92 protein-coding genes and 2 pseudogenes (2 of these 94 cut by a window edge) are annotated in these 115,343 nt (G+C 50.0%); 48 read left to right on the forward strand and 46 right to left on the reverse strand.

Features of this window, described 5'->3' with window-relative positions; translation table 11 throughout:
- The 3 genes from ACO6VE_RS02190 to glyA all read right to left on the reverse strand — a co-directional run.
- Positions 1 to 523 carry the 5' portion of a zinc metallopeptidase gene (locus ACO6VE_RS02190; RefSeq protein ID WP_422459486.1) on the reverse strand. Its footprint begins 161 nt before the window's first position, so the window shows 523 of its 684 coding nt (coding positions 1-523); it begins with the start codon at positions 521 to 523; its stop codon lies off the left edge, out of view.
- A complete protein-coding gene (gene nrdR / locus ACO6VE_RS02195) occupies positions 524 to 985 on the reverse strand; it encodes a transcriptional regulator NrdR (RefSeq protein WP_101746570.1) in 462 nt (153 codons plus the stop codon).
- Positions 986 to 1,398: 413 nt separating this feature from the next.
- A complete protein-coding gene (glyA, locus tag ACO6VE_RS02200) occupies positions 1,399 to 2,664 on the reverse strand; it encodes a serine hydroxymethyltransferase (protein ID WP_269673157.1) in 1,266 nt (421 codons plus the stop codon).
- 522 nt (positions 2,665 to 3,186) lie between these two features.
- On the opposite strand from glyA, the gene ACO6VE_RS02205 reads away from it, so the two are divergent.
- A complete protein-coding gene (locus tag ACO6VE_RS02205; protein ID WP_422446499.1) occupies positions 3,187 to 4,173 on the forward strand; it encodes an SET domain-containing protein in 987 nt (328 codons plus the stop codon).
- 49 nt (positions 4,174 to 4,222) lie between these two features.
- Here ACO6VE_RS02205 and ACO6VE_RS02210 read toward each other — a convergent pair whose 3' ends face one another.
- The 3 genes and pseudogenes from ACO6VE_RS02210 to ACO6VE_RS02220 all read right to left on the reverse strand — a co-directional run.
- Positions 4,223 to 5,626 carry an SET domain-containing protein gene (locus tag ACO6VE_RS02210; protein ID WP_422446501.1) on the reverse strand — a complete coding sequence of 468 codons (1,404 nt, stop codon included), beginning with the start codon at positions 5,624 to 5,626 and terminating at the stop codon, positions 4,223 to 4,225.
- 261 nt (positions 5,627 to 5,887) lie between these two features.
- On the reverse strand, positions 5,888 to 6,901 hold the full coding sequence (locus ACO6VE_RS02215; RefSeq protein ID WP_422459489.1) for a hypothetical protein: 1,014 nt from the start codon (positions 6,899 to 6,901) through the stop codon (positions 5,888 to 5,890).
- 212 nt (positions 6,902 to 7,113) lie between these two features.
- Positions 7,114 to 7,226 (reverse strand): annotated as a pseudogene (locus ACO6VE_RS02220) (IS200/IS605 family transposase); the annotation flags it as partial.
- A gap of 115 nt (positions 7,227 to 7,341) precedes the next feature.
- Here ACO6VE_RS02220 and ettA point away from each other — a divergent pair.
- Positions 7,342 to 9,009 carry an energy-dependent translational throttle protein EttA gene (gene ettA, locus ACO6VE_RS02225; protein ID WP_422447903.1) on the forward strand — a complete coding sequence of 556 codons (1,668 nt, stop codon included), beginning with the start codon at positions 7,342 to 7,344 and terminating at the stop codon, positions 9,007 to 9,009.
- Positions 9,010 to 9,390: 381 nt separating this feature from the next.
- Here ettA and ACO6VE_RS02230 read toward each other — a convergent pair whose 3' ends face one another.
- The 4 genes from ACO6VE_RS02230 to ACO6VE_RS02245 form a co-directional block, all read right to left on the reverse strand.
- On the reverse strand, positions 9,391 to 10,548 hold the full coding sequence (locus ACO6VE_RS02230; protein WP_422446505.1) for an RING finger domain-containing protein: 1,158 nt from the start codon (positions 10,546 to 10,548) through the stop codon (positions 9,391 to 9,393).
- A 211-nt stretch (positions 10,549 to 10,759) separates the two neighbouring features.
- On the reverse strand, positions 10,760 to 11,938 hold the full coding sequence (locus tag ACO6VE_RS02235; protein WP_422446507.1) for an RING finger domain-containing protein: 1,179 nt from the start codon (positions 11,936 to 11,938) through the stop codon (positions 10,760 to 10,762).
- A gap of 175 nt (positions 11,939 to 12,113) precedes the next feature.
- On the reverse strand, positions 12,114 to 12,296 hold the full coding sequence (locus tag ACO6VE_RS02240) for a hypothetical protein (RefSeq protein WP_422446509.1): 183 nt from the start codon (positions 12,294 to 12,296) through the stop codon (positions 12,114 to 12,116).
- Between the two features lie 104 nt (positions 12,297 to 12,400).
- Positions 12,401 to 13,069 carry a hypothetical protein gene (locus ACO6VE_RS02245; protein ID WP_422459491.1) on the reverse strand — a complete coding sequence of 223 codons (669 nt, stop codon included), beginning with the start codon at positions 13,067 to 13,069 and terminating at the stop codon, positions 12,401 to 12,403.
- A 110-nt stretch (positions 13,070 to 13,179) separates the two neighbouring features.
- On the opposite strand from ACO6VE_RS02245, the gene ACO6VE_RS02250 reads away from it, so the two are divergent.
- Together ACO6VE_RS02250 and ydiJ are read left to right on the forward strand one after the other, a co-directional pair.
- The gene (locus ACO6VE_RS02250) at positions 13,180 to 13,746 is read left to right on the forward strand and encodes a DUF4202 domain-containing protein (RefSeq protein WP_422446515.1); all 567 of its coding nucleotides are present in this window, start codon (positions 13,180 to 13,182) and stop codon (positions 13,744 to 13,746) included.
- A gap of 193 nt (positions 13,747 to 13,939) precedes the next feature.
- A complete protein-coding gene (gene ydiJ / locus ACO6VE_RS02255) occupies positions 13,940 to 17,002 on the forward strand; it encodes a D-2-hydroxyglutarate dehydrogenase YdiJ (protein WP_422459493.1) in 3,063 nt (1,020 codons plus the stop codon).
- Between the two features lie 100 nt (positions 17,003 to 17,102).
- Here ydiJ and dmsD read toward each other — a convergent pair whose 3' ends face one another.
- The 4 genes from dmsD to ACO6VE_RS02275 form a co-directional block, all read right to left on the reverse strand.
- Positions 17,103 to 17,696, reverse strand: coding sequence for a Tat proofreading chaperone DmsD (gene dmsD, locus ACO6VE_RS02260; protein WP_422459495.1), 594 nt, complete (start codon positions 17,694 to 17,696; stop codon positions 17,103 to 17,105).
- A gap of 94 nt (positions 17,697 to 17,790) precedes the next feature.
- A complete protein-coding gene (locus ACO6VE_RS02265) occupies positions 17,791 to 18,540 on the reverse strand; it encodes a class I SAM-dependent methyltransferase (RefSeq protein WP_422459497.1) in 750 nt (249 codons plus the stop codon).
- 48 nt (positions 18,541 to 18,588) lie between these two features.
- On the reverse strand, positions 18,589 to 20,808 hold the full coding sequence (glgB, locus tag ACO6VE_RS02270; RefSeq protein WP_422459499.1) for a 1,4-alpha-glucan branching protein GlgB: 2,220 nt from the start codon (positions 20,806 to 20,808) through the stop codon (positions 18,589 to 18,591).
- Positions 20,801 to 23,257, reverse strand: a complete 2,457-nt coding sequence (locus tag ACO6VE_RS02275) for a glycogen/starch/alpha-glucan phosphorylase (RefSeq protein WP_422459501.1) — start codon at positions 23,255 to 23,257, stop codon at positions 20,801 to 20,803. Before ACO6VE_RS02275 ends, glgB begins: the two co-directional genes overlap by 8 nt.
- A 544-nt stretch (positions 23,258 to 23,801) precedes the next feature.
- On the opposite strand from ACO6VE_RS02275, the gene malE reads away from it, so the two are divergent.
- From malE to adhP, 10 genes are all read left to right on the forward strand, one after another.
- Positions 23,802 to 25,019 carry a maltose/maltodextrin ABC transporter substrate-binding protein MalE gene (malE, locus tag ACO6VE_RS02280; protein WP_422459503.1) on the forward strand — a complete coding sequence of 406 codons (1,218 nt, stop codon included), beginning with the start codon at positions 23,802 to 23,804 and terminating at the stop codon, positions 25,017 to 25,019.
- A 34-nt stretch (positions 25,020 to 25,053) separates the two neighbouring features.
- Entirely contained in the window at positions 25,054 to 26,610 is a 1,557-nt protein-coding gene (gene malF / locus ACO6VE_RS02285) for a maltose ABC transporter permease MalF (protein ID WP_422459505.1), read from the forward strand.
- Between the two features lie 85 nt (positions 26,611 to 26,695).
- Complete coding sequence (gene malG, locus ACO6VE_RS02290; protein WP_422446530.1) at positions 26,696 to 27,586, forward strand: maltose ABC transporter permease MalG; 891 nt, start codon at positions 26,696 to 26,698, stop codon at positions 27,584 to 27,586.
- A gap of 82 nt (positions 27,587 to 27,668) precedes the next feature.
- Positions 27,669 to 28,805, forward strand: a complete 1,137-nt coding sequence (locus ACO6VE_RS02295) for an ABC transporter ATP-binding protein (RefSeq protein ID WP_422446532.1) — start codon at positions 27,669 to 27,671, stop codon at positions 28,803 to 28,805.
- A 21-nt stretch (positions 28,806 to 28,826) separates the two neighbouring features.
- Complete coding sequence (malQ, locus tag ACO6VE_RS02300) at positions 28,827 to 31,103, forward strand: 4-alpha-glucanotransferase (RefSeq protein WP_422459507.1); 2,277 nt, start codon at positions 28,827 to 28,829, stop codon at positions 31,101 to 31,103.
- Positions 31,104 to 31,471: 368 nt separating this feature from the next.
- Positions 31,472 to 32,251: an outer membrane protein gene (locus ACO6VE_RS02305; protein ID WP_422459509.1), complete on the forward strand. Its 780-nt coding sequence runs from the start codon at positions 31,472 to 31,474 to the stop codon at positions 32,249 to 32,251.
- A 29-nt stretch (positions 32,252 to 32,280) separates the two neighbouring features.
- On the forward strand, positions 32,281 to 35,694 hold the full coding sequence (gene pulA, locus ACO6VE_RS02310; protein ID WP_422459511.1) for a pullulanase-type alpha-1,6-glucosidase: 3,414 nt from the start codon (positions 32,281 to 32,283) through the stop codon (positions 35,692 to 35,694).
- Between the two features lie 385 nt (positions 35,695 to 36,079).
- Positions 36,080 to 36,571 carry a DUF2244 domain-containing protein gene (locus tag ACO6VE_RS02315; protein ID WP_422459513.1) on the forward strand — a complete coding sequence of 164 codons (492 nt, stop codon included), beginning with the start codon at positions 36,080 to 36,082 and terminating at the stop codon, positions 36,569 to 36,571.
- Between the two features lie 353 nt (positions 36,572 to 36,924).
- Complete coding sequence (gene lamB / locus ACO6VE_RS02320; RefSeq protein WP_422459515.1) at positions 36,925 to 38,487, forward strand: maltoporin LamB; 1,563 nt, start codon at positions 36,925 to 36,927, stop codon at positions 38,485 to 38,487.
- Between the two features lie 330 nt (positions 38,488 to 38,817).
- Complete coding sequence (gene adhP / locus ACO6VE_RS02325; RefSeq protein WP_269673119.1) at positions 38,818 to 39,837, forward strand: alcohol dehydrogenase AdhP; 1,020 nt, start codon at positions 38,818 to 38,820, stop codon at positions 39,835 to 39,837.
- 316 nt (positions 39,838 to 40,153) lie between these two features.
- On the opposite strand, the gene ACO6VE_RS02330 is transcribed toward adhP, so the two are convergent.
- From ACO6VE_RS02330 to ACO6VE_RS02340, 3 genes are read right to left on the reverse strand one after another with little or no spacing between them, the layout of a single operon-like run.
- Positions 40,154 to 40,582, reverse strand: coding sequence for a YkgJ family cysteine cluster protein (locus ACO6VE_RS02330; protein ID WP_422447905.1), 429 nt, complete (start codon positions 40,580 to 40,582; stop codon positions 40,154 to 40,156).
- A gap of 40 nt (positions 40,583 to 40,622) precedes the next feature.
- Positions 40,623 to 41,135: a GNAT family N-acetyltransferase gene (locus ACO6VE_RS02335; RefSeq protein ID WP_422446545.1), complete on the reverse strand. Its 513-nt coding sequence runs from the start codon at positions 41,133 to 41,135 to the stop codon at positions 40,623 to 40,625.
- 17 nt (positions 41,136 to 41,152) lie between these two features.
- Entirely contained in the window at positions 41,153 to 41,422 is a 270-nt protein-coding gene (locus ACO6VE_RS02340; RefSeq protein WP_422446547.1) for a DUF1778 domain-containing protein, read from the reverse strand.
- Positions 41,423 to 41,531: 109 nt separating this feature from the next.
- On the opposite strand from ACO6VE_RS02340, the gene ACO6VE_RS02345 reads away from it, so the two are divergent.
- The gene (locus tag ACO6VE_RS02345; protein ID WP_422459589.1) at positions 41,532 to 41,759 is read left to right on the forward strand and encodes a hypothetical protein; all 228 of its coding nucleotides are present in this window, start codon (positions 41,532 to 41,534) and stop codon (positions 41,757 to 41,759) included.
- An 8-nt stretch (positions 41,760 to 41,767) separates the two neighbouring features.
- Positions 41,768 to 41,860 carry an alcohol dehydrogenase catalytic domain-containing protein gene (locus ACO6VE_RS02350; RefSeq protein WP_286198363.1) on the forward strand — a complete coding sequence of 31 codons (93 nt, stop codon included), beginning with the start codon at positions 41,768 to 41,770 and terminating at the stop codon, positions 41,858 to 41,860.
- Positions 41,861 to 42,529: 669 nt separating this feature from the next.
- Here the strand turns inward: ACO6VE_RS02350 and amrS are convergent.
- On the reverse strand, positions 42,530 to 43,630 hold the full coding sequence (amrS, locus tag ACO6VE_RS02355; RefSeq protein WP_422446549.1) for an AmmeMemoRadiSam system radical SAM enzyme: 1,101 nt from the start codon (positions 43,628 to 43,630) through the stop codon (positions 42,530 to 42,532).
- 213 nt (positions 43,631 to 43,843) lie between these two features.
- Here amrS and amrB point away from each other — a divergent pair, with 213 nt between their 5' ends.
- Together amrB and amrA are read left to right on the forward strand one after the other, a co-directional pair.
- The gene (gene amrB / locus ACO6VE_RS02360) at positions 43,844 to 44,623 is read left to right on the forward strand and encodes an AmmeMemoRadiSam system protein B (protein WP_422446551.1); all 780 of its coding nucleotides are present in this window, start codon (positions 43,844 to 43,846) and stop codon (positions 44,621 to 44,623) included.
- A gap of 161 nt (positions 44,624 to 44,784) precedes the next feature.
- Complete coding sequence (gene amrA, locus ACO6VE_RS02365; RefSeq protein ID WP_422446553.1) at positions 44,785 to 45,363, forward strand: AmmeMemoRadiSam system protein A; 579 nt, start codon at positions 44,785 to 44,787, stop codon at positions 45,361 to 45,363.
- A gap of 310 nt (positions 45,364 to 45,673) precedes the next feature.
- Here amrA and tyrS read toward each other — a convergent pair whose 3' ends face one another.
- A complete protein-coding gene (tyrS, locus tag ACO6VE_RS02370) occupies positions 45,674 to 46,981 on the reverse strand; it encodes a tyrosine--tRNA ligase (RefSeq protein WP_422446555.1) in 1,308 nt (435 codons plus the stop codon).
- A 392-nt stretch (positions 46,982 to 47,373) separates the two neighbouring features.
- Here tyrS and ACO6VE_RS02375 point away from each other — a divergent pair, with 392 nt between their 5' ends.
- The 3 genes from ACO6VE_RS02375 to ACO6VE_RS02385 all read left to right on the forward strand — a co-directional run bounded on the left by ACO6VE_RS02375 (position 47,374) and on the right by ACO6VE_RS02385 (position 51,309).
- The gene (locus tag ACO6VE_RS02375; protein ID WP_422459517.1) at positions 47,374 to 48,420 is read left to right on the forward strand and encodes a hypothetical protein; all 1,047 of its coding nucleotides are present in this window, start codon (positions 47,374 to 47,376) and stop codon (positions 48,418 to 48,420) included.
- A gap of 202 nt (positions 48,421 to 48,622) precedes the next feature.
- Positions 48,623 to 50,068 carry an OapA family protein gene (locus tag ACO6VE_RS02380; RefSeq protein ID WP_422446559.1) on the forward strand — a complete coding sequence of 482 codons (1,446 nt, stop codon included), beginning with the start codon at positions 48,623 to 48,625 and terminating at the stop codon, positions 50,066 to 50,068.
- A gap of 131 nt (positions 50,069 to 50,199) precedes the next feature.
- Positions 50,200 to 51,309: an anhydro-N-acetylmuramic acid kinase gene (locus ACO6VE_RS02385; protein WP_422459519.1), complete on the forward strand. Its 1,110-nt coding sequence runs from the start codon at positions 50,200 to 50,202 to the stop codon at positions 51,307 to 51,309.
- A 13-nt stretch (positions 51,310 to 51,322) separates the two neighbouring features.
- Here the strand turns inward: ACO6VE_RS02385 and ACO6VE_RS02390 are convergent, their stop codons facing one another.
- Positions 51,323 to 52,678 carry a hypothetical protein gene (locus ACO6VE_RS02390; RefSeq protein ID WP_422459521.1) on the reverse strand — a complete coding sequence of 452 codons (1,356 nt, stop codon included), beginning with the start codon at positions 52,676 to 52,678 and terminating at the stop codon, positions 51,323 to 51,325.
- 528 nt (positions 52,679 to 53,206) lie between these two features.
- Here ACO6VE_RS02390 and ACO6VE_RS02395 point away from each other — a divergent pair.
- The 4 genes from ACO6VE_RS02395 to ACO6VE_RS02410 all read left to right on the forward strand — a co-directional run bounded on the left by ACO6VE_RS02395 (position 53,207) and on the right by ACO6VE_RS02410 (position 57,948).
- On the forward strand, positions 53,207 to 54,049 hold the full coding sequence (locus ACO6VE_RS02395) for a hypothetical protein (RefSeq protein ID WP_422459523.1): 843 nt from the start codon (positions 53,207 to 53,209) through the stop codon (positions 54,047 to 54,049).
- Between the two features lie 200 nt (positions 54,050 to 54,249).
- The gene (locus tag ACO6VE_RS02400) at positions 54,250 to 54,768 is read left to right on the forward strand and encodes a C2H2-type zinc finger protein (RefSeq protein WP_422446569.1); all 519 of its coding nucleotides are present in this window, start codon (positions 54,250 to 54,252) and stop codon (positions 54,766 to 54,768) included.
- A gap of 22 nt (positions 54,769 to 54,790) precedes the next feature.
- Positions 54,791 to 56,560: an SGNH/GDSL hydrolase family protein gene (locus ACO6VE_RS02405; RefSeq protein ID WP_422446571.1), complete on the forward strand. Its 1,770-nt coding sequence runs from the start codon at positions 54,791 to 54,793 to the stop codon at positions 56,558 to 56,560.
- A 341-nt stretch (positions 56,561 to 56,901) separates the two neighbouring features.
- On the forward strand, positions 56,902 to 57,948 hold the full coding sequence (locus ACO6VE_RS02410; RefSeq protein WP_422446573.1) for an START domain-containing protein: 1,047 nt from the start codon (positions 56,902 to 56,904) through the stop codon (positions 57,946 to 57,948).
- A gap of 25 nt (positions 57,949 to 57,973) precedes the next feature.
- Here ACO6VE_RS02410 and ACO6VE_RS02415 read toward each other — a convergent pair whose 3' ends face one another.
- The 3 genes from ACO6VE_RS02415 to ACO6VE_RS02425 form a co-directional block, all read right to left on the reverse strand.
- The gene (locus tag ACO6VE_RS02415; RefSeq protein ID WP_422446575.1) at positions 57,974 to 58,216 is read right to left on the reverse strand and encodes a hypothetical protein; all 243 of its coding nucleotides are present in this window, start codon (positions 58,214 to 58,216) and stop codon (positions 57,974 to 57,976) included.
- Between the two features lie 41 nt (positions 58,217 to 58,257).
- Positions 58,258 to 59,202, reverse strand: coding sequence for a C2H2-type zinc finger protein (locus tag ACO6VE_RS02420; RefSeq protein ID WP_422446577.1), 945 nt, complete (start codon positions 59,200 to 59,202; stop codon positions 58,258 to 58,260).
- A 180-nt stretch (positions 59,203 to 59,382) separates the two neighbouring features.
- On the reverse strand, positions 59,383 to 59,805 hold the full coding sequence (locus tag ACO6VE_RS02425) for an organic hydroperoxide resistance protein (RefSeq protein ID WP_422446579.1): 423 nt from the start codon (positions 59,803 to 59,805) through the stop codon (positions 59,383 to 59,385).
- A 158-nt stretch (positions 59,806 to 59,963) separates the two neighbouring features.
- Here ACO6VE_RS02425 and ACO6VE_RS02430 point away from each other — a divergent pair, with 158 nt between their 5' ends.
- On the forward strand, positions 59,964 to 60,374 hold the full coding sequence (locus tag ACO6VE_RS02430; protein ID WP_276328469.1) for a MarR family winged helix-turn-helix transcriptional regulator: 411 nt from the start codon (positions 59,964 to 59,966) through the stop codon (positions 60,372 to 60,374).
- A 91-nt stretch (positions 60,375 to 60,465) separates the two neighbouring features.
- On the opposite strand, the gene ACO6VE_RS02435 is transcribed toward ACO6VE_RS02430, so the two are convergent.
- Positions 60,466 to 60,882 (reverse strand): hypothetical protein, encoded by a 417-nt coding sequence (locus ACO6VE_RS02435; protein WP_101745577.1) that lies wholly within the window; start codon positions 60,880 to 60,882, stop codon positions 60,466 to 60,468.
- Positions 60,883 to 60,993: 111 nt separating this feature from the next.
- On the opposite strand from ACO6VE_RS02435, the gene ACO6VE_RS02440 reads away from it, so the two are divergent.
- From ACO6VE_RS02440 to ACO6VE_RS02460, 5 genes are all read left to right on the forward strand, one after another.
- Complete coding sequence (locus tag ACO6VE_RS02440; protein WP_422446585.1) at positions 60,994 to 61,236, forward strand: hypothetical protein; 243 nt, start codon at positions 60,994 to 60,996, stop codon at positions 61,234 to 61,236.
- A gap of 665 nt (positions 61,237 to 61,901) precedes the next feature.
- Positions 61,902 to 63,218 (forward strand): dicarboxylate/amino acid:cation symporter, encoded by a 1,317-nt coding sequence (locus ACO6VE_RS02445; RefSeq protein ID WP_422446587.1) that lies wholly within the window; start codon positions 61,902 to 61,904, stop codon positions 63,216 to 63,218.
- A gap of 121 nt (positions 63,219 to 63,339) precedes the next feature.
- Entirely contained in the window at positions 63,340 to 63,984 is a 645-nt protein-coding gene (gene thiE, locus ACO6VE_RS02450) for a thiamine phosphate synthase (protein ID WP_422446589.1), read from the forward strand.
- Positions 63,985 to 64,064: 80 nt separating this feature from the next.
- Positions 64,065 to 65,360, forward strand: coding sequence for a glutamate-1-semialdehyde 2,1-aminomutase (hemL, locus tag ACO6VE_RS02455; protein WP_422446591.1), 1,296 nt, complete (start codon positions 64,065 to 64,067; stop codon positions 65,358 to 65,360).
- A gap of 61 nt (positions 65,361 to 65,421) precedes the next feature.
- On the forward strand, positions 65,422 to 66,066 hold the full coding sequence (locus ACO6VE_RS02460) for a hypothetical protein (RefSeq protein WP_422459526.1): 645 nt from the start codon (positions 65,422 to 65,424) through the stop codon (positions 66,064 to 66,066).
- Positions 66,067 to 66,297: 231 nt separating this feature from the next.
- On the opposite strand, the gene ACO6VE_RS02465 is transcribed toward ACO6VE_RS02460, so the two are convergent.
- A complete protein-coding gene (locus ACO6VE_RS02465) occupies positions 66,298 to 68,718 on the reverse strand; it encodes a hypothetical protein (RefSeq protein WP_422459528.1) in 2,421 nt (806 codons plus the stop codon).
- Between the two features lie 86 nt (positions 68,719 to 68,804).
- The gene (locus ACO6VE_RS02470; RefSeq protein WP_422446597.1) at positions 68,805 to 69,131 is read right to left on the reverse strand and encodes a DUF1820 family protein; all 327 of its coding nucleotides are present in this window, start codon (positions 69,129 to 69,131) and stop codon (positions 68,805 to 68,807) included.
- 382 nt (positions 69,132 to 69,513) lie between these two features.
- Here ACO6VE_RS02470 and miaB point away from each other — a divergent pair, with 382 nt between their 5' ends.
- From miaB to lnt, 5 genes are all read left to right on the forward strand, one after another.
- The gene (gene miaB, locus ACO6VE_RS02475) at positions 69,514 to 70,863 is read left to right on the forward strand and encodes a tRNA (N6-isopentenyl adenosine(37)-C2)-methylthiotransferase MiaB (RefSeq protein WP_422459530.1); all 1,350 of its coding nucleotides are present in this window, start codon (positions 69,514 to 69,516) and stop codon (positions 70,861 to 70,863) included.
- A gap of 101 nt (positions 70,864 to 70,964) precedes the next feature.
- On the forward strand, positions 70,965 to 72,134 hold the full coding sequence (locus tag ACO6VE_RS02480; protein WP_422446601.1) for a PhoH family protein: 1,170 nt from the start codon (positions 70,965 to 70,967) through the stop codon (positions 72,132 to 72,134).
- Positions 72,134 to 72,595 carry an rRNA maturation RNase YbeY gene (gene ybeY, locus ACO6VE_RS02485; protein ID WP_422446603.1) on the forward strand — a complete coding sequence of 154 codons (462 nt, stop codon included), beginning with the start codon at positions 72,134 to 72,136 and terminating at the stop codon, positions 72,593 to 72,595. Before ACO6VE_RS02480 ends, ybeY begins: the two co-directional genes overlap by 1 nt.
- Positions 72,596 to 72,680: 85 nt before the next feature.
- Entirely contained in the window at positions 72,681 to 73,523 is an 843-nt protein-coding gene (locus ACO6VE_RS02490) for an HlyC/CorC family transporter (RefSeq protein WP_101745588.1), read from the forward strand.
- Complete coding sequence (gene lnt / locus ACO6VE_RS02495) at positions 73,523 to 75,082, forward strand: apolipoprotein N-acyltransferase (RefSeq protein ID WP_422446605.1); 1,560 nt, start codon at positions 73,523 to 73,525, stop codon at positions 75,080 to 75,082. Before ACO6VE_RS02490 ends, lnt begins: the two co-directional genes overlap by 1 nt.
- A 36-nt stretch (positions 75,083 to 75,118) precedes the next feature.
- Here lnt and ACO6VE_RS02500 read toward each other — a convergent pair whose 3' ends face one another.
- A complete protein-coding gene (locus tag ACO6VE_RS02500; RefSeq protein ID WP_422459532.1) occupies positions 75,119 to 76,093 on the reverse strand; it encodes a hypothetical protein in 975 nt (324 codons plus the stop codon).
- 152 nt (positions 76,094 to 76,245) lie between these two features.
- On the opposite strand from ACO6VE_RS02500, the gene ACO6VE_RS02505 reads away from it, so the two are divergent.
- Entirely contained in the window at positions 76,246 to 79,227 is a 2,982-nt protein-coding gene (locus ACO6VE_RS02505) for a hypothetical protein (protein WP_422446609.1), read from the forward strand.
- Between the two features lie 60 nt (positions 79,228 to 79,287).
- Here ACO6VE_RS02505 and ACO6VE_RS02510 read toward each other — a convergent pair whose 3' ends face one another.
- Positions 79,288 to 79,971, reverse strand: a complete 684-nt coding sequence (locus ACO6VE_RS02510) for a YdcF family protein (RefSeq protein ID WP_422459534.1) — start codon at positions 79,969 to 79,971, stop codon at positions 79,288 to 79,290.
- A 281-nt stretch (positions 79,972 to 80,252) separates the two neighbouring features.
- Here ACO6VE_RS02510 and ACO6VE_RS02515 point away from each other — a divergent pair, with 281 nt between their 5' ends.
- Positions 80,253 to 81,533: a cation:proton antiporter gene (locus tag ACO6VE_RS02515; RefSeq protein ID WP_422446613.1), complete on the forward strand. Its 1,281-nt coding sequence runs from the start codon at positions 80,253 to 80,255 to the stop codon at positions 81,531 to 81,533.
- A gap of 39 nt (positions 81,534 to 81,572) precedes the next feature.
- Here ACO6VE_RS02515 and ACO6VE_RS02520 read toward each other — a convergent pair whose 3' ends face one another.
- Both ACO6VE_RS02520 and ACO6VE_RS02525 read right to left on the reverse strand, forming a co-directional pair.
- A complete protein-coding gene (locus tag ACO6VE_RS02520) occupies positions 81,573 to 82,088 on the reverse strand; it encodes a hypothetical protein (protein WP_422446615.1) in 516 nt (171 codons plus the stop codon).
- A 110-nt stretch (positions 82,089 to 82,198) separates the two neighbouring features.
- Positions 82,199 to 83,860 (reverse strand): putative transporter, encoded by a 1,662-nt coding sequence (locus tag ACO6VE_RS02525; protein WP_422459536.1) that lies wholly within the window; start codon positions 83,858 to 83,860, stop codon positions 82,199 to 82,201.
- Between the two features lie 273 nt (positions 83,861 to 84,133).
- On the opposite strand from ACO6VE_RS02525, the gene leuS reads away from it, so the two are divergent.
- Positions 84,134 to 86,776 carry a leucine--tRNA ligase gene (leuS, locus tag ACO6VE_RS02530; RefSeq protein WP_422459581.1) on the forward strand — a complete coding sequence of 881 codons (2,643 nt, stop codon included), beginning with the start codon at positions 84,134 to 84,136 and terminating at the stop codon, positions 86,774 to 86,776.
- A gap of 119 nt (positions 86,777 to 86,895) precedes the next feature.
- Here the strand turns inward: leuS and ACO6VE_RS02535 are convergent, their stop codons facing one another.
- A complete protein-coding gene (locus ACO6VE_RS02535; RefSeq protein ID WP_422446619.1) occupies positions 86,896 to 88,257 on the reverse strand; it encodes a hypothetical protein in 1,362 nt (453 codons plus the stop codon).
- Positions 88,258 to 88,617: 360 nt separating this feature from the next.
- Here ACO6VE_RS02535 and ACO6VE_RS02540 point away from each other — a divergent pair, with 360 nt between their 5' ends.
- The 7 genes and pseudogenes from ACO6VE_RS02540 (at position 88,618) to ACO6VE_RS02570 (ending at position 95,784) form a co-directional block, all read left to right on the forward strand.
- Positions 88,618 to 89,898: a hypothetical protein gene (locus ACO6VE_RS02540; protein ID WP_422459538.1), complete on the forward strand. Its 1,281-nt coding sequence runs from the start codon at positions 88,618 to 88,620 to the stop codon at positions 89,896 to 89,898.
- A gap of 204 nt (positions 89,899 to 90,102) precedes the next feature.
- Positions 90,103 to 90,993: an aspartoacylase gene (locus ACO6VE_RS02545; protein ID WP_422446627.1), complete on the forward strand. Its 891-nt coding sequence runs from the start codon at positions 90,103 to 90,105 to the stop codon at positions 90,991 to 90,993.
- A 230-nt stretch (positions 90,994 to 91,223) separates the two neighbouring features.
- Positions 91,224 to 92,223 (forward strand): annotated as a pseudogene (locus tag ACO6VE_RS02550) (peroxidase family protein); the annotation flags it as partial.
- Between the two features lie 293 nt (positions 92,224 to 92,516).
- On the forward strand, positions 92,517 to 93,092 hold the full coding sequence (locus ACO6VE_RS02555; protein WP_422459540.1) for a hypothetical protein: 576 nt from the start codon (positions 92,517 to 92,519) through the stop codon (positions 93,090 to 93,092).
- On the forward strand, positions 93,089 to 94,138 hold the full coding sequence (gene holA, locus ACO6VE_RS02560; RefSeq protein WP_422446631.1) for a DNA polymerase III subunit delta: 1,050 nt from the start codon (positions 93,089 to 93,091) through the stop codon (positions 94,136 to 94,138). Before ACO6VE_RS02555 ends, holA begins: the two co-directional genes overlap by 4 nt.
- Before the next feature lie 525 nt (positions 94,139 to 94,663).
- Positions 94,664 to 95,101 (forward strand): hypothetical protein, encoded by a 438-nt coding sequence (locus ACO6VE_RS02565; protein ID WP_269673074.1) that lies wholly within the window; start codon positions 94,664 to 94,666, stop codon positions 95,099 to 95,101.
- A gap of 68 nt (positions 95,102 to 95,169) precedes the next feature.
- A complete protein-coding gene (locus ACO6VE_RS02570) occupies positions 95,170 to 95,784 on the forward strand; it encodes a LysE family translocator (RefSeq protein ID WP_422446633.1) in 615 nt (204 codons plus the stop codon).
- Positions 95,785 to 95,824: 40 nt separating this feature from the next.
- Here ACO6VE_RS02570 and ilvD read toward each other — a convergent pair whose 3' ends face one another.
- Together ilvD and ACO6VE_RS02580 are read right to left on the reverse strand one after the other, a co-directional pair.
- Positions 95,825 to 97,666, reverse strand: a complete 1,842-nt coding sequence (ilvD, locus tag ACO6VE_RS02575) for a dihydroxy-acid dehydratase (protein WP_422459542.1) — start codon at positions 97,664 to 97,666, stop codon at positions 95,825 to 95,827.
- A 278-nt stretch (positions 97,667 to 97,944) separates the two neighbouring features.
- Positions 97,945 to 98,655: a DUF3581 family protein gene (locus ACO6VE_RS02580; protein ID WP_422446637.1), complete on the reverse strand. Its 711-nt coding sequence runs from the start codon at positions 98,653 to 98,655 to the stop codon at positions 97,945 to 97,947.
- Between the two features lie 415 nt (positions 98,656 to 99,070).
- Here ACO6VE_RS02580 and ACO6VE_RS02585 point away from each other — a divergent pair, with 415 nt between their 5' ends.
- Complete coding sequence (locus ACO6VE_RS02585) at positions 99,071 to 101,638, forward strand: hypothetical protein (RefSeq protein WP_422459544.1); 2,568 nt, start codon at positions 99,071 to 99,073, stop codon at positions 101,636 to 101,638.
- A gap of 39 nt (positions 101,639 to 101,677) precedes the next feature.
- Here ACO6VE_RS02585 and lipA read toward each other — a convergent pair whose 3' ends face one another.
- The 5 genes from lipA to ACO6VE_RS02610 form a co-directional block, all read right to left on the reverse strand.
- The gene (lipA, locus tag ACO6VE_RS02590) at positions 101,678 to 102,688 is read right to left on the reverse strand and encodes a lipoyl synthase (RefSeq protein WP_422459583.1); all 1,011 of its coding nucleotides are present in this window, start codon (positions 102,686 to 102,688) and stop codon (positions 101,678 to 101,680) included.
- 153 nt (positions 102,689 to 102,841) lie between these two features.
- Entirely contained in the window at positions 102,842 to 103,549 is a 708-nt protein-coding gene (gene lipB, locus ACO6VE_RS02595; protein ID WP_422459546.1) for a lipoyl(octanoyl) transferase LipB, read from the reverse strand.
- 14 nt (positions 103,550 to 103,563) lie between these two features.
- Positions 103,564 to 103,830 (reverse strand): YbeD family protein, encoded by a 267-nt coding sequence (locus tag ACO6VE_RS02600; RefSeq protein WP_422459548.1) that lies wholly within the window; start codon positions 103,828 to 103,830, stop codon positions 103,564 to 103,566.
- A gap of 104 nt (positions 103,831 to 103,934) precedes the next feature.
- Positions 103,935 to 105,146, reverse strand: coding sequence for a D-alanyl-D-alanine carboxypeptidase family protein (locus ACO6VE_RS02605; protein WP_422459550.1), 1,212 nt, complete (start codon positions 105,144 to 105,146; stop codon positions 103,935 to 103,937).
- Positions 105,147 to 105,268: 122 nt separating this feature from the next.
- Positions 105,269 to 105,736 carry a GNAT family N-acetyltransferase gene (locus ACO6VE_RS02610; RefSeq protein ID WP_422446645.1) on the reverse strand — a complete coding sequence of 156 codons (468 nt, stop codon included), beginning with the start codon at positions 105,734 to 105,736 and terminating at the stop codon, positions 105,269 to 105,271.
- Between the two features lie 231 nt (positions 105,737 to 105,967).
- Here ACO6VE_RS02610 and ACO6VE_RS02615 point away from each other — a divergent pair, with 231 nt between their 5' ends.
- Entirely contained in the window at positions 105,968 to 106,411 is a 444-nt protein-coding gene (locus ACO6VE_RS02615; protein WP_422446647.1) for a hypothetical protein, read from the forward strand.
- Between the two features lie 35 nt (positions 106,412 to 106,446).
- Here the strand turns inward: ACO6VE_RS02615 and ACO6VE_RS02620 are convergent, their stop codons facing one another.
- From ACO6VE_RS02620 to ACO6VE_RS02655, 8 genes are all read right to left on the reverse strand, one after another.
- Complete coding sequence (locus tag ACO6VE_RS02620; RefSeq protein ID WP_422459552.1) at positions 106,447 to 107,340, reverse strand: septal ring lytic transglycosylase RlpA family protein; 894 nt, start codon at positions 107,338 to 107,340, stop codon at positions 106,447 to 106,449.
- Positions 107,341 to 107,504: 164 nt separating this feature from the next.
- Positions 107,505 to 108,575, reverse strand: a complete 1,071-nt coding sequence (mltB, locus tag ACO6VE_RS02625; RefSeq protein ID WP_422459554.1) for a lytic murein transglycosylase B — start codon at positions 108,573 to 108,575, stop codon at positions 107,505 to 107,507.
- 133 nt (positions 108,576 to 108,708) lie between these two features.
- The gene (gene rodA, locus ACO6VE_RS02630; protein WP_422459556.1) at positions 108,709 to 109,854 is read right to left on the reverse strand and encodes a rod shape-determining protein RodA; all 1,146 of its coding nucleotides are present in this window, start codon (positions 109,852 to 109,854) and stop codon (positions 108,709 to 108,711) included.
- Positions 109,854 to 111,719, reverse strand: coding sequence for a penicillin-binding protein 2 (gene mrdA / locus ACO6VE_RS02635; protein WP_422459558.1), 1,866 nt, complete (start codon positions 111,717 to 111,719; stop codon positions 109,854 to 109,856). Before mrdA ends, rodA begins: the two co-directional genes overlap by 1 nt.
- Positions 111,720 to 111,740: 21 nt before the next feature.
- Positions 111,741 to 112,208 (reverse strand): 23S rRNA (pseudouridine(1915)-N(3))-methyltransferase RlmH, encoded by a 468-nt coding sequence (rlmH, locus tag ACO6VE_RS02640; RefSeq protein ID WP_422459560.1) that lies wholly within the window; start codon positions 112,206 to 112,208, stop codon positions 111,741 to 111,743.
- Positions 112,208 to 112,555, reverse strand: a complete 348-nt coding sequence (gene rsfS, locus ACO6VE_RS02645; RefSeq protein ID WP_422459585.1) for a ribosome silencing factor — start codon at positions 112,553 to 112,555, stop codon at positions 112,208 to 112,210. Before rsfS ends, rlmH begins: the two co-directional genes overlap by 1 nt.
- Before the next feature lie 156 nt (positions 112,556 to 112,711).
- Positions 112,712 to 113,950 (reverse strand): glutamate-5-semialdehyde dehydrogenase, encoded by a 1,239-nt coding sequence (locus tag ACO6VE_RS02650; protein WP_422447911.1) that lies wholly within the window; start codon positions 113,948 to 113,950, stop codon positions 112,712 to 112,714.
- A 100-nt stretch (positions 113,951 to 114,050) separates the two neighbouring features.
- Positions 114,051 to 115,343: the 3' portion of a response regulator gene (locus tag ACO6VE_RS02655; RefSeq protein WP_422446659.1), read on the reverse strand. The gene runs 264 nt beyond the window's last position; only the last 1,293 of its 1,557 coding nucleotides appear in the window; the start codon falls outside the window, past its right edge — the gene reads right to left on this strand; its stop codon occupies positions 114,051 to 114,053.

Consider the following 115,343-nt stretch of genomic DNA (forward strand, 5'->3'; position numbering starts at 1 on the left):
TGGCATCCATCTCAATGGGCAGGTTCATCAATTGCACCCAGAGTGAGGCAATCATCCCGGAAGCGCCCAATAGCAAAGTGATCAGGGTACTCTGGGGAAGCCGGGTGAATAAGAAAATAAAAGGCGTCACCATCAGGGCCATAACGCTGAACCGCTCAATCATCATGGCCATTTTTACCCGCTTCTGACGGCGCATAAACCCGGGGTGCTGCTCCTGATGCTGCAAGGCATGGCTGACTTCATGGGCAGCAACGGCAACAGCAGCGATGGTTTTCCCCCGATAGTGCCATGAGGAGAGCGAAACTACCCGGTTTTCCGGATCATAATAATCCTCACCTTCCTGACCTTCACGAACGGATACGCCATCCAATTGGAATCGTTCAATCAGGTGCTGTGCCAGCTCGCCGCCGGTGCCCTGAAGATCCGGTCGGTCTTTACCATATTTACGGAACGTATGCCTGACCCAGAACTGGGGACCAAAAACCAGGACCAGAATCACCAGCAATAACAGAATCAGAGGCATTTAATCCCGATCCTCAGTCTCCAGTCGGTCGATCTCTTCCCGAAACTCATTCAGATCCTTGAAATGACGATAGACGGAAGCAAAACGGATATAGGCCACCTCATCCAGCTGCTTTAATTCGCGCATAACCTCTTCACCCAGAATCCGGGAACTGACTTCCCTCTCCCCCATGGCCCGCAGGCGATGAGTAATGCGGCTCACCGCTTCTTCCAGCTGCTCAACGCCTACCGGCCTTTTTTCCAGGGCACGGGACATGCCCGCCCGCAGCTTATCTTCATTAAAAGGTTCACGGGTACCATCCCGTTTCACCAGCCTCGGCATCAGCAGTTCTGCTGTTTCATAACTGGTGAAACGTTCAATGCAGGACAGGCATTCGCGACGCCTGCGCACCTGGCTGCCTTCTGCAACCAGACGCGAGTCGATCACTTTTGTTTCAGCAGCACCACAGAATGGACAATGCATTGAGCAAATTAATCCTTGAGTTTTTGAGGGGATCAGGGGACACCATTTGCTATAAGTAGTTAACCAAATGAAATCATATATTTCTGACTAAGTTGTCAGTCACTCTGCGGCGTTGCAACTCCGGTCACATAGCTACGGCTATGCTCCCTACGTTGCGCCTTGCATAGCAACTGCCCACTTAGCCAGAAATATACGATTCCATTTGGCCAACTACTTATGTCCCAAAGCAATGATAACCAGCTGCGGTTTTATTACAAGTTCCCGGTTTCTGCCCGTATATCAGAACCCGGAGGGGTTTCAGCGACTGAAACATTCAAGATAGAAAGCCGCTTTTACCTCAGGGAACTCTATAAAAAAGCCGCTGACCTTGCACACATTCAAGGCACAGCGGCTTTCTGTTACCACCCAGACAGTTACTTGTAAACCGGAAGACGCGAACAGATTTCCAGCACTTTGGCTTTCACTGCTGCTTCCACCTGTGCATCACCGGAACCATCGCCCAGGGCGTCCAGGACATCGCAGATCCAGCCAGCCAGGGCTGCTGAGTCTTCTTCATTAAAGCCGCGACGGGTAATAGCCGGAGTACCGATACGAAGGCCACTGGTTACGAAAGGTGAACGAGGGTCATTAGGCACCGCGTTCTTGTTCACCGTGATATTTGCACGGCCAAGGGCCGCCTCGGCATCTTTACCGGTGTATTCCTTACCGATCAGATCCATCAAGAACAGGTGGTCATCGGTCCCACCGGAAACGATATTGATACCCCGCTCCATCATCACCCGGGTCATGGCCCGGGCATTCTCGACCACCTGGGCCTGATAAGTCTTGAATTCATCAGACATAGCTTCTTTGAAGCAGACAGCCTTGGCAGCAATCACATGGCACAGAGGACCGCCCTGGGATTCAGGAAAGACGGCAAAATTCAGTTTCTTGTTCAGCTCTTCATCTTCAGCGGCCAGAATCAAACCACCGCGCGGTCCACCCAGGGTTTTGTGAGTGGTGGTGGTGACCACATCAGCAATGCCCACTGGCGAAGGATAAACGCCCGCAGCCACCAGCCCGGCAACATGCGCCATGTCAACCAGGAAGTAAGCACCGACCTTATCGGCAATATCCCGAAAACGCTGCCAGTCAACAATCCTGGAGTAGGCAGAAAAGCCACCAATAATAAGTTTGGGTTTATGCTCCAGGGCAAGGCGCTCAACTTCTTCGTAATCCAACTCACCGGTATCAGGCGTAATGCCGTACTGCACTGCATTATAGATTCGTCCGGAGGAGCTGACGCTGGCACCGTGGGTAAGGTGGCCACCATGGGCCAGACTCATGCCAAGAATCGTATCACCGGGCTTCAGCAGCGCCATGAATACCGCCGAGTTGGCCTGGGAACCCGAGTGCGGCTGAACGTTGGCGTAGCCTGCGCCAAACAGTGCCTTGGCACGATCAATGGCCAGCTGCTCAACCACATCAACGTGCTCACAGCCGCCGTAGTAACGTTTGCCGGGATAGCCTTCAGCGTATTTGTTGGTCAGCGCACTGCCCTGAGCTTCCATAACTCTTGGACTGGCATAGTTCTCGGAAGCGATCAGCTCGATATGTTCTTCCTGACGCAGGGTTTCTGCATCAATAGCCGCCTTAAGCTCCGGATCAAATTCAGCGATGGTCATGTCCTTTGTGAACATTCATTACCTCGGTTGCCTGTTAACAGCCCGCCGAGGAGACTGTCGGACTTAAGACTGTCCTACTGCGGTTGCGATAAAATGGTCTAAAAATTCCTGCTTCTTCGTCAAATAGCCCCGCTATTCTCCTCAGAAGCAGAAATTTTTATCCTCAATTTCTCGCAATCCTCGCTACGGACGCTTAAGTCCGACAGGCTCCAAGAGGCTGTGAAATGCCTGGATATTGGTGGTGAAACGCTATTCTAATACAGCCCGCAGGAAATCGGCAGTAAAAACCACTCAATGTCCATGATGAACACCCTGTTTAACGCCTCTTTTACGCAAAGACAGGCCCAAAGGATTTTTGGCTCAGGAATGGCTCAGACGCCGTGCATTCGGCCCGCTCCCGGAACTGTGTCTTAGCAACAACGTTACCACCCCTGGCAGATAATCCAGCGAAATAATAAAAAATGCTGACAAACATTTTGAACCAGCAGTTAACTTCTCTGTCGAATAGATCCAACTCTACAAAAAACACGCCACAACATGATACCAGCAATCTGTTCACCCAACAGGACTGAACCACCCGTTGAACCCCCTGCACTTCACCGTTTTGGCATTGATTCCGAAGCCAAAGAGCACTGCTTCAACCGGTCAGTTGCCAGAGAGCCTCCTCACGAAAATTTTATACGTGATGAGATTCTGGATGATTTACAAACCATCCGGAGCGTCAGAACAATTACTACTGTCAATGCGACAGAACTCACGTTATTTCAAAATAAAGAGACGATTACCAGAATACGAAAGCTGAGAGACATGACCAATCTTGCCTTACTTCGGTTACAAGACACAGAAAACACGCAGGTGACTGCATTTACTCCCCCGGAGTCGCCTGTCTCGTTGCTTGCCCATGAAGTCGGGGCCGCCCACGGTTCTGACCACGGTAATCGCCGCAAACTCAGGGCACGGATCCAGGCCAGCACTCACGGTGTTGTCCACGGGACCGGCGTTGTGGCGAAAAAGCGGTTCAAAAAAGGTCAATTCATCTCTCTGTATCACGGCCCACTGATATTCCGAATAAGAAGCCGACAGTCGGGCCAGCAACAAAAATTCAATGTATTCAAACTGGAACAGGGTAAAAAAGGGCCTGTTCCCCGATTTATGGAGAAAGATACTTTTGCTGCCTGGTCTGGCATTTTTCTCAAGTATTCCGGAACGCCCGGCATTGAGATTGGCCGTGATGCTGTCGGCCCCATTCGATATCTGAACCACTCCAAAAATGCCAATGTAAAAATCATCACACCCCGGGTATTGAGTAGATTTCCAGTTAATCAATGCGATCAGATTCTGTTAAGGGTTACTGCCCTGAAAGACATTGCCCTCGGAGAAGAACTGCTATTCGATTACGATCCGGGCCTACCAGAGTCAGAGATTGACTTTACGCTATCAACAGTAGAAAAACCCGGGCAAAAGAGTGCAATAGCTATTCATAATACTGTCAGGAAGGTTTATCAAAAAACGGTAGCAGGCTAAATGCCTGCTACCGGCAACGGTTTATTAATAGCACCTAACCAATTTCATGTTACTTAAAGGAAGCGAGATGTTTTTTTAAGTCATCAATATTCATCCAGGTTTGCTTACCGTTAAACATTGAACCCATTAAAAACTTTTGTAGCTCATTAATATTTTTCATTGTTAACTTATCCATATCTTTGCTTAGTTCAATTTTTAATGAAGACAAAAAAGAAGCAATATCTTCCAAAATTGACGGGTTATTAGATAAAATTATATTCAGTAGTTTTTTATTATTGTCATCCAGACCTGCCTTCAATTGTTCAAGTCTTATCGGATGAAGTGTTTTGCCACGAATACCCTGAATTTTATCCATGATATGACCGACTTGAATATCAAGTGATTCTGGCAGATCAACTTCTTTTTCCTTTGTTTTTGCCGACCTTTTCCTCCCACCCTTTAGACATTTTTCGTTCAGCTTTTTAACTCTCTGGATTATTTTTTCTCTTTGATTTTTGTCTGCCTTATTATCTACTGACGAGATACTGAAGTCTATTTCAGAGTCTTCCTGATTTGTATCATAATCAAATAACAGCTCTTCTCCCTTCTTAATATCTCTCAGGGCTACAACCGTCAGCTTAAGAGTTTCCCGGTCACCCCACGCTAACGAGTCCACATTTGTACAGCTGATCATTACATTGGGTTGCTTGGAGTGATTCAGGAATCGGATATCATGTTCACAGTCACGGCCAAGCTCAATGACAGGTACGCCAGCTTGGGCAATAGTAACGTTCGACCATGCAACATAAGTGTCGTTTTCCAGGATATTAACACCCGCAGTGTCAGCATCGCCCGGGGCCTTGATGGTAAAGACAACATATTTGCCATTTTTCGGATTAATGGTTCTGAACACCAATGGTCCATCGTAAGGGCATATTATCTGTTCCGCTTTGAAGTTTTGGTTAGCAATGACGCCGGTACCATGTACAACACCTTCTGTTGACCTTATGCATGGGGGAGGGAGATCGGTGCCCGGGGATGTTGGTGTCATTGCCCTTTCTGAAACAGGAGAGTCCGGGGAATACACCACCTCTTGACCATTAACAACCGTGATCCCGGCACCCTGATTTAAACGTTGAATTTGTTCGTCAACCGTTTTTCTGAGAGTTAACAATTGGTTTGTAATTCCTGAATAATCTTCCCAGGGAACTAATTCGATATTTCTGGCGCGTAAAAGAACCATTAAATAACCAAACACAGCTTCCATATCATTAAGGCAATTGTTGCAGCTGGGTGGCCGGGAATTAACGGAAGGCTGGGCGCTATTAACAATTGCTACATTCCTTTCAACCTGATCGAGTCGCATTTTTTTTGCCGGGGAAGGGGTACTTTCTGTTAAATCAGATTTTTCCTCTCTTGAGTAAGATGGACCCTTTGTCGGTGTTTGGCCAAACCCGATTCCAGATGGAAGCATTGATTTTATCCTTCATGGTTTTATTGGTATTCCACTTTTTCTGACCATAAAAACAGCTTTTAGTTCAAAAAATATCTCTATTATACTTTTTGATTTTTAGACCAATTTATCGCAACCGCACGACTGCATGGATGCAGGAGCCAGGGCAACGCAGGAGCAGTTGCCGCGTAGGACAGTCTTAAGTCCAACAGGCTCCTGGACGGGCGCTATTCTCAGACAGCCTCCCAGAGAATCAAAGGACAAGCGAGAGTGGGAGCACGTTTATGAAATATCCGGGCTATCTTTTGACACTAGATTTTGGCCTGAATTTTCTTTCATAAAGGACAAAAATTGTTGTTTATCCGGGAATGCGGACAAGATAAATACCATGCGTTGACATGATTTCCCACTGGATTTTATGTCACTAGCTGTGCCTATTGAAAAGACGTTTTCTGAAACAATGCAGCCGTTTTCTGGATAGGGATATTGTTTAACTGTTTCAGGAATATGTTCTGTTTCAGGAATATGTTCTGTTTCAGGAATATGTTCTGTTTCAGGAATATGTTTTGTTTCAGGAATATGTTTTACTGTAGAAAAAAGCTTCGAAAAAAACGTTTTTGATGCTTTATCGGCTTCTGGTGCTTTATCGGCTTCTGGTGCTTTTTCAGCAAAGAGCAGATCTCCACCGGAGTATGCACCGTCCTTCTGCTTGCATGGCGAAATGACTGATGACATGGTTAAAGGGGCCCAGCCAGTACTCCAGGGAATATTCACTATTTCAGGGTTGTCTGAATTGAGCGTGTATCTTACTATTCTGACACTCATAGGAACTGACTGACCGGACCAATTGCCTAGAGTTGCCATTTTTTCCAGGTTGGAGCAAACGAAATTAGCCATTGATTCAGTGGCATTATTTTTAGCTAGCCTCATTCTCACATCAACTTCATTGGCTAATTTACAAGATTTGTCAAATGTGACAATGGGTGCTCTTACTGTAAGTCCCAAATCAACCGTACTCCCGAACATATCCATATATTGGTAATGATCAGGGGAAAAGCCATTAAGTCGGGTTGGGTGGAAAACCTTTTCATTTGGGCCATGAATATCATTAACACTTTTTAAGTCTTTTATGCCCTGGTATACCTGACGCACTAAATTTTTCTCATAACAGTCTTCAAGGCTGATAACAAGTCGGCCCTCAAACTTGCCTTCCATTTGATCAGTGGCATTGTTCAAGACTTCGCGCAGTTTGAAATTATATTGTGAAGTAATGTCTGCTGTAGGTCCCATTAACATAAGGAAATCCTCATTCAAAAATTTAAAGTGGCCAACCTAAAGAGATTGGTATGATAGTAGAAACATATAAATATTTTGACATTGGCAGTTATGAAAAAGTTCCATGCTGACTTAAACGGCGTTTTCCACCATTTTCATGGGGTGGATCCAGAGGAATTTTTCAGAGCAGGGATAAAATGTCTGTAATCACAAAAGCATCACAAAAGTGCCTCCCAATACCGCTTCTTCAAATCCCGAATACTCTCAAACAGGCTGGTTAAAGATCTTCCTTTGATTCTTCATAAATTTTTCCAGGCACCATATTTGATGCTGCTGACACCAACAGATCTAGTTACACCATTGAGAATCTCAAACACCGGGAATGACTTTACAACTCCAACATTGTTTTACCATTCTTTGTTGTATTGTATTATTCAGTTCAATTTATCACGGATAAAATGATGTCTCAGTTCGTTTACACCATGAATCGGGTGAGCAAAATCGTTCCCCCGAAACGTCAGATCCTAAAAGATATTTCTCTCTCCTTTTTCCCGGGTGCCAAAATTGGTGTTCTGGGCCTGAACGGTGCGGGCAAGTCCACCCTGCTGCGGATTATGGCCGGTGTGGATAAAGAGTTTGATGGCGAAGCCCGCCCTCAGCCCAACCTGAACGTCGGCTATCTGCCCCAGGAGCCTGAGCTGGATCCGGCCAAAACCGTCCGCGAAGTGGTTGAAGAAGCACTGGGGGAAGTTAAGGCCGCTCAGCAGCGTCTGGATAAAGTTTATGCCGCCTACGCTGATTCGGATGCCGACTTTGATGCCCTGGCCACGGAACAGGCCCGTCTGGAAAACATTATTCAGGCCGCCGATGCCCACAACCTGGAGCGCAAGCTGGAAGTGGCAGCAGACGCCCTGCGTCTGCCTGAGTGGGATGCAAAAATTGAACACCTCTCTGGTGGTGAGCGTCGCCGCGTGGCTCTCTGCCGCCTGCTGCTCTCCAGCCCTGAAATGCTGCTGCTGGACGAACCCACCAACCATCTGGATGCGGAATCCGTTGCCTGGCTGGAACGCTTCCTGGTTGAATACCCAGGAACCGTTGTTGCCATCACCCACGACCGTTACTTCCTGGACAATGCCGCTGGCTGGATTCTGGAACTGGACCGTGGTGAAGGTATTCCTTACCAGGGCAACTACAGCGCCTGGCTGGAACAGAAAGAGCAACGTCTGGAACAGGAACAGAAGCAACAGGATGCCCGCCGCAAGGCCATGGAACACGAGCTTGAGTGGGTTCGTTCCAATGCCAAGGGCCGTCAGTCCAAATCCAAAGCCCGTCTGGCCCGCTTTGAAGAGATGCAGTCCCAGGACTTTCAGAACCGTAACGAAACCAATGAAATCTACATTCCACCCGGTCCACGCCTGGGTGACAAGGTGATTGAAGTCAACAACCTGAGCAAAGGGTTCGGTGACCGCCTGCTGATTGATGACCTGAGCTTCAGCATTCCCAAAGGGGCCATTGTCGGCATTATCGGCGGTAATGGTGCCGGTAAATCCACCCTGTTCAAAATGATCACCGGGCAGGAGCAGCCGGATTCCGGAACCGTTGAGCTGGGAGACACCATTAAAATCTCCAACGTCCAGCAGCTTCGTGATGAGCTGGATGACAGCAAAACCGTCTGGGAAGCCATTTCCGATGGCCAGGACATTCTGCGCATCAACAACTATGAAGTGCCATCCCGTGCTTATATTGGCCGCTTCAACTTCAAGGGTGGCGATCAGCAGAAGCGTGTCGGTGAACTCTCCGGTGGAGAGCGGGGCCGTCTCCAGCTGGCGGCCACATTAAAAGACGGTGGTAATGTGCTGCTACTGGACGAACCTTCCAACGACCTGGACGTTGAGACCCTGCGTGCCCTGGAAGAAGCCCTGCTGGCATTCCCCGGCTGTGCCATGGTGATCTCCCACGACCGCTGGTTCCTGGACCGTGTTGCCACTCATATTCTGGCCTACGAAGGCGACTCCAAAGTGACCTTCTTTGAAGGTAACTACACCGAGTATGAAGCTGACCGCCTCGACCGCCTGGGTGCAGAAGCCGCTGGTCCGCACCGTATTAAGTACAAACGGATTGATGCCTGACGATATCTGCTAATGATGCACCCGATCATCTAGCCCGGATATTTCATAAACTGCCCCGAATCTCGCGCAGGACTTTGTCGCTCTAAGGGATTTTGTGAGGGAGCGCCGTACCGGGGAGTATGGTCGACTGAACAAAACTCCCTTAGAGCGGCAAAGGACAAGCGAGAGTGGGAGCACGTTTATGAAATATCCGGGCTAGAGCAGCTAAGCGTTGATCTTAGGGTATACATTAAGCGCCTACTCCCCGCTTGGGTAAGTTAAAGATCGAACCACGAAGGTCACGAAGAGCACAAAGAAGAGATTTTCTTTTCCTTCGGCTCTTTGTGTTCTTCGTGGTTCCATCCGAAAACCATTGAAAATGGAGGGGTAAGCTTCTTCAGATCAGAATAAGAACCTATCGCTATCAAACTGCCCAGAGGGAATGTCTAACGTACTGTCACTAACAGGGCATTGAGAGCTGGAGTAACATTCTAAGTCTATAGTTTCACTCCGGCTGTTGGAGTAAACAGCGTCAACAGAATCAACCGGCCAGCTCTCGAAAGGCTTTTCAGAAGGGGTCGTGTCGAATAACTTCTTATATTCAAGATTCATTTTTTCCAGCCCCAGTTTCAATCTATCCCAGCTAAAAAATTTAGTAGATGGGTCGAATACGGTGCGAAGAGGGATGGATTTATTTAAGTTATTGATAAAAATAGCGTTCTGTTTCCATAAATCATAACGAACGATGTGGAGTTCTGTCTTTTGGTCAAAAATAGCTGGATACGTGTTTCTCAGGTTGAGAAATAATAAATCGGTTCGAATGTCTTCCAGAAGATTTTTGAAAGCAGCTTCTGGAGTTGTCGCATTGTTAATAGCAGCAGACGTATAGCCCAAATTACACATGGGCTCGTTGGGGTTAAACTTCACATAAATGATAATCATTGGTTGAGGGTGAAACTGGATGAATTCGTCTGTGTAGCAACATTTTTCATCATAAAATACATCAGCGATTGTGTACTGTTTTTGGGCAAATGACTCAAGGAGCCATGCAATAATTTGGGTATGGTTGTTCTTCAGAAAGTCTTTTGCCTCTTGATGTGGGAAAGTTACCAGGGGATAAGGGCAGAGAGCTTTCGTGCCGGAGCTGATCGAGGCATTGGTTCCTACGACGGTACAAAGGTTATTAGTGCATTCCAGTGGCAAACTCTCTCTTAATAATGTGCTGTTATCGTAGACTTTAATCGTTGAAGGACTGACAGCACCCTTACACTCAGGACAGGGCTGCTGATAATTTAATAGCCTATTAGTGCATTCTGAGTGGTACACATGGAAGCATGGTAACAAGGATAATGGTTTGATTTCAGTACTGGTTAAAGTTTGCAGGCAAAGAGCGCAATTACCTTGTAGAGCAGCTTCTACTCGCCGGGATGACTGTGTAGCTTGAAGCTGGTGCCCCTTAAAGTTTGCATTATTAGCTGGAGACGTTGATTCAGATGTATGGGCTGTAGGGTCAGGGATAACGTATTCAGGCTGTTTCCCAATGCTGCTGGTATCAATCAAGTTGTATCTCCACTTTTCCTGAAGTTAATTTCATCTTTTGACTATTTTCACAATGAAAAGTTCCTGACCGGACTTACAGTAGGTTTCGTTAAATGGTAACTGTCCTCTTAGCCAGAAATATACACTTCCATTTGGCCAACTACTTATCTGCTGCTAATGCACCTGAGTTAATTCGAGGTGATCAGGTATTACCCGGTTAAGCTTCTTCAGATCAGAATAAGAAACTATCGGTATCAAACTCCCCAGAGGGAATTTCCAACGCACTTTCACTGACAGGGCGTTGAGAGCCGGGCGTGCTCCATTCTGCGTCTGCGGTTCCCCTCAGGCTGTTGGAGTGAAAACCGACAACAGAATCAAATCCCCGGCTCTGAAAAGATCTCATCCGGGAAAAATCATTACACTCGAAAAATCTTTGAGAAGGAGTTGTTTCGAATAACTTCTTATATTCAAAACCCTGTTTTTCCAGCTCCAGTTTCAATCTATCCCAGCTAAAAGATTTAGTCGATGGATTGAATATGGTGCGAAGAGGGACGGAGTTATTTTTGTCATTGATAAAAATAGCGTTGTATGTCCATAAATCATAACGGTAGATGTATAGGTCTGTGTTGCAGTCAAAAATGGCTGGATGCGAGTTTCTCAGACTGAGAATTAATAAATCGGTTCGAATGTCTTCCACAAGATTTGCGAAAGCAGATTCTGCCGTTTTTGCTTTATTAATATCTGCAGACGAATAGTACAATTCTTTCATTGGCTCGTTAGGGTTGTGCTGCACAGAAAGCGTAATCGCTGGTTTCTGGTGAATGTGTTCGAATTCTGTTCCACAATATTTTTCGTAATAACGCACATTAGCCGTTGTGTAGTGTTTTTGAGCAAATGACTCAAGGAGCCATTCAATAATTTGGGGATGGTTGTTTTCCAGAAAGTTTTCAGCCTCCTGATATGGGAAAGTTGCAAGAGGATAAGGACAGAGAGCTTGCGTGCCGGAGCTGATTGAGGCATTGGCACCTACGACAAGACAAAGGTCTTCAGTGCATTCCAGTGGCAAATTCTCTCTCAATAATGTGCTGTTTTGGTAAATTTTAATTTTTGAAGGACTGGCAAGAGCCCTGCAGTCAGGACAGGACTGTTGACTTAATGCTGGAGCATAACATTCTGAGTGGTACACATGGAAACATGGCAACAAGGATAATGGCTTGATTTCAGTATTGATGAAAGTTTCCAGGCACAGAGCGCACTTACCTTGCAAAGCAGCTTCTACTCGCCGGGATGACTGTGTAGCTTGAAGCTGGTGCCCCTTAAAGTTTGCATTATCAGCTGAAGACGTTGATGTAGGGGCTGCAGATTCAGGGATAACGTATTTGGGCTGTGCCCCACTGCTGGTGTTAATCAAATTGTATCTCCACTTAACCTGAAGTGAATTTCATTTTTTCGACTAATTTCACAGTGAAAAGTTCATAACCGGGCTTACCGGTGAAACTGGATGGGCACGACAAGGTCTTTGCGAACTTCACCCGGACTGGCTGGGGAGCAGATACGATCGTCAATATTTAAACCTGAATTCTGATTCAGGAAAGCGAGTCCTCTACCCAATTCTCAATTCGCAGTCCGTCCACCCGTTTAACCCCCCGGGTATTATTGGTCACCAGTACCAGACCTTCACTTCGACAATGGCCGACAATATGCAGGTCATTAAGTAGTTGGCCAAATGGAATCGTATATTTCTGGCTAAGTGGGCAGTTACTATGCAAGGCGCAACGTAGGGAGCATAGCAGTAGCTATGTGACCGGAGTTGCAACGCCGCAGAGTGATTGACAACTTAGTCAGAAATATATGATTTCATTTGGTTAACTACTTATTCACAGACAGCAATATCGGAAGGGCGGAACACCTGCAAACCGGACACATCCAGTAATGACTGCTGGTACATCAAGGTTGCCAGTGCTGTAATCCGGGTGGGACGAAGTGCTTTCAAACCGGAAACCGGCAGGCTGCCTAACAGCGACAGCAGATAAAATCCAACAGACTCCATCAGCCGAAACTCATCACGATTGCCATGCAGCAATGACGGCTGGTAAATAGCCAGAGAGCGAAGCCCCAGTGCTTTCAGCCCACTCTCCGCCTCACCTTTCACCTTCATATAAAAGGCCTGCGACCCCTTATCTGCGCCATAAGCACTGATCAGATGAAACGACGGCTGTCCATGGTCCACTGCCCACTGACCAAGTGCCAGAACATAGTCACGATCAACTTTGGCAAAGGCTGACCTTGAGCCAGCTTTCTTTATGGTGGTACCAAGACAACAGAACAAGACGTCAACGGTTAAATCCAGATCCTGTAACTGATCCAGGCTCAGCACCACCTCCCTGACTTTGGCGTGACCCGCCCATTGTGTCGTTCGGTAGTGCAGAACAACGACCTCGGAGTAGTGGCTTCGCTCCAGCAGGTATTGCATCAACACCTGCCCGGTGGCACCGGTCGCACCAACCACCATGGCAACCCTTGGGGGCTTTTCTTTACTCATCCTTTTTAACCCGACTATCCAGTTGAGTAGAATCACAAATACCAGTCGAAATCCACTGGCAAATCAAGTAAAAAGTGCGGCATAACTATTTTAAAATGAGATCGCAGTTTATGACCAGGCTTGCAGAAACATTGGCCGCCATTGACCAGCTTCACCAGATGGACCCAAGCGTCATTGATGATACCCCGGCAGAATTAAACTACGCCCGGCAAATGACCCACTGGTTACAACAGCTGGCTCCGGATGCTTCTGAGGAGTTGCAGATCGCCGTTCGCAGTCAGCACCTCTGCCGCTGGGAAATCCCCCGGTCAGAATACCCTGAAGGACGAACCGGCTACCTGAAGTGGCGCACCGAACTGGGCAAGCTGCATGCCCGAAAAGCCGGTGAAATCATGGCCAGAAACGGTTATTCAGAAGCAAGCTGTGCACAAGCGTCCGCGATTATCCGCAAGCAGGGCATCAAGCGAAATGCCGACACTCAGACGCTGGAAGACTGTGCCTGCCTGGTCTTTTTGACCCACGACTTTTCGGCCTTTGCCGCCAAACACCCCAGGGACAAGGTGATCGCCATTGTGCAGAAAACCTGGAAGAAAATGTCTGAGCAGGCCCAGCAGAAAGCGTTGGCGTTGCCATTTGCAGAGCCTGACCTGCAGGTTCTTCAGGAGGCGTTGGCGTAGGAACAGTCATACTTCAATAAGCGCTGCCCGCTGCCCGAAAAAGACAGACCGCATGTGCCTGTGCTTTTGCGGGCAGCGGGCAGCGGTCTCAGACAACAACTTACCAGAGCCCCCCCCCAAACCCACCACCTTTTGTTCCCTACCTTCCCTGCTTTACGTACAATACCCTACGGGATTGATGGGGAGTAAAGCTGTGATCAGTAGGCTGGATCAGAAAACAACAAACACCTTATATAGCCACTTTGCCCGTGAGCTGGCCTCTGCTGGCTTCAGCGGGGATATTGAGCTGGGCTATGCCGACCGGACCGTTCTGGCAACAGACAATTCAATCTACCAGGTACTGCCAGAGGGAGTGCTCTACCCTCGCTCAACAGCAGACATCAGCAAGATTCTGACCCTGGCCAATAAGCCATCGTTCCATCAGATCGTCGTGTCTCCCCGTGGTGGTGGTACCGGCACCAATGGTCAGTCGCTGACGTCTGGTTTTATGGTGGACACCAGTCGTTATATGCACCGGGTGCTGGAGATCAACACAAAAGAGCGCTGGGCCAGGGTTCAATCCGGCGTGGTCAAGGACTACCTGAACGAGCTGGCGGCGAAAGAAGGCCTGTTCTTTGCCCCGGAACTCTCCACCAGCAACCGGGCAACCGTGGGCGGCATGGTGAATACCGATGCCAGTGGTCAGGGTTCCGTAGTGTATGGCAAAACCCGCCACCATGTACTTGAACTGACCTCAGTGCTTGCCGATGGCACGGTATGGAACTCCTCACCAGTCGATAACGATCAACTTGAGCAACTGTGTCAACGACAGGATCGTATTGGCGAGATTTATAACACCCTGAAAAAGACCCACCGCGAACATCAACAACAGGTGTCTGACGTATTCCCGCACCTGAATCGAAACCTGACCGGCTATGACCTGGCCAATATTGTCAATAAAGATAACCAGCATGATCTGAATGCCATTCTCTGCGGTTCCGAAGGAACCCTGGCCATCATCAGTGAAATCAAAGTTAACCTGCTGCCTATTCCCAAACACTCTGCCCTGGTACTGGTTTTCTACAGAAGTTTCCAGGACTCGCTGCAGGATGCCCAGACACTGATGTCCGCCGTGCCAGATTCCATTGAAACCATCGACTCCCGTGTGCTTGGGCTGGCAAAGGCTGACAGTGTCTGGGAAAGCGTCAAAGACTTCTTTCCCAGGCAGAGTGATGATATTGACGGCATCAACTTTGTCGAGTTTACCGGCGACGATGAAGCGGAGATTCAGCAGGGTATCGATCGCCTGAAAGCCGTACTGGAACAACCGGTCAGTATCTGGCGTGCCGGTCACAGCGTAGTGAACGGCACCGGCAATGTTAAAAAAATCTGGAACATGCGCAAGCAGGCTGTCGGGCTGCTGGGCAATATGAAAGGCGACGCACGCCCTATACCCTTTGTGGAAGATGTGGCGGTTCCTCCGGAAAATCTCGCTGACTTTATTCAGGCATTTCGGGCACTACTGGACAGTCACAACCTTTCCTATGGCATGTTCGGGCATGTGGATGCCGGTGTTCTCCATGTCCGCCCGGCCATCGATATGAAAGACCCGGAACAGGAGAAACTGGTCCGGTTAATCAGTGATGACGTGGCCGCCCTGGCCAAAAGTTATGGTGGTGTGCTCTGGGGCGAGCACGGTAAAGGGATCCGTTCGGAATACGCACCGGACTTCTTTGCCGAGCTCTACCCGGTGCTGCAGGAAATTAAAGGCGTATTTGATCCCTACAACCAGTTAAACCCCGGCAAGATTGCCACCCCCGCCACCGAACCGGTTCAGCTGCTGAAGATTGATGAAGTGCCCACCCGTGGCCAGCAGGACCGGGAAATTGAGCGCAATGCCTTTGCCGCGTTTACCAGCAGTTTGTACTGCAACGGCAATGGTGCCTGCTTTAATTACAACCCCAACAGCGCCATGTGCCCCACCTGGAAAGCCACCTATGACCGGACGCAATCCCCAAAAGGCCGCTCGGGCCTGGTGCGGGAGTGGCTGCGGTTACAAACCGCCGCTGGTGCCGACATAGCTGGCGAAAGCCATAAGATCCGTCAGGCGGGCCCACTCTACAACGGTGGTCAGAAACTGATAAACCTGGTGAACAAATGGCGGGGTGAAGAGGACTTCAGTCATCAGGTGTATGGCGCTCTGGATAACTGCATGAGCTGTAAATCCTGTGCCGGACAGTGCCCGATTCAGGTCAATGTTCCCGATCTGCGTTCCCGTTACTTCGAACTTTACCACGGCCGCTACCCGAGACCGGTCAAACACCATGTGGCCGGTTTACTGGAGCCAATGCTGCCGGTACTCGCCAGGATCAAACCGGCTTACAATCTGGTTATGGGCTGGTCAGTGGCCAATACCCTTGCCAGCAAAACCATTAGTCTGCAGGATATTCCGGCGATTACCAGTTCATCGCCGGTTAACGACTGCTGTCGTGCTGGTGCGGCCATTGCCAACCGCACGTTACTGGATGCCATCCCCGATAGTGAACGGGATAAAACCGTCATTATTATTCAGGATGCCTTTACCAGCTTCTTTGAAACACCGCTGCTGACCGACCTGGTTGAGCTGCTGATTCGTCTTGGCTACCGCCCATTGATTGCCCCCTACCGCCCCAATGGAAAAGTGCTCCATGTCTATGGCTTCCTGGGTCGGTTTGAAAAAATCGCCAGAACCAATGGTGAGGAGCTGAAAGCACTGGCCGACAGTGGCATCAGCCTGGTGGGCATTGATGCGGCGGTTACCCTGACCTATCGGGATGAGTACCGGGAAGTGATGGGCGACAGGTCCCCGGAAGTACTGCTCCTGTCCGAATGGTTCGCCAAACAGTCAGAAACAATACGTCAGTTGCAATTAAGCCTTGCCTCCGCTGAGGCAGAAGACTTTGTGCTACTGGGCCACTGCACAGAAATCTCCAATGTCCCCGCAGCTCCTGCTCAATGGCAACAGTTATTCAGTGACCTGGGCCTGAAACTCACCTATAAAGCCACCGGCTGTTGTGGGATGGCGGGCATCTACGGCCATGAGACCCGTAATCAGGATACCTCAAGAAAGCTCTACGATATGAGCTGGAAGGAGGTTGTGCAGAACCCTGAACACAGTGGCAGGCTGGTAGCTACCGGTTATTCCTGTCGCAGCCAGGTGAAACGTTATGGTGATGGCAAGATTCCACACCCGGTTCAGGCACTGCTGCAGGTGATGAAACAACAGGCTTTGAATTAGCCTTTTTGAACCACGAAGGGCACGAAGAGCACTAAGTCTTTGTGACCTTTGTGGTTCCAGTGCTTGCACGACAACCTTCTTGTATTGCAGTGAAAAAATCTTATCGATATAGCTGATGGGTTGCCGCCGTCACATCATAGGCTGCAGAGACTTCCTTCAGGAATTCATCAGCCACCACCGCCAGCGCACGGTAAAAGCCACTCTCATCCGCCTCTGCCAGCAATTCCAGATAACGGCCAGACCATGGCAGCAGATGGGTGCCAAGCAACTCCACCACCGCATCGTCATTCTCCGTTTCCATAAAGTAAGCCATGGCCAGAATCATCAGGCCAAACTGATCTTCCGGCTCATTCAAATCGGTATCCAGTTCCACCTGGTTTGCCCGCAGAAACTGGCGATAGGCCTGCGCCGTTTCACCCAGCAGCAAATTTTCCCGGTCCAGATAAACCGATCCCCAGGGCGGTGCTGGCATAGAGCCCTGCCCCTCAAACAACATGGAAAATTGATAAGTCAATTCCGCTATATCCACAGAACACAGCTGTGCAGCAGCTTCTTCAATAACAGAAGGATTCTGCCAGTCCAACAGAGCAGGCAGCTCAGCCAGTTCGGCAATAACGCTACCGGCTTCTTCGGAGGTTGGAGAGTAATAAAACAGGGTTCCCAGCATTCTGGGAAGAACAGCAATAGCAGACAACTCGGCACTTCCTGAAATCAAACGTACGCAGACGACTAACTATAGTAGCAGGCGATTTTCTTGAGTATATGGACTAATACCGAAAACCTTTCCCTCACGTCCTGAACGCCTCAATTGCCACAATAAACGGATCGGCCTGATACGCTGCCCAGTAATCGCTCCCCCTGGCCTTAAGCCCTTCTTCCGATACGGCTGGATAAAGCACATTCACGTTGGTCAAACCTGCCTCTTGTAAGCACTGAACAATGGTATCGGTAGACCAGCAGTAATCGGTAAAATGAACCTCAGTATCCCCGACGTGAATGGCCAGCTCAAACGGATCACCGTCCTGCAGGTTTGCCACAGCGTCCACTTTTTTTCCATAGCAGTCATCCGGTGTCTGAGGATTACCCTGCACCCGGGCATGACGCTCAGAATCCAGCGCCAGCAGATAACTATAGCCGCCCGGTGACGTATGATGCCAGAGGGTTTCGGCCAGCTCTTTCAGATGGTTCAGGCTGCCCAGGCGACAGGTCAGCCAGAAGGCCAGCACCGCAGAAAATGAACGCTCCAGTCGCAATGTCGTTGGATCCGCCTGCTTGTACTCAATACTCGGTTCAGCAGACTCGTTCAACTGTATAGCCCGATCCAGCATGGCCGGGCACTGATCCACCCCCACCACATACTCAGCCCCGGCCGCCAGGGCAAGGCGGGAAAAGAAACCTTCGCTGCAGCGCAAGTCCAGCACAGAATTTACCGGGTGTGTCACAAACAGACTTTTTACATAAGGGGTGTAAACGTATTTGCCAACGGGGGACTCAGCCACCGCAATGGCATAATCATCCGGCGTGAAAAAATGACTCATATTTACGCATCCTTAAATGAGCAGTCTGCTCAAATCCAGAGAAATGGATTATTCGGTCAGGTGTAAGAAAACCGTCGCTAATGGCGGTAGCGTCATCACTAATGAATGCAGCTGATGATGCATTGGCACGGGCTCTGCCACCAGGGACCGTTCATTCAACACACCACTGCCGGCAAACTCACGACTGTCGGAACTAAACACCTCTTTCCAGACACCGGCTCCGGGGACTCCCAGCCGGTAATGGGGCCTGACCACCGGGGTAAAATTACAAATGACCACCACCGGTGAGTCATTGAAGGTATGCCGACTGAAGGCAATGACTGACTGAAGCACATCATCAGTAATTAACCACTGAAAACCCGTTGGGTCATAATCGGACTGCCATAAAGCAGGTGAGGCCTGGTAAGTGGCATTCAAATGCCTGACCATAGTCGTCAGGCCACGGGAAAATTCTTTTTCCTCCGGTAATAACCAGTCCAGCTGACCATCGTGATTCCATTCACGGTAGGAACCCAGCTCCGCGCCCATAAACAACAATTTTTTACCTGGATGCCCGAACATATAACCGTACAAAGCGCGAAGGTTGGCAAACTGCTGCCACTCATCTCCCGGCATTCGGCTGAGCAGTGTGCCTTTGCCATGGACCACCTCATCATGGGAAAGCGGTAAAATAAAGTGTTCACTGTCGTTGTACACCATACTGAACAGGATCTGATCATGGTGATAACGACGATGCTCCGGGTAGCGGGCCAGGTAATTCAGGCTGTCATGCATCCACCCCATATTCCACTTGTAACCAAACCCCAGTCCGTTGTCGTAAGTAGGCATTGAGACGCCGGGCCAGCTGGTAGACTCTTCAGCAATCATCATGGCATCAGGATAGTGCTGATATACGGCTTCATTCAGCTCCCTGATAAACTGGACGGCCTCAAGGTGCTCATTGCCCCCCAGAACATTGGGCTGCCACTCTCCCTCCCCCCTTGAATAGTCGAGATAGAGCATGGAAGCGACCGCATCCACCCGCAGACCATCCACATGGAACTGTTCAAACCAGAACAACGCATTGCTGATCAGAAAGTGTCTGACCTCCGGGCGTCCGTAGTTATAAATATGTGTCTGCCAGTCCGGATGCCATCCCCTCTGGGGATCTTCATATTCATAAAGATGGGTGCCATCAAAGTGGGCCAGGCCATGACTGTCAGAGGGAAAGTGTGCCGGAACCCAGTCAAGAATGACCCCGATACCGGCGTCATGAAACCGGTCTATTAAGGCTTTCAACCCATCCGGATCTCCGTAACGGCTGGTTGGCGCAAATAAACCCACTGGCTGATAACCCCAGGAACCATTAAAAGGGTGCTCGTGAAGCGGGAGAAATTCAACATGGGTAAACCCCATTCCTTGCACATAAGGCACCAGTTGTTCAGCCAGTTCAGTGTAATTCAGTAGCTGACCACGCTTGCCTTTTTTCCAGGAACCCAGGTGCACCTCATAAATACAGACCGGTCGATCTAACCCCTGGCACTGATGCCACACCGTATTCTGCCATTGATATTTGCGGGAATCATAAACAATGGATGCATTCCCCGGTGGCTGCTCCGCATAAAAGGCAAAGGGGTCCGCCTTATGGGGCAGCAGCTGACCATTCGGGTCTTTCAGCTCAAATTTATACAGATCCCCCGCTGTTACTTCAGGAATAAACAACTGCCATATACCACTGTTACTGCCAGCCATCTGGTGCAGCCGACCATCCCAGTGGTTAAATGAACCAATCACACTGACACTGCGGGCATGGGGCGCATAAACACGAAATAGGACGCCTTGCCAGCTATGGCCTGACAGCGTTACCGAATGGAGGTGCGCACCCAGTGTATGGTGCAGCCAGTTGTGGCGGATGACCGGCTCTGTACGACAAAGGCTGGAGAATTGATAAGGGTCGTTAGCCCTGAACTGATGATGCTGGGCATTGGTGACCAGCAGATGATATGCCTGAGGCTTCGAGATATCCGGAAATTGCCGCTCAAACAGCCCCGGTGCAATATCAGTCGCGGGCCCCAGGCTCTTTCCGGTAACCTCATCAATAACCTCCACACTGATGGCATCTGGCCGCCATACTCTGACTACCAGCCCTTGACCGGTTCTGGCGGGATGCCAACCGAGCAAATCAAAGGGGCTGGCACAGCAGGTATTCAGAAGGTCATCAAGCACAGTATCCCGGCTGTCGGAATCCACCCGGATATCTTCAAGAGCACCGGCCATAATCCTAGACATCAATATTCCAGATAGTTTGACAGTAGTCGACAATGGATCGATCCGATGAAAACTTGCCCATGGAGGCGGTATTAATGATCGCCATGCGCCACCAGTGGGATGGGTTCTTCCAGGCTTGAACGATCCGGTCATGGGCGTCACTGTATGACTGGTAGTCAGCCAGGGTCAGGAAGTAGTCCGAATCCAGCAGAGATTCCACCAGTGGACGAAAGGCATCCGGCTCGTCAGGGCTGAGGTCTCCCGAGGCCAGCCAGTCAATAACCGCCTTCAGTTCTTCATTGTGCTGATAGACATCCCGGGGGTTATAACCCCGCTGGCGCAGATCACTGACATCATCCACCGTCTTGCCGAAAATAAAGATATTGTCCTCGCCCACCTCTTCAGCAATTTCCACATTGGCGCCATCCAGGGTTCCTATGGTTAACGCACCATTCAGGGCAAATTTCATATTCCCGGTACCTGAAGCCTCAAAACCGGCGGTGGATATCTGCTCGGAAACATTGGCCGCAGGAATGATTTTCTCAGCCAGACTGACCCGGTAATTAGGCAGGAACACCACTTTCAGCTTGTCCCGAATGCGGCGGTCATTATTGACCCGCTCAGCCACACGGTTAATGGCGTAGATAATGTTTTTCGCCACCAGGTAACCCGGTGCTGCCTTGGCTGCAAAAATAAACACCCGTTGTGGTACATCCAGGTCCGGGTCCTCGAGCAGACGACGGTAAATCGCGATGATGTGCAAAAGATTCAGTTGCTGCCGTTTGTATTCATGCAGACGCTTGATTTGCACATCAAAGATCGCCTCAGGATTGACTTTGACACCGCACAGCTCATCAATAACACCAGCCAGGTGTTTCTTATTGTCCAGTTTGATCCGGGCAAATGTTTCCTGAAACTGTGGATCATCAGCCCGGGTCTTTAACTCGCTTAATTGGGCAAGATCGCTGCGCCAGTCGCCGCTGAGTGTTTGATCAATCAGCTCAGCAAGTTCAGGGTTACAATTGGCAAGCCAGCGTCTGGGGGTGACGCCATTGGTGACATTAACAATTTTCTCAGGCCAGAGCTGGTCAAATTCCGGGAAGAGGTTTGCCTTCACCAGCATTGAGTGCAGAGCAGCCACCCCATTGACTTTATGACTGCCGATCACCGACAGGTATGCCATACGTACCATTTGTGGTTCTGCAGGGTTTGCCGGCTCTTCAATAATCGACAGACGACGTTTCATCTGATGGTCACCGGGCCACTGTGCTTCTACCTCCTTATTCAGGAAGTGGTAGTTCAGTTTGTAGATCAATTGCATGTGTCTGGGTAAAACCCTTGCAACCAACCCCTGAGGCCAGGTTTCCAGGGCTTCAGGCAGCAGTGTATGGTTGGTGTAGCAGAAAACGCTGCGGCATACTTCCAAAGCCCTGGTAAACACAAAATCTTCTTCATCCATAAGGATTCGCATCAGCTCAGGCACAGCAATTGCCGGGTGCGTATCATTTAACTGAATAACGACTTTACTGGTAAATTCTTCCCAGCCTTTATGCTCACGCTTGTAACGGGCAATAAGATCCGCCAGCGAGCAGGCAACAAAGAAATACTGCTGAATAAAGCGCAGCTCTTTGCCTTCCGGATGACTGTCGTTTGGATAGAGCACCTGACTGATATTTTCTGCGAGAATTTCCCGGAATCTGGAATCCTGATAACGACCGGCATCAAAGCTGTCCAGGTCGAACCCTTCTGTCGCCCGACCCTCCCAGAGGCGCAGGGTGTTAACACGCTCAGTGTTATAGCCGGTTATTGGCAAGTCCCAGGGAACACCGAGCACTTCCTGGGTATCCTCCCACAGCTTTTTGCCATCAACTTCCCTGACCTTGCCGTATAATCGGATAACCTGTTTTCTTTTCGGTTTTTCAATGCCCCAGGGAAAATTGTCTTCCCGCCAGGCATCCGGACTTTCCACCTGTTTACACTTGACGAAGCCCTGCTTGAACAGACCGAAGCGGTAATTAATGCCATAACCAAAAGCGGGAACGTTCAGAGTGGTCAGTGAGTCGAGAAAACAGGCAGCCAGTCGTCCAAGCCCGCCATTACCCAGTGCCGGATCCGTTTCGTATTCCAGAACATCCGCAAGGCTCACGCCAAAACTGGCCATGGCTTGCTCAGCCTGATGGTAGATCCCCAGATTATGGAGGTTGTTGCCCAGCAAGCGCCCTACCATAAACTCAAGTGACAGGTAGTAAACCCTTCGGGCACCCTGGTCTTTTTCATCCCTTCGGGTACTCCTTGTACGATCCAGATTGATCTCCCTGGCCAGCAGGCTTAATGCTTCCCAGTAATCTCCGGGGGTCGCTTCCTCGGGTTCAACCCCGAGAGACTGCTCAAGATGACGACGAATTCCCTGTTCAATCTGAACCGTATCCATATTACGAACTGAACTCAGATCTACATTGATTCTATCCATATCAAACACTCTCTTGTGGCAGCTCAAGCTTTTCAGATTGATCAATTGAGAGGAGTCGTCACAGAAAACAGCTTGAGAAAAGTCACTAAAAACTACGAACCGGTACACGGAGGCAAAGTTAATCCTTGCGCCATGACCAATAATGGAAAACCATGAGTAAGTTATAGTTGCCTGACCCTGATTAGGTATACTTTTGTCGTTTTTTTTTAGGGTTATATCAATTTAAACAATATAAACGACGATAAATAATTAATTCATATAAATTAAACAACAACTGACACTTAAATAAAACCACACAGCGGATAATCAGTATTAAAAACAAACTGCTAATAACCAAAACATCACCTTGATTAATGTATTGGATATTCTTACTGGCATACTCAAACACAGCGATTATTATTAGTCGGTATTCGACTCATTCATCTGGCTAAGACCTGACTGGTTTTTTAGTAATCAACCATGGTTCTTTTAACCTGTTAACGACTTTCCTTACCCGAATAACCAGCCGCTTTCCAGCAGCCTGGTTTACCCGGAGAAATCAGAAATGATCCCTTCGCTGATTAAAAAAACTTGCCCAGCTATCCTGACAGCACTGTCACTGATCTTTGCCGGTAGCGCATCGGCCTTCAACTCTGACGAGCTGTTGATATGGGTTGGTGGCGATAAAGCCTATGAAGGTATCCGCAAGGTCGGTGCCCAGTTTACCAAAGACATGGAGATAACCGTTAAAGTCGAAATACCGGAAAATATTACCGACCGCTTTCAACAGGCAGCAGCCTCCGGCAGCGGACCAGACATTATTTTCTGGGCCCATGATCGCTATGGTGAATGGGCAAGAAGCGGTTTGCTGGCACCTGTCAGCCCATCATCAGAGTTCAAAAAAAGAGTGAACAGCATTGGCTGGGAAGCCATGACCAGCAATGGCAAAATTTATGGTTACCCGATTTCTCTGGAAGCCATCAGCCTTATTTACAACAAAGCGATCCTGCCAGCCCCCCCGGCCACCTTTGAAGAAATGTTTCCCCTGGCAAAGAAGCTGAAACAGCAGGCAATCCCCAACAAGAAAAATGAAAAAGGCATCATCACCATTATGTGGGATCAGGATCAGCCCTATTTCACCATGCCACTGCTGGCAGCAGATGGTGGTTATGTTTTTCAGAAAACGGCCAAAGGCTATAACGTCAAGAAAACCGGCGTCAACGATCCGGGTGCCATGGAAGGAGCCAAAATGCTGGTGGACCTGATCGATAAGGGCGTGATGCCTCGTGGCGTTGACTACGGCGTGATGGAAGCCAATTTCAACCAGCAGAAAGTGGCCATGATGATTACCGGCCCCTGGGCCTGGGCGAATCTGGATAAGAGTAAAATCAGTTATGGTGTTGCACCGCTGCCCAAACTTCATGGTAAACCGGCCAGGGCATTCGTTGGCGTATGGGGCCCCGCACTGAATAATGCCAGCCCCAACAAGTCCATTGCCAAAGAGTTTCTGGAGAATTACCTGCTCACCGAACAGGGGTTGACCGTGATGAACAATGACGTCCCTCTTGGTGCCGTCGCCAATAAGGCGTTGATGAAAAAACTGATGAAAGACCCTCGTATTGCGGCAACGTATCAGAATGTTGAACGGGGTCTGATCATGCCCAATGTTCCGGAAATGGGTAAATTCTGGTCTGCCATGGAGACCGCTCTGCGCAATATTACCAGTGGCCGACAAAACTACCGTGAAGCCCTGAACGATGCGGCCAAACGCATCATCGGCTAACTGTTTTCTGTCGGTAAAAAGAGGCCAGCACGTCATGAGCACAGCAAGAGCGACCAGCAGTAGCGGTGCCTATCTGGTGATCGCCATTGTTGCCGTCATCGATCTGATACTTTTATACGGTGTAACCTTGATGTATGCCCAGGGAGAGCTGGCTTTTGCCATGCTCGTGCTGGTGCTTGCGACGGCAGGCTCATGGGTTTTTGTCAGCAAAAAAGGGTACAACTACCGCTATGTTTACCCCAGCCTTCTGGGGGTAGTGACCTTTATCGTCTTTCCGCTGATTTACACGGTTAATGTCGCCTTTACCAATTACAGTTCTAACCACCTGCTGTCTCTTGAGCGGGTCAGGGCTATACACCTGGCAAAAACCTACCGTACGGGCGGTGAATCGTTTTCTTTCAAGATGTATCAGGAAGGTCCCAGCTTCCGGCTGATGCTGACCAGTGCTGCAGGCGGTGAGGCGCACTATCTGACCGGGCCATTTACCGACAGTGGTCAGCCTCAGGAGCTGAAAGCCTTTGAGTCCCTGCATGTGCCAACCGGAGCGGCCCTCCCAATCCGGGAAGTCATCAAAAAACGTTCAACGCTTCAGAAGCTGGATATTGTTCTGCCTGATGGCACTGAACTGGCCATGACCAGTCTGAGAAAGTTCGGGGCTATTGCCAGGATTTATCGTCCCGATGACCACACTGACCGGCAATACCCGGAACAAAGCCTTGCCCTGGTCGATAACCGTACGGGAGAGATCATCTATCCGGATATGGCTACGGGATATTACACCAACGAAGCCGGTACCGAGCAGATGGGTCCCGGTTTCACCATCTATACCGGTTGGGATAACTTTGTCCGGGTCTTTACTGACCCGGGTATTCAGGGACCTTTCCTGAAGATCTTTACCTGGACGGTGATTTTTGCCGCACTTTCTGTTGCCTTCACACTGATTATCGGCCTGTTAATGGCCTGTCTGGTGCAATGGGAGCCGCTGAAAGGGAATGGCGTTTACCGGTTGCTGTTGATCCTGCCTTACGCAGTTCCGGCCTTTATCTCCATCCTGATTTTCAGAGGGCTGTTTAACCAGAACTTTGGTGAAATCAACCTGCTGCTGGATATGCTCTTCGGAACTAAACCAGAATGGTTCAGTAATGAAATGCTGGCCAAATCCATGGTCATTATTGTCAACACCTGGTTGGGCTACCCCTACATGATGATCCTCTGTATCGGGCTGCTGAAAAGTATTCCGGATGATCTCTATGAAGCGTCGGCCATTGATGGCGCTTCACCGGCCCAGAACCTTGTCCACATTACCATTCCGATGATTATCAAGCCGCTGATTCCACTGCTGATTGCCAGCTTTGCCTTTAACTTCAACAACCTGGTGCTGATCGCCCTGTTAACCGACGGTGCTCCGGATATGCTGCACGCCACCACCCCGGCAGGAGCTACGGATATCCTGGTGAGTTACACCTTCCGTATTGCCTTTGGCTCCTATGGCCAGGATTACGGTCTGGCCTCTGCGATTGCCACAGCGATTTTTCTGATGGTGGGCTTTATTGCCTGGGTAAACCTGAAAGCAACACGACAATTGCAATAATGTTTAACCACATGGCAGACAAGTTTTATCGTTCCCACGCAAAGCGTCGAAACGAGATGAAAGAAGTCATACAGGAGTCGTTATCATGGCAATGGTGCAACCAAGAAATCTGAAATACCGGGTCTGGACAGCCCGTATTGTCATGTGGCTGTTCCTGCTGGTGATTCTGTTCCCTTTTTTTATGATTATCTCCGTTTCCCTGCGCACCGGAAACTTTGCCACGGGCTCCCTGATCCCTGAAAACCCCAGCCTTGAACACTGGTATCTGGCACTGGGTATCCCCTGGGAGAATGCCGATGGCTCTATTACCCAGCCACCGTTTCCGGTGCTGGCCTGGTTGTGGAACTCTATCAAGGTGGCCATCATCAGCTCTGCCCTGATCCTGATTCTGGCGACCACCGGCGCCTATGCCTTTGCCCGGCTGCGGTTCCGGTTTAAACAACAGATGCTGACGGCCATGATGATCCTGCAAATGTTCCCGGCCGTTCTTGCACTTGTGGCTATCTACTCGCTGTTTGACCAGATTGGCGACTACATCCCCTGGCTCGGTCTGGATAGCCTGGGTTCCGTCACACTCGCCTACCTGGGCGGTATGGCCCTGCATATCTGGCTGATCAAAGGGTACTTTGAAACCATCGATAACTCCCTGGAAGAAGCAGCGGCTATTGATGGGGCAACGCCCTGGCAGGCATTCCGTTTTGTGCTGCTGCCGCTGTCCGTCCCCATTCTGGCGGTTGTTTTTATCCTGGCATTTATCGCCAGTATTGCCGAATACCCGGTGGCATCGGTGCTGCTGCAAAGTATGGATAATCTCACCCTTGCGGTGGGCTCCAGACAGTATCTGAACCCTCAGAACTATTTATGGGGCGACTTTGCCGCCGCCGCCGTGCTCTCCGGTTTACCCATCAGTATTATTTTCCTGGCCTGCCAGCGCTGGATTGTCGGAGGACTAACATCGGGTGGCGTCAAAGGTTAAAAAAACGCCGCCCGCTTCCCGCTGCCTGTAAAAGTGGTTCGGCTGTTGCGGGCGGCGGGCAGCGATCTTTTAAAGGTGTCCTATGGCAGAAGTTAAACTCGTCAACATTGCGAAAAGTTATGACCAGGGACAAACCTGGACTCTGAAAGACATCAACCTGAACATCGGTAATGGTGAATTTATCGCGTTCATCGGCCCATCCGGTTGTGGCAAGTCAACGCTGCTGAGGATGATCTGTGGGCTGGAAGATATCACCAGCGGTGAGCTGAGCATTGATGGCGAGAAGGTGAATGACTGGCCACCCAATGAGCGTCGTGTGGGCATGGTCTTCCAGTCTTATGCCCTCTATCCCCATATGTCGGTGGCAGAAAACATGGCCTTTGGCCTGAAGCTGGCCAGGGCGCAAAAAAGCGTGGTTGATGAACGGGTGGGTGAAGCCGCCCGCATCCTGCAACTGCAGGCGCTGCTGGAGCGTAAACCCAAAGCCATGTCCGGAGGTCAACGACAGCGGGTTGCTATTGGCCGTTCCATTGTGCAACAGCCCAGGGTCTTTCTGTTTGATGAGCCCCTGTCAAACCTTGATGTGGCCCTGCGTGTCCAGATGAGACAGGAGATTGCCAGATTACATCGCCGACTGAAAACCACCTCCATCTACGTCACCCATGATCAGGTGGAAGCCATGACCCTGGCGGATCAGATTGTGGTATTGAGTCCCCTGGCACAGGGCGCAGCCAGCAACCTTGAGCAGGTGGGGAAACCGCTGGAACTTTATCACCACCCGGCCAACCTGTTTGTTGCCGGCTTTATTGGCTCCCCCAAAATGAACCTCTTTGACGGCGTCATTGAAAAAAACGGAGAACAGGAGACGCATGTTCGTCTGACCACTGGCGAAACCCTGAAAGCCTGTGTCGATACCAGCAAAGCTGATCCGGGCTCCCGCGTGGTGTTAGGAATTCGACCGGAACATACCCTGGCGGAGACCGACAATGGCAATGCCGTTGATGGACGGATTGAAGCACTGGAGCGCCTGGGTGCTGAATCATTTATCTATATGAGCCACGATACCATTCGAGAGCATTTTATTGTGCGGGTAGAAGACTCCCTTCGCCGGGAAGAAGGCAGTAAAATACGTGTCGAGCTGTCACCTGAGCATTGTTATCTGTTCGATGCCAACGGCACGGCCTTTCGCCGAACCCGGGCACCGGAAATTGATCAATAAACTTGCCAAGTGAGTCCATCCATGCACGACATAAAACAGATTGATGCCCTGGCCGGGCTTTGTGGTATTCCCGCCCATTATATTGATGCTGCTGGCAATCCAGTCACCATTGAGACGGACTATAAACTCAATGCGCTAAAAGCCATGGGGGTTGCTGCGGGTAACGAGCTGGAAGTCCAGGCCTCCATCGACGGCATTCTCAGAAAGCAATGGTCATCATTGATTCCTGTGGTTCACGTGGTTCACTGCGGAGCGCTTTTCACGGTTCCCGTTCAGGTTGACGAAGCCCATCGGAATGAATCGCTGCGTGGTGAAATCATTCTGGAAGACAACCGTTCAATACCACTGGCCATCAACCTGTCAGAACTTCCGGAAGAAGACAGGCTCTCGGTGGACCAGCAGGAGCGAATACGCCTGCTCTGCCCGCTGCCGGAAGACCTGCCGGCAGGCTACCATCAGCTGTCCGTTACTCTTTCTGCTCATCAAGAGGGTGATCATCACGACAGCTGCCGCCTGATCGTCGCGCCACAGACCTGCTACGAGCCTGATATCCTCAGCTTTGAACAGCCCGGGCCTACTGAGAAAATCTGGGGAGTCAGTGTCCAGCTCTATACGCTCCGCTCAGAAAACAACTGGGGAATGGGGGATTTCAGTGACCTGAAGCAGCTGGTGCACAAACTCGGACCACAAGGGGCGGATATTGTCGGCCTGAATCCAATTCATGCGCTCTACCCGTCCAACCCGCTGCATTGCAGTCCTTACAGCCCGTCCAGCCGAAATTTTATTAATCCACTGTATATCGACGTTACGGCGTTGCAGGAATATCAGGATTCAGCGGAAATACAGCAACATGTGAACAGTGACGACTTTCTGCGTCAGTTACAGAAAGCCAGGGACAGCTCACATGTGGAGTATGACCGGGTGGCTTCACTGAAATTTTCAGTACTGGAAATGGCTTTCAGCTATTTTGAAAAACACGCTTCTGGTCAACAAGCTTCTGGTCAACAAGCTTCCGGTCAACAAGCTTCCGGTCAACAAGAAAGCACCAATCAATCCTGCAAGTCAGCCGACTTTAGCCATTACTGTGAAGAAAAAGGTCAGGACCTGGAGCTTCAGGCCACCTATGAAGCCCTCTTTGAGCACTTCAGATCCAGAGATATCAATAGCTGGGGCTGGAATTGCTGGCCTGCGGACTATCAAGACCCTGACAGCCCGAATGTGAAGGATTTTGTTGCCCGCTCAAAAGAGCGAATCCGATTTTATATGTACCTGCAGTGGCTGGCCGAGCAACAACTGGCTGAAGCCCAGCAGGCCGCCGTTGAATCCGGCATGCGTGTCGGTATTTACCGGGACCTTGCCGTAGGCGTAGACAGAGGCGGTGCCGATGTCTGGGCCCACCGTGATGACTATGTTCTCAATGCCAGCGTCGGTGCCCCTCCCGATACCGTTGCGCCACAGGGACAGAACTGGGGACTTCCGCCCTTCAACCCAAACAGGCTGCGGGAGCAGGCCTATGCACCATTTATCGATATGGTTTATGCCAATATGCAGCACTGCGCTGCACTGCGTATTGATCATGTGATGGGGATACTCCGACTCTGGTGGTGTCCGCCGGATAAAACTGCAGACTATGGAGTCTACGTTAATTATCCACTGGATGATCTGTTAGGCATCATTAAACTGGAAAGCCAGCGACAGCAGTGCCTGATTTTTGGTGAAGACCTGGGAACCGTACCGCCGGAAGTAGAAGCAGCGCTGCCAGCAGCCCACTGCTACTCCAACGAAGTGGTGCTCTTTTCCAGGGTCGAAGATCACTTTCTGGCACCAGCAAAGTACAAACCGCGAGCCCTGACCTGTATTTCCAATCACGATATTCCCACACTCAGGGCCTGGTGGAACTGTAATGATCTTGATTTACGACAGGAGCTGGGTATCTACGATTGGGCCAGAACAGAGCAGGAAAAAGTTGCACGGCATGAAGACAAACTGGCTCTGCTCAACACCCTTGCCGATATTGGCGAAGCGCCTTATGGCGTAGACCCCAGTGATTTAAACTCTATGGGCTATAGCCGGGAACTGATGGAAAAGATCCATTACTACCTGGGCAAAACTGCATCCAAAATCATTGTTATCCAGCTGGAAGATGTGCTTGAACTGGATACACCGGTCAATGTTCCCGGCACCAGCAGCGAGTACCGTAACTGGAGCCGCAAACTGACCCGCACTATCAGCGAGATATTTGCCAGTGAGGAAAACCGGGTATTGTTCAAAAATCTTGGGCTGACCCGTAAGGCCTGAAAACCCTGGCCCGGATATTTCATAAACTGCCCCGAATCTCGCGTCGGACTTTGTCGCTCTAAGGGATTTTGTGAGGGAGCGCCGTACCGGGGAGTACGGTCGACTGAGCAAAACTCCCTTAGAGCGGCAAAGGACAAGCGAGAGCGGGAGCGCGTTTATGAAATATCCGGGATAGGGAACAGCCTTTAATTAACCCTGAATTCGTATCAAAAATTCATAACCGTGTTTGAGTGTCCAAAAAACTAAAACCGCTTCAGGTGTAAACTACACTTACCCAATATCATCCCGGTTATGTACGACTTAGAACGTACAAATATCTTAGATCTTCTCCAACTCCCCTCCTTCACACAACAGATCTGGTACCACCTATGATAAACGGCAAAAACAGTTATTTTGCATATTTTGCAAAAGCAGGCATAAAGGTGTTTGCCATTGGTATTTTGCCTTTTCTCTTCCGTGGAACATCCTTTGCCAGTGAGCATCCCTGGGATAATGGTGTGTGGTTTGCCCAATTGGGAGGGGGGACTGCATTAAGCAGAAGCCTTGAAGATGATCGAACGTTAAAACATGCCGGGTTTGATCTGCAAGACCGATTTAAAAACTGGCAAAGCGACCAGCATGGTTTTTTTTGGCTGCTATCCGGAGGCTATGAAATTCCCTGGCAGGACTATCAAGTTCGTTTAGCCGTTAGTTTTAACCAGATGGGCGAGCTCGAACACAAAGGCGTCAGGGGTCCCACGGGTGATCTGGAAAACACTGATCTCAATTATCGCTACAAAACCCGCAGTCGGCAGCTAATGGCTGAAGCCGGTATTCAGCTGCCTGTAACAGACCACAAAATGACCTTTATACAGCTGGGCCTTGGTCTTGGCATGGGCTGGAATAAGTTTCAAGGATTTTCGATAACGCCTGCCGAGGGCAGTATGTCTTCCCTGAATATTTCTGATCATAAAGAAAGTCAGTTGGCATGGAGCCTGGGCGTATCGATTGCTGTTCCTGTCCATGAATCGTGGGGCCTGGAGGCTGGCTATCGCTATTTGCATGGGGGCAAGATTAAATCAACAAGCAGCAGTCAGTACTCCTCACCGCTGGTGGACGACACGCTGGCCTTCCATCTGTATGAGGCTCGCCTGACATGGCGTTTTTGAATTCCCGGTTTCCCTGATGGATCTCTGTTATGAATATTGCCACAAAGCTTCTGTTTCCGGCTCTGGTTCTGACCAATCATTTGCATGCCGCCGGGTTGGTGGAAATCATTGCAACACAGGCCTTACCGGAAAAGCTGCTGAAAGGTGAAGAAGCAACCGTGACCTGGCTGGTCAGGTCATTGTCAAAAACGACACTCCCTGATTTTCAGGTTAAGCCTGCGGGAGTGAAAATCACGGCAAGCACTTGTACTGACCAGCTTTCTGCCAGTGAAATCTGTCAGGTGAGCGGTCGATTCCAAGCCAATGAAACCGGAGATGTTTTGGTTAAGCTTGAAGCCAGCGCGGCAAAACAGGCTTATCGATTCACCAGTGCAATCGCATCGGTGCATGTTTTTGAGGAGACTCCCGGTAAACCTGCTGACCAAGAAGCCATCCTTTATTACCAACGCCCGGACGGCATTTACCACGGCTGGGGGCTGCATCTGTTCAATAACGACAACTGCAAGGCTTTTGGCAAAACAGATACCGACTGGAACCAGCCCTGGATGCCAGAAAGTATTACCCAGACTTATGGTGCGCTCTATCGGATACCACTTTCTGACACTTTTTCCAAGGTGCAAGATGACTGCCTGAATTTTATTGTGCACAAAGGCGATGAAAAAGACCTTGGTGGTGACATGGCCTGGCATTTTTCGGATACCGATAGTCAACTTGCCTATACCTACAGTGGTTACAACCTGATTTCACCGACGCCACTGGATGGCCCTCCTCTGATGGTTGACGGTGCAAAAGCGCACTGGGTTTCCTCTGCCACCCTGCTCTGGAATGAAGGTGGCGGTTCGGATGTTGATAGAGCAGAGCTGCTGTATTCAAACGACGCCAGCATCATACTCAAGGAGGGTAATATATCTGGAAAATATCAAACTATTTCACTTGCCAAAGGCGGCAATAACAACAGTGTGCGAGAAAAACTCCCCCACCTGATGAATCGCAGCCCTCTGACTGTTTCTGCCGATCTTGCGGTCATTAAAAAAGCCCTGAAAGGCCAGTTGCTGGCGGTGGCCTATAAAGGAGACCAGCCCAAATACGCTACAAAGGTTCAGGTTCAGGGCTTGCTTGATGAGTTGTATCAGTACAACGGTGAATTAGGTGCCATTGTGGGTGACTCCGGTATCGATTTTAAACTCTGGGCACCTACTGCCCGGAATGTGCGCCTGGTGACAACTTCTGCAAGCACAGCAGACGACCTTAAGTTTCATGACATGATTGAAAGCGCTGCTGGTGTCTGGAGCTACAGAGCTGACAATAAGGAGTATGACCAATCTTTTTATCGCTATGAGGTTACTGTCTTCCATCCTCAGACAGACAAGATCGAAACTTATGAAGTGACTGACCCATATTCCCTGAGTTTATCGACTAACAGTCAATACTCTCAGGTCGTTGACCTCAACGACCCATCGCTTAAGCCTGAGGGTTGGGATAGTGTTCAATATTCCCAACAAGACCCTGAGGATATGGTGCTTTATGAAACCCATATCCGGGATTACAGCATTAATACCTCCGGCTTGACCAATCCTGGCAAATTCAAGGCCTTTACGGAAGCTAACGCCAACACCCATTTGCAACAATTGCAAACTGCAGGCCTGACCCATATACACTTGCTGCCAGCTTTTGATATAGCCACCGTTGATGAAGTCCCGGCGAATCGGATTGATATTTCCCAGACTATGGAGCAACTGTGCGCCAGAAAGGAAGTAAAGGCTGATACCGACTACTTCCGCACTTTTTGTAGCAACCCGCAGTCAGGCCAGACCATTCAAGCTTATCTGCAATCCCTTGATCCTGGGACAGACCGGGCTCAATACCTCTACCAACACATCCGCCCTGTCGACAGCTTTAACTGGGGCTATGACCCGCTGCATTACACCGTTCCTGAGGGCAGCTATGCCACTGATCCAGACGGGATCAGGCGAATCATTGAATTCCGGGAAATGGTGATAGCCTTGAAAGCTGCAAATCTGGGCGTGGTAATGGATGTTGTCTATAACCACACTCATGCCCACGGTGTTGGCAACCATTCTGTGCTGGATCGAATTGTCCCCTGGTATTACCTACGCTTAAGCCCCGACAGCGGCATCGTTGAAAACTCAACTTGCTGTTCAAACACCGCCTCTGAGTTCCACATGATGGAGAAACTCATGATCGACTCTCTCAAGGTCTGGGTTAAAGACTACAAAGTGGATGCATTTCGTTTCGACTTGATGGGGCACCATCTCAAGCGCAATATTGAGAAAGCACTGGTGGCCGTTAAAGCCATTAACCCTGGTATCTATTTTTATGGTGAAGGCTGGGAGTTTGGTGAAGTCGCTGGCAATGCCAGAGGCATTAACGCCAATCAGTTTAATATGGCCGGGACAGGGGTAGGCACGTTCACTGACCGGATGAGAGACCGGATCCGTGGTGGTAGCCCTTTTGATCAGGGAGATGCTCTGCGGCAAACCCAAGGCTATGCCTCAGGACTCCATTATCACCCAAACGAAAAAACAGCAGAGGCAAAGGCGGCTTTGTGCGCCCATACGGATATCATCCGCCTGGGTATGGCCGCCAATTTGAAAAACTTTCGATTTGTTGATTGTCACGGCACCCTTCGTTACGGTTTTGATTTTGACTACAACGGTGCTCCCGCCGGTTATAGCCTTGACCCACAGGAAGTGATCAACTACGTCTCAAAGCATGACAACCAAACCCTGTGGGATATCCTGATGTACAAGCTTCCTGAAGGTATGTCTACGGCCAACCGTGTCAAGCTGCATAATCTGGCGCTGGGCATCACGCTGTTAAGCCAGGGTGTTCCCTTTATTCATGCCGGCTCCGAACGGTTGCGCTCGAAATCCATGGAAAGAGACAGTTACGATTCCGGCGACTGGTATAACCGGATGCCTGACGACGACAATAACTATTGGAATCAGGGCTTGCCAAGAGCAGACAAGGACGGAGCGAACTGGGCCCTGATTAAAAAGATCATCTCAGATAGCACCACACGACCGAATAAGGAGAATATAGCTGCCGCAGATGCCTGTTTTCAGAAGATGCTGAGAATTCGTAAAAGTTCTCCTCTATTTCGCCTCAAAACAGAGCAGGACGTTATCGATCGGATTACTTATCTGAACACCGGGCCGGACCAGATTCCGGGTTTGATTGTTCAACGCATCAGCGATAAGGCACCATTTCAGAGTATTGATGACCAGTATGAGGTGATCATTGTTGCTGTGAACCCATCCGGTGACGAAATGGCTTTCGATCTGCCGGAATCTGAAAGTGGTACTTATTCACTTCACCCCTTTTTGCTGCAGGATATACCAGAGGGTTACCATAAATCCTCCAATAGTCAATTACGGATTCCGCCTTTGTCCATTGTCGTTTTTGTCCAGAAAGAGACTTAGGAACGGTCATTTAATAACTTCGACAGTTTAATAAGCGCTGCCCGCTTCCCGCTGCCCGAAAAAGACAGGCCGCTTGTGCTTTTGCGGGAAGCGGCGTCCTCTTTGTGATCTTCGGTGAAGACTTGGGGACATTCCCCCCACAAATTGAAGCGGTAATGCCTGCTGCACACTGTGACTCCAATAAACTGGTGTTTTTTCCAGAACTGGTGATCACTTTATGACAGCCTGCGTACAAGGCATGGACGCTGACCTGCATCTCCCACTCCCACCCTCAAGACCTGATGGAACTGCAACGAAGGATTTACTTTGCCAGCGACGAAAACCGGCGTTTTTTCAAAATTCCGGTTTGACCCGCAGAGCCTGGCCATAAAAAGGTTAAGAAGTGATGGTGACGATCGATTTTTCAGAAAGCAGCCAGGAAGGAACGATACTACTGGAGCCCAATAACTCCATGAGCTGGCGGCAGAATCTGCTGTTACTGGGGCTGATAACCATAGTGTCCCTGGCCATCGCTGTCGGCTTCTATCTGGCTGGCGCTAAAGTGATCTTGCCTTTTTCCATACTGGAAGTGACTGCCCTGTCTGTGGGTATCTATTACTGTGCATGGCAACGTCAGCGGAAAGAGCTGATCACCTTTCAGGAGCATCAGGTCACGATTCAGAAGGGCTTTTATCAACCACTGAGCACTCACCATTATCACCGCCTGTGGTGTCAATTGATTATTCGCGAAGCGACTCATCCCTGGAAAGCGCCCTCCATTCATATTCGTTCTCACGGCAAGGAACTGGAGCTGGGATCTTTCCTGAACCAGCAGGATAAACTGATCTTGATTGAGCGCCTGAAAAGACTGTTCAGCAACGCTTATATGTCTCAGTGACCACAAAGAAGCAGCACTAAAGTGAACATTTTTTTGCCCATCTTCAAACCCTGAACTAAATTCTTAAAAGACTCTGGCTGGCTGGTTCTCAGCCGGAGATAAAAAATCGGGATACCCTATAACCTTTCGTCGAAGCTGTGTTACGCCATTCAATACGGCCCAATTTATACGACGCAACTATTACTCTTTTCCTGCACGGAAAGCGGGCCTTGCTTTTTCAACACACATTAACTGACGGCTACCAGCTTTTATATATGCCCCTCACCAGGCCTATTTCAACAACATCATGCCTTTATTCAGCGGCAGGATGAAAAAAGCCGGAGCCAGAAAAACACACACAAGGTAGGCTAAGCATGCTTTCCAGGCATCAAACACCTTCAACCCTGAGCACTGGGTTAAAAGCGTTATCTGAAGCAGTTTCATCAATATCCCGTCGTTCGTGCCAGTATTGTGGTGCAGTGGCTATTGCGTCAGCCTCAACCTGCGCGCTGGCAGTCACCGGTGACGATATTAACTTCAACGGTTATGCCCGTTCAGGAATTGGCAGCACTGATAAGGGTGGTGAGCAGTTATGTTTTAAAGCGGCAGGTGCTCCCTCTAAATACCGTCTGGGTAATGAGTGCGAAACCTATGCGGAATTGAAGTTTGGTGCAGATCTCTTTGATCAGGACGATGTGCAGTTTTACCTGGATACCAATATTGCCTATAAAGTTGGCCAGCAAACCGACGTTGAACCCACTGAACCCTGGGCCCGTGAGATGAATATCAGGGCCACAGGTGTTTTTGGTGACGCACTGCCGGGCTCAACCCTGTGGGTCGGCAAGCGTTTATATAATCGTCATGATGTTCATATGATCGATTATTACTATTGGAATGTGTCTGGTCCCGGTGTTGGTATTGAGAATATTGATGTGGGGATGGGTAAGTTGGATGTTGCGTGGGTGAGGAATCAGAATGGAGTAAAATACGATAAATGGAATCAAGGTACTAAAAAATTAGCCTATGAAACTGAAACAGTTACTACCAACATTTTAGATTTTCGCTGGAATGAAATTCCAATAGTGCATAACCTGAGCTTGGAGCTTGGTCTTGACTATGGTGTTGGTAGCCCACCTGATAACTTGCCAGAAGTAACCCTCACGAATGGTGACAAGGTCGGAAAAAGCTATTTTGATAAAAACGGCTGGATGCTCACCGGTGAACTGACCTGGAATGTCTTGGAAGGATTCAATAAGTTTATTGTTCAATATGCTACTGATGCCATGACAGGCCCCGGCACAGGAACAGCTGGGTCTTATCTACAGACAACTGATTGGTATAAGGGGAATAAACTCTTTCGCGTAATGGATCATGGTGCTGTTTCATTAATGCCCAAGCTCGACATGATGTATGTTCTCGGTGTTACACAGGTTAAATACGATGAGGATAAAATTCATCCAATGTATCCAAACTATGGAACAAAGACCACCTGGATGACTGCGGGGGTACGGCCCTCCTGGAACTGGAATGATTTAACGAGTACTACCATTGAACTGGGTTATGATCAGGTTAAAAATGCTCACTCCTCTTTCCAAAAAGCAGATGGAAAAGAGCTATACAGCAGCAATCTTTTCAAAAGCAAACTTTTGAAGTTTACCATCGCGCAACAATTCCATCCGCAGTTTGGCAACTGGGTAAGGCCACAGATTCGCATTTTTGCCACCTATGCTGATTGGAATACACCCGATAAATTCAACACTGGTACAACACTTCCGCCAGAGAATGTAAAAGGTCAATGCACCGATAGCTCAACAACATGCAACGCCCTCGGTCTTGAGTACTTCGACACCTTCACCTCAGCCCAGCAACTCATGAAGGCCTATGGAAGCAAATCCGACGGCTGGACCTACGGAGCCCAGATGGAAATCTGGTTCTAATCCACTAGCACACCATTTCAATGAGTTTGATGTGTACAATCTCCGTTCACCCTGAGCGGAGTCGAAGGGTGATTGGCACAGTCTTTATTCAGGGTATGGTGTTTACGCCCTTCGACTCCGCTCAGGACGAACGGAGCTTGGAGGGGTCAACGAAGGACACCATCAATTGCATTGAAACCGTGTACCGGTTCGGTTCCCCCCTCGTTCCCACGGAGACCTCCGTGGGAACGCATACCAATCCCAACCGTAAACACAAAACCGCGTCACTCCACACTCCCCGCAACAAAGAAACCAAACAGGTATCAATTCGGAACAACAAGGTAACCCATCATGAAGGCAGCCGTCGTTCATCATTTCAAAGATCAGCTTACCATCGAAGATCTACCGCTACCCAAACCAGGCCCACGGGATGCACTGGTGAAAATCCATGCCTGTGGTGTCTGTCATACCGATCTTCATGCCTGCCATGGAGACTGGCCGGTTAAACCAAAACTGCCACTGGTGCCCGGCCATGAAGGTGTGGGAACGGTCACCGAAGTTGGTGACCAGATCACTCATATCAAACCGGGCGACCGTGTAGGTATTCCCTGGCTCTATTCCGCCTGTGGCTACTGCGAGTACTGTCTGGAAGGCAAAGAAACACTCTGCCTTGCCCAGCACAATGCCGGTTATTCCATCGATGGCGGCTATGCCGAATACTGCCTGGCAGCTGCCGACTATGTGGTCAAAGTGCCCGACAACATCAGTTTTGTCGATGCCGCCCCCCTGTTCTGTGCCGGGGTTACCACGTATAAGGCCCTGAAAGTCAGCCGTACCAAACCTGGCGACTGGGTTTCCGTTGTCGGTGTGGGCGGGCTTGGTCACCTGGCCGTTCAGTATGCCGTAGCCATGGGTCTTAATGTGATTGCGGTGGATACCGGGGCGGAAAAGAAAGCGTTATCCCTGGACTTGGGAGCCACTCACTTTATCGACTTTATCCGGGAGCAGCCGGAAGAAAAAATTCAGTCGCTGCTGGGTAATGGTGTTCACGCGACTGTCTGTACGGCAGTCTCCAAAGCGGGCTTTGACAGTGCTTATCGCTCCGTGCGCAGGGGAGGAACCTGTGTACTGGTTGGACTCCCCCCGGAGGATATGCCCATTCCTATATTCGATACGGTAATCAACGGCGTTTCTGTTGTTGGTTCCATCGTAGGTACCCGCAAGGATTTACAGGAATGCCTGGAGTTTGCTGCCCAGGGTAAAGTGAAGGCGATTATCCAGAAACGAACCCTTGAAGAGATCAACGCGATTTTTGACGAAATGGAGAAAGGTGATATTGCCGGGCGTGTTGTTATGGAACTGGCCCAGTAATTTATTCAATTACTTAGTGCTCTAACATGGTTTCAATGAGTTTAACGTGTACAATCTCCGTTCACCCTGAGCGTCCTTCGGCTCCGCTCAGGATGCACGGACGAAGGGTGCTTGGCACGATCTATCAGAGTCTGGAGTTTCCGCCCTTCGACAGGCTCAGGACGAACGAAGTGCGGAGGCACGACAACCCGTCAAACTCATTGAAACCATGTACTAGCCCTCTGTGGTTCCCAAAAACGCTTTTTCATCTGCCTTATGCCATAACCCTTATGCCATAACCCTTATGCCATAACCCTAGCCTGGGCAAAATGGTCTACTACTGTCGTTTTGCCCGCTCTACTTCATACTTCTCCAGCCGCTTGTCCCAGTTTTTGAAACGTGTACGACAATAGGCATCCAGTTCATCGTAGGTCTGAAAATAGAGCTCGCAGCCATCATTAATGGGAGCGTCCCTCTCACAGGCTTCGTTACTGTGTTCCCGGCAGATAATGGGGCGTCGTTTATAGATACCACAGCGATTATCCGGCAACAGGAATTCACACCGGGTCTGACAGAGCAGGTACCAGCCATTGCCATCCTTGAAAATATGCACGCCCTTATGGGCCACCTGCCAGAGCAACACATCAAACGCGTGCATACTGCGGGGAGTGTCCAGTTCCTGGGTAATGTAAGAGCAACAAAGGGCAGTACAATGATCACACTTGTTGCTGGCAGTGATGTCCCTGGTTTCGATCCGGTTAACCATATCTGACACGATAAGTAATAAGTCCTGTTATTGTAATTGGCTACGAACTAAAAAGCCGGGCTACTGTTTTCATGGGCAGAAACATGCGAACTTTACCATTATGTTCACACAGAACTGCAAATCCATATTTTGCATAAAACTTCTCTGCGGCATCGGTTAAACAATCAACAATAATGGCGTATGCACGCATATGAGCGTTTATTTCCCACAGGTATTTCAAGGCATTTACCAGGCAGATTTTTCCTAACCCCTCGCCCTGAAATTCTCGATGAACCGCAAGCTGTGCGATCAAAAATACAGGAACAGGGTACCGTGGCAGCTTCTTTACCAGAGCTTCAGGTAAAGTGTCTCGACAGATGGAGCCTGGCGTAATGCTGTAAAATGCACAAATTGGTATTTTTTGATTTGGAAAAGGGTTTGATGCAGGCAGAACCATTGTACGACTGATACCTGCCTGCATGTGTTTTGAGGCTTGAGTCTGGATAAACAAATTAAGTTCCGTTTCACCACAATCAAATGACGCTCTATCGTGGATACCTTTATCGAGTTCCACAAACTCCCTTGACCAGCTCACTTGACACCTTTCTCTTCGGTAAATGTCAGAGCCGCCAGCAAAGCCTTATTTGGTGCCTTTGCCTTTTCGCAGGCTTCTGTAAAGCGATCAAAGACATCGTTTTCAACTGTCATCTTTTCATATTCAGAAATAACCTGTGTAGCATCTTCATCCATCAGCCTGACCACGTATTCGGTCAAGCTCTTCAGTCCCAGTAGAGCTGAAGCCTTCTCTGCCTTAGCCTTGATTTCCTCATCAAGTCTCAGGTCCAGGCGTGCATTAGCCATATTTCACCCTCCATTTGTACGGATATCTTCCGTATAGGCAAAGCTTAGACCTGAGCGCTCCTATAAGCAAGTTGTACGGATAAATGACGGATTATTTAGTGAATGTAACTTGGCAAAGCACCAGAACTCAAGCCACAATCTTCACCGGCACCCGACGACTACCCCAAATACCCGGCTGCTGTTCAAACACACCGGCAACCGGTGTCCCACACTGCTGGCAGACCCCCTTGCCGTCAGACGCATCGACTCCCCATTCCCCCAGCACATACCAGTCACGCTCAACAAGCAGACTATGGCGATCTTCATGCCTGCCATGGCGACTGGCCGGTTAAACTAAAACTGCCACTGGTCCCCGGCCATGAAGGTGTGGGTACAGTCACGGAAGTTGGTGACCAGATCAGTCATATCAAACCGGGCGACCGTGTGGGTATTCCCTGATGTTTATTAAACTTGGGAAGAAAGCTCCGATGGTGGACCTGTTATGGGTATGAATCAATACTGGCCTTAAAGAAGAAACATAAAGTAAACTAATACCAATAATTATTGTCAAACCAACAATGATTCAGATAGTTGAATCATTTAGTAATCAGCTGGTAGATTGAAGGCAAACAAAATATGCAAACGCAGTCTACACAAACACATGAAGGGTGTTGCACTCTTGGCTGGTCCATCAGGGATATAGACTATCAAACCGTTGGTACAACTCTTGGCTGTGCTACAGGCTGTGCTACTGGATGCCTTATGGGTAAAACCCTTTCATATTGTTGTATTGGCTGCATGATCGGTAAGACAATTAATTATTTATGTCACAATAGGCATACCCTTCGAACTTTAGATAATTTCGCGAATGTGGAAGTATTGAATGAAACATCCAATCACTTCCAAAATAGAAATTCTTCAGATAAAGCTCCTGTCACTACTCAACCAAGTGATCAAAATCACCCTCATGCCAATTAAATCTGGACTCGTCAGCCGGCGCGTTCAGGAGGCTGTCCGAGAATAGCGTCCGGGTGACCCTGTAGCGAAGACGGCAGAAATTGAGGATATGTTAAGTAGTTAAAGAACTTGGGTGACGAATAATGTTCAAGTCAGTACAAACCTCGAAATTCAGGCCACAATCTTCACCGGCACCCGACGACTGCCCCAAATACCCGGCTGCTGTTCAAACACACCGGCAACCGGTGTCCCACACTGCTGGCAGACCCCCTTGCCTTCAGACGCATCGACTCCCCATTCCCCCAGCACATACCAGTCACGCTCAATAAGCAGACTATGGCACTGATGACAGCGGGTACTGCCACCGTCAGAATCATGGACATTGCCAGTGTAGGCGTAGCGAATACCATGATTCAGCGCTATTTGTCGGGCCATGGTCAGGGTAGCGGCAGGTGTATGGGGATGCTCCCGCATTTTCCAGTCGGGATGAAATGCGGTGAAGTGAATAGGAACGTCCACGCCCAGGTGTTCAACAATCCATTGACACATGTCGTTCAGTTCATGCTCGGAATCATTTTCCCCGGGAATCAGCAATGTGGTGATCTCAAACCAGACAGAGGTTTCATGTTTCAGATATTCCAGAGTTTCAAGAACCGGTTGCAGAGCGCCACCACAGATCTTTCGATAAAAATCTTCGCTGAACGCTTTTAAGTCAATGTTGGCTGCGTCCATATAGCGGAAAAACTCAACACGGGGCTTATCACAGATATAACCGGCAGACACCGCCACCGACTGCAAATTTCTTTCATGAGCCGCCTGGGCAACATCAATGGCATATTCCAGGAAAATCACCGGATCATTATAAGTAAACGCCAGTGACCGACAGCCCAGCTGTTCAGCCGTATCCGCCAGTTCCTCGGGCGATGCCTGATCGGCCAGGGTGTCCATCTCACGGGATTTGCTCATATCCCAGTTCTGACAGAATTTGCAGGCAAGATTACAGCCCGCTGTACCGAATGACAGAACCGGGGTTCCCGGAAGGAAGTGGTTCAACGGTTTTTTCTCAATAGGGTCAATACAAAAACCGGAGGAGCGGCCATAGCTGGTAAGCACAATCTGACCATTTTCACAGGCACGGACAAAACAGAGCCCCTGCTGCCCATCACGAAGTTTGCAGGCTCTCGGGCAAAGATCACATTGGATTCGCCCATCCTCAAGTGCATGCCAATAGTTTGTTGACACATTTGTGGACGGTGTTTTTTCCCTGAGCATGTTCCATCTCCAGACCAGGTTCACTGCCTGATTGTCATCCTGATGATAGTAGGGCCCCGATACGCTGAGCACACAACGAAACGTCAACAGGCCCTAACCAAGGCTATAATTATAGGCTCTGCCGACATTATTTGAGCGATGCAAATAAAGAGAGTGGTTTATTTCGCTTGAAATGTGCCGGTAGGCTCAGCCACTCCCGGGGGAGAACCCATAATGATTATTCGCCAACCCGCTGTAGCCGGAACCTTTTACCCAGACTCACCCAAAGCCCTGGCCAACACGGTCAAAGAGATGCTTAGCGATGCCCACCCCAGGGATTTCTCTCCGAAAGTGCTGGTTGTTCCCCATGCCGGCTTTATCTATTCCGGCCCGGTTGCGGCCAGTGCCTACCGCCTGCTGAATTCAATGCGCCGGAATATTCGCCGGGTTGCCCTGCTCGGCCCCAGTCACAGAGTTCCGCTGCAGGGTATGGCCCTGCCGGACTGTGAAGCCTTTGCCACACCGCTTGGTAATATTCCGCTGGATATTGAAGCCATGGAGGAACTGAAACAGTTCAGCCAGGTAGAGACCGTTGATGAAGCCCATACCCACGAGCACAGTCTTGAAGTCCAGTGCCCGTTTCTGCAGGAATGTCTGGATGACTTCAAACTGATTCCAATCGTTGTTGGCGACACCAGCCCTATAGCGGTCGCTGAGGTGATCGAACACCTCTGGGGAGAAGAGGAAACCCTGATGATTATCAGCTCCGACCTCAGTCATTACCACACCTATGAAGAGGCCTGTTACCGGGATAACCAGACGGTTAAAGCCATTGAACAGCTCAGCTGTAATTTAACCGGTGGACAGGCCTGTGGCTGCTATCCTCTTAATGGCATGTTGAAGGTTGCCCAGCACCGGGGAATGGATGTTATTACGCTTGATGTACGCAACTCCGGAGATACTGCTGGCGATAAAAGCAGGGTAGTGGGCTATGGAGCCTTTGTTATTCAATAGAGCGATTATTCTGCAGAATCCGCCCTGCACACATCCACAAACCAGACGCTCAACTGCTGTCAGATAACATGGAGCCGTTATTCAGTGGTCCCGTTGAGTGGCGATAAAAATCAGAAGGAGGCTATCAATGCCTCTAACGAAGGAAAACGGGAATTTTTACTGTGCAAATTGCCCCTACAGAAAGTCAGAAAAGAGAATTATTGCGCCTTGCCCGCAAGACCATCAGTGAAGGCTGTACCCGGAGCCTGCCACCGAAACCATTACCGGAAGAAGACCTGGCAGATTTCTTTCTGCAACAGGCCGCCAGCTTTGTAACACTGCAAAAGCGCGAGGAACTGCGGGGCTGTATTGGTTCAACCCAGGCTTACCGGACTCTGTTGGATGATGTGATTCACAATGCCTTCGCCAGCGCATTCCGAGACCCACGGTTTCCCCCGGTGACGGAAAGTGAGCTGACCGATATCAACATTGAAGTTTCCGTACTGACCCCTCAGGAACGCATGGACATTGCTGATGAGAAAGACCTTTTGCAGCAGCTGAATCCCGGCATCGACGGACTATTGATTCGCAACCCTCAATACAGCGCAACCTTCTTACCGCAGGTGTGGAAACAGCTGCCTGCCCCCCGGCAGTTTCTGGCCCATTTGAAAAGCAAAGCCGGTATGACTCCGGGGTTGTGGCCTGATGATATGGAGTGCTTTCGTTATCAGTGTATTAAGTTCAAAGAGAGGCGGCACTGAAGCAAGTAAATGGTTTCAATGAGTTTGACGTGTACAATCTCCGTTCACCCTGAGCGGAGTCGAAGGGTGCTTGGCACGATCTATCAGAGTTCGGAGTTTCCGCCTATAGGCCCTATGGGTCCTTCGATACTTCGACAAGCTCAGCACTCAGGACGAACGGAGTGCGGAGGCACGATAACCCGTCAAACTCATTGAAACCATGTACCAGGAGGCTGACAGAAAATAGACTGCCCGATGACCATGAGCTTTTAAGAGCACGCTTTTAATGAACCGCTCTTCTCTTAATAAAGAGCAAAGAGCGGCAATTCGATCAAACCACTTCAAACAGAAAGTGATTTTTCTTACCCAGTTTCACCAGGAAGAACCGATCATACATGGCACCCCGGGCTGCAAAGCATTCTGGCAGGTTCATATTATCTGCCGAGCCACGAGCGACACCATTAAAGAATACCGCGTTATTAGCCAGCGCATCTTTAACCTGCTTGCCTGATTTCACCATGCCGACTTCTGCAAACAGCTGCGTCATAGCCTGGCCTTCCAGCCCGCTGTGCTCGATGGTGGCACTGGGCAGGCCATCCTGCTTCAGCTGTTCCATATCGGTTTCTGACAGCTGGGTAATGTCCCCGGAAAACAGTGCTTCGGTGATGCACTCCGCCGCCTTGAGACCTTCCTCACCATGCACCAGGCGGGTAGCTTCACGGGCAAGAATTCTCTGGGCTTCCGGCCTGCCCTGACGCTCAGCATCCGCTTGCTCAATGGCCTCAATCTCTTCCATGCTCAGGAAGGTGAAGAACTTCAGGAAACGATACACATCGGCATCAGCGGTGTTCATCCAGAACTGGTAAAAGGCATATTGGGAGGTCTTTCGGGAGTCCAGCCAGACCGCACCGCCTTCTGTTTTACCAAACTTGGTGCCATCGGACTTGGTAATCAATGGTACCGTTAACCCAAAGGTACGGGCCTTATTCTGACGGCGGGCCAGGTCAATACCGCCAACAATATTACCCCACTGGTCACTGCCACCAATCTGCAGGGTACAGTCATAACGGCGGTTCAGCTCGGCAAAGTCCATGCCCTGCAGCAGGGCGTAGGAGAACTCGGTAAAGGAGATACCGGAGCCTTCCCGGTTCAGCCGTTGCTGTACCGACTCCTTGTTGATCATGGCATTCACCGCAAAGTGTTTGCCAATATCTCTCAGAAAGTCCAGAACATTGAGGTCGCCGGTCCAATCCAGATTATTGGCCACAACGGCGGAGTTTTCGCCGCAATCGAAGTCGATAAACTGACTCACCTGCCCCTTGATTTTCTCAACCCAGCCCGCCACAACATCCGGGGTATTCAGTTGACGTTCAGCCGCCTTGAAGCTTGGGTCACCAATCAGGCCGGTGGCCCCACCCACCAGGGCAATGGGTTTATGACCCGCCTGCTGGAAACGCTTGAGCACCAGCAATGGCACCAGATGGCCAAGATGGAGACTGTCAGCCGTAGGATCGAAACCACAATAGAGCACCCGGGGCTGTTCGCTCAGATGAGTGTCCAGTTCCTCAACCGCAGTGGTCTGCGCGATAAGCTGGCGGGCCTGAAGATCTTTCAGCAACGGGTTTTGACTATCGGACATTTGCCTTTTCCTGCGACGATTCGATGATTCAACCGGATTACTGCGGTGGATGCCAGGGGCTCTGACATCAAATCAAGCAACAACTCCCTGCTCCGGTGGACAGGAAACAATCAATAAAAAATCAAGCCGCCCAAAATACAACAAAACCGTGCCGGAACAAATGCCTGACCTCTAAATAAGGTAAATTTCAGTCTATTTTTCTTACCAGGCCTTTACTTGATCAGACTGGAACTTACGTTAATTCCTAACTGTCGAATCAATCCAGAGTGCCTGCGAATGTCTGATACATTGGCTGATTCATGCCCCGTAACGAATCTGTCCAATCGGGCACTGTTTGATATTTCTGCTAAATCTCCGCAATACCGGCACCATCATAGCGGGAGGAAAAGTCTTTGGATTTGCCACAACCACCGTCGACACCAACAGCTTCAACCTACTCTGCTGCTCTACCGGCAACATCCGCTGCCTCCCAGGAAAAAGAACCTTCGTACAAATCTGGACAGACGGGTTCAAATTTTTCCGCAGGTGATGCTGCCTGGGTGGTCATGCGGTCACTGTCAACAGCCGCCGAGTGTCTGAATTTTGCCTGCAAAAAAGTGGCCGTCCTGTCCAGTGTTTGTTTTGGTGGTTTTACCGGGCTGCTGCAATATGCCCATGAGAACCTGGGGGATAGAACGGTTCAAAAGGTACCAGTGGCAGAAAATAGCAGAATTGACCCGCAGCCCGCTGGTGATAAACAGCCTGAAGATAAAGCACAGCAAGCGGCTTATCTCCAGAATCCCCCAGTGGAAGAGTACGTCAGGCAAGGTGCCAATAAGTGGAAGCACTTTATGGAGTCCGGCACTTCACCGGATTCTGAATACACCTGGATGTATCTTGCCGGCATGGTCATATCCATAACCCTTTCCATATCTGTGCTGGGTATAGTGGGTACAATTCTTCTGCATACGCCGCACTGGCTGTTTAAGGCAGAACCTTATATCCATCTCAATACACCAACGCCCCCCTCGCCTCAATCACCCTTCCAGGCGGCTGCAACTCTGCCTTCTGACCATCTGGATAGACAATCCCCAGCTCCTGATCCGGCAGCGGATAGCCGACCTCTGGATAACCCGGCCAGCCAGTCCACACATCCCCCTGTGGAACTGCCGACAACCGCCGTGACCTCAAGCCAGAGCCACCCATCAACGCCAGCAGTAGAAACAAGCCATAATAGCCAGGGCTCCCAACAACAACCTGAACCCGAAAACCAATACCACACAGCTTCATTACATGAACCGCTGACTGCCAATGGTCAAACCACTCAGCAGTCAGCCACCTGCCCTGCAACCTTCCCACAGACAGACCAGCAACCCTTATTACAAACAAGCCCACACTCTTCTATTAACTCACCCACGGGCGAACGCATGCCAACATCCGTTTCAGTACATAAACTCTGACGATGAACAACCCTGCATTGTCATTCCCCCTTAGGAAGACAAACCACGAGGCAATAGAATGATTCGTGATAATCAAGACACTAATGAAAAAACAGGATAATTGGCCTTGTATTGACGTACCTTTTCTGACAGATATGATTTACGATATTTTTTATCGTTATAATTTACTGATCACCACACTGAAGACAGCGTTAAAATCTTAATGAATAAAGCCATCCCGAGGGGCGCAACACGAATCAACCAGCGCCTGAAACAGTTCCCCAGGCGACACTTGCTGCTGGCAAGTACCATCGCTGCCAGCGTCATGGGATTGATGGCTCTTCTACCTTCTGGTGACGTAGAAGCCAGGCGCAATGAAATCCCGATGTCCATTGACGCATTCCAGCCTCAGGAAGCCAACACTGAGCTGACCAGCAGCCCCACAATTCCCGAATCTTCCCCATTTGTCAGCAATCAGAACGCTGATCAATCAGAAACAGCTATCAAAGAAGCAGAACAGGAAGCAGAAGCCAGGGCTCTGGCAAAAGCCGCCTACGACCTGGAGCAAAAACTGGGAAAATGGCACAGTGTCACCATTAAATCTGGTGATAATTTATCGGTGTTGTTTAATAGCCAGGGATTAAATGCCAGTGTTGTTTACCAGGTTGCCAACACCCCCAAATATGGCGAAACACTGGCCAGCATACGTCCGGGGGAATCCCTGGAGTTCCGGATTAATCAGGAAGGAACCCTGACCCAGCTGCGCTACGTCAAGTCCAGGCTGGAAAGCATTTTCTTTAACAGGGAAGACGATGGCTACCGGGCAGAACAGGTAACCCTGTCACCGGAAATCCACCCCACCTATGCCAGCGGCATTATTGAAAGCTCTCTCTTCCTTGCCAGCCAGAAAGCAGGCCTGTCCCAGAATCTGACCATGGAGCTGGCCGGCATTTTTGGCTGGGATATCGATTTTGTTCAGGATATCCGCAGTGGTGACAGCTTTAATCTGCTCTTTGAAGAGAAGTACCTGGAAGGGGAAAAACTGGGCGATGGCAATATTCTGGTAGCCAGCTTCACCAACCAGGGAGAGACCTATACCGCCATCCGTTATACCGACAGCAACGGCGATACCAACTACTATACCCCGGACGGAAAAAGCATGAAGAAGGCGTTTCTCCGCACTCCGGTGGATTTTACCCGTATCAGTTCAAGATTTAACCCCAACCGTCTGCACCCGGTGTTCAAGACCAAACGCCCTCACCGGGGGGTCGATTATGCCGCCCCGATGAATACCCCGATTAAAGCCGCAGGCGATGGCCGTGTGCAGTTCTCCGGCTGGCAGAATGGTTTTGGCAATGTGGTATTTATTCAGCACCCGAATAATGTGGTGACTGTGTATGCCCATGCCAATAAACTGGCCGGTCTGAAAAAAGGCCAGAGAGTTCGTCAGGGCCAGACCATAGCCTATGTGGGCAAAACCGGCTGGGCCACCGGGCCTCACCTGCATTATGAGTTTCGTGTGAATGGCGTGCACAGAAACCCGATGACGGTTAAGCTCCCGGATGCAGCCCCTATCGCCAAAAACGAAATGGCTAACTTCCGGAAAAAATCCGAACTGATGATAGCCAGGCTTGAGAAGCACAGGGAAACGCTGCTGGCCACGCAGTAGCCCTGCAAGTGATTGAAAAAACCGTAATGTGGGCACGTAAGGCGCAAAGCCATCTGGCTGTTTATTTTGCGCTTCACTGTCTTTGTCGTTAACCATAATGTCCCGATAAACCTTCCTTCCAGAGGCGAACCATGTCTGATATCTATATAGGGCTTATGTCAGGTACCAGCCTGGACGCCATGGATGCTGCCGCTGTTCACTTTGCTGGAAAGAGTCCAACACTCCTGGCCCACCACAGTACTGAGTGGCCCACTGAGTTGAAGCAAAAAATTCAACAGCTCTGCCAGCCTGGTCATGATGAAATCCGTCTGCTGGCGGAAGTGGACCCGGCCATTGCTTATGTCGCTGCAGAAACGGTCAATGGGCTTCTGAACAAAGCAGGACTGAGTGCTGATCAAATCAAGGCCATTGGCAGTCATGGCCAGACCATCAGACACATACCCGAGTCAGGCTACACCCTGCAGATCGGTGACCCTAATATCCTGGCAGAGCAGACCGGCATTACCGTTATTGCCGACTTCAGACGCCGGGATATGGCCGCCGGTGGTCAGGGAGCCCCACTGGTACCCGCCTTTCACCGTGCGGTTTTTACCAGCGAAACCGGCCACCGGGTAATCGTCAACATTGGCGGTATCAGCAATATATCGATCTTGCCCGCTGACAACGGTGAGCAAAAACCGGTAACCGGCTTTGATACCGGCCCCGGGAACCTTTTAATGGACTATTGGTGCCAACAGCAATGGGGGCAACCTTATGATAAGGATGGCTTTCATGCTGCCCGGGAGCCCTATGACCCGATCCTGCTGGAAACCATGTTAAGCGATCCCTTTTTCCGGTTACCCGCTCCCAAAAGTACCGGCCGGGAACTGTTCAACCCGGCCTGGCTCAACGCAATGCTCGAAGGCTTTCGTGGGCTGTCCCCTTCCACCATACAGGCAACCCTCTGTCGCTTAACCGCTCGTTGCATTGCCGATGCCATACAGCAACATGCCCCCGATACCGATGAAGTGTTTACCTGCGGCGGCGGTGCCAATAACAGCGCCCTGATGGCAATGCTGAAAGAAGAAATGCCCGGCATCAAGCTGGGATCAACCTCGGAGCTTGGTGTTGATCCTCAGTGGGTAGAAGCGATCGCCTTTGCCTGGTTAGCAAGACAGAATATGTTGCAGCTACCCGGCAACCTGCCTGCGGTTACCGGGGCATCGGGTTTGCGTTTGCTCGGTGGACGTTATTACCCGTGACAGCGGCAATGCATTACACGATGGCTTCTCCACAAACCGCTGTGCCCGCAGAGTCGACCGGAAATGTACTGATAACCTCCACCAGTGTCTGAACCAGCAGTTCTCTCTGTTCAGGAGTATCATCAGGGAATCTGCCAGTAACCATATTATTGATGGATTGCCTGATTCTGACTTCATCTCCGACTCCAACATTGTTGGCAAATGCCTTGAAATCCAGGTAACTCATTTTGGACACGTGCCGCTTAAAGGCCTGGCTTACCTCAGGCTCAAGGGACTCAAAGGCATTATCTTCAATAAATTGATACAGTCTGTCAGCATCATTCCCTGCACAGGGGTAGAATGCCGTCTCATCAAACGGTTCATCTGCTATCAGCAGGGCAGGTGAACCACTACGATTGGAAGACATATTCACCATATCGAGACTTTCTGATGGAAAAGCAGCAGGCACAGGCATAACCTCGGCTTCAACATTGACTAAACAGGGTAAAAATGGCTGAAATTCTTCCTCATCACTGTCATAGGAAAGTGGATATTCCACATTAACTGAAGAACCGGCATCCTGATTAACGCTTTCCACATCCCATGACCCGGCTTGCTGATAATCCGCTTTCAGCAGCAGGTCAGGCCTGGTATCGCGGTTGACTGATTCCCTTTGCCGAAGGGTTGAAATATCTTCCATGGAAATTTCAACGGACTTGCTGTTATTTATTTGATCTTTAGGGCCAGATTCTGAATCCAGAATTTTACTGCTCTGACTTTTATCCGTTTTTTTGGTATCACTGCCGGAACAAAAGCGTGTCAATAAAATACCTGCAACCCCCACAGTGATAAAAAATAATCCAGCGACGTATAATCCGCCAATACCGGAAGAGTCCTCATTATTCTGTGCTGAGGAAGCAGAGATAGCATCTTGTAATGATGCCGTAGTGTTTTTATTAAAGGCCAGATTTGAGGGAGGTGTTGAATTGTAATGGTTGCCAGTTGATGAAGAACTCTCATTCAAGCTAAAAATACCACTCCCGGCAGCGAGCAGAAGTGCCAGCCCCACAAGTGCCAGACAGGTTCCTCCACATATAGCCTCAAGGGTTTCATCCGTTTTTTTCCCCAGCAAGATTGCCTGACAACCGGGTTGGGTCACTTCTCTTTGCGATATGGCTTTACTGTGACTCTGGACTCCGGGTTCCTCGATCGGCTCAGTTCTGCAGTTAACAACGGCGTCTGAATCCTCCTTTACCACGGCCCTGGTTCCGGTAAAACCTTTAGATTCAATGGCGTCCTGAGAAGATGATGGCTTCAGTGTGCCATCAGCAGGATAAATAGCCTGCTGATACTGAACTTCATTACCTGAAGCTGTGCCTGTAATGCCCATAGTACTTTATTACCTGATTATCAGTATTTTTTTCATAAGATGAGAATCAAAACAATCCAAACAGCATTTAAGCAAATAATCTGCACAGAATCCTTTTGTTTCCTAATAAAAGAAAATAAAACAATACTTTTATAAAAATTATTAGTCATAAACTATAATTTAATATTTCAACAATTAGATAATTCCATAAACAAAGTTAACGTAGAATCAAATATCATTCTTGGTTATTCCCGATTACAGGATTTTCTAACAGCACATTTAATACCAACCAACAACTTCAATTCACAGTTTAAAGCTTCTGAATCGCCCGGTTCTGCTGGAATTGTGCCCTTCTCGCTTGCAGTGGCTCACGGGCAGTCGGGAACAGCTAAGGTTTCCAAAGAGTTTTACATCGTTATTGCTGATATCCATATCAATCATTTATGCATTTTTGACATAAATAGTAAGCGACTTGTGTCAGGAGGGAACTTTTATAAAGTATGAGAGGTCTTAAGCTTTAATTCAATATCTCAATAATTCAAAAATTCAATGTACATATCCGATTTTGACTCAATTTTCATTTCTGACTACTCATGGTTACAGGAGTTTCTGGATGCACACTCAATACCAAATGATCCTTTAGATTCACAGCCAAGTATGGCTGGCCACTCTATACAGACACCTGACTCATTCTATGATGGGTATTTAAATCAGGATGTAATAAATCTGGACACACTACCGGCTCCACATTCACTGAGTGATTTTTCAATTTCTCATTTACCATCCACAACAAAATTTGAGCAAATAACCCATAAGTTGTCTCCGGAAAATTCATTAGCTGTTTTTTCTCAGCCACCATCACGTCCAGTTGTTCAAGTTGATCCATTAAATAAAGACCCACAAGAGCAAGTTACAATTGAAACCAGTCAGTTTAAAGCACATGAATCGTCCGGTTCTGATGAACCTCGGCTCCTCACGCTCGCTGTACCTCACGAGCAATCCGGGAAAATCAAGGCTGCCAAAGCCCGGGCACAGTCCGAGAAAAAGAAGGATTGCCGGAAGGCTTACGAGCAGTCCGAGAAAGGGAAGGCTGTCAAGAAGACTTACCAGCAGTCCGAGAGAGGGAAGGCTGTCAAGAGGACTTACCAGCAGTCCGAGAAAGGGATGGCTGTCACGAAGACTTACCAGCAGTCCGAGAAAGGGAAGGCTACCAAGAGGGCTTACGGACAGACCGAGCAACGGAAGGCTTATATTAAGGCTTACTACAAAGTTCTCAGGAATACCGGTGATAAAGAACAAGCAAAAATCGCTGGTAAGCAAGCTGCCGCCTTTGTAAGGAATAAAGCAAAAAATAATGGGCTTGAATCTACCTCTATGCCCCAAAAGAGGTAGAAGAGACCGTTACACTGACTACGAAATACTCGCTTACGGCATGAGATGAGTCTTTACCGGGCAGGAGTCGAACCTGCTTTCAACGAATGATTTCAGCTCATGGAGCCTCACACATCCTTGGGCTTAGCCTGTCGCGAAGGAACATTTATAAAGAGAAGTGATCAGTGATCCAAAGTATTATTGAATAATTCAGTCATCCCATGTTGAGCAATAACAATAATTTACGACAAATCTGTTTTTGCGGCCTCCTTGGCCTGGCTCCTGTCGCCCATACTCAGGCCAATGATCAATCACGCCCTGCCGTTTATCAACAAATTCCTGTTTCTTTAGCTTCCCCTCAGCCAAACAATTTAACTAACGGATCGGAAAGGTTATCCAGCCGCAATCCAGTGGCAAAAGACTCAAAGAGCAAAAAATTTACATGTAGCCGGAAAGGGTGTGGTGAAACATTCAGATTTGATATTGCACGTTGCCTACACGAGAGATCGGTTCATCTGATTACAAAAAACTATAAATGCCACGTATGTAAAAAACGGTTTACTCAAAAAGCTGGTTTAGAAAGACATGCCTCTGTCCACTCTGGGGTTAAACCATATCTTTGCCTGATATGCGTTAAATCTTTTTCTCAATCTTCTAACTTATATACTCATATAAAAAACTGCCATCAGATTCAGCCTGTAAATCATGATAACTGGGTTAAAATTGAGGAACATGGGTAAGTAGTTCAGTCAGGGCCAGACCATGAAAAACTGTTGGTATACACTGATCACCTGCTGCCTGGTTTTGTTTTCCCTGCAAACCAGTGCGCACCATGAGCCGAATATAAGCAGTCCTGTAGTAATCAAACCTGAGCCATGGAGCCCTCATACCTTACTGGTATTTGGGGACAGCCTCTCAGACAGTCATGGTGATGATTTTCATACACCTGATTCAGCGCTTTCTACCTTCAATCTGCTGAAAACCCTGAGGGGGGATTTCAACCCGATGGTCGAAGAGCCCCCCATTGATCTGAGCCAGTTCTTCTCCCGCGCCAGCAGCATCCGGAATATTAAACAAACATTTGCACTCTACCGGATAGAACTTCAGGCAGAAAAACGTGAACAAAGCTTTATCCGGCAGCTAATGACCGGGTTGGAAGAGCATGCGGTGAACCAGCTGGAATCACTGCTGACGAACATACTGGCAGGCCTTGAATACATGGAACAGAAGCTGGACAGTCCCCTGCTCGGGGCGGTACAACGCACCACCCGCTTTCTCCGCACTATTCAGCATTCCTATATTGCCCGTCAGATGCCTTCCATCAAAAGTATCAGCAGACTTCTGGCCAATAAGACCGAGGCCCTGGGTGAAATTATCAGGGCAGACCTGTTCTCTATGATTCCTGCCGTGGCTGAAGAGACCTTACTGTCAACCACCAGCCAGTTTGCAGACCAGATCCCTCTCCTGCCGGACAGCCAGCACTACGAAAAAGGGAAGTGGACCACCGGCAGAGAGATGGATTTGATGTGGCCCGAGGTGCTGGTCAGAATGATGTCATACCCGAATCAGCACAAAGTGAACCTTGATAACCGGGCCATGGCAGGCAGCTGGATACTCTGTGCTGAAAGTAAGCTGGGCAGACCCGGTGCCTTCCTGAGTTCTGTGGAGGGGGTCATGGATGCTGTTGTCACGCTCTTTCAGGGCAGCCTTATACCCCCTTGTGAGGGTCTGATTGTTCAGTCCTATCTGAGTGAGCGCAATGGCAAGGTCGGTAAAGACACTTCCAGCCCACTGATCCTGCCGGACACCCTGGTGGTCTTTTTTAATGGCGGTAATGATTTCCTGAATAACTGGCAGGAACCTGACGATATTGCCCAGGAACAGGCACAGGATATTTACAATGTGCTGCAAGCAGGTGCTCAGCGGGTTATCGTGTTTTCACTGCCCGATATCACTTCCACGCCCAGGTTTCTTAACGCCCCCGAACGACAGAAGTTGCATGAAAAATGGCGGGTATACAATGCCAGCCTGAGTATGAGAATCAACCTGCTAAGGGAATCATTTCCTCAGCACTCTGGTTATCGTGTCATGAAAATTGATGGTGAAGAAGTGTTTGAAGTTCTGCGACAAGATCCTCAATGGGATTTTGTGCACCCTATTCTGAATATTCCGATACCGGGTATAGATGACGATGGAGAGGTTGAAATAGATCGCCGGGCCCTTATTGCACAAAAGCGAAAAGAGGCTGAACAGCAGCGCAACATTTTTACCCGGGAACTGCTAAACAATGCGGCATTTGATGACAGCTGGCACCCCGTCTGCAATCATTTGTCTCAGATAGCTCCGGGAAAAACAGCATTTTACAGCGACAGTGTGCATCCGAGTGCAGAGGCCCATTATGCCATTGCAGAACAAGTGTGTCAGATCCTGGAAGACCGGTTTAACATTCCCTGCGATACCAGCAACTACCCTGAGGCACTGGCCATAAAAGAGGCACAACATCGCAAACATCCATTGGTTTTAAGTAATTAAGTAGCTGGCCATATGGAATCACATATTTCTGGCTACTTGGGCAGGTGCTATGCGAGGCACAACGGAGGGAGCATAGCCGTAGCTATGTGACCGGAGTTGTAACGAAGCACGACTGCATGGATGCAGGAGCTAGAGCAACGCAGGAGCAGTTGCCGGGAGTGCCTGAACAAGGAGTCACAAATATATGATTTCATATGGTTAGCTACTTAATGCCAGGAGGCTGAAAACGACTGCCCTGACAATCAGGGCAGATAAAACCGACATTACTCGACTTGACATTTATTTTTCATGGGCTTTTATAGTGGCATTGTGCGAGTTGATCAAGACTATCTGGTTACAAAATGCGAGCATGTCAAGGTAATCCCCAATTTGATGAATACAGTAGTAGATCAATTAGCAGGCCGGGGACCCAGCGTCAGAATGATGTCGGTACATGGCATACTAATTTAGTTTCCGTAGAAGAAAATGTAGCCCACTCTATTCAAGCCTTACCTGAGGGTGGCAAGCAGGCACCAGCAACAACATCAGCAAAAAAGCCATTAGAAGACAGGCAAATATCACCAGGTTTTCAGGTAACACATTCCCCGGATGGGAACGCTGCAAGGTGTCCGGTTACCCCTGTCTTTGTTGAATCAAAGGGGCAGAGGTACAAGCTGATGCAACTGCCCGACTTCGTTAAACTGCGTGACTTCGCCGGGAGCCAGGATGGCAAGTGGACAAAAGTCTATGAGGATAGCCAGAAAGCTATTCTCGTGGAGTCCAGGCCAGAGGATCTGAAGCCTGGTGAGAAAGGCACCGGATTCAACATTGTCCGTGCAACTGTCCAGTGGGACGATATTAATCCCGAAACACTGTTCAACACACTGCATGATGCAGACTACCGCAAAACCTGGGACAAGAAGATGGTTGAGGGGCGCGACATCTGTCAGCTGGATTACCGGAATGACATTGGATATTACGCAGTGCAACCCCCTTGGCCGATCTCGAAACGTGATTTCTGCAACATGCGCTCCTGGATGGAGTTTACCAACGGTGAGTATATCATTATGAACCACAGCGTGGACCATGCAGACTGTCCTGAGCGGGAAGGATTTGTAAGGGCTCGCTCATTTATCACTGGGTATTACATGATACCGACCCATTTTGGCGGGACTAAACTGATATTTATCTCGCACTCTGATCCAAAGGGTTCCATACCGGCGTGGCTGGTTAACAACCTCTTGGGCAAGGTGATTCCTGACACGATTACTAACTTGCATGATTGTGCCCTGAAATACGACACCTGGGCTTCAGAGAACCATGGCTCTGATACAAAATATAAATGGCGTACACCAAAGATCGACTGGAACGACTTTACCCGGGAAGTCCAGGATAATTATGATGACTGATCCTTATGAGTGCGTTCGTGTCTTCTCAGATTTTGCTTCGTGATATATCCCCTATCGCAACCCCCAAACTCACATGGAAATGGATAAGCTTTTCTTCGCCCGGCTTACGTTTGATGCCAGGGTCATAAGGCTTGTCTTGAGCTATTACCTGTCGGTTAAAAGATGCTGAGGCCGATGCTGTTTGCCCGATGGCCTTAGCCAATAAAAATTGAGCGATAGCTTCAATTTTTGAACCTGATCCGGAGGCTTTGACATACCTTGAATTCATATTATTTTAGATTTAGCTCCATGGCAAAACTCTTACCGAATTCACGAACTCTCATTTAAATGACTACGTTCATGTAATTTCATCTTGTTCTTTGTGATAAATCTCCTGCCACAATCCACAAACTCACATTTAAATGGCTTATAGCCCGTATGAATGCGTCGGTGTACTTGCAGATTTTGACTCGTGGTAAACTTCTTATTGCAGTCCACATACTCACATTTATATGGCCTCTCCCCCGTATGAATGCGTCGGTGTACTTGCAGATTTTGACTCGTGGTAAACTTCTTATTGCAATCCACATACTCACATTCATATGGTCTCTCCCCCGTATGCATGCGTTGGTGTCTTTTTAGATCAGACTTCCTGGCAAACGCTTTTCTGCAACCCTCAGAATCACATTCATACGGCCAATGCCCCGTATGAATGAATTGGTGTGCTTTTAGATCATAATTCCTGGCAAATGTTTTTCTGCAACCCGCAAAATCACATTTAAACGGCTTCAGCCCCACATGAGTACGTTGGTGTACTTGCAGATTATTGCTTCGAGTAAATGTTTTACCACAACCATCCCATCTACATCGATAAGTTTTTCTTTCTTTTAATGGCAGGGCTACTTTACTGGGTGGCTGGTACTCCTGTTCACTGGTCTGCAAGTTTTGCCCATAACATTCAACCAAGGGGTAAAACTCGTAGCGTTGACTGTTCTGACCCGATCCTGAAAACTGTTGACCCTGTCTGCCAGAAACCGGGTTTGCAAGGGTGGTTAATGTGCATCTTTTCTCGCTGAAGTCTTGAGTGACACGCTTTTCTTCGCCGGGCTGACGTTTTAAGCCAGGGTAATAAGGCTTGTCTTGAGTTCTTACCTGTCGGTTAAAAGATGTTGAAACCGATGCTGTTTGCCCGGAACTGGCCTTAGTTGCTAAAAATGGAGCGATAACTTCAACTTTCGAACCGGGCTGGTTAGCCGTGACATTAACTGAATTCATGAATTTGTCATCTTTTTTGATTGATACTTGAATTATGACATATTCATGGTTGTATGATGCTTCATCCGGAATATGGATAAATCATCCGACTCCAGGAGGCTGCATTGAAAAGTAATGATGCCCGCTTTTGCATGCATCATTACGTCCCATCAAGACAATTTTCAGGCGTGCATTTCCGGATTAAATAAGCTGACCATTGGCGGATATCTGAACATCAATGTTGCCACGGACGGCATTAGAGTATGGACACACCTGATGTGCAACCCGAACCAGTTCCAAAGACTGCTCCCGGGGTAAATCCAGGTTTACTGTCAGACTGACAGTAAGTGCAAAGCCACCACTGGCATTCGGGCCAATGCCCACTTCGGATGTGACCGGGGCAGCTTGCAAAGCTACCTTGCTTTCACGGGCAACATGAAGAATGGCGTTTGAGAAGCAGGCAGCGTAACCCGCGGCAAACAGCTGCTCAGGATTCGTCGCCGCACCAGTACCACCCATTTCTTTTGGGTAGGACAGCTCCAGATTTAACATACCATCGTCTGTTTTTACCTGTCCGTTACGACCAGCCAGAGCAGTTGCCTGAGTTTTATAGATAGAAGTCATGGTAATATCCTTTGCTATTTATATTGTGAACAACTTAATTGCTGACAATATTTTATCTGAAAAAGAGCGAAAGACAAGTATATTGTGTGCAATTTATTTTATGGGTGCGGCTGATGGCTCTTTGTGAACAGAAAACTCAACTCTCTGCGGAAGAGCACATGTTGCTGGATCATCAGGTGTGTTTTCCGCTTTATAGTGCATCAAATGCCGTGGTTCGGACTTATCGTCCATTACTGGATAAGCTGGATCTGACGTATGCCCAATATCTGGTGATGATGGTGTTGTGGGAAAATGATGGCATCAGTGTAAAGGATATTGGCGCAAGACTGCATCTGGATTCTGGCACATTAACCCCTCTTTTGAAGCGGCTGGAGGGCAAGGGCCTGGTCGAACGTGGACGCAGTGAGCAGGACGAACGCGTGCGCGTGTTAAAACTGACTGAGGAAGGAACCGGATTAAAAAAAGAGGCGTTGCAGGTGCCTGCTCAAATGAAATGTAAAATCCAGCTTGACCTTGATGAATTAATCACTTTAAAAAAGCTGTGCGAAAAAATAGTTGCAACGCTGTAGAACATTAATGCAAAAAAGGCCTGACACCCCTGCAATGCACACTCTCTGCCCGGGAAAGACATACCAGTGCCTTCAGGATGTGACACAACCGTTAAACACTGTGCCGTCGACTCAATGTCTGGCGGGCAACGTCGTTGCCGGGATTATTAGATAACCTGACGTTATTATCCTGATCGTTGGTTTCCAACCACTGATTGATTGAGGCTGCTGTGGGAGTAACGGTGTGATTATCTGCACCCGGGAACAACGCATTCAAACCATTGGTAACATTTCGCACACCATCGACAACTGCCAATAATGAATGGTGAATTGAATACCCACATAAGTAACCCAGGCCTGCGCCAACCGCACTGGAAGCAGCCAACGTCACCAATCCTGGATCCTGGACTTTTTTAATGCAAATAAGAAACCCTGCGAACACCCCATAGCCTGTAAGTGCTTTTACCAGGTTAGGTGTTTCAGCTTGCTGCCCGGAAGTAGCAGGCGTATAAGAAATGCTTATGTTCATTATTCTTTTCCTCAGGATCACGAAAGTCTCAGAGTAGCACAAGAGACAGACTGTCATTAATTTGGAGGCATTGTCGGCACTGATTACCAGGGTAAAGGTACCGGTCAGGCATTGATCCACTTTGGCCTGCGTACATTAAAAGACAATGGCACAGAGTTGGTATTCACCTATGGTGATCCTGATTACTACTGTCGAACAGGTTTTGCGCCTGTCAGTGAAACCGTGATCAAAGCACCACTGCCGTTGTCCCATCCGGAAGGTTGGTTAGGCCAGTCGCTGGTTAGTAAGGAGATTGAGCCAATCGCTGGCAAACCACACTGTGTCGAGGCGATGAATAAGCCGGACATCTGGTAATCAAGTAACAGGGTAGTCAATGTCTGCCGCTGTCAAGAATGATGTAATACGATCGTGCAAAATAATCATGGTATTAGGCACAGCATCAGCATCACGGATGATTTTCTCCACGGCATAAGCCGTTTCAACATTCTCAGGCCAGGGCTTGCGAAACCTCAGGGCTGATATCCAGGAGGCTGACCGAGAATAGCGCCCGTAGCGAGGATGGCAGAAAATTGAGGATAAAAAGTCGGAAATTTTTAGTGAATAGTGGTTCTATTTGCTAAAAATTTCCGACTTTTTAGACCAATTTGCTGCCACCGCAGTAGGGCAGTCTATTCTCGGTCAGCCTCCCAGGCATGGTGACAACATGCCTGGCCTCCAAAACTTTCACAAAAGTGCTTTGGCAACATTAGCAGCGAATAATGGCTGAAATACTTTTCCGGGGGACATCAAAAGCCCCCCCTACTCGCCTGAAACTGGCTGGTTATGCCTTCAATTGCACAAATCCGGCCCTGATCACGGCTTCAGGAAATCCGATAATTTTCAACTAAAATAAGGATTTACCATAAGGAAATAGCATTTTTTCATCTTTGTCGGGAACTTGTTACTGATAAAGCGTTCCAAATAAGTAAGGGGGCATAAGTCAGCAGAGCCGTTTCACTTTCATATTGAGAGGAGAATGTATGATGCAGAAAAATTTAGCCCCTCAAATACTGATTGCCCTGATACTGGGAATGGCCACTGGTATCATTATCCAGTTGGCTGCCTCTCCCGAAGGTATTATCCAGAAATATCTGGTCAGTGGCCTCTTTCATGCCGTTGGTGTGATGTTTGTGGCAATGATTAAAATGCTGGTTGTCCCCCTTATTTTTGTCTCCATTGCCCACGCTGTGTGCAGCATTAACGACATCACCCAAGTCGGTAGACTGGGGGTTAAAACCTTTGGCATCTATCTGGGCAATACATTTTTTGCCATCCTGTCAGCCATTGTTATCACATTGATGGTGGCACCGGGTACCGGAGCCAATCTTGGCCACGTTGACCAACTGGTTCGCTCTGGCCAGTCTGAACTCCCTTCACTGCTGAATATGATTATTAACGTGGTACCAGTGAACCCCTTTCAGGCGTTGGTAGAAGGCAATATTCTGCAAATCCTGTTTATGGCAATCATTACCGGGGTTGCCATAAAGAAGCTGGAAAACCACGAAACCCACAGTGTCAGCAATGCTATTTCACTGGCCAACAGCGTGATGATGAAACTGATTGGCATGGTCATGAGTATGGCTCCCATCGGGGTTTTCTTTCTGACCGCCAAACTGGCTGCCACATTAAACGGCAGCAGCATTTTAAGTGTGCTGTCCTATGTGCTGACCTGCCTGCTCATTATGTGCCTCTGGCTGTTTGTTATTTATCCGGTGCTGATCGGGCTGGTGATTAAACGTTCCCCTCTGGTGTTTATCCGTCACACCCGTGAACAGGTCATTTTTGCCCTCTCTACTGCCAGCTCTAACGCTTCGATCCCCATTACCTATCAGACACTGATCGAAAAGTTCCAGGTCCCGGCACATATCGCCGGCTTCACGGTTCCCCTGGGAGCCACCATTAATATGTCCGGTTCTGCTATCTATATGAGCGTTGCAGCCCTGTTTGTGGCCAATGCCTGGCATATTGACCTGAGCCTTCTGGAAATGGGCACCATGGGCTTCACCACCTTCCTTCTGGCCGTTGCTACTGGAGGTATACCCGGCGGTGCAGCAGTCTCCACCGGAGTACTGTTACACACCATGGGGCTCCCCGTTGAAGCCATGGCGATTATTCTGGCGACTGACCGGATTACCGATGCTGGCTGCACGGTCACCAATGTTGTTGGCAACACGGTTGCCGGCATTCTCTGCTCAGTGGGCGAAGCCCACCCTGAAGCCGACGAAGATAGCTCAACAGTCAGTGAGAGAGCTGCCATCGATGCTGATGCGTTACCGGGCAAACCTGATGTTTGTTAGAACACATTTTTTCCACGGAATATGATGAATACTGGTCTTATGTTTAATAATGAACGTCCATTAAAGACAAGGACGATAAACTGGTATAATCTGCCGGATATTTAATAATTGGGTATGGAGCATGCATAGATTTCACGGCCTGTACGGTATTACCGATAGTCAACTGCAACCCGATGACAGAATACTGTTCGAAACGGTAGAGCAGGCTCTGATGGGCGGTATGAAAATCCTGCAATACCGCGATAAAAGCCTCGACTCCGGTAAAAGACTGCGACAGGCCGGAGCATTGAAGGTTCTCTGCCATCAATACCAGGCCATGCTGATCATCAACGATGACATTGAGCTGGCCCTTGATGTGGAAGCCGATGGCGTTCACCTTGGCCAGCAGGATGACAGTATTGCCGATGCCAGAGCCCGGCTGGGTGATTATGCCATTATCGGCATCAGCTGCGAGGGCTCTCTGGAAAAGGCAAAAGCGGCTGCTGAACAGGGAGCCAACTATATTGCCTTTGGCAAGTTTTTCCCCTCCCGAACCAAACCCGATGCTAAAAATGCCGAGCTTGCCATTCTGACCCGGGCACGGGAAATGTTTGACCTGCCCATCGTCGCCATTGGCGGCATTACCACGGACAATGCTTCTGAGGTGATTTCTGCCGGTGCTGATATGGTTGCCGTCGTTAATAACCTGTTTGCGGCACAGAATATCCGGGATCGGGCCCGGAATTTTATAGCTCTGTTTAACGATACACAGCGTAAAGCTGTTTAACCTTCCACAGTTGCACAATAAAGAATAGCGGCCAAAACCCCGGGGTTAAGCCGCACAGCCTATGTTAAGGAATTGCCACCATGTCTCGTTCTGAACAACTTTTTGACGATGCCCAGACGGTCATCCCCGGGGGAGTAAACTCACCGGTCAGAGCATTTAAAGGAGTTGGCGGCAAGCCCATCTTTTTTAAAAAAGCCCGTGGCGCGCATCTTTATGATGTGGACGGCAGGGAATACATTGACTACATCGGCTCCTGGGGCCCCATGATCCTCGGCCACAACCACCCGGATGTGATCGCTGCCGTGCGTGATCAGGCCCTGGCTGGCATGAGCTTTGGTGCACCCACGGAGCTGGAAACCCGACTCGCCAAGATGGTACGGGCGATGGTGCCCTCCATGGAGCTGCTGCGCATGGTCAACTCCGGCACTGAAGCAACCATGAGCGCCATTCGTCTGGCCCGGGGCTTTACCGGTCGTGACCGAATCATCAAGTTTGAAGGCTGCTACCACGGCCACTCCGACTCACTGCTGGTAAAAGCCGGTTCCGGTGCCCTGACCCTGGGTGTGCCCAATTCACCGGGAGTGCCCGCTGCACTGGCGGAAAAAACCATTACCCTGACCTACAACAACCTTGCCGAGGTGGAAGAAACCTTCCAGCAGGTTGGTGATGAAATTGCCTGTATCATCATTGAACCGGTGGCTGGCAACATGAACTGTATTCCACCCGTTCCCGGTTTTCTGGAAGGCTTGCGCAAGCTGTGTGATGAATACGGCACTGTCCTTATATTTGATGAAGTCATGACCGGTTTCCGGGTTGCACTGGGTGGTGCCCAGGCCTATTACGACGTAACGCCGGATCTGACGACACTGGGTAAAATTATTGGCGGTGGTCTGCCCGTGGGTGCTTTTGGTGGTCGCCGGGAGATTATGGAGCACCTGGCACCACTGGGCCCTGTTTACCAGGCCGGAACACTCTCTGGTAACCCGCTGGCCATGGCTGCCGGTCTGGCCACACTGGAAAATCTGTCTACCCACGGCTTTCATGAATCCCTGACGGAGAAAACCACGGTACTTCTGCAAGGTCTCAGAGAAAAAGCAGAAGCCGCCGGTATTCCTTTTACCACATCCCAGGTAGGCGGCATGTTTGGTCTATTTTTCACCGACCAGCATCATACCGACAATACCATAGACAGCTTCACCAAAGTGATGGCCTGTGACACCGGGCGCTATGCCAAATTCTTCCATGGCATGCTGGATAATGGCGTATACTTGGCACCCTCAGCATTTGAGGCTGGATTTATATCCATAGCCCATGGTCAGGCAGAGCTGGACGCTACATGGAGTGCGGCAGAGAAAGCATTCGCCCGATTATCCTGAGTCCGGAAGGCTGATCTTCGGAGTATTTTATTAAATGACTGGTTAAGCAATTTTGCAAACAATGAGTTCTCTGGCTATTTCCGATGCCGTGCTGGCCTTTGCCTGCCTTTTTGCTGTTTTTCTTATGGCACAGCAAAAGAGTTTCGCTGACGTTCATCGCTTTTCTGCCACTGCTGCCTTGCTGGGATTCCTGCTAATGGCGCTGGCATCCATTACTGGCAGCCTGCGTTATGGTATCTCCAGTGCCTGGTCAGGCCCCCACGAGATGCTGGTGAATGCTGCCATGTTTCTTGCGCCGCCTCTGACCGGAATTGCCACCTGTCTTGGCGTTAGCGTCAGCAGCTGGAGTCGGGCCGCCTGGGGTCGGCTGATACTGGGTGTGTGCGTGGTTTACGAAGTCTGTCGATGGTACGGTTTAGACATTATTTACCGTGACCTGCAAATGGCTGTGCTACTGATTTTCGCGTCATTTCTGCTATTGCGCTCAACGGTGGAGTCCGGGCCGAAGTGGCTGATCATCGCTTCTGTTACCAGCTATTTTACCGGCGCGCTGATCATCGGTACTGAAGGCACACTGGCTGGCTATCTGAGGCTGGATTTATTCCGGTACCTGATTGGACTGGGCAACCTGCTGTTGAGCAGTGGACTGTATCTGCTCTTTAAAAACCGGTATCAAAACGACAACGACAAGCAGTTATCGGCCTGAGCCTTATCAAGCCGGGAACCTAGTACATGGTTTCAATGAGTGTGAAGGGTTGTCGTGCCTCCGCACTCCGTTCGTCCTGAGTGCTGAGCTTGTCGAAGTATCGAAGGACCCATAGGGCCTAAAGGCGGAAACTCCGGACTCTGATAGATCGTGCCAAGCACCCTTCGACTCCGCTCAGGGTGAACGGAGATTGTACACGTCAAACTCTTTGAAACCATGTACTAGGCAATATCACACCCCCAGGTAATACAGAGGATCGGCAATGCGTTTTAACGCAAAAAACTCATGCCCCTTGTCATCATAAACTTTTCTTAGCTTGTGGCTGCTGACCAGGCCACTCAACTCAGAAAAAACATGGCCAAAACCGGAGCATCCGGATCGCAGGCGCTTGCAGGCCTCAGCGTCCTTTTTTTGCTCCGGGTTCTGATGGTGCCGCTGAATCAGCATCTCCTGCAACCGGCCACTGAGGATACGCTTCTCTATGGGCTGTGCCAGGTAACAGGCCATGGCCCGGGAGACCCAATCCAGGGCAAAGTGCAACATTTGCCATTTTGCCTCCTTCTCATCATTCAGTTGGTCACCGGCCAGGATGACCGCGTTCATCTGCTCGGGAAAAATACACTGCCGCAAGTAGAACCAGGCTGCATCTTCGCAAACACGCCCATAGACCTGGTCCTGCATCAGCCACTGTTCAATACACAACTGCTCACTGGCAAGATCACTTTTGTTTCGATGGGCATTAATCTCCCGGACAAACCTCTGAACCATCAAATCACTATCGCTGAAGCGCCCCTCCCTTGGCATAAACAGCTGCCGTGGGGCCGTCGCCCCGGCCACCTTCTCAGGCGCTGGCCTCAAAGATGTAACCGGTGAAAGTTGGTCTATCTGTGCCGCTTCCGGGGTTTTATCCGGATGTTCGCGGTCTTCAGAATCTGATTGTTCAGGCAAATCAGACTCCGACGGCAAATGCCTCTGCTTAACCGGCCGGACAACTTCAGGTGTTTGCTCCGTATCCGGACTGTGCTGCTTCGGGGCAACCACGTTCCCTCTGAACTCCGCCCTGCTGCGCTGATGTGTTTTTCTTTTTTTCCTGCTTTTCCTGCTGCCAGATTCAACGACAACCGGCGTTTTAACAGCATCTGTTGCTGCAGTGCTGGTTACGGCAGGAATATTTAACTCACAGATTTCAATTAATGAATCCAGCCTTCGCCTGAGGGACTCTGGCAAACCGGGTAAGCTGCGCAGCTGCTGATACAGTTCCCGGGACTTTTCAAACCGACCAAAACCCAGGTTAATATCACCCGCATCTTTGAGCAGCAGCGGGGACAAGCCACTGTCTGCCGCATTAGCCAGATGTATAAGGGCGATCAGCGGATGTTTTTCAAACCCTGTGGAACAAAGGTACATTAGCCCTTTGGTCAACTTCATAAGCCCACTTACAAAGCGTGACTCCTTCGCCTCAAGACGTTGCTCGAAGTACTTATACAGCCTTCTTTTCGTATCCCCCTTGCCTGCATCCTTGAATACCCCGCCAAGCAGATTATTTATTGTCCCTTTCGATACCCGCAACTTCGCCCCCGATTCCTCAAACACTTGCCTGAGATCGTTATGGTTATAGCGGTTGCGCCTGGAGCGAAGTTCGAGCCTGCCACCTTCCTGTCGGGAACGAATAATGTCACTCCAGTCCAAAGTAATGATCTGCCTCAGCCCTTCCGGATAGTCAGCAAACTTTTTGATCTCAGGCTTGGCATTGGTACCCATTATCAGCCCCCCCAAATCCAGCATGAACAAGTCACGGGGCGTCATTTTTTCAAGACAGCTTTTGAAGTGTTTGTCAGTCAGCTTGAGGAGGGTAGTGAATGCATCCATCAGCTCCCGGGCAAAAGTCCGTTCCAACATAATCATTTCAGAGCTCCGATTCAGGAACGGAACCAGCAGACGCGGGATAAGAAAGGGTGAAACCAGCAGCAGCTTATCTGTATTACAACTCAGCTTCACCAGCAGCCAGGCGGCGGGAAAAAATTCAGTCTCCCGGACCAACTGAGAAAGCTCCTGCACCTGCTCATAATCCATAGAAGAGGGTGACTGTCCGGAAATCAGCAAATATAGCTCAACAGCCCTGAGATAAAGGTCGAGAAAATCCTTATCAATATTCTTAAGCTTTGCCAGGATGGGTTCAGTGGCTTCAGGCTCCCCGGCATATTGCAAAGCCAGAAATCCTGACAACAGAAAATTGCATTTCTTACCATTACTGACGAAGGGAGACAATTGCTCTTCTTCATCACAAATGCATGCAGCTAAAATGCGCATTATCGCCCGGCTATCGAAGGGGTGCGATGTACCAAAGGCGGACATCACCGCGACCACTTTTTCCCGGCTCGATAAATGGTTGTTCTTTTCGCTGTTAACAGGGTTACCCATTAACAGCCCGGGGCCATGATCAGATACAGCGGTTGCAGAGGTGCAGGGAGCGGCATCGGGGAACGTAGCAACAGGGAACCCTGAACATGCCGGTGATGAGACATTAACCACTGCCAACTCTCGTCCCCACGCGATGGCTGAGGCTGAACCAGAAGCAGACATCGCATCACTGCCCCCTGGGACAGCACTGCCAACTTCCAGTGACTTAAGAGAATCTGACAGTGAATCCATAATATCCCCCACTACCGGCACAGGCCAAAGGATGACGGTGCTGATGCCATGGATACGAGCTGTGACTGCCTAACCAGCGGTTAAGTTCAGTCCCTGCTGGGAATATGGGGCATCACGGGGAAGGGTCGGACATTATCACCCTGTGCTTCAAAAACCTTGCCGGTTCCCTCTTTTTCCACCTCATCAATACGAATAATGGTATTCAGTGGAATGTAACTGCGCTTTACACCTTCAAACGCTGCCTTCAGTTTCTCTTCGCCCGGGTCAACCAGTAGCTGACTGCGCTCACCGAAGACAAACTCCTCAACCTCAATGAAACCCCAGAGTTCACTCTGGAAGATCTGTCGGGCGTAGATTTCAAACACTTCGCCCTGATTTTGAAAAATCACACGGAAAATGGGGGTTTTCGCCATTAGGTTCTAGTACCACGTTAATTCTGCCCAGACGTTTTACGGCTTGAGCTGACCATAGGATTTCAGGGCGCAGATCATAACACAAAGCCTGACTGCAATGGTTTGCCTAAATACACTGGAATGTACAAATCTGACCGGATCGATTATTCGTCATCCCACGCCCGCACTCTGCAATGACCACAATACAATCTATGTAATCACGGTTTAACCGGGCTCATCCTTGACTATCCTCCATGGTGCAGGGTAGCTATAATGCCCGGTTTATGAACAACAGGCTTGGCCTCGCTGCAGGTTTGAGCCCTCCAGGAGGCTGTTTGGGAATAGCGCCCACAGGGTGGACTATTCCCGGACAGCCTCCCGGCACAAGCCAGTAAAGTGTGAAATGAGCAAAAAACTGTATATCAAAACCCATGGTTGCCAGATGAACGAGTACGATTCCGCCCGTATGGCTGATCTGCTCGGCGAGACTCATACCCTGGAGCTGACGGACAATCCGGAAGAGGCGGATGTCCTGCTGGTAAACACCTGCTCCGTGCGGGAAAAAGCCCAGGAAAAACTGTTCCACCAGCTGGGTCGCTGGCGAAAACTGAAAGAGAAAAACCCGGACCTGATCATCGGCGTTGGCGGCTGCGTTGCCAGCCAGGAAGGTGATGAGATCCGTAAACGGGCACCCCAGGTTGATGTGGTGTTTGGCCCACAGACCCTGCACCGTTTGCCGGAAATGATCGATGCCAGCAAGGCCAACCATATTCCCGTGGTGGACGTTACCTTCCCGGAAATTGAAAAGTTTGACCGTTTGCCGGAACCCAGTGTGGATGGTCCAACGGCGTTTGTCTCCATTATGGAAGGCTGTGACAAGTACTGCACTTACTGCATCGTTCCATATACCCGTGGTGCGGAAATCAGCCGCCCCATGGATGACGTTATTGCTGAATGCTATGGCCTGGCGGAAAAAGGCGTTCGGGAAATCAACCTGCTGGGGCAAAACGTCAACGCCTATCGTGGTGAAAAACACGATGGCTCCGTCTGTGACCTGGCGGAATTGATCACGGTGGTGGCTGCCATTGACGGGATTGACCGTATCCGCTTTACCACCTCTCACCCACTGGAGTTTTCAGACAGCCTGGTCAATGTCTACGCCGAAGTTCCCGAGCTGGTCAGCCATCTGCACCTGCCGGTACAGAGTGGTTCTGACCGGGTCCTGCAACTGATGAAACGGGAGCACACCGCAGCAGACTACCTGAAGAAAATACGACAGCTTCTGGCTATCCGCCCTGACCTGAAGCTCTCCTCGGACTTTATTGTCGGCTTCCCGGGAGAAACCGATCAGGACTTTGCAGACACCATGAACCTTATTGCAGAAGTGGGCTTTGACGCCTCGTTCAGTTTTATCTTCAGCAAGCGCCCCGGAACTCCCGCCGCCGATATAAAAGACAATGTTCCCGAGGAAGTGAAGAAACAGCGCCTGCAGATTTTGCAGAACCGCATTAATCAGCAGGTTATTCAGATCAGCCGTCGTCTGGTGGGCAGCACCCGGAAGATTCTGGTGACCGGTTACTCCAGGAAAGATCCGGGACAATTATCAGGACGTACCGAGTGCAACCGGGTAGTGAATTTCCAGTGTGCTGACCCTCGCCTGATTGGCCACTTTGCGGATGTCGAGATTGTTGAAGCGTTGCCGCACTCTCTGCGTGGTACGCTGATCAGTTCCGAGCTGGACAGCGTGGCCTGAGAAAAAGAGGCGTAATGCCTCTTTTTCCTGACTGGCTTACATTCAGAGACCATCGTAATATCTTACCTGAATCCACTTGCAGTAAAGGCTAAACACTGACTTTGAATACCAAAACACAAGGACAGGACTCTTCCGGAAGTAACAACGCCTCTGGCCATAATGCCACTGATCAAAACGTCTGCCGCTTCTCTCTTGAGCCTGATGAGCCACAGAGGTTCGCCGAACTCTGTGGGCAATTCAACCAGCACCTGAAACAGATCGAAGAACGTCTCGGTGTCACCATCCGTCATCGTGGTAATGTCTTTGCCATCCAGGGTGACAATGGCCGTGCGGAGGTAGCGGGCGAAGTCGTCAAGCGACTGTTCAGAGAAACCGGTAAGGACGAACCCCTCAGCCCGAACACGGTTCACCTGTTCCTGCAGGAATCGGCCATTGAGTGGATACACGAAGAACCCGAAGACAAGCTGATCTCTCTGCGTACCCGCAAAGGCCTGATTACGCCCCGGGGGCCTAACCAGCAAAGTTATGTAAAGTCGATTCTGCAGCACGACATCAATTTCGGTATTGGCCCTGCGGGTACCGGGAAAACCTACCTGGCCGTTGCCGCTGCGGTACAGGCCCTGGAAGAAGAACAGATCCGTCGCATTCTGCTGGTGCGTCCTGCGGTGGAAGCGGGGGAAAAACTGGGCTTTCTGCCTGGCGACCTGTCCCAGAAAATCGATCCTTATCTCAGGCCTCTCTACGATGCCCTGTATGAAATGCTCGGTTTTGAGCGGGTTGACCGACTGATAGAGAAAAATGTGATTGAAGTTGCCCCGCTGGCCTACATGCGGGGTCGTACACTCAATAATTCATTTATTATTCTCGATGAGTCCCAGAATACCACTCAGGAGCAGATGAAGATGTTCCTGACCCGTATCGGCTTTGGCTCTACCGCCGTGATTACCGGTGATATCACCCAGGTTGACCTGCCCCGGGGGACACGCTCCGGTCTGGCCAGTGCCATTGAAGTCCTCAAAGGGGTCGACGGTATCGGCTTTACCTGGTTTAACGCCAAGGATGTGGTACGCCATCCCCTGGTACAACGGATCGTGCAGGCCTATGACCGTTTCGACAAACTGACCCAGGAGCAGTCAACAGGAAAGTATTCCCGACCGGGTAAGCAACCTTCTGCTCCCCGCTCTGCACGCTCTTTACCCGCTGAAGGCTCTTTACCAGCTGAGGGCTCTTTACCAGCCGAGGGCTCTTCATCACCCAAAGGCGCACAATAATGGCCTCGGTTCATATTGATGTGATGATTAACAGCCGCAGCACACAGCTTCCCGAACAGAGTGAGCTGGAAAAGTGGGCCGCAGCTGCCGTTGGCCAGCACCGTCAGGAAGCTGAAATCAGCCTCCTGATCGTCGATGAAGATGAAGGTGCCGAGCTGAATCGGCAATGGCGGGGCAAGGAAGGGCCAACCAATGTACTGTCCTTTCCTTCCGATCTGCCTGCCGAACTGGAGTTGCCATTACTGGGTGATTTGATAATCTGCGTCCCTGTTGTTGAGCAGGAAGCTATTGAACAGAAAAAAAGTCTCAATTCCCACTGGGCTCATATAATGGTTCATGGCACACTTCACTTGCTTGGCTACGATCACATTGACGATCAGGAAGCCGAAGAAATGGAGTCTCTGGAGACGGAAATTCTCGGTCAGCTCGGCTATCCTGATCCCTATCAGGACAGAGAGTAATCCTGACAGGCTTTGGATCACGTTTAACACATTCATCAGTAAACCGCCCACCGGGAGGTGGGCATAGCCGTGAAGACAGAGGGCAATGAGCGACGACCATTCGACGGAAGATCATCCGTCACCATCATGGATGGACAAACTGACCAGCATATTTCACCAGGACCCCAAAGACCGCAACGCGCTGCTGGGCATACTGCGAGATGCCGGAAGCCGGGGCATGCTGGATGATGAAGCGCTGAGCATCATCGAAGGCGCTGTTCAGGTCGCGGACATGCAGGTTCGTGAAATCATGATCCCCCGCTCCCAGATGGTCTGTGTGGATGAAGACCAGAACCCGGAAGAGTTCCTGCCCCAGGTTATTGAGTCGGCCCACTCCCGCTTCCCGGTTATCGGCGATACCAAAGATGAAGTCATCGGTATTCTGCTGGCCAAGGATCTGCTGCCGTTGATTCTTAACACCGGGGGCAAATTCAATATCAAGAACCATTTACGACCAGCGACTTTTATCCCGGAAAGCAAACGCCTGAATGTTTTGCTCAGGGAGTTTCGCACCAACCGTAACCACATGGCCATCGTTATTGATGAATTTGGTGGAGTGGCCGGACTGGTCACCATTGAGGATGTGCTTGAGCAGATTGTTGGCGATATCGAGGATGAAACCGATGTTGACGAAGATACCTTTATCAAACCGGCGGATGACCTTGAACACGCGTTTATTGTCAAAGCGCTGACGCCCATTGAAGACTTTAACGAGCAGTTTGCCACCAGGTTCCCGGATGATGAGTTTGATACCATTGGTGGTATCGTCATGCAGGAGTTTGGCCATATGCCAACCCGCAATGAATCCGTGGAAATTTCCGGCTTCCGCTTTGATGTACTGAACGCCGATGGTCGTCGGATTCGACTGTTGCGGGTAACCCCCTGCTGATGCCTGCTGCGACGTCCCGTTCATCTCTTCAGGTTGTGCGCTACCTGCTGTCGCTGGCCGCAGGTGCGGCCATGCCCCTGGGCTTCAGCCCTTTTGACATCTGGCCAGTTCCCATGCTGGCTGTTGGCATGATCTTTCTTTTGACCCGAACATTACCCGTCAAGACCGCAACAATGTGCGGTTTTCTTTTTGGCGTCGGGATGTTTGGGGCTGGCACATCGTGGATATACGTCAGTATCCATGAATTTGGGGCCGCTTCCCCCATGCTGGCCGGACTGCTGACCGGGCTTTTTGTCCTGGGCATTTCCGCCCTGATGATCATGCCGGTCTTCCTGCTTTACAGCTGGCTTAATCAACGAAAAGCCGGGGCAATGCCCCCCTGGCAGCAGGCACTGATGTTTTCAGGGCTCTGGGTACTGTTTGAGTGGGTGCGCAGCTGGTTGCTGACTGGCTTTCCGTGGCTGTTATCGGGCTATGCACTTCTGGACACGCCCTTTGCAACGCTGGCTCCCGTTATCGGAACCTATGGCTTAAGCCTGCTGATGGTAGCCACCGCCTGCCTGTTGTTTGCCCTGATTATTCCGGCTAAACAGCAGCGAACACCCAATATTATTGCTTTATTCATCGCCCTGGCAGGTTGGGGACTTTCGTGGCCGCTCAACAACATGGCATGGACAGAAAAAACCGGCGATATCTCCTTCAGCGCGGTACAGGGAAATATTCCCCAAAACCTGAAGTGGGACCCTGACTTTATTCACACCACCATCATTAATTACATTGGCCTGAGTGAAGACCAGTGGCAGCAGGAATTGATTATCTGGCCGGAAAATGCCATTCCACTGTTTTATAACCGTGCCCGGGGCTTGATGGCCCAGCTGGACAGACTGGCCCGTCAGAATAACAGTACATTAATTCTTGGTATGCCAGTGGATGATAATGCTGGCAGCGAAACCCGTTACTTCAACAGTATTCTGTCTCTGGGAGAAGGCTATTTACCCGCAGACGGCCCCGGCCGCTACGACAAGCAGAAGCTGGTGCCATTTGGTGAGTACGTTCCCATGGAGTCCCTGCTGCGCGGGCTGATTGATTTCTTTAACCTGCCCATGTCAGAATTCTCCCGTGGAGACTCAGAACAGACCTTACTCAAGGCGGGCGAGGTAACCATTGCCCCTTATATCTGTTATGAGGTGGTTTACCCGAACTTTGTCGCACAAATGGCGCAAGAGAGTGGGCTGCTGATTACCATCAGCAACGATACCTGGTTTGGCAAATCCATTGGCCCTGTCCAGCATTTCCAGATTGCCCGGATGCGAGCACTGGAAACCGGACGCTTTATGATCCGGGCCACCAATGATGGCATTACCGCCCTGATTGATGAAAAGGGACGTGTGGTAAAAACGATTCCGCGCTTTACCCATGGCGTTTTGTCAGCAACCGCAGAGGTTCGCGAGGGCCAGACACCATTTATGATGTACGGCTCCTGGCCGGTGTTACTGCTAGGCTTGTTTCTGATTTTTCTGCCGCTGTATGCAAGAACCCCCCGAAAAAGAAGTCAGTGATGCCGTGGGATAGACCCAGCCCCCCCGGACAGCCCCTCAGGGGGCCATTGTCTTCCCAAGAGCGACGTCCCTGGTTAAATCCACCTCCTGCTCAAATCGTTCAAACGCAGCGATAAGTTCAGACACTATCGTTTCCAGCCTACTCTGTCTTACAGCTTCTTCCAGCCCGGATAATCCCAGATATTCCTCAACATAACCAATTATCTGATCGATCATCCGGTCATCAGGCTGGAGATGATCCAATGGCGAATTACCCCGGTCATCCAGATTTTCCAAACTCGGCCAGGCTCCTTCTGCTAACAATAATGCAAATACTTTAACCCTCTCGGGATGTTCACTTCTGCCTGCGTGATGAAGTGGCCTTACACCCGCATTGGTCGGATGATTGATGGCGATTTGATAGTCAGGATCAGCCCTGAACATATCACAGTACCACCGCACCACCTCCTCCCTGCCACCGGCTGCCAGATTAAACCGGTTATTACCCGTATTATTGGCAGCCTGCCCCTTTAAATCCCCCGGAGTTAATATTGCCTTGATGGATTTAAACAGTTGGTAATATTCCGTCCGCAGTGCTTCGGGAGCACTGTTTAACAGAAAAACCAGTATTTGATCCGGACAGTCCCTGTTGATTGCCGGCCCCACTTTACCAGCAACTTCATAGGCCATTTCATCGACTGATCTGGCCCCATTGGGTTCATTAAACAGTGAAACAATCCGCTCACGGGAAACTGAATTACAAATCACCTGAAATGCCTGAGAATCTGCTGCTGCACATGCCCAGTGAAGAGGGTTCATGCCAAAAGGGCAATCAACATCCCTGCCGATACGTAACGCTTCAGCAGCCACAGAAGCCAGAGGTTTTGCCTTATCAGCAAAATCAGATACATGTCGGCACCTGGAAAAATCAAGCACCTTCTGCTCCATAGTTGAAGCAATTCCACCACTGGCAATCGCCTCACCAGACACATGTCTGTACGGATCAAGGGGCTGAGTTCCGGGGGCATCCATCAAAATATCCTCTCGAAGCTGAAGTAGTTTGAACTTTTGATTGGCAATCCAGAAAAAAGTTTCGTCCAATGTTCCTTATATAAAAATGGAACCGGACAGCCGCTGCAAGGTCAAACGGCGATATTTAATGTCCAGGTGTGCAGGGTGTCTTTTTGAAAGCAGCAGCATCCACTCATTCCCCCCCGAAGCCTGCGGGCCGGGTTAAGCAACAAGTCGGCTCAAACAGGATTCCTGACCGCGTCGGATGTAGATTTAACGGTAAAAATGTCTCAACGCATCCGTTTCACAGAGGCACAGCCCCACCCCTGAATGATGCCAGGCGTATTGAGGCTGCCTTTTGGAATAAAAGGCTGTTAAAGGGACATCAAATCACCCCGGCTGAGGTGTTTAAAGCCTATGGCAGTGACCGTTCGTCTCTCAGAGCTGGCTTTTTCCTGCAAAGGCTTTGTGCACAGAACATTCTTCTTGACAATAAAAAAGTCACCCCGGAGCAGGTCATCCAAGAATTCAACCGACAGCCAGATGGCAATGATAAGTGCAGATTGGCGATAGCACGCTATAGAGAAGAATTTTGCCTGAAGGGCCTGCCATTAAATGGTCAGCCGGTCACAGCGGATACGGTGATCAAGGATTTCCCGAATACTCCACACGGCATACTGGGAAGAGCGCGCTTTAAGGAACAATGTTGCCTCAGCGGCCAGCCGTTGAATGGCCAGCAGATTACACCGGATGAGGTGGTTAAGGCTTTTCCGGACAGTCAAGCCGGTAAACTGGGGGTAGCCCGCTTCACCGCAGAATGTTGCCTGAAGAGCCTGCCGTTGCATGGCCATCGGGTCACAGCAGATGCAGTGGTTCAGAGTTATCAGGCGGCCGGAGCAACACTGGAGCTGGCACGCTTCAAAGCGGAATGTTGCCTGAAGAGACTTCGGTTGGATGGCAAGCTGGTCACACCGGATGCGGTGGTTAAGGGTTTTCCGGGCAGTCCGGCCGGAAAACTGGGGATCGCGCGTTTCAAAGCAGAATGTTGCCTGAAGAACCTGCTGCTGTATGGTCGACGGGTCACACCGGATATGGTGGTCAAGGATTATCAGGCCGCCAGGGCATCTCTGGAGCTGGCGCGCTTCAAAGCAGAATGTTGCCTGAAGCACCTGCTGTTGTTTGGCCGACAGGTCTCACCGGATGAGGTGATGAAGGATTATCAGTCCGCCAGGGCACCACTGGAGATGGTTCGCTTTAAAGCAGAATGTTGCCTGAAAGGACTGCGGTTGAATGGTCGGCCGGTCTCACCGGATGAGGTAGTTAACGGTTATCAGACAACCAAAGCGCTGCTGGAGCTGACGCGCTTTAAGGAACAATGTTGCCTGAGGAACCTGCCGTTGAATGGCCAGCGGGTCACAGCGGATGCCGTGGTTAAGGGTTATCAGGCCGCCAGATCACTACTGGAACTGGCACACTTCAAATCAGAATGCTGCCTGAAGGGCCTGCTGTTGCAGGGCCGTCAGGTCTCAACGGATGAGGTGGTGAATGATTTCCTGAACAGTCGGAAAGGCAAACTGGGGATAGCGCGCTTCAAGGAACAATGTTGCCTCAGGGGTTTGTTGTTGTATGGCCAGCAGGTCACCCCCGAAGAGGTGGTTACGGATTTCCCGGATAGTCCGGAAGGCAAACTGGGCAGGGCCCGCTTCAAGGAACGATGTTGTTTCAGGGGCAAGCTGCTGCATCGCCAGTCGGTCACAGCACATCAGGTGGTTAAGGATTTCCCGGATAGTCCGGAAGGTAAACTGGCGCAGGCGCGCTTTAAGCAACGGTGTTGCCTGAAGGGCGTGCCACTGAAGGGCCGACAGGTGACACTGGAAGAGGTGATGCAGGATTATCAGGCCGCCAGAGCAACCCTGGAGCCCGCTCGCCTAAAAGCAGAATGTTGCCTGAGAGGACTGCTATTGAATGGCCGGCAGGTGGCTCCGGATGAAGTAGTCAGGGGTTTCCCAAATAGTCCGGAAGGCAAACTGGGAAGGGCCCGCTTCAAGGAGCAATGTTGCCTGAAGGGCCTGCCATTGAATGGCCAGCCGGTCACACCAGATGCAGTCGTTAAGGGTTTTCCGGACAGTCAGATTGGCAAACTGGGAATAGCGCGCTTTAAGGAACAATGTTGCCTGAAGGGCCTGCCGCTGAATGGCCAGCAGATTACACCGGATGAAGTGGTTAATGACTATCAGGGTGCCATGGCAACAATGGAACTGGCTTGCTTTAAGGCGGAATGTTGTCTGAGGAGCCTGGCCTTGAATGGCCTGCAAATTACACCGGAGGAAGTGGTCCGGGGTTTCACCAACAATCCGGCGGGCCAATTGGCAGCAGCGCACTTCAAAGCGGAATGTTGCCTGAGAGATCTGCTGTTGAATGACCAGCAGGCCTCGCTGGATGCGGTGGATTATGAACGGGGTGGCTGGTTGCTCGAAAACACTATTTTGTATTCTCAGCTGCCATTGAAGACGAAAGTATTGGAAAGTATCTGGGATAACCAGCAAGTATTAGACGCGTTTAATGAAATACCCGGCGATCATTCGGCTGTGCAAACCAAATATCTGATTCAAAGGCTGAAACAATCTCTGCGGTACGGTGACACCAACGAAGCTCAGGATATACTTCAACAGGCTTGGCAAATCTCAAACAACGCACCGGTTCAGGACGATGAGCAACACCGACTGCAATGTATCCTGAAATTCATGGCTATGCAGAATGAATGGGCAATTGACCATGAAAACCTGTCAGCAGAACAGGTGTTGGAATCCACCAAAACACTGAGACACTCATTTCAGAACTTACGTATACGTTTCTTCTTCCTGGCGCACTGCTATATCAACAGCCTGTGTGTTAATGGACAACAAATCCATAAGGATCAGGTATTAGAATGCCTCAAGAGTTTTCCTGAAGAAAGTAAACTGCATTATGCTTTAGTTTGCTGGCTTGAAGAATGCAGCACCGACACCAATGTAATGGATTATATGCTGTTTAGACGAGAAAACACCGTTGGCGGTGATAGTCTTCACGGATACGATGTCTCTGATGGTCAACATGGGACTTCGGCTTACTTCATGTTATCTGTTGATGAAGACTATGGGCTTGATATGAATTGAACGACAAAAATTTTCTAAATAACACTGCCCCAGGCTGGCCTTCGAGGTTAAACACAACACTCAGCTGCGATAGATCAGCCAGTACCATAAATACCCGGCGTACTCTCTGAAAGCACGTTCACTGTCGCTCAAATAACGGGCACTGGGCAACCATCGACTGATACGGAAAGTGTCTTTTGAGGCATTGGCCAGCATACCCGGTGCCGGAATCACATGAAAACCCGCTCGTTCAAAGCTGAGAACGGCCCTTGGCATATGCCAGCCATGGGTCACGAGTAAAACCGACTGAATATCCTCAGGCAGCATTTCACGGGCATACACTGCATTTTCCCGGGTTGTAGTACTTTGATCCTCCAACCACCGGGTTTCCACAGCAAAATCATGCTTAAGACTTTCTGCCATGGTGGCTGCTTCCGGTCGGAAACCGCCACCACTGACCATAACCGGCAGCTCAGTCTGACGGCTCAGCCATGCGCCATAACGGAGTCGCTCCAGGGTATACATAGAAGGGCGAAAGCCTGACATCTCGGGGCTGATACGAGGTAAACCACCACCAAGAATCACCACTGCCTGAGGCTCTACAGGTTGTGTTTGCCCCGGCGTAAAGACCGGGTAACGCTCAAGACTGCGAATAAGCAGCGATGAAACCGGCTGGGTTGAGAACAGATAAAGAATGACCAGTGCCAGCCAGGCAATCCATGACTTAAAAATCAGTCCCATTATGATCAGCCAAATCAGCAACATGAAAAAAGGAGTCCATTTGTTTTTCTAGGAGCCTGTCGGACTTAAGCGTCCGTCTAGGCGACCCCGTAGCGAGGATTGCGAGAAATTGAGGATGAAAATTTCTGCTTCTGAGGAGAATAGCGGGGCTATTTGACGAAGAAGCAGGAATTTTTAGACCAATTTATCGCAACCGCACGACTGCATGGATGCAGGAGCTAGGGCAACGCAGGAGCAGTTGCCGCGTAGGACAGTCTTAAGTCCGACAGGCTCCTAGCCCCACAGGCCGGAAAGGGAAAACTTTAGTGACGGCACGTTATTGTGACACGCTCATTGAAAATCGGACAATCCCAACCCGTTTGATCAACTATCCTGAACAGTCCCATAGTTTTAACGATAAGGTTTACGCTGTGCAAGGACCGTTTGAGCATCTTGTTCTGGAAATGGCAGTCATCTTTGGTGGTGCATCGTTACTGGGCACCCTGTTTGTCTGGCTGAAACAACCCATTATTCTCGCTTATATAGGCCTTGGTATGCTGATTGGTCCCCAGGGTCTGAATGTGGTCATGGATGATGGACATATTGAAGCGATCTCCACCATGGGGATTATTCTGTTGATGTTTCTGCTGGGGTTACACCTGCACCCCAGAAACCTGCTCAAACAGTTAAAACAAACGGCGCTGGTAACCTTTCTCTGCCTGAGCGTTGTTGGTGCCATGATCTGTGCCACTCTTGCCCTGCTCTTTGATTTTTCATTGACAGAAGCGTTGATCGCTGGCCTGTCTCTTGCCTTTTCCAGTACCGTACTCAGTTTAAAGCTGATCCCTACCACAACACTGCACCATAAGAGAACCGGTGAAGTGATGATCAGTATTCTGCTGTTTGAAGATATTCTGGCCATTCTGACCATTCTGATTCTTTACAGCAGCAACGGTGGGGCCCATATCGAAGCGCTATTACTGCCGTTGAAAACCTGTGCATTTGCCCTGGGGGCCTGGTGTTTTGTCCGATACGTCCTGCTACCGCTAATGGGGCGTTTTGACATTATCTCTGAGTATATTTTTCTGGTGTCTCTGGGCTGGTGCCTGACAGCAGCTCAACTGGCGGAGTCTTTTGGTCTGTCCCATGAGATCGGGGCTTTTATTGCCGGAGTCAGTATTGCTACATCGCCAATCTCACTGATTATTGCCGAGGGTTTGAAACCGTTGAGGGAGTTCTTTCTGATTCTGTTTTTCTTTTCGGTTGGAGCCCAGTTTGAACCGATGCTGAAAAGCCATCTGCTGATGGCTATTCTATTGACGTCAACGATCGTATTAATTGCCAAGCCCATACTGTTTAAATATCTGCTGAAGCATCTGGCAGGCGAACGACACGATAATGCGGCAGAAATGGGGTTACGTTTGGGGCAGAGCAGTGAATTCTCACTACTCCTGGCCTACGGAGCCATGACGGCAGGAAGAATCCAGCAGGAGACCGCATTACTGATCGAAGGGGCGGCAATTCTGACCTTTATAGTTTCTACGTACCTGGTGGTATTCAGACTGCCAACACCGATATCCCCCAGCAATGAGTTAAGAAGTGATTGAAACTCTGCTGAGTTTTTAATGCCACAAAGAGGCATTGGATTAAATAACAAAAAAGAATATACCTTCATGTTCAAACGACCGGGAGTTCGGAGACAATTCACCCGGATCATTAGCAATTTGAGCCTCACTGAGCGAACCATTAGCGGGGTTTATCTGGTCTTCGATGTGTTGATCAACAGCCGGGTGGTCTCTGATGTGTTGATCAACATCTGACAGCAGGGCTTTCTGGTTACAATTGCTAAAGGGGCAGAGAACAATCAGGTTATCCAGAAACATCCTCGTTTCTATACTGTAGCTGGTTAATGTTTTGCCGGTAACGACAATACCATCGCAATTATGCTCACCTATTGCTAATGAATCGTTATTATCTATGCAAGGTTGGCAGATCGTATGATGACAACCATCAATTTTCCTGCCGTTGTAGGTGATATTCCTGCATTGAATGCATTCCAGGCTTCTCAGTGCGGATATCTGCGATGAATCATTGCTAAAGGCAACATCTACCTGTTGACCTGAGGGTGTGATCACTGAAAAGGACTGTAAAACGCCAGGCATAATCTGAGTTCCTCTAGATCCTCTGAAACAACAATCGGTTATGTTTTCTGGTACTAAGACGGCTTTGACCATTACCAGCGCTGTTTAGTTCCAACCCTCAGGACAGTTCCTTACATCAGCCCCCACAGCAACACTGCCAGTATCTGCGGCGACAAAATTCTCAAACACATCACCAGCGGATAAACCGTTGCGTAGGACAGTGCCGCCGCTCCGGACTTTTCATGCAGACTGTTGGCAAAGGCCAGCGCAGGCGGGTCCGTCATGGAACCTGCCAGCAGGCCACAGAGGCTCAAATAGTTAAGCCCACCAAACATACGGCTGGCAATACCGATCACCAGCAACGGCACCAGGGTGATCACTGCGCCGTAGAGCATCCATTGCACACCATCCCCATGCACCAGGATATCCACAAAGTTTTCCCCGGACTTTAAACCAACCACGGCCAGAAACAGAACAATACCAATCTCCCGCAACGCCAGGTTGGCACTGGGCGGCATAAACCAATATAAACGACCAATACTGCCTATTCGGCCAAGAATCAACGCCACCAGCAGAGGTCCACCGGCCAGCCCCAGCTTGAGCGCCGCAGGCAGGCCCGGGATCGTCAGGGGCACAGAGCCCAGCAGAATCCCCAGGCCAATACCAATAAACACCGGCATCATCTGAACCTGTTGCAGCTTCTGCTGGGCATTGCCCACCTGATTGGCCACCGCATCAATCGACTCAGGGCGACCAACCAGGTTGAGAATATCACCAAACTGCAACGTCGCGTCCCGGTTGGGCACCAGCTCCACACCGGAGCGGTTCAGGCGGGAAACCACCACGTCATAACGCTGTTTGAATTTCAGGTCGATCAGCTTTTTACCCAGCACCTTCTCATTGGTTACCACCACCCGGGAAGTTCTGAGCTCCGTTCCTTTTGTGGTCAGGGACGCGTCTACCTCTTCGCCGAGAATAAGGCAGGCATTCTGCAATTTCTGCCGACTGCCAACCAGGTGGAGAATATCCCCCAGCGCCACTGTTGTATTGCCTTTGGGGACAACCAGTTCTTCCCCTCGCTTCAGTCGGGAACAGACCAGTTCTCCGTCATTCAGCCCCGGAACATCCTGAAGCGCCAGGCCATCAATATTCGGGTTTCGAATGGCCACATTGATGGTATACAGGCTTTCCTTTCCGGTACCGGACACTTTCTCAAAGGCTTCCGCTTCCTGGTCAACGTCTATTTTGAACAGTCGCCGGATAAACCACATGCTCAGCAGAATGCCACAAATACCGAACGGATAAGCCACCGCATAAGCAGAACCTGGCAGGGCCAGCATGCTCTCTGGCGTGCCCAGCTCGGCCAGAATGCCGGTGCCCGCCGCCAGAGAAGGCGTATTCGTCACAGCGCCCGAATAGATCCCCAGGACAACGGGCAGGGGAACATCAAACATCAGATGAAGCACGGTGGCCACCACCCCGCCCAGCAGTACCAGCCCTGCGGCAAAGGCATTCAGTTTCAGACCGCTGCTTTTCAGCGATGAAAAGAAACCCGGCCCCACCTGAATCCCGATGGTGTAAACAAACAGAATCAGGCCAAACTCCTTGATGTACTCCAGTGTGTGGCTGTCCAGATGGATATCCATCTGATAGACAAAGTGCCCCACCAGAATACCCCCGAACAGCACGCCACCTATGCCCATACCGATGCCACGGATGCGCCAGTTACCTATCCACAGGCCCAGCACGGCCACCAGCGACAGGATCGATATGGATATCGCGATATCGCTCATTATGTTTTCCAGAACGTGAGAATGAATGATGAAGATTAAAAAAGGATCGTCACCTTACCAAACACTGACAGTCAGGCCGGATGATATAGATCAATACGGGACAATCTGTGTTGATAAATCATCAGGAAAAGTGCAGTTGCGCAGGCAGTGTTGTATCCTTGCGGGTTATTAGTTCCCCTGACTCTTTGATTGGTTTTCCACAAAGCTTTTCTCACCGGACTGCTTTCAGAAAAGCATCAAAGCGATCCTTTACATGAAGCCCGTTGAGCGATGATGGAAGAGCATTACCAACCGCATCAGATTGAGAGCGAAGCCCAGAAATTCTGGGAAGACAATGACAGCTTTGCTGTCACCGAAGGCACTTCAGAAGGCTCTTCACAAGAGAAGGGCAAAGAAAAGTACTACTGCCTCTCCATGTTCCCGTACCCCAGTGGCCGACTGCACATGGGGCACGTTCGTAACTACACCATTGGTGATGTGATTTCACGCTACCAGCGTATGCGCGGCAAGAATGTCCTGCAGCCCATGGGCTGGGATGCCTTTGGTCTGCCTGCCGAAAATGCCGCCATCAAAAACAAGACGGCACCAGCTCCCTGGACCTACGAAAACATTGATTACATGAAAGGCCAGCTCAAGCGCCTGGGTTTCGGCTATGACTGGAACCGTGAGCTGGCAACCTGTAAGCCGGATTACTACAAATGGGAGCAATGGTTCTTCACCCAGCTCTACGAAAAAGGCCTGGTATACAAAAAAATGGCCACCGTTAACTGGTGTCCAAACGACGCCACCGTACTGGCCAACGAGCAGGTTGAAGATGGCCGCTGCTGGCGTTGTGATACGGTCGTAGAACGCAAAGAACTGCCCCAGTGGTTTGTCAAAATCACCGCCTACGCCGATGAACTGCTGGCCGACCTCGATAAACTCGAGCACTGGCCAGAGCAGGTCAAGGCCATGCAGCGCAACTGGATTGGCCGCTCCGAAGGCGTACAGATGACCTTCAAGGTTGCCAATGGGCCTGGCGCTGCTGCGGGTGAGAGCGCCCCTGAGGAGTTCAAGGTTTACACCACCCGACCAGATACCCTGATGGGCGTGACCTACGTGGGCATTGCCTCAGAGCACCCATTGGCCAAAGCGGCAGCGGCCAATAACCCTGCCCTTGCCACCTTCATCCATGACTGCAAATCCAATGCCGTGACTGAAGCCGAAATGGCCACCATGGAAAAGGTCGGTGTCGATACCGGCATCCGGGCCATTCACCCAATCACGGGTCGTGAAGTACCCGTATGGGCGGCCAACTTTGTACTGATGGATTACGGTACCGGTGCAGTGATGGCCGTTCCCGGCCATGACCAGCGGGACTACGAGTTTGCCACCCGTTTTGGTCTGCCCATCGAACAGGTTATCGAGCCGGCCAATGGCGAAGCCATTGACCTTGGCGCAGCGGCTTTTACGGACAAGGGTAAGCTGGTGAACTCCGGTGAGTTTGACGGCCTGAGCTCAGAAGAGGCGTTCAATGCCATCGCCGACCGCCTGATTGCAGAAGGCAAAGGTGAGCGTCAGGTGAACTATCGCCTGCGTGACTGGGGTGTCAGCCGTCAGCGTTACTGGGGGGCACCAATCCCGATGCGCTACCTGGAAGATGGTACTGAGGTTCCTGTTCCCCTGGAGGATCTGCCGGTGCTGCTGCCAGAAGACGTGGAAATGGACGGGGTTCAGTCACCCATCAAAGCCGATCCCGAGTGGGCAAAAACCACCCACAACGGCCAGCCTGCCACCCGTGAGACTGATACCTTTGATACCTTCATGGAGTCCAGCTGGTACTACGCCCGCTACTGCTCGCCACAGTCTGATGACCAGATGCTGAACCCTGAGCAGGCTAACTACTGGCTGCCGGTGGATCAGTACATTGGTGGTATTGAACATGCGGTGATGCACCTGCTCTACTCCCGTTTCTATCACAAGCTGCTGCGTGATGCCGACCTGGTCGACAGCGATGAGCCGTTCAAGCGACTGCTCTGCCAGGGCATGGTACTGGCTGACACCTTCTACAAGCTTGATGAAAAAGGCGTCAAACAGTGGCTTGCCCCGACCGATGTCGACAGCGAGTTTGACGACAAAGGACGTCTGGTTAAGGCTACCCTGAAAGCAACCGGTGAAGTGGTTGAACATGCGGGCATGAGCAAGATGTCCAAATCGAAAAACAACGGTATCGACCCGCAGGACCTGATTGATCAGTACGGTGCCGACACGATCCGTCTCTACACCATGTTCGCTGCGCCACCGGAGCAAACCCTGGAGTGGTCTGAAAGCGCTGTAGAAGGTGCCAACCGTTTCCTGCGTCGCTTCTGGAAGCAGGCCGCAGAGCATATTGCCGGTGGTGCTGTGGCCGCTCTTGATCTGCACGCTCTGACCAAAGAGCAAAAGGATCTGCGCCGTAAAGTGCATGAAACCATCAACAAGGTTTCTGATGACTGTGAGCGCCGCCTGACCTTCAATACCGCCATTGCCGCGATCATGGAGTTGAACAACGCCATCAGCAAGTTCCAGGTGTGCCATGCACAAAGTCAGGATCGCGCCGTCATGCGCGAAGCCATTGAAGCCACTACACTGATGCTGGCACCGATCGCACCTCATGCCATGCACAGCATTTGGCAGGCTTTGGGTCACTCTGAGCCGGTACTGGATGCTCCATGGCCAATAGCGGACGAGGAAGCGCTGAAGAAAGAGGCCATCACCCTGGTGGTTCAGGTCAATGGTAAGGTGCGGGCAAAACTGGAAGTACCGGCAGGCCTGGATAAAGACGCCATTGAGAAGCTTGCTCTGGAGCATGAAAACGTCAGCAAATTTACCGATGGTCTGACAGTCCGCAAGGTGATTGTGGTTCCCGGTAAACTGGTGAATATTGTTGCCAATTAATCGCAAGGTAGCGGACATCCTTCCGGAAAAATCATAAAGGGGCAAACGCCCCTTTATTTTTCGCCCTAAAAATGGGAAGTCAGGGCAAGAGTTTGTTTTTCCCGGACAGGCTATTTCCTTTATTCGTCATCATCAAAAGGCTCATCATCGAATAAAAAGGGTGACCCTTCCCTTTCTTTTTCTTCCTCTTCTTCACGTTCTTTCCTGCTTTTCCTTTTCCTATCAGACCGATTCAAAGGATTTGGAGTTAGATTAGGTAAAATAATGGGAGGCGGCTGCTTTTGACCACTTTCCACAGCCAGTGGTGGTTGTGCTGCGATATTGGCCAACCCCATTGAAGCAAGCAACTGGTTTAACGAACCCATTGCCTGCGCGGAACTGATAGGGGTTGCACTGTTATTGACACCGATATTGATACTGGTGCCGACCTTGTTACCTGACTCAGGGCGAACAGCTTCATTTGCGCTCTTGCTCCCCGGGGAAACAGGCCCTTCCCCGTTTTTCAGCCTGTTCTCGCCATGCCCATTATGCACCCCGGACTTTGCTGGTGCAGATAATCCATCATGCTCCACCCCGCAGCCAAGCCCATTAGCTACCCCCGGCTTTAATAACTCCGAGAGGTATTGCCGGTTAACAAGGGCAAGTCCTTTTTCAGGGGCAATTTCACCAGCAATACCAGCTTTGGTGGCGTACTGATTTAAAAGAGAGTCAACTTCTTGCAATAAAGCAGAGTCTGTCACTGAGTTAGCATCTTTTAAAGCCAGCGACAGCTTCTCCGCCAATCTGGATAACTCCATCGCTTTCTGAATATCTTCCGGACGCCCCTGCAACATGAGATTGTTAATAAGGTTACCTAACAGTTCACTGATTGAATGTCGTTGAGACAAGGGCACCCTGCCCCCCTGGGACGCTGCGTGATCCTCAGGCTCCCCCTGTCCGCCATCAATGATCTGAACACTGCCCCCCGTTAACAGGGCAATCAGTTGTGCTACTTTTGTAATCACCTCAATGATCATTTGCGCTGACGGGCTTTCAGTCAGGTCAGGTCCACAGACCACAACATGCAGTGCAGGTGGTGTGGTAAAGAGAGAGGCAATCGACCTGTCGGGTAAGGCCGTCCAGGCAGTCAATAACCTGTTACCCGAGGCCGCATTGCTGATAAAAGCTGGCTGTGAAACCGCAACTGGCATAAAAGGCGGCGCTGTCAGCGAAGATGGTGTCTGCGGGCACCGGCTTGTAACGTTCCTCTCAATAACCGTTCTTAACTCACTTCCTAATGGCCTGGCAAAAATCCTGTTTTGAACAGTCCGCAGCTCCCAACGCTCCACCAGCCGCACCTGCCTGGAGTTACCCATAGCATCGGTAACATACAGATTCTTTTCTTTGGTCAGTTCAGTGCAGCTGACATTGGCTGTTTGGGCGGAATTGGGCAAATCCGGCGGCATGGATGCCGCTAATTGCATGGATACAGCTTCTGCCATGGGGCCTCCTGCTTAGCCTGAAGCAAAGAATGCACTCTGCCATCATATTGAGTTAATTATTATTTGTTCCTTTAGAAGTATGACACTGAAAATCCGGATAAGTTCCGGCATGGTGGGGCGGCCAGCCTCCCGGAACCTGACAACAATCAGTAAAGTCCATCCGCCAAACGGGAGCTGAACCTATCAAAGAGGACTCTGGCTTCCCTTGTGAATTGCTGGCAAAATTCCTGACCATATAAGATTTTATGGATAATTCAGAGTGATGAAGTGCTTCGCTTGTTAAAAGGACTTACGCTTGTCACAATTCTGGCAGCCGTTATTTTGCCGGGAATCAGGTACTTTTTATCCAGTAAAATCACCTTGATGGTAAATCAATGGGTCGCCAGCCTCTCTCCTTATGCCCGTGTCAGCTATGAGAAAATTGATATAGGCCTGAGCGGCACTATCAAGCTGCACAATGCAACGATGGATCTACCATCCGGCCAGCAGCCCAGACTGGAAATACAGCGAATATCCCTGCGCTTTCCAGAGCTTTATGGACTGTACCAGCCAGCCTTAACCGGTGATTACTCTCTGATACCGCAATCCCTGACTGTAGAGCTGCAGGGCATGAACTTATTTTTTCTGGACCACCCTCACCTGGAAGCCCATTTTTCCAAAAGGAATGAGTCATTAAACAGCCTTGCCGGAGCTTGTCATGACCAGCGTCTCTTTGGCCCTGCACAGCTTGAATCAATGGGTTATACCTCTGCCAATTTAGTCAATCTCGGACTCCGATATCAATTCCATGACTTCAACCAAACGCTTGACCTTACCATTGAAAGCGAAATTCAGGGGTTGGGATTTACTACGTTGGGCCTGTCCATCGATAACCTGAGCCATCTTGACCGGGCAGCATTCAAAACCGAAACTGCGGGACTGAAGCAACTTTCTTTCTGGTATCAGGATGATGGGTATATAAGCCGGAAAGTCAGGTTCTGCGCTCAACGCTCTGGTGTTTCAACGGCTGAGTATGTTGCCCGGGAAGTATCACGGGAGAATCAATACTACGCAGCATTATGGGGCATTATTCCGGGTGATTCTATTCGAGAGGCATACCAGGACTTCCTCAACAATCCAGAGACCGTTTCCATTAGCCTGGAATTTCAATCCCCGTTTCTTTTCAACCGGCAGTACCGGGAAGATGACGTTCCGGTGCTCAGCCAGCGCTCTGTATCGATTAACAATAGCGAGATCATTGCGCCAATACTCACGGTTGTTCCGGGGGAGATAAGTAAAAAAGTGGGTGATCTGCAGGCCATACTGTTTAGCAACGTCGAATTGCCGGAAGTAGACGGGCGCAGGGCAAACCCCGTATCTGAACCCTATGATGACCAATCAGCCTCCCTGCCTGAACAGGAAATAGACCTGAGAGCAGTGTATGTGGGTCAGCATATCCGTTACCAGCCTGTGGAGCTGACCAGTCTGACTGAAGGTGAGCTGCGGCAAATCAGAATTACCCTGAGCAATGGACGCCAGTACGAGGGCATTATTAACAGCCTCAGTGACAGTGAGCTTCAGCTTAAAAGCCAGCAGGCAGGAGGTGAACTGGTTCTCCCGATAAAACTTGAAAGAATTGTTCAACTTGAAATAAAAATGTAAACGCCGGGAATGATTCCCGGCACAGTAAAACTGGCGTAAACACCAGACTATAACTACTCTCAGCTAGAAATCCCTCCCGGAAGTATCATTTAACCAATGGTTAAGATTGGGTAAAACACATCACGCATACGCTGTTCATTGATAACAAATGCAGCCAGGCAGTCATAAAAAATCAGATAAACAATTGCACTGCCAGAGAGGTTAATGATGAAAAATGGCAACCATCAGATCATTGAAAAAGTCACTATTATTGGTGGAACCCACGGCAATGAATACATCGGCCCCTACTTCATAAGTAAGGCAGAGCAAGTGGGGATTTTTCAGGATAATGCCCTGGAAGTGGCAACGCTCCTTGCCAATCCGGAAGCCTTTGCCCGGGCAAGGCGGTTTATTGATCAGGATTTGAACCGCTCATTTTCTGACCGGGTTCTCACCGGCACTCAAGACGCCCATGAGTGTCAGCGGGCAAGAGAAATCGCCCGACACTTATCTCAGGATGCCATAGGCCAGCACTTCCTGGTTGATCTCCACAGTACCACCGCCAATATGGGCATTACCCTGATCGTCAGAAATAGTGAGCCACTTAACCTTCACACTGCGGCTTATGTGCAGAAAAATATTCCCGAAGCCCGGATCCTGCTCAGCGATGTTGACCATAGTCAGCACCCGTCTTTAAACAGCATTTCACGTTTTGGTATTGTGATTGAGGTTGGTCCCTTAGCCAATGCCGTGCTTCGTCATGACCTCTTTGAAACCACCGAGAAAGTGGTGGATCTGGTCGTTAAGTTCCTGACTCTGTGCAAAACTCGCCAGGAACCTAAACTTCCTGACGCCGTGACGGTATTCAGGTTCAGGGAAAAAGTACCTTACCCCAGAAATGAACAAGGGAATCTGACCGCAATGGTTCACAAAGACCTTCAGGATCGGGACTATCGCCTGCTAGAAACCAATCACCCCATTTTTATGACATTTCAGGGTGATGACATCCGATATTCCGGGGAACCTGGCTATCCGGTATTTATTAATGAGGCCGCTTACTACCTTGAAGATACGGCTTTCATCATCACCGACAAAGTTGAAGTCTCACTGGATTGAACATCTATTGATCTAACGATGCTCACTTTCCTTTTCTGAAGCAGAAGCCGCAGGCGGCTAACCACCAGCAATCAGTACACCCACCTGAAAAACACGACCCCCCCCCCCCGAAAATCATCAAACGGGCTTCGTAAAATACTGATAGAAAAGAAGAAATATTGACATAAATTAAAACAACAACACGCAAGTCAAATAATGTCTCCGATTTAATCCACATGAAGAACCGGACAATGAATAAACCCCACTCTGGAAAATGCCCTGTTATGCACGGTGTGGTAACAGAGAGCGGCAAGTCGAATGTTGACTGGTGGCCAAAAACCCTGAACCTCGACATTCTGCATCAACATGACCAAAAAACTGACCCGATGGCACCGGAGTTTAACTATCGGGAAGCGGTGAAAACTCTCGACTTTGCAGGCCTGAAGCAAGACCTTAAAGATCTGATGACCAACTCCCAGCAGTGGTGGCCTGCCGACTGGGGACACTACGGCGGCCTGATGGTGCGTATGTCCTGGCATGCTTCCGGTACTTACCGTATTGCCGATGGCCGTGGCGGTGGCAGTACCGGTAACCAGCGTTTTGCACCGCTGAATTCCTGGCCCGATAACGCCAACCTGGACAAAGCCCGTCGTCTATTATGGCCGATCAAGAAAAAGTACGGTAACAAACTGAGCTGGGCTGACCTGCTGGCTTATGCAGGCACTGTCGCTTATGAATCCATGGGGCTGAAGACCTTTGGCTTCGCTTTCGGCCGGGAAGATATCTGGCACCCTGAAAAAGATATCTATTGGGGCTCGGAAGAAGAGTGGCTGAAGCCAAGCACTGAAGAAGAGTCCGGCCGGTGCCTGGCAATATGAGCCCATTAACATTGCCGAAGAAGACAAGCCTGTGGATGTGGAAGACCCATCCATCCGCTACAACCCCATCATGACCGATGCGGATATGGCGCTGAAGGTGGATCCGGAATATCGCAAGATTTCCGAACGCTTCCGTGATGACCACGCCTACTTCTCCGACGTGTTTGCCCGTGCCTGGTTCAAGCTGACCCACCGGGATATGGGACCACAAACCCGTTACATCGGCCCGGATGCACCACAGGAAGCGCTGATCTGGCAAGACCCGGTACCTGCAGGCAAGACCGATTACGATGTGGCTGCGCTCAAGGCCAGAATTGCCGCCAGCGGCCTGAGCAACAGCGATATGATCACTACGGCCTGGGACAGCGCCCGTGTTGACCTGGTATTTGGTTCCAACTCAATTCTGCGAGCTTACGCAGAAGTGTACGCCCAAGACGATAATCAGGAAAAATTCGTTCGTGACTTTGTCGCCGCCTGGACCAAAGTGATGAATGCTGATCGATTTGACCTGGCTTAATCGCAACACCTGCTAAAACCCGATACACACGCCGCATTCATTGCGGCGTGTTTTTTTCTCAAAGCCAATTTTCTTTTTTCTGCTTACCGCCGTCATGGTAGAGTTACAGGTCGAATTTGAACACTTGAAGCATCATTGCTGGAGAGATCATGACCTACCCCTTTCGTTCAGTGAGCACGCTGACCTTGCTGCTGTTAACCAGCCTGTTAACGGCCTGTGGCTTCCATCTGAGAGGCGTAATGAGTACTGCCAGTGAAGTCAGCCAACTGTCCATCACCGGCAATGATCCTGTCTATATTCGCTCCCTCTCCAGAGCGATGGAACGCAGTGGCATCGATATCAGCGAGACGGCTCCATGGCGCATCAACATCATCCGCGTTGAACGTGATACGGATCAGCAGACCGTTGCCAGTGCGGGCTATTTTGAGCAGAGAATTGCCATGCAGGTGGTTTACCAGTTACAAACCGCCTCTGGCCTGCCGCTGTTTGCTCCGGTTCAGTTAACCCGCGAACGTTACATCACCCAGAACCAGGATGCGCCGAATGCGGCGGAATCCGAACAAGGGATTATCCTTTCTGAGCTACAGCAGGAACTGGTTACCACAACCCTGCGCCGGATTCACAGCCTGTCTGAAAATGAGCTGTCAGCGGCCGCTGAACAAGCCAGGGCTGCGGCGCAAGCCCAGATGGAGAACACTGAATCCAGCCGGAACCCTCTGCCTTGAAGCTTCGTATTGACCAACTGGGTGCACAGCTGAAGAAACAGCTGGCACCTGTCTACATCGTCAGCGGTGATGAACCGCTTCAGGTTGCCCGGTGCTGTGATCAAATTCGCCAATATGCCAGGGACACCGGGTTTTCCGAGCGCCATGTTTATCATGTTGAAAACGGCTTTGACTGGGGGGATTTTCTCAGCACGGCCAACAGCCTGTCGCTGTTTGCCCAGAAGCAGATTCTTGAGCTGCGAATACCCAATGGCAAGCCCGGAGATGCAGGCAGTAAAGCGCTGCTGGAATACCTCAGCCACCCCTCACCGGACAATCTGCTGCTGATGATCACGGATCGTCTGGACAATACCCTGCAAAAATCAAAATGGTTCAAGGCGCTGGAACAGGCCGGGGTATTTATTCCCATCTGGCCAATCGAATCCGGACAGCTACCAGGCTGGCTCGCTCAACAGCTTAAAGTGGATGGCTACCGGGCAACCCCGGACGCCCTGAGCCTGATAGCCGAGCGTGTGGAAGGGAATCTTCTGGCGGCATCCCAGGAACTGGAAAAGCTCAAGCTTCTGGCCAGGGATAAAACCATTGATGAAGCTACTGTGCGAGAAGCGGTGTCGGACAGCGCCCGATACGATGTGTTCCAACTGCTGGACAGCGCCCTGGACGGCAATATCAAACAGTGTGTGCGCATCCTGGGCATTCTGAAAGGTGAGGGCATTGAGCCTCCGATCATTCTCTGGGCTCTGGCCAGGGAGATACGCCTGCTTAGCCATCTGAGCCGACAGCTATCCCGGGGGATGGCAAGGGATCTGGCCATTGAACAATCCGCTAAAGCGCTGGGGTTCGTGCCATTTATGCTCAAGCGCAGGTCATCACTGCTGGAAAAGGCCATTCGCCGGAGCAGCGAGCGAAACCTGCGTCAGATGCTGCTGGATACAGGAAAGATTGATCGTTGTATCAAAGGGTTAGAGAAAGGTAACGCTTGGGATAAACTGCTGACCCTGACCCTGAATCTGGCAGGTTTACCCCCTATTCAGGTCATCAAGTGACTCCAGAAAGTAGCCAGTACATGGTTTCAATGAGTTTGACGGGTTGTCGTGCCTCCGCACTCCGTTCGTCCTGAGCCTGTCGAAGTATCCATCATAGGGCCTAAAGGCGGAAACTCCGGACTCTGATAGATCGTGCCAAGCACCCTTCGACTCCGCTCAGGGTGAACGGAGATTGTGCACGTCAAACTCATTGAAACCATGCACTAGTGCAGAAAAGCGTTAATACCCGTACACCCCGTTCATCCTGAAGCTTGTCGAAGGATGGTGCAACCGTACTTCGACAAGCTTCACGATGAACGGGGGGGCGCTGTTCAGTAATATCTCCGTTCACCCTGAGCGGAGTCGAAGGGTGATTGGCACGGTCTTCGTTGTTGGTTCGGAGTCCACATCCTTCGACAGGCCTCAGCACGAACAGCATGGGTATCAACGCTAAGCTGCACCAGGAGCTGTCGGCGAACATGACATGGAACCTAATCTGGTACGCACGGTCTAAAAGTTAAAACAATGTTTAAGGGACTATGCAGTATGAACAGATCATTTCTTGTTAAAAAGCCATCACTGGACGGCAAATTCTGGTGGGATAACAACAATATTCCCGGCTACCTGATGAATTCGGACATCGAAAAGGCGCTTGCTACCTTTCGCCGGATAAAGGAGTTTCAGTACATTGAGTTCAATCAGGGCAGGCCTACTTATGTGTTTTTGATGGAAGACGTGTGCCCACATACCCCCTACGATAAGGTAATGGTCTCCATTACTGACCGGGGCGATATGAAATATGTCTTTGTATACAACGACCCCCGGCCAGAAGAGCGGTGGTGGATCGTTTATCAGCCCATTAATGAATCAGGAGTGCCGATTAGCACTGAACGCTGTGTCGGCTGGTTTATTGATGAGTATGCCGCGCTGGAAAAAGCCAGGGATGTCCTTGCCAAACCGGACAGAACCAGCAAAGTTAATTAAAAGACCGCTGGCAAAGCACTATACTTCGCAGCCAATACAACATCACAACACATAGAAGTAGTAGTGCAATGACAGCATCTTCCTGGTTATCCATCCTGGCCATTTGTGCGCTTGGTACCATCTCACCGGGCCCAAGTCTGGCGGCCGTCATGAAAAGTACCGTGCAGGGGTCCAGGGCCCATGGGCTGGTTACGTCGATTTCCCATGCCCTGGGGATTGGTATTTATGCGTTTCTGGTGGCGGCGGGTATCGGTGTTGTGATTACTGAAACGCCCTGGCTCTATAAATTCATTACCTATGCAGGTTCTGCCTATCTGGCCTGGATGGGGTATAAGGCTATTACCTGTGCATCCTCGTTAATTAACGACCAGCATCAGTTACAGCAACAGCTGAGCCTGAAACAGGCGGCAATTAACGGCTTTCTGGTCTCTTTCCTGAACCCCAAGATTGCCGTATTTTTCCTGGCGCTGTTCAGCCAGTTTGTGACGCCTGATTCCACGGTAATCACTCAGATACTGATGGCATCCATTGCCACACTCTGCGATGGCGTCTGGTATTGCCTGGTTGCCTCAGTAGCAGGCCATGGCAAAGTGCTGCCAGCGCTACGAAAAAGAGCCACGCTGATCAACCGGCTGTGTGGCATCCTGTTGATTCTGGTGGCTCTTCGTATTGTGTGTATGTAAGTAGTTAACCAGATGGAATCCTATTTTTCTGACTCAGTGATCAGTCAAAAAGGCTCAAGTCCCGAACGGCACCCTTATCTGCACTGGTGACCATACGGGCATAAGCTTTAAGTGCCGTGGAGACCCTTCTTGGCCGGGACTTAACCGGCTGCCAGGCAGCTTTCCCCCGGGCCTCCATGGCTGTCCGTCTGACGGCCAGCTGGTCTTCGGTCAACTGGACATTAATGCTTCGGTTGGGAATATCTATCCGAATGATATCCCCATTTTCCACCAGGCCAATGGCACCACCGGATGCGGCCTCAGGAGAAGCATGACCAATGGACAGTCCGGAAGTCCCCCCGGAAAAGCGTCCATCCGTCAGCAGCGCACAGGCCTTACCCAGCCCTTTCGATTTCAGATAACTGGTGGGGTAGAGCATTTCCTGCATACCCGGCCCACCTTTTGGCCCTTCGTAGCGAACAATCACCACCTCTCCCGGCTGCACCCGGTCTTCCAGAATAGCGTTGACCGCGTCCTCCTGACTTTCACAGATATGGGCCGGACCTTCGAAGACCAGGTTATCATCATCAACACCCGAGGTTTTGACGACACAGCCATCGGCGGCAATGTTGCCATAAAGCACTGCAAGCCCCCCCTCAGTACTGAAGGCATGTTCCAGTGAGCGAATACAGCCTTCTGCCCGGTCATCATCCAGTGTCTCCCAGCGATAATCCTGACTGAAGGCTTCTGTCGTACGAATACCGGCAGGACCGGCCTTAAAGAACGTTGTTACCGACTCATCACGGGTTTGGATAATATCCCAACGGGACAGGGCTTCACTGACGGTGGCGCTGTGCACCATGGGAATATCATTGTGCAATAATCCGGCACGATCCAGCTCACCAAGGATACCCATCACCCCACCCGCCCGGTGAACATCTTCCATATGGTATTTCGGGGTGTTGGGTGCCACTTTGCATAACTGGGGGATCCGACGGGATAACTCGTCAATATTACGCATATCGAAAGGTATGCCACCTTCCTGGGCAGCCGCCAGCAGATGCAGGATGGTATTGGTCGATCCACCCATGGCGATGTCCAGACTCATGGCATTTTCAAACGCCTTGAAACTGGCGATGGATCTGGGCAGTACACTCTCATCGTCGTGTTCATAATAACGCCGGGTGATGTCAACAATACGGCGAGCTGCTTCCAGAAACAGCTGTTCACGGTCAGCGTGAGTAGCCAGCATGGAACCATTGCCCGGCAGGGAAAGACCCAGCGCTTCCGTCAGACAGTTCATGGAGTTGGCGGTAAACATCCCTGAGCAGGAACCACAGGTTGGACAGGCTGAACGCTCATACTCGGCAACGGTTTCATCATCGGCATCTGAAGCGGCGATCACCATGGCATCAACCAGGTCAAGCCCATGTTGTGACAGTTTGGTTTTACCCGCTTCCATTGGCCCACCTGAAACAAAAACCACCGGAATGTTCAGACGCATGGCCGCCATCAACATGCCCGGGGTGATTTTGTCACAGTTGGAAATACAGACCAGCGCATCGGCTGTGTGGGCATTGACCATATATTCCACGGAGTCAGCGATGATGTCCCGGCTGGGCAACGAATAGAGCATGCCATCGTGCCCCATGGCAATGCCATCATCCACGGCAATGGTGTTGAACTCTTTCGCCACACCGCCATGCTGCTCAATTTCACGGCAAACCAGTTGCCCCATGTCCTTCAAATGAACATGGCCAGGTACAAACTGGGTAAATGAGTTAGCGACAGCAATAATGGGTTTGTTGAAATCCCCATCGTTCATACCTGTTGCCCGCCATAGCGCACGGGCTCCGGCCATATTACGGCCATGGGTGGATGTTCTGGAGCGATAGGCTGGCATGAAACAGTCCCTCTACTAACGGTCAATGGCAAATGGTTTTATTCTTGCTTCTGTCTGTACACGGTAACTTTTTAGAAAGCCAATGCACTCCTTGCTGACGGGGTTTTTATCGCCATCCAATGGCGGCCGGTTAGAATATCAAAATTCAGGCGATTTGTCTGACTATGTGGAAATACCACTGGAAAAACCGGAATCGAATCCACTCTTCAAAGTCATCACAGAAAATAAGACGTAGCCATTGAAAAGTGGCCATTACCAGGAGGGCCAAAAAAAGACGCTCAGCCGGCAAACTGGTGCTGCCGGGCGCTGTGTTTTTCAATCATGATATCAATGGCTTCCTGGTCATAGGGCCGCAAGCCGGAGAGAATCATGGTTTTCTCCCCCATCCCCACCACATCACCATTTTCACGGTAAACAAAGTTAAGCGTTACCTTACCGCGCTTGCCATTAACGTCCAGAGTCGCGCCTGCTGGTTCCAGGTGCGGGTTTACCAGGTCAACACGGGCCATTTTCAAGGTCATGCTGTCGTAAATGACCAGCGGTTTGACGGTATTGATCATTACCCCATGGGATTTCATCAGCGGCACAAAGACATTAGGGAAACTCTCACCGGAGAAGGCCACATAACTGCGCACCAGCTGCTCAATCATCAACGTATCGTGGCTGCAGGCTCCGTGGCGTTCAATATCCAGATACAGCTTGCCGGAAAGATCATAAATGCTCTTATGTCCTTTATCGTTGGTACAGATTTCCAGCTCAACACCGTCGGTGACCATACCATTGAAAGTGACACGCATATCGCTATACAGGCCTTCACTCAGCAGTATTTTGGCAAATAGCAGATCACCCGGAACGCAGAAGCGGGAGTTATCCACATCATGCAAAGGGTTAAAATCATTGGCAATGCGCTTCGCAAACTGGCTGGCCTGTTCGCGGGTAAAGGAAAAGCGGTTGTCTGCCAGAGAGGTACAGTATTGATCAATAAACATAGTGTTAAAGCTGAATTCCTGCCGCAGTCATCCCTTCAGTCAGACGGCACTCAATGCCGCTGGCTATCGGATGTTCAGTCATTAGTGACAAATACCCATGTAAAACAGCGAATATTCTACCCTGCTCTCGTCCACAGAACAGTAGGGACGGGAAAGCGGCTATTACTCAGAGGCATAAGAGCAATAGCCAGCACCTTACCATAAGTGGTTGACCAACCACTTATTTTTTGAATATCAAGCAAGCATTGCGAAGGCCGTAGTTTCAGGAAACACATCTTAAGTGAGTAGCCCCCCTGAAGCCTACCAGTAAATCGTAGCTTTTTGTTTAAAGCATCATTACCGAACTTAACGTTATTGCCGTGGTCTAAAGATACAGTTCAACTGCAATTCAACCCCTGACGCTAGACCCAAACCGATGGCAAACTCTTATAACCTATCCCCTCATCTACCGTTTGTCCCTCAAACCTCAAACGATCACGGGGCATTTCTGGAAGCATTAGCGTTAACTGAAGCGATAACGACGTTGAAGGCACATCTGCCAAAAGAGGGGCAAACACAGGAACCACTGGATCTACGTAACCGATCTGTCAAAGCAACTGAACATCCGGTTGTTCAGTACACGAACGCACAACTGGAAACGAAAAAAAAGCTGTGTCATCGAGGGAACAATGTCACTTTAGAAAGAGAAAAACGATATTTTCAAACGCCATCAGCAGAAACACTCTCTCATCTTCTGGACCAGTTCCAGACCACTTATGTGAAATTCTGGCAGCTACAGGAACTCGTGGAATCCAGAGCAGAAACTCCGCAAAAGAGCTTATTAACCATAGGGGATGATCTTGAACAGTTTGAAAATCACATTATTGATTTTTTACTGAGTTGCACACCTTCGGACCCGGAGCAAATTCAAGACCTTTTCTTAATAAGCATTTGGTTACAATGGATAAAAAACTCTAAAAATGAAATAGAATCGGCTAACCATGTTTTAATCAGCAAACGTATTTTGTCATTTTTCGAACATGAAAAAATGGCCAATATACCACTTGCCAAAATCAATCACAGAGTCACTTGCTGTGATCTGAGGAGCCAGAAAATGGCTCCTTATGATGAAGACTTACTGCCCACAGTCATCATCACAAGTATTACTAACTCATTACAATACATACTTTTTTTTAGAGACACTGAAACTATAAAAGCCAATATCATAAAATTTATTCATGACTCCGAATTATTTACAAGAAGGCAAGACGCGCATCAATGGCTTGCAAAAAATTTAACCATTGCAGAATGGTTCGGGTCTGCGCTCAATGTGGTTAATAAAGTAAAATGCAGTAATATTGCTACCATTCCCGGTTCAACAGACATTCCTGATTTAAACCCGAATTCGTTATTATTCTACGTATTTCGGTTTGGTGAAAATGGTCAGCTGGCATATAACTCACCGGACATTAGCCTGTCAGCATTGGAACAGCTCATCCGTTTCCTCCAGATCCCCGAATTCAAGAAAAAAGTATTACCTTTAATAGAGAAATTTGCATCAACAGAAATACACCTGCCAGTTTTGAATATTATTTGTAATTTTCTGATCAATCAAGATACCTTCCACCTTATCGATATCCCCAACAAAGACAGCAGGCTCTATTTATCCGCGGTTTTGTACTACCTGAAAAACGAACCTGAAAAAGCAGAAAGTGAGCTGTTAAAATCCCGGGTCCCTGAAGCCCGATGGTTACTCAGCAAGGTGTATGAGCAAAACAACCGATTGGAAGAAGCCATTCACCATTCCAGACTGGCCATACAACAAGGTATCAGTTCGGCCAACCTGCAACTGGCTTTGCTGCTGATCAAGAACAGCAAGAATGATCTCGGTTCAATAGAGGAAGTTATTACCCTTTTGCAGAGGGCTATAGAGCACTATGATTTTATCGATGCCAAAGACGTATCATTCTATATTCAGGGAATTATCGATGAACTGGAACTCTCCGAAACAAAACCACTCGCTCTGGAAGCGACATCTGACGAAACAAAGGGATCCAGAAAACAACGACGCCGCCCAGGCTCAACCAGAAAAGAGAAAACCACAAAAATACCGGGTAAAAAAAGATTTCAGGGAAGTGTACCCAGAGATCTGAAAGATCAAAAACCAAGCCCTGGCGAAGATCAATATTCTATCAACGCCAGCCCTGTGTGCTCCACAAGCATCAAAGAAAAACCCATTCAAGGGGAAAGCATTAAATCAATCCCTCGAATCCGGCTGTCCTACATCAGCCTCTCCGTTACACAGTTATTGCACAGCAACGACTTTGATCAGGCTCGAGCCGTATTAAAACAATTCTGTCAGGAAACCCAGCTCACAATACAACAGGCAAGCTTTGCTCACATGGATTTATGGAGCCTCAGAGTGATAGCAAAAGGATCTGAACATCTGGAAGCCTTCAATGCGTCAGCCAAACAAGAACAGAAGTCCGGTGAGTTAAATATATTGGCTCAATCCGGCAAAACACTAACCGATTACGGCCTGGACCGGAAGGCTTGCGACACGGTTTTATTATCTGACGACATTCCAAAAACCCAACAGGTCATTCGAAAACTGATTATTGATAAAGCGCTGGGATGGCTATGCTGCCTCCACCCTTGTGACCAGAATTTAGCCGACTATAAGGCTCAGTGGATCATTCAGCCCTGCACTATTGCCAGGCATCATTTAGCCGAATTTGAACATAGCCTGTCACTGACATTTGTCACCGGTTCTTTTTTATCCCTTATTGGTCATATACATGGTGATATGGCAACAGACTGTGATGACCAAAAAGAGAAAAACAGGCTCAAACAAAAATCGGGGGAATTTTATAGCACAGCCAATGAGTTTAATAGTTGGAGAATTCGATTAAAAAACGAACCCTTGTTACGTCATCGCATCGCAAAAAAAACCCCTTTAGGCGATATTCAAAGACTCAGGAAAAAACTGGCCAAAGAGCAATAGTGTCAAAAATGGGGGGATTGCCTCCCCCCCCCATTCGTATCAAAGACCAACGTTGTTCTTCTGTAAGACTTGCTCCGCACGATAACTGGATCGCACCAGCGCACCGGAAACGACTTCAAGGAACCCTTTTTCCAATCCCCATTGCCGATATTTTTCAAACTCTTCCGGCGTCACATAACGCTCAATGGGAAGATGGTTAACCGTTGGCTGCAGGTACTGGCCAAAGGTAACAATATCCACATTAATGGCTCTCAGATCATCCATGGCTTCCAGAATCTCATCATCGGTTTCACCGAGCCCCAGCATCAGGCTGGTTTTCGTCAGGACATCAGGACGGTATTTCTTGGCATGCTCCAACACAGCCAGTGTCTGCTCGTAACTGGCCCTGGGGTCACGCACGGGATGAGTCAGTCGGCGCACGGTTTCTACATTCTGGGCAAAGACTGCTATGGGGCTATCAACAACCTTTTCAACATGGGACATGACACCGAGAAAATCAGGTGTCAGAACCTCTACATCAGTATCCGGGTTTTCTTCTTTAACCCGGCGAACCACCGCAGCGTAATGTCCGGCTCCGCCGTCCGGCAGGTCATCCCGGTTCACCGAGGTCAGCACCAGATATTTCAGATTCATTAGCTTGACCGAGTTAGCGGTGTGCTCTGGTTCATCATGATCCAGCCACCCTTTGGGATTCCCGGTATTCACCGCGCAGAACCGGCAGGCCCGGGTGCAGGTATCACCCATCAACATGATGGTTGCAGTACCAGAGCTCCAGCACTCGTTGATATTCGGGCACATGGCCTCTTCGCAGACCGTACTGAGCTTATGCTCATGCACGGTACTTTTGACTTCTTTGTATTTTGTGCCGTGACTTGCTTTTATTCTGAGCCAGGATGGTTTCCGCTGAATCGGGGCATGCTGCCCCCCGGCACTGGCTTTAATGCCATTTTTAATGGCTGTGATACCTTTGTCATTGACAAATTTGGTGCCACTTTCTACTTTGACGCTACCGTCTATTTGCACGGTAGGAATAATATTTTCCGGTTTCATCCGTGGGCTTTCTCCGGTGAGGCCACTATTCGCCAGCTCATGACCTTTTAATGGCTCATGGCTGTCAAACGGCTCAAGACCGCTGTTTTCGGAATGAGTAGACATGCCTCCCCCTGTTTTTTTGGATTACTGCTAACTGGACTGGTAAACGGGTTAACTCTTATCTCCGCTATCTGCCGTCAACAGCTCATCAATCGCCGTTCTTTCATCAATATTGATGTAGCTGAGTGCTTTCTGAAAGCATACCAGTAAACGCCGACTCACTTCCTCCATATCGACATTTTCCAGCAGCGATGCCATATCCACCACATTAAGCCCGCGATAACCACAGGGATTAATTCGGTTAAACGGTTCCAGATCCATGTCGACGTTCAGGCTTAAACCGTGGTAAGAACACATCTTACGAAAGCGAAGCCCAAGGGAGGCAATCTTGGCACCATTGACATAAACACCCGGCGCATCCGGCCTGTTCTGTGCCTCTAAACCATAACCGGCCAGCATTGCAATGACGGCACTTTCCAATGCAGAAACCACAGCCCTTGGACCACTCTTCTTCCGGCGCACATCCATCAGGAAGTAAAACACCAGCTGCCCCGGACCATGATAGGTAACCTGGCCACCACGATCCACCTGAATAACCGGGATATCTCCCGGGAAGAGAACATGTTCCGGCTTGCCAGCCTGCCCCTGGGTGAAAACCGGGGGATGTTCCACCACCCAGAATTCATCCCGGGTCTGATCATCCCTCTTGGCAGTAAAGGCTTTCATAGCCTGCCAGACAGGCTCGTAGTTTCTCCGCCCGAGATAACGAACGATCAGGTCATTTTCAATACCGTCAGACTGTTGGGTGCTTTCAGCCATCAAAGCCCTGTCCATTACAAAACCATCTGAATACGGCCACTGGCTTTCAAATCTTCAAAGAGCGCCTGCAGTTGAGGTTCGCCAGTGGCATGAATAACCACGGTCACTGACATGTACTTGCCATTTCGGCTGGTTTTCATTTTGGCATGGCCATCGAAGTCCGGTGCGTGTCTGGCCAGCACCCGCAGCACAAAATCTTTATAATCGGGAGCGGAGTGCCCTACGATACGAATAGGGTAATCACAGGGGAATTCAATTTTCGGGGCCTGTGGCTCATTCATAACCATCTACCTACATCATTGTCGGACTGTACGTCGGACTATAAACAGTAAAAGCGCTGCACCCTCGGGAATACAGCACTTTTCACGCTTATCTTTAACCCGGGTTATGCAAACAGCCCGGTAAAGAACAAGACAATACTATCCCAGATACGCTTGAAGAAACCTCCCGGCTCAACAGCCTGCTGAGCAATCAGCGGCACCTCACGAACCAGTTCATCTTCCAGCATAACGTTCACTGAACCGATGGTCTGACCTTTCTTGATGGGCGCTTCCAGCTTTGGGTCGATCTTCAGAGAGGCGGTCAGGTTCTTACCCGTTCCCCTGGGCACAGTGACAATCAGGTCTTCGGTAATACCCGCAGTAATTTCACTGATGTCCCCTTTCCAGACCTTAACGGTTTGCAGAGGCTCACCACCTTTTTTAACGTCCACATTTTCAAAGAAGCGGAAGCCATAGGTCAGTAGTTTCTGGGCATCATCCGCACGCTGCTTCTCACTGGCGGAGCCCAGCAGCACAGCAATCAGACGGCGGTCATCACGCTTGGAGGTTACTGCCAGATGGTAGCCGGTGTCTTCAATATGTCCGGTCTTCAGACCATCCACATAGGGGTTGGTCCAGAGCAGACGGTTACGGTTTGCCTGACGACGCAGGGGTTTACCGGTTTTTTTGTCGACGCCGTACTGAAAATACTTCTCAGCATACCAGCCGTAATATTCCGGATAGTCCTGAACGATATGCTTGCCAAGAGTGGCCAGGTCACGGGCGGTCGAGTAATGGTCATCTATTGGCCAGCCGGAAGCATTCTGGAACAGCGTGTTGTTCATGCCAAGCCGCTGGGCGGTACTGGTCATCAACTGGGCAAAGGCTCCCTCGCTGCCAGCGATGTGTTCAGCAACCGCAACGCTGGCATCATTACCGGAAACGATAATGATACCTTTCAGCAAATCTTCCACCGTTACCCGTTCCCCAACTTCAATAAACATAGTGGAACCGCCCAGGCTCCATGCTTTTTCACTGACCAGAACCTGGTCATCACGGTGGATGTTGCCCGCAGCCATTTCCATTTCAGCCAGATACGCGGTCATCATCTTGGTCAGGCTGGCCGGATGCATGGGCTCATCGGGATTCTGTGAGGCCAGCACTTCACCGCTGGCGGCGTCCATCAGAATGTAGCTTTTCAGGGACACTTCCGGTGGTGAAGGAATCTGTCCAAAAGCACTGGCCTGACCGGCAAAAACAAGACCAGTCATGGCCAACGCTCTCAGCCAGTGGGGGGCCGCCAGCTTATGAAGGGAAGATAAAATTCTTTTGCCCATGCAGGTAAATGCTCTGAATATATGGATTTTCATCATTATAATGTTCAAGTCTTTAGAGGTTAACTGCAACTTGCAACAACTGATAACAATTCATCGATTGGCACAGCAGACCTCCCGTCAGGTCAGACGCGAGCAGGCCTATTCGTCATAAGGAATACTTTTTTCCCATGATGGATATCCTCATGAAAAGTACGCCAACCCAACCGCTCATAAAAGCTCACTTGATCCGGAGTATACAGGAATAGCGGACCCAGGTTCTGCTGCCGTGCATATCCCATTGCCACCTTTACCAGCTGCTGACCATAGCCATACCCCCGCTTCGACGGTTCCACATAGACATTGGCCAGCCATGGTGAAAACTCCGGATAGTTTGGCAGATCCTCTGTGAGAATGCTGACTGATCCCCAGACACTCCCTCCCTCTGCAAGCACCCAGGTTTGCGGGATCAGGTCGGTCAGCAAAGAAGCTTCCATATCCTCCCGAAAGTCACTCAAATCACTCCCGGGGTATAAAGCCCCCCACTCCCTGTAATGCCAACGCGCAACCGTTTCGATGCATGAGGGCAGGTCTTGCAAATTAACAATTTTCATCAGGATTAATAGCAAAGAAATCTATAACCATGATTGTACCCCAAAGCACTGAAAAACCTGACCTTGCGGAAAGCAGGGTAGCTAAAAAAACACTACAAACCTTACGCCCCAAGGCCTTACGGTGACAATGAATTATTCGGGCAAGGTTGCCAAACGCCCTCTATTTTTATCTGTGAATACACGACTATGAGCCAGCAATGCCTTTCAACCGTAACAGTAATCAATAACTCTATGATTGATAAAACATGGGACAGTGGGAGTGACTCAATGTTAAATGAAGACCTGTACGAGTGTCTGATTGAACTCGGTATCAATGAACCCAAAGCTCGGGCAGCAGCAAAAGAGAATGCCAAGCTGACGGAAATGAGCGAAGACATTGTCACCATACGACAAACGGTCTTTGAACTCACCCGCCAGAGCAGCGGGATGAATGAGCGCCTAATCAATGTTGAAGAACTGATGAAAGCTCTGATTCAGCGCATCAACAGTATGGAACAGTGGCAGACTCAAACCGATGAACATCTGACGGATTTTGAAGGTCGCCTGACGGGGGTAGAAGGGAAATTGATCGGTGTTTCAGGCAGGTTAACCGGCGTTGAAGATCGTCTGACCCGTGTAGAAGATGAACTGGCCGAAATCAAAGGCATGCTGAAAATACTGGTTGATAGAGAATAGGACAGAGTTCATCCATCCTATCCATAGCCCGAATCTTATGGGGCTTTGACTACCTGTTCAGATTGTTCTGCCTCTACTTCAGTCACCATCTTTTCGGAAGTTACCGCATCACCCATGGACTTTTCATCGACAGGCTTTTCATACACAAGATAGGGCGACGCAAACTCAGCAGAGCTTAACCCCTCCAGCAACTCTTCCAGATGATCAGGACTTTCTACCGGACCAATCCTCACCCGATACAGCGGTTCTGGCGCATCCCCCTTGACCACTTTCGCCTGGACACCCGCTCGGGAAAAGAGATCCCGACGTAAAAGTTGCGCGTTATGGTAGTTTTTAAAGGCGGCCAGTTGCAGGTAGAGCAACTCTCCATCCCGTTCATGGGCGGGAGAACGGGCAAAGGTCTCCGGGTCAATGCCTTCTATTGCCACATTCGCCAGCCCTGAATCAGCAAACCCCAGCTTTTTTGCCGCAACATAAGAAAGATCGATCAGTCGGTCACCATGAAATGGCCCACGGTCATTGACCCGCACCACCACCGACTGACCATTCTCCAGATTAGTGACCTTGACATAGGAGGGCAGTGGCAACGTTTTATGGGCCGCCGTCATCTTGAACATATCATAGATTTCACCGTTGGCCGTCTGCTTCCCGTGAAACTTGGTGCCATACCATGAAGCCTCGCCCTTTTCTGCATAACCATTGGCAGAGGCCATCGGCTGATAGTGAATCCCACCCAGGGTATAGGGTGTATTTTTAACAGGGACCTGTATCGGCGACGGGACTGCGTCAGGAATGGTACTGATATCAACGGAATCCGCCGGTGGGCCATCCTGGACCTGTGGACTACTGCTACAGCCAACCAGGGCTGATAGCATGATGGCCGGAACCAGCCGGAACCCCCGGGTGTTGATTCCCACGATTTTCTTCATTGATACCAGGCCTGAGAGACCGGCTCCAGATCGTCCCATTTGATCAAACATACTTTTCAACGTTAACAAATAATATTCCTGAGGGTTCGTTATCACTCAACCGGGAAGCCGCCAAGGGCTCACCTTACAGTGAGCCTTCAGCAAAGACCAGCCCGGGAAAACCATCACCCCTGTTTACCTTTCGCAACCTGCTTTTGCAATGCCAGAGACCGTTTATAACTGTCCCTCACTTCTCTGGACAACTGATAAACGGCAAGGGCATACATCTGGCTACGGTTGTAGCGGGTAATGACATAAAAATTATGCAGTCCGACCCAATACTCCACGCCAGCACTGCCTTCATGTTTCATCGCCAGAACTTTAGAGGATTTCGGTACCATTTTCGGCACAGCCCACCCGGCTTTTTGCACAAGACTCAGTTTTTTGTCCGGTTTCAATCCTGAAGAGACCATCTGCTCATGCTTAACGCCTGAAACCTTTGCCTGAACTGCCACACCACTGCCGTATTTCCAGCCGTGTTTTTGCAGATAGTTGGCAACGCTGGCGATGGCATCCTCATCGCTTAGCCAGATATTTGCCTGCTGATCGCCGGTATAATCGACCGCATAGGCGCGGTAGCTGGACGGCATGAATTGAGGAATGCCCATGGCTCCGGCATAGGACCCGGTCAGTTCATCAACGTCCAGATTCTGTTCACGGGCGAGCAGCAGAAAATTTTTCAGTTCTTTGCGGAAAAACTCACCTCTTCGGGGAAAGTCAAAGCCCAGCGTCGTGAGCGCATCCAGCACTTTAAAGCCACCGGTCTGCCGACCGTAATAGGTTTCTACACCAATAATCGCCACAATAATATTGGCTGGCACCCCCAACTCCTGTTCAACACGGGCCAGGGTTTCGGCATTTTCTTCCCAGAAGCTGACACCCTTCGCTATCCTTTCTGGCGTGATAAATATCTTGCGGTAGTCTTTCCACTCCAGAGTCCCTTCGGCAGGGCGACTGATCAACTCCAGTGCCCGCTCGGAACGCTCCGCCCCGGCCAGAATATCCTCAAGCTCTGTCCTGGAAAAACGGTGTTCAGTTACCAGTTCATCAATAAAAGCATCAACATCCTGCCTGCCCAGATAGTCACTGTCGTGATTTTCCTGGGCTAGTGCCCAGGTGACAGGTGTAGCAACCACAGCAGCCATCAGCAGGCCACCACGAAACATTCGACGGAATACCCCGGGAAAATTTTTCATGTATCCGTACCTATTCAAAAATAACAAACTCAGGGTTCTCACAAACACCAAAACAACGACAACGATACATAACCCAACCTGCCTCTACATTAATCGACAGTGGTTTTGAATTCTATGGAAGAAAGGTAAAGATCTATTGGGAAGCCCTCAGAAAAGAGCGATGGGTATGTATCGACATCAGAAAACCAAAACCGGCCAGCAGGGTCACCAAAGAAGTCCCTCCCCGGCTAACCATGGGTAATGGAACGCCTACCACTGGCAGGAGTCCACTGACCATCCCGATATTGACAAAGATATACACGAAAAACGTCAGAGTAATACTACCTGCCAATAAACGACCAAAGAGCGTCTCGGCATTCAGGGTGATGAATAGTCCCCGCCCCAGAATCAGGGTATACAGGGCAAAGAGCACCAGACATCCCATCAGGCCAAACTCTTCCGCCAGAACGGCAATGATAAAATCCGTATGGCTCTCTGGCAGAAAATCAAGATGCGATTGCGTGCCCTGTAACCAACCCTTGCCATAAAGCCCACCGGAACCAATGGCGATGGTGGATTGGATGATATTCCAACCGGCTCCCCACGGGTCACTTTCAGGGTTCAGAAATGTCAGCACCCTCCGCTTTTGATAGTCATACATAAAGAACTGCCAGAACACATAGATCGCTGGTGCCGCAAGACAGATGGCAGAAAATATCATGCGCTTGCGCAAACCGGCCAGCAGCAGCACAAACAGGCCCGATGAGCCAATCAAAATAGACGTGCCAAGGTCAGGTTGTTTGGCAATAAGTACCACCGGCACAGCAATAATAATCAGTGAGAAAATCACATCTTTAAACGAAGGAGGCAGTGGACGCCTGGCCAGAAAAGCTGCCATGGTAATCGGCATAATCAGCTTGATCACTTCCGATGGTTGAAACCGGAAACCCGGCAGCTGAATCCAGCGCTGCGCACCTTTGGACTGTACGCCCATAAACAGAACGGCCAGCAATAGCAGCACCCCTGCCACATAAAACCACTTGGCCCACTGCATCAGCACCCTTGGCGGAATCTGGGCCACGATCAGCATGACGGTCAGACTGATGCCCAGGTAGGTTGCCTGTCGAATAACAACCGACATATCCCGACCGGTGGCACTGTAAAGAATAAAGAGCCCCGCACCACAGAGTAAAAGCAGAAACCCGAGCAGCATAAAATCAATATGCCAGCGCATGGACAGTCCCGGGCCGCGGCCAAACCCGTGGAGATCGATCTGGCGAACAAAATCCTGGTTGGCCATTATTTCTCTCCCTTCACTTGATGGCTGTTGGCCGTTAATCTTGGCAGCAGGTAGGAATCCATAACCTTTCTGGCGACATTGGCAGCACCATTGCTGTTTTCCAGAATAACAGCAACGGCAATCAGGGGATCTTCTACCGGTGCAAATGCGACAAACAAACTGTGATCCCGCTCGAACTCTTTCAGCTTCTCAGCATCGTACTCCTCTCCCTGGGGAATACTGACCACCTGCGCTGTCCCGGTTTTACCGGCCATACGATACTTGAGTCCCCGACCGATTCGCCAGTGTGCGGTTCCCCCCGGAGAGTGAACAACATCTTCCATGGCTTTGATAATGAGTTCCCAGTTCTTGGCTTCCGCCTCGGGAGTCCGGCCAATGGTGATGTCATCCCCCCAGAATTCCCCCTGGATTTCAGGAATATCCTCTTTCACCAGGCGGGGCTGAACATACTTGCCACGGTTGGCGATAAGCGCCGTTGACTCTGCCAGCTGCAAGGGGGTTGCCAGCATATACCCCTGCCCGATGATCGCAATCACCGTTTCACCCGGATACCAGGGCTGGCCATAGGCACCTCGTTTCCACTCACTGGAGGGCAAAAGGCCCGGACGCTCTTCCCTTATATCAATGCCGGTTTTGTGGCCAAAGCCGAATTGATCAGCAAAATCATGGAGATTATCGATACCCAGCTTCCCGGCCTGAATATAGAAATAGGTATCATTGGATGCTGATATCGCGCGGGATAAATCAACCCAGCCATGACCGGAACGTTTCCAGTTACGAAAACGGTGATCACTGCCCGGTAGCTGAAACCAGCCTTTATCAAAAATTCTGTCCTCTGGTTTGACGATATCATTCGCCAGCAGTGCCAGCCCCATCACCGGCTTTACTGTGGAAGCGGGTGGGTACTCACCTAATGATGCCCGATTGTACAACGGTCGCTCGATATCTCTGTTGAGCGCATTGAACGTTTTACTATCAATCCCCGTCACAAACAGATTGGGGTCAAAGGATGGATTGCTGGCCATTGCCAGCACCCCGCCGGTTTTCGGGTCCATGGCCACCAAAGCCCCTCGGCGGCCATTGATCGCATCAATCGCCACCTTTTGCAGCTCACTGTCCAGATAAAGGTTAAGATCCTGACCGGCGTGCGGGCTAACTTTTTTCAACACGCGCAATACCCGGCCACGGGCATTGGTCTCTACCTCCTGATGACCGGGTTTACCCAGAAGTACCGACTCATAGGCGCGCTCTACACCAATCTTGCCCGTGGTATGAGTGCCAGAGTAGAGAGTCGGGTCCAGACGTTTCAAATCCCGATCATTGATTCGGCCTACATAGCCGATGCTGTGGGCAAAACGCTTTCCTTCGGGGTACTGTCGAATCAGTTCAGCATTGATATCCACCCCCGGCAAACGGAAAAGGTTCACCGAAATCCGGGCAATCTCTTCGGCGGTAAGATCAAACTTCAGAGGCACTGCTTCATAAGGTCGGCGTCGTTTAACCCGTTGATGAAAACGCTGCAGCTCACCGTCGGTCAGAGACAAAATATGACCAATATCATCCAGCAAACCAGCAAGATCTTTGGTCTGCTCCCGAACAATCGACAATATATGGCTGGGCTTGTTAACGGCAAGAAGCTTGCCATTGGTGTCGTATATCAGGCCACGGGTAGGAGGGATTGGCTGAACCAGTACACGGTTCTCATCCGATTGCGTGGACAGCTCATTGTAGCGAACAACCTGAAGATAGAAGAGGCGGGAAACCAGCCCCATAGCAAGGAGCACCATAAAGCCAATGGCAGCCCAAATCCGGATATTTACCAGTCTTTTTTCTGCCCCATGGTCCTTTAAGGTATCCTGCGGCATGTTATATCTCAGTCATCAGTTTTACTTGTGGTAGGGATGATTGTGAAGAATGCTCCAGGCTCTGTAAACCTGCTCAGCCACCACAACCCGGACCAGCGGGTGCGGCAATGTTAATGGCGACAATGACCAGCGGAGATCCGCCTTTGCCAGACATGATGCATGCAAACCTTCCGGCCCGCCGACCAGTAAACTGACGTTGCGGCCACTGTGCAGCCACGCCCCCATATTGTCCGCCAGCTTCTCTGTGCTCCAGGCCTTGCCCATAATTTCCATGGTGACCACCAGGTCGCCTGAACCCACAGCAGCGAGCATCTGGCCAGCCTCTTTCTCCTGAAGGCGATTAATGTCAGAGCCTTTACTGCGCTTACCGAGAGGAATCTCAACAAGCTCCAGTTTCACGTCCGCACCCAGCCGACGACTGTATTCCTTATAGCCCTCTTCAACCCAACCCGGCATTTTTGAGCCAACCGATATCAGCCGAATCCGCATCAGGAGGGCTCAGCGACAACCAGGTCAGCACTGTCCCAAAGTCTTTCCAGGTCATAGAACTGGCGGGTAGCAGGCAGCATCAGGTGGACAACGACATCACCAAGATCCACCAGAACCCACTCGGACTTGTCCTGACCTTCAACCCCTAACGGTCGAACACCCTGTTTCTTACACTGCTCAATGACATTATCCGCCAGCGACTTTACATGACGGTTGGAGGTACCACAGGCAATCACCATAAAATCGGTAACAGTGGTTTGACCCGAAACATTCAAACAGGTGATTTCATTACCTTTTACTTCTTCAATAGCTTCGACAACAAGCTGTTTTAACTCATCAGAATGCATAGACTGCAAAATTAACCTCGTATTGACGATCCGGCAGAGCATGCTTTGTTACCCTGTGCCGAATCAGGCCATTTAAACAGGGCAGGCTCTCAGCATTAATCATAGAAGTCAATGCCCGATACCCTCCAGAGGCGGAAATCCACTATCAGAGCAGTATCACTGGCGAATATGGCCATCCCCAAAAACCACATACTTTTGCGAAGTCAGCCCTTCCAGGCCGACAGGCCCACGGGCATGGATTTTGTCGGTAGAGATACCAATTTCAGCACCCAGCCCATATTCAAACCCGTCGGCAAAACGGGTGGATGCATTCACCATAACAGAGCTTGAATCCACCTCCCGCATAAAGCGGCGGGCACGGGTAAAGTCCTCAGTGACGATGGCATCGGTATGATGAGAACCGTAGCGATTGATATGAACGATTGCTTCATCCATATCCAGAACCACTTTAATGGCCAGAACAGGGCCAAGGTACTCTTCTGACCAGTCTTCTTCAGTTGCTGCTACCGCACCGGGCAGAATCTCACAGGTAATAGGACATCCCCGCAACTCAACACCCTTCTGGGAATAAAGTCCTGAAAGCTCCCGCAGCAAAGGCTGAGCCACATCCTGATGCACCAGCAGCGTTTCCATGGCATTGCACACACCATAGCGATGGGTTTTCGCATTCATGGCAATCCGGACGGCCTTGCTGTGATCGGCCCGATCATCCAGATAAACATGGCAGACACCGTCCAGGTGTTTAATCACCGGTACCCGGGCGTCAGCACTGATGCGCTCAATCAGTCCCTTGCCACCACGAGGTACGATCACATCGACGTACTCAGGCATGGTGATCAGCACACCGACAGCGGCACGGTCAATAGTTTCAACCACCTGAACCGCATCTTCAGGCAGCCCTGCCTGGGCCAGCCCCTGCTGAATACACCGGGCAATAGCCTGATTGGAGTGAATGGACTCACTGCCGCCACGGAGAATAACCGCATTGCCAGATTTCAGACACAGGCTCGCTGCTTCCACGGTAACGTTTGGACGGGACTCATAGATAATGCCAATGACGCCCAGAGGCACCCGCATTTTGCCTATCTGAATACCGCTGGGCACATACTTCATATCATCAATAGTGCCGATGGGGTCTGGCAGGGCGGCCACCTGACGGAGACCTTCAATCATGGTATCAATTCGGGCATCGGTCAGTTCAAGGCGATCCAGCATGGCGGCATCAAGCCCACGTTCCCGGCCAGCGTCCAGATCCCGGGTATTGACAAACTTCAGCTGTGAACGATCCGCTTCCAGTGCGTCTGCTATCGCCAGAAGTGCCCTGTTTTTCATCGCAGTATCAGCAACAGCCATCTCCTTACTGGCCTGCCGGGCTCTCTGGCCCAGTCCATGCATGTACTCCGTCACTTGATCAGCCAATGTCTTTTCTCCCGGCAACTTGCATCACCACTATCGTTTATTCTCTGCAATAAAAGGCTGCAAAACAGCCATATTATCAGTCCGCAATCGGCATGGTAAATTCAAATATCGTCCCGCCTTCCGGGTGACGCTGGAATGTCAACCGACCACCATGGGACTGTATAATGGAGTGACATACCGTCAGTCCAATACCCATACCATCCGCCTTGGTAGTGTAAAACGGCGTAAACAGTTTTTCTTCGGCATCATCTGCCAGACCATGGCCACGGTCAATGACCGACACTTTGACAAAGTTATCATCCAGCTTTTCGGTGCGAACATAGACACCGATACTGCGGGTCTCCATATCTCTCATCGCTTCCATGCCATTACGAATCAGGTTCAATGCCACCTGCTGGATCTGCACAGGGTCAACCTTCACATTCGGAAGCCCCTCTTCCTGCTCCAGATGGATTTCCATATGGTTGTTACGGGCGTCAACTTCGGCAAGCTTGTAGGTATCCTGAATCAACCGGTTGGGATCGACGCTGCCCAGAACATGGTCCGGTTTCTTCACAAAAGAACGAATACGGGCAATGATTTCCCCGGCCCGTCGGGCCTGGGTATTGACTTTTTCCATGGCCTCGGAAAGACCAAGGTCATCCGCCAATTCCAGCCGGGCCAGCATCCTTCTGGCCACCTGGGCGTAATTGGAAATCGCGGTCAATGGCTGATTTACCTCGTGGGCAAAGCCAGCGGCCATCTCACCCATGGTGCTCAACCGGGAGACATGGGTCAGCTGCTCTTTCTGGCTTTCCAATTCATCCAGGGCCTTCTGCAGGGCTTCCTGCTGCCTTTTTTTCTCGGAAATATCCCTGAACACAACCACTGCGCCACTGGGGGCACTGTTTTCCATAATCGGCGTACAGGAAAAATCCACCGGAAATGGCGAACCGTCACTGTGCAGGAACGTGGCATTTTCAACAGTTTTACTGACACCTTTGTTCAGGGATACCTCAATCGGTACCAGTGGCCCTGATGGGGCATCTTCACTCCCTTGCATCAACTGAATCAGGTTCTGCCCCGTCAGTTGTTCTATGGACCAGCCGGTCATGGCAGAGGCTGCCGGGTTGGCAAAGGTAATCAGTCCCAGTCGATCAAGGCCGAATATCCCTTCATTCATACTTTCCAGAATGCGGGCCTTATCAGCCTCCAGCTGTCGATTTCTCGCGGAAAGTGCCTGTTCAAGCTTATGGATTTTCAACTGGGTCTGTACCCGGGCAATGACCTCTTCCGCTTGAAATGGCTTGGAGATAAAGTCCACTGCGCCGGTTTCCAGGCCCCTGACCTTGTCTTTGGTGTCATCCAGGGCGGACAGGAAAATCACGGT

Source organism: Endozoicomonas sp. ALB115 (assembly GCF_049310245.1).
Lineage (GTDB): Bacteria > Pseudomonadota > Gammaproteobacteria > Pseudomonadales > Endozoicomonadaceae > Endozoicomonas.

Excerpts from the sequence above, each read along its gene's own strand:
- amrS (WP_422446549.1), bottom strand. The coding sequence starts at position 43,630 with ATGCTCAGGGAAAAAACACCGTCCACAAATGTGTCAACAAACTATTGG.
- ACO6VE_RS02610 (WP_422446645.1), bottom strand. The coding sequence starts at position 105,736 with ATGAAAATTGTTAATTTGCAAGACCTGCCCTCATGCATCGAAACGGTT.
- thiE (WP_422446589.1), top strand. The coding sequence starts at position 63,340 with ATGCATAGATTTCACGGCCTGTACGGTATTACCGATAGTCAACTGCAA.
- adhP (WP_269673119.1), top strand. The coding sequence starts at position 38,818 with ATGAAGGCAGCCGTCGTTCATCATTTCAAAGATCAGCTTACCATCGAA.
- ACO6VE_RS02245 (WP_422459491.1), bottom strand. The coding sequence starts at position 13,069 with ATGAGTAAAGAAAAGCCCCCAAGGGTTGCCATGGTGGTTGGTGCGACC.
- ACO6VE_RS02500 (WP_422459532.1), bottom strand. The coding sequence starts at position 76,093 with ATGGATGCCCCCGGAACTCAGCCCCTTGATCCGTACAGACATGTGTCT.
- ettA (WP_422447903.1), top strand. The coding sequence starts at position 7,342 with ATGTCTCAGTTCGTTTACACCATGAATCGGGTGAGCAAAATCGTTCCC.
- ACO6VE_RS02555 (WP_422459540.1), top strand. The coding sequence starts at position 92,517 with ATGACCTACCCCTTTCGTTCAGTGAGCACGCTGACCTTGCTGCTGTTA.
- miaB (WP_422459530.1), top strand. The coding sequence starts at position 69,514 with ATGAGCAAAAAACTGTATATCAAAACCCATGGTTGCCAGATGAACGAG.
- ACO6VE_RS02445 (WP_422446587.1), top strand. The coding sequence starts at position 61,902 with ATGATGCAGAAAAATTTAGCCCCTCAAATACTGATTGCCCTGATACTG.
- ACO6VE_RS02430 (WP_276328469.1), top strand. The coding sequence starts at position 59,964 with ATGTTGCTGGATCATCAGGTGTGTTTTCCGCTTTATAGTGCATCAAAT.
- ACO6VE_RS02620 (WP_422459552.1), bottom strand. The coding sequence starts at position 107,340 with ATGAAGAAAATCGTGGGAATCAACACCCGGGGGTTCCGGCTGGTTCCG.
- ACO6VE_RS02570 (WP_422446633.1), top strand. The coding sequence starts at position 95,170 with ATGACAGCATCTTCCTGGTTATCCATCCTGGCCATTTGTGCGCTTGGT.
- malF (WP_422459505.1), top strand. The coding sequence starts at position 25,054 with ATGAGCACAGCAAGAGCGACCAGCAGTAGCGGTGCCTATCTGGTGATC.
- ACO6VE_RS02275 (WP_422459501.1), bottom strand. The coding sequence starts at position 23,257 with ATGGATAGAATCAATGTAGATCTGAGTTCAGTTCGTAATATGGATACG.
- lipA (WP_422459583.1), bottom strand. The coding sequence starts at position 102,688 with ATGAAACCGGAAAATATTATTCCTACCGTGCAAATAGACGGTAGCGTC.
- ACO6VE_RS02465 (WP_422459528.1), bottom strand. The coding sequence starts at position 68,718 with ATGGATTCACTGTCAGATTCTCTTAAGTCACTGGAAGTTGGCAGTGCT.
- ACO6VE_RS02410 (WP_422446573.1), top strand. The coding sequence starts at position 56,902 with ATGCGAGCATGTCAAGGTAATCCCCAATTTGATGAATACAGTAGTAGA.
- ACO6VE_RS02405 (WP_422446571.1), top strand. The coding sequence starts at position 54,791 with ATGAAAAACTGTTGGTATACACTGATCACCTGCTGCCTGGTTTTGTTT.
- ACO6VE_RS02600 (WP_422459548.1), bottom strand. The coding sequence starts at position 103,830 with ATGAATGAGCCACAGGCCCCGAAAATTGAATTCCCCTGTGATTACCCT.
- malQ (WP_422459507.1), top strand. The coding sequence starts at position 28,827 with ATGCACGACATAAAACAGATTGATGCCCTGGCCGGGCTTTGTGGTATT.
- ACO6VE_RS02525 (WP_422459536.1), bottom strand. The coding sequence starts at position 83,860 with ATGAGCGATATCGCGATATCCATATCGATCCTGTCGCTGGTGGCCGTG.
- ACO6VE_RS02305 (WP_422459509.1), top strand. The coding sequence starts at position 31,472 with ATGATAAACGGCAAAAACAGTTATTTTGCATATTTTGCAAAAGCAGGC.
- rsfS (WP_422459585.1), bottom strand. The coding sequence starts at position 112,555 with ATGCATTCTGATGAGTTAAAACAGCTTGTTGTCGAAGCTATTGAAGAA.
- ACO6VE_RS02520 (WP_422446615.1), bottom strand. The coding sequence starts at position 82,088 with ATGCCTGGCGTTTTACAGTCCTTTTCAGTGATCACACCCTCAGGTCAA.
- ACO6VE_RS02390 (WP_422459521.1), bottom strand. The coding sequence starts at position 52,678 with ATGGGCATTACAGGCACAGCTTCAGGTAATGAAGTTCAGTATCAGCAG.
- hemL (WP_422446591.1), top strand. The coding sequence starts at position 64,065 with ATGTCTCGTTCTGAACAACTTTTTGACGATGCCCAGACGGTCATCCCC.
- ACO6VE_RS02210 (WP_422446501.1), bottom strand. The coding sequence starts at position 5,626 with ATGCTTCCATCTGGAATCGGGTTTGGCCAAACACCGACAAAGGGTCCA.
- ACO6VE_RS02580 (WP_422446637.1), bottom strand. The coding sequence starts at position 98,655 with ATGTTTATTGATCAATACTGTACCTCTCTGGCAGACAACCGCTTTTCC.
- ACO6VE_RS02545 (WP_422446627.1), top strand. The coding sequence starts at position 90,103 with ATGATGAAAAATGGCAACCATCAGATCATTGAAAAAGTCACTATTATT.
- ACO6VE_RS02535 (WP_422446619.1), bottom strand. The coding sequence starts at position 88,257 with ATGGCAGAAGCTGTATCCATGCAATTAGCGGCATCCATGCCGCCGGAT.
- ACO6VE_RS02605 (WP_422459550.1), bottom strand. The coding sequence starts at position 105,146 with ATGGGCAAAAGAATTTTATCTTCCCTTCATAAGCTGGCGGCCCCCCAC.
- ACO6VE_RS02380 (WP_422446559.1), top strand. The coding sequence starts at position 48,623 with ATGAATAAAGCCATCCCGAGGGGCGCAACACGAATCAACCAGCGCCTG.
- ACO6VE_RS02215 (WP_422459489.1), bottom strand. The coding sequence starts at position 6,901 with ATGTTAATGGGACCTACAGCAGACATTACTTCACAATATAATTTCAAA.
- ilvD (WP_422459542.1), bottom strand. The coding sequence starts at position 97,666 with ATGCCAGCCTATCGCTCCAGAACATCCACCCATGGCCGTAATATGGCC.
- ACO6VE_RS02460 (WP_422459526.1), top strand. The coding sequence starts at position 65,422 with ATGAGTTCTCTGGCTATTTCCGATGCCGTGCTGGCCTTTGCCTGCCTT.
- ACO6VE_RS02330 (WP_422447905.1), bottom strand. The coding sequence starts at position 40,582 with ATGGTTAACCGGATCGAAACCAGGGACATCACTGCCAGCAACAAGTGT.
- ACO6VE_RS02265 (WP_422459497.1), bottom strand. The coding sequence starts at position 18,540 with ATGAGTCATTTTTTCACGCCGGATGATTATGCCATTGCGGTGGCTGAG.
- mltB (WP_422459554.1), bottom strand. The coding sequence starts at position 108,575 with ATGAAAAATTTTCCCGGGGTATTCCGTCGAATGTTTCGTGGTGGCCTG.
- rlmH (WP_422459560.1), bottom strand. The coding sequence starts at position 112,208 with ATGCGGATTCGGCTGATATCGGTTGGCTCAAAAATGCCGGGTTGGGTT.
- ACO6VE_RS02490 (WP_101745588.1), top strand. The coding sequence starts at position 72,681 with ATGAGCGACGACCATTCGACGGAAGATCATCCGTCACCATCATGGATG.
- leuS (WP_422459581.1), top strand. The coding sequence starts at position 84,134 with ATGGAAGAGCATTACCAACCGCATCAGATTGAGAGCGAAGCCCAGAAA.
- ACO6VE_RS02615 (WP_422446647.1), top strand. The coding sequence starts at position 105,968 with ATGATTGATAAAACATGGGACAGTGGGAGTGACTCAATGTTAAATGAA.
- ACO6VE_RS02205 (WP_422446499.1), top strand. The coding sequence starts at position 3,187 with ATGATACCAGCAATCTGTTCACCCAACAGGACTGAACCACCCGTTGAA.
- tyrS (WP_422446555.1), bottom strand. The coding sequence starts at position 46,981 with ATGTCCGATAGTCAAAACCCGTTGCTGAAAGATCTTCAGGCCCGCCAG.
- ybeY (WP_422446603.1), top strand. The coding sequence starts at position 72,134 with ATGGCCTCGGTTCATATTGATGTGATGATTAACAGCCGCAGCACACAG.
- lnt (WP_422446605.1), top strand. The coding sequence starts at position 73,523 with ATGCCTGCTGCGACGTCCCGTTCATCTCTTCAGGTTGTGCGCTACCTG.
- ACO6VE_RS02385 (WP_422459519.1), top strand. The coding sequence starts at position 50,200 with ATGTCTGATATCTATATAGGGCTTATGTCAGGTACCAGCCTGGACGCC.
- glyA (WP_269673157.1), bottom strand. The coding sequence starts at position 2,664 with ATGTTCACAAAGGACATGACCATCGCTGAATTTGATCCGGAGCTTAAG.
- ACO6VE_RS02510 (WP_422459534.1), bottom strand. The coding sequence starts at position 79,971 with ATGTTGCTGATTTGGCTGATCATAATGGGACTGATTTTTAAGTCATGG.
- ACO6VE_RS02420 (WP_422446577.1), bottom strand. The coding sequence starts at position 59,202 with ATGAATTCAGTTAATGTCACGGCTAACCAGCCCGGTTCGAAAGTTGAA.
- malE (WP_422459503.1), top strand. The coding sequence starts at position 23,802 with ATGATCCCTTCGCTGATTAAAAAAACTTGCCCAGCTATCCTGACAGCA.
- rodA (WP_422459556.1), bottom strand. The coding sequence starts at position 109,854 with ATGGCCAACCAGGATTTTGTTCGCCAGATCGATCTCCACGGGTTTGGC.
- ACO6VE_RS02295 (WP_422446532.1), top strand. The coding sequence starts at position 27,669 with ATGGCAGAAGTTAAACTCGTCAACATTGCGAAAAGTTATGACCAGGGA.
- ACO6VE_RS02425 (WP_422446579.1), bottom strand. The coding sequence starts at position 59,805 with ATGACTTCTATCTATAAAACTCAGGCAACTGCTCTGGCTGGTCGTAAC.
- ACO6VE_RS02470 (WP_422446597.1), bottom strand. The coding sequence starts at position 69,131 with ATGGCGAAAACCCCCATTTTCCGTGTGATTTTTCAAAATCAGGGCGAA.
- ACO6VE_RS02340 (WP_422446547.1), bottom strand. The coding sequence starts at position 41,422 with ATGGCTAATGCACGCCTGGACCTGAGACTTGATGAGGAAATCAAGGCT.
- ACO6VE_RS02585 (WP_422459544.1), top strand. The coding sequence starts at position 99,071 with ATGGCAAACTCTTATAACCTATCCCCTCATCTACCGTTTGTCCCTCAA.
- ACO6VE_RS02315 (WP_422459513.1), top strand. The coding sequence starts at position 36,080 with ATGGTGACGATCGATTTTTCAGAAAGCAGCCAGGAAGGAACGATACTA.
- lipB (WP_422459546.1), bottom strand. The coding sequence starts at position 103,549 with ATGGCTGAAAGCACCCAACAGTCTGACGGTATTGAAAATGACCTGATC.
- amrB (WP_422446551.1), top strand. The coding sequence starts at position 43,844 with ATGATTATTCGCCAACCCGCTGTAGCCGGAACCTTTTACCCAGACTCA.
- ACO6VE_RS02415 (WP_422446575.1), bottom strand. The coding sequence starts at position 58,216 with ATGAATTCAAGGTATGTCAAAGCCTCCGGATCAGGTTCAAAAATTGAA.
- lamB (WP_422459515.1), top strand. The coding sequence starts at position 36,925 with ATGCTTTCCAGGCATCAAACACCTTCAACCCTGAGCACTGGGTTAAAA.
- mrdA (WP_422459558.1), bottom strand. The coding sequence starts at position 111,719 with ATGCCGCAGGATACCTTAAAGGACCATGGGGCAGAAAAAAGACTGGTA.
- ACO6VE_RS02395 (WP_422459523.1), top strand. The coding sequence starts at position 53,207 with ATGTACATATCCGATTTTGACTCAATTTTCATTTCTGACTACTCATGG.
- malG (WP_422446530.1), top strand. The coding sequence starts at position 26,696 with ATGGCAATGGTGCAACCAAGAAATCTGAAATACCGGGTCTGGACAGCC.
- pulA (WP_422459511.1), top strand. The coding sequence starts at position 32,281 with ATGAATATTGCCACAAAGCTTCTGTTTCCGGCTCTGGTTCTGACCAAT.
- ACO6VE_RS02565 (WP_269673074.1), top strand. The coding sequence starts at position 94,664 with ATGAACAGATCATTTCTTGTTAAAAAGCCATCACTGGACGGCAAATTC.
- ACO6VE_RS02650 (WP_422447911.1), bottom strand. The coding sequence starts at position 113,950 with ATGCATGGACTGGGCCAGAGAGCCCGGCAGGCCAGTAAGGAGATGGCT.
- glgB (WP_422459499.1), bottom strand. The coding sequence starts at position 20,808 with ATGTCTAGGATTATGGCCGGTGCTCTTGAAGATATCCGGGTGGATTCC.
- ACO6VE_RS02250 (WP_422446515.1), top strand. The coding sequence starts at position 13,180 with ATGACCAGGCTTGCAGAAACATTGGCCGCCATTGACCAGCTTCACCAG.
- ACO6VE_RS02400 (WP_422446569.1), top strand. The coding sequence starts at position 54,250 with ATGTTGAGCAATAACAATAATTTACGACAAATCTGTTTTTGCGGCCTC.
- nrdR (WP_101746570.1), bottom strand. The coding sequence starts at position 985 with ATGCATTGTCCATTCTGTGGTGCTGCTGAAACAAAAGTGATCGACTCG.
- ACO6VE_RS02435 (WP_101745577.1), bottom strand. The coding sequence starts at position 60,882 with ATGAACATAAGCATTTCTTATACGCCTGCTACTTCCGGGCAGCAAGCT.